This is a genomic window from Brevibacterium aurantiacum (genome assembly GCF_007558825.1).
GTDB classification, from domain to species: Bacteria; Actinomycetota; Actinomycetes; order Actinomycetales; family Brevibacteriaceae; genus Brevibacterium; species Brevibacterium aurantiacum_A.
The window spans coordinates 57,672-173,014 of the sequence record NZ_VLTK01000007.1 but is presented as its reverse complement, the minus strand read 5'-3'; the positions used below and the strand labels follow the sequence as shown (position 1 = coordinate 173,014).

The following is a 115,343-nucleotide window of genomic DNA, read 5'->3' as shown; positions in this document are numbered from 1 at the left end:
GGCACTCCGGCGGCATTCACCCTACATCACACGTGGTTCGCCTCTGTCCGTGTTGTGTCATGTGAGCTACAGTTTCGGGATGAGCAACAGCGAGACGCACTCCGGCTCCGTGCAGTCGGTTGACCGCGCGGTCACGATCCTCGAGGTCATCGCCCGCACCGGGCTCGCCGGCGTCACCGATATCGCCGCCGAACTCGGCGTGCACAAATCGACGGCGTCGCGCATCGTCTCCACGCTCGAGGCCCGCGGCCTCGTCGAACAGGACCAGCATCGCGGTAAGTACCGCCTGGGTCTTGGCATCCTCCGTCTCGCCGGGGCCACCACCGCACGCCTCGACATCGTCCAGGAAGCCCGCCCCGTCGCGAAGCGCTTAGCCGAGCAGACCGGTGAGACGATCAACGTCGCCGTCCTCTCCGACGGTGCGGCCCTCTACCTCGACCAGGTATCGGGCAACGCCTCTGTCCAGAGCCACAACTGGGTCGGCCAACGCATCCCTCTGCACGCAACCTCGAACGGCAAGGTCCTCCTGTCGGGCCTGAGCGAGACCGGCATCCGCACCGCGCTCGAGGCGAAGCTGCCGACCTACACCCCGCACACGGTGACCTCGATCCCCCACCTGCTCACCGAAGTCGCCGAGGTTGTCGCCGCCGGGCACTCGATCGTCGTCGACGAGCTCGAGGTCGGCCTCACCGCCGTGTCTGCACCCATCCGCAACGCCCACGGCGATGTCATCGCCTCGATCTCGGCCTCGGGCCCCGGCTTCCGCTTCACCGACGCAAAGGTCGATGCCGCCAAGGACCTGCTGGTGGCTGCGGCGGCCGACATCTCGTCACGGTTCGGCTGGCGCGAGCGCTGACGAGCGCTCGCTGAACAAACCCTTGACACACCTCGGCGGGCGGAGGACGATCGAAGCACCCAGTTTCACATAGTGCGTCACGTTGCATATTACGCAACATGTGCCGTTGAAGGCGAAGATGCCTTCGGAGAGGAGCCTCCTATGGCTTCCATTCCCACCCAGGCCAGTGTCGTTGTCGTCGGTGCAGGCATCGTCGGCAACAGCCTCGTTCACCATCTGGCCGAGCTCGGCTGGAGAGACATCGTCCAGGTCGACAAGGGCCCGCTGCCCAATCCTGGCGGCTCGACCGGCCACGCCTCGAACTTCATCTTCCCGGTCGACCACTCCCGCGAGATCACGGATCTCACCCTCGACAGCGTGCGCCAGTACAAGGAACTCGGCGTCTTCACGCAGTCCGGCGGGTTCGAAGTCGCCCGCTCCCAGGAGCGCATGCAGGAGCTGAGACGACGGATGGCCTCGGCGAAGGCCTGGGGCATCGAATCCCACCTGGTCACCCCCGAAGAAGTCGTCGAGAAGGTCCCCTTCCTCGACCCCAGTGTCATCGTCGGTGCCTTCTGGACACCGACGGTCGGCGTCGTCGACTCCGTGGGGGCGGGGACGATGATGCGCGAATCCGCGCAGAACAAGGGCGCGCTCACGGTGTCACCGAACACCGAGGTGACCGGCATCGACGTCGAGAACGGGGCGATCGCACGCGTCCACACGACCAAGGGGCCGATCGAGACAGATAAGATTCTCATCGCCTGCGGAGTCTGGAGTCCGCGCATCGCGGCCATGGCCGGTGCCGCGATCCCGCTGACTCCGGCGGTGCACCAGATGATCAGCGTCGGCCCGGTTCCGCAATTGGCCGAGCAGACGGGTGAGATCTCGTTCCCGATCGTGCGCGACATGGACACCTTCTGCTACGAACGTCAACACGGCTCGGACATGGAGATCGGCTCCTATGCTCACCGGGCGATTCTTCACGAACCCGACGAGATCCCATCGATCGAGGCCGCGAAGCTCTCCCCCACGGAGATGCCCTTCACCGACGACGATTTCGACCCGCAGCTCGAACAGGCCCTCGAACTCATGCCCGATGTCCTGTCCAACCCTGAGGTCGAGATCCGCTACGCGATCAACGGCCTCCTGTCCCTGACTCCCGACGGTGCTCCCATCCTCGGCGAATCACCTGAGGTCAAGGGCTTGTGGTCGGCGGCAGCGGTGTGGGTCAAGGAAGGCCCGGGCGTGGGACGAGCCGTGGCCGAGTGGATGACGAACGGATGTCCGGAGGTCGACGTGCAGGGCGCCGACATCGCCCGTTTCCACCCGCACCAACGCACTCGCGAACATGTGCGGGCCCGCACCTCGGAAGCCTTCATCAAAACCTACGGCATCGTCCACCCGGGCGAGCAGTGGAACTCCGACCGCAATGTCCGCCTCTCCCCCATGCACGAGCGCGAGAAGGAACTCGGCGCCGTATTCTTCGAAGTCGCCGGCTGGGAGCGCCCCCAGTGGTACGCATCGAATTCGCCGCTGCTCGAGGAATTCGGCGAGCGCGTCATGGACCGCACCGCCGAATGGGACTCGCGCTGGTGGTCACCGATCATCAATGCCGAACATCTGGCACTGCGCGAGCGCGCCGGACTCGTCGACCTCTCGAGCTTCGTCATCTTCGATGTATTCGGACCTGCGGCCCTCGATGCCGTCCAGTCCATCGTGCTGGCCCAGATGGACGTGAGCGTCGGTCGCGTCGTCTACACCCCGGTCCTCGACGAGGCCGGCGGGTTCCGCTCGGACCTGACCATCATGCGACTGGCCCACGACCGATTCCGCGTCGTCACGGGCGCCGCCCACGGCATGGTCGACCTCAAATGGTTCGCCGATCGGCTCCCGGAGACAGGTGCCCAGATCGCCGACCTCACCTCCTCGTGGACGACGATCGGCCTCTGGGGGCCACGAGCACGCGACATCCTGTCCGAGGTCACGAACGCAGACGTCTCCCACGAAGGCTTCAAGTTCGGCACAGCCCGGACCATCGAAGTCGGCTCACTGCAGGTCCTGGCCTCCCGCATCTCCTACGTCGGCGATCTGGGTTGGGAGCTCTACATCCCCATGGAATCCGGACTCAGACTCTGGGACGTCCTCACCGAGGCGGGGACAGAACACGGCCTCGTGCCCGTGGGACTCGGCGTCTACGGCACGACGGGCCGCATCGAGAAGGGCTATCGCGCCTTCGGTGCCGAACTCGACTCCGACCGCAGTGTCATCGAAGTCGGCATGGCTCGGCCGAAGGTGAAGTCGCAGGGCTTCGTCGGCCGCGACGCCCACCTGCGCCACCGTGAAGAGGATCCGAAGGCGATCCTGTGCTCGCTCACGGTCGATGATCACACGAGCGCCAGCGGCGAGAAGCGCTACATGCTCGGCGGGGAACCCATCCGATCACAAGACGGGCAGCCGCTCATCGACGGGCACGGGCACCACGCCTTCGTCACCTCGGCGGGGTCAGCCCCGAGCTTGGGCAAGCACGTCCTCATGGCATTCCTTCCTCCCGCCGAGGCGGTCCTGGGCAACCAGCTCACCGTCGTCTACATGGAAGAGGCCTACCCGGTGACGGTGGCCTCGATCGACGCCACTCCACTGTTCGATCCCGACAACAAGAGCATCAGAAGGTAGACGATGGACATCCTCGTGTGCATCAAACGCATCCCCGACATCTCGGGCCAGATCACGCTCGACGGCTCCGGCACGGACATCGATGACTCGAACCTGGGCCACACCACCTCGGCGCATGAGGAATGCGCGGTGGAGCTGGCCATCCAGACCGCGGCAGCCACCGGCGGCAAGGTCACGGTACTGACATTGGGCCCCGCCGAGGCGGTCGAACAGCTGCGCGCGGCCGTGGGCGTGGGCGCCAATGACGGAATACTCATCGAGGCCGAGGATCCGGGTGCTTTCGGACCCGAGGACATCGCCCAGGTCATCGGCGACGTCATCCGCGACCGCGCCGAAGGGGGCCAGAGCTTCGATCTTGTGCTGCTGGGCAATGATGCCGCCGACACCGGCGACTTTCAGGTTCCCATCCGACTGGCCTATGACCTCGAGTACCCCGTGCTGACGAGCATCTCGACTTTCTCTCCCGGCGACGGACCCGTGATCGAGGCCCGCGGGATCGGTCCCTCGGGCACGGAGATCTTCTCGCTCGAACTGCCTGCCGTCATCGCGGTCCAGGAGGGCGGCGTCGACCCGCGCTATCCCTCGATCACCGGACGGATGAAGGCGAAGAAGGCTCGCATCGCCGAATATGTGGCACCTGAACCGGGTGCCGGAAATCCGCGCATCGGCCTCGAACTGCCACCGGAGACTGCGAATGAGGTCACCATCCTCGGCGAGGGCCCCGATGCAGCTGGAGCCCTGGTCGACGTCCTGGAAGAGATCGGAGTGATCAGATCATGACTCTCGTATTCGTCGAAACCGATGAGAGCGGTCAGGTGGCGCTGACGTCGGCCGAGGCGCTCACCTTCGCCCGCACGAACGCGGACGTCTTCGCCGGTTCGGTCCTCGAAGCTGCCGTCATCGGCACGCTCAGCGAGTCCGCCCACAGCCAACTCGCAGCCCTCGGTGTGGACCGAATCCACCACCTCGAGTCTGCTGATCTCGAGGCGTATTCGGCCACAGCTTGGGCGCAGGCCCTGGTCGACATCGCGCCGGAGACCGGGGCGGTTCTGGCCTCGGGCACTCCGCGCGGAATGGAGCTCATGACGCATGTGGCTGTGAGAACCGGGGAGCGGATGGCGGCCAATGTCGTGGCCGCCGATGAGGAGGGACTGCTGCGGCAGGTGCTCGGCGGGGCCGCGTTCGAACGTCTTCAGCTCGGCGGTGACCTGCAGGTTCTCACCCTCGCCGGTCACGCCTGCAATCCCGAGGAGACTACACCGACGACACCGGAGATCCTCAGCCACTCCCCGGAATCGGCGGCCGAGGATCTGCGCACCCGCGTTGTCCGCACCGAGGTCGAGACCGCCGCTGACAATGACACCGCGGGCCTGACCCAGGCCCGCGCCGTCGTCGGTGCTGGTCGCGGGGTCGGTTCGGAGAACGGATTCGGCGAGGTCCTCGAACTCGTCGACCACCTCGGCGGGGCACTGGGTGTCTCTCGTGTGGTCACGGGACTGGGCTGGCGACCGCATTCCGAGCAGGTCGGTCAGACCGGCAGTCGGATCACACCCGATGTCTACATTGCGTGTGGAATCTCCGGCGCGATCCAGCATATGGCCGGCATCGAGGGTGCGAAGACGCTCATCGCAATCAACACCGATGAGGAGTCGACGATGGTCCAGCGTGCCGACTACGCAATCATCGGCGACCTCCACGAGGTCGTCGGGGCCGTCAATGAGGAGATCCGGAGCCGCCGCGGCTGACCTTCGCCCCTGAGCTCCCTCACAGTCCCAATTCGGCGATCACGGCGTCGGTGTCGGCACCGATGACCGGTGCCCGCCGAGGTTGGCCTGCACTGGCCGTACCAGTTGAGGTGGCCGCGCCAGTTGAGGTGGGGGCGGTTGCCTGCCCGAACCTCGGTGCCGGTGCGGGTTGGTCGATTCCGGTCTCATCGGTGTAGAAGAGTCCGCGGTGCTGGTTATGAGGATCGGTCTTCGCCTCGGCCATGGTGCGGACCGGTTCGACGCAGGCGTCGTGACCGGAGAAGAGCTCTTCGAGTTCGGCCAAGGTGTGTGAGGCGAGCGCCTCGGCGAAGACTGGTCGCATGATGGGCCAGTGCTTCGGCTGCCAATGGTCGATCTGCCCCAGCGGTTCGGGTAGGCGGTCCTCGATGTCGAGAGTGCGCACGAATTCGGCGAAGAAGGCCGGTTCGATGCAGGCAACGGACACGTACCTGTCATCGGCGGTGGGATAGACATCGTAGAACGGTGCTCCGGAATCCAGGAGGTTGTGACCGCGTGCGTCGTGACGCCACATGCCCATCTCGGAGAAGCCGTGCATCATCGAATACAGGAGATTCGCGCCGTCGATCATGGCGGTGTCGACGACGGTGCCGATGCCGGTGGTGCGGGCGCTGGTGAGTGCACCGAGAACGCCGACCACAAGCAGCATTCCGCCACCGCCGAAGTCGCCGATGAGGTTGGCGGGGAACTGCGGTGGACCGCCCGCGCGGCCGAGCTGATTGAGCAGTCCGGACGAGGCGATGTACCCGAGGTCGTGCCCGGCCTTCTGCGACTTCGGCCCGTCCTGGCCGTAGCCGGTGATGCGCCCGTAGACAAGGGCAGGATTGAGCGCGTGGAGATCGTCGGGGCCGAGGCCCAAGCGTTCCGCAGCGCCTGGGCGGAAGCCTTCGATGACGATGTCGGACTTCGCAGCCAGGGACCGGGCGAGTGCGATGCCGGCTTCGGACTTGAAGTCTGCGGTCATCGACCTCTTGCCACGGTCGAGAACAGGGTTCATGGGCTGGCCGGCTGTCTTCGGCGGATCAAGGCGAATCACCTCGGCGCCCATATCTGCCAACATCATTGCGGCGAAGGGGCCGGGGCCGATTCCGCCGAGGTCGAGAACGCGCACGCCTTTGAGCACTGCCATGATTTCCTTTCGTCGATCATTCCTGTTCCACTATAGAACGATCGATCAGGTCCGAAGAGGCAGCAGGGTCGTACCCGACGATCAGAGGTCCCGGTGATCAGGACCGTCCGGTCACCCTGGTAACGTCCCATAGTCGGAGACGGAGAGTCTCCGAAGCAGATAAGTCGAAAGGTTGTCCGTGAAGACATTCGAGTATTCCCCAGAGGTGCGCTGGTCCGATCAGGACATGCTCGGCCACGTGAACAACGCGCGCATGATCACCCTCATCGAGGAAGGCCGCATCAGGTGGCTCCACGAGGCCAAGGCCGGGAGCTTGACCGGCGGTGGCATGCTCGTCGCCAATCAGTCGATCGACTACCTGCTCCCCGTTATGTACGGCCCCGAACTCACAATGACGGTGACCGTCAAGCGGATCGGCAACTCCTCATTCACCGTCCACACCCGCGGTGACCAGAGCGGCCAGAAGGTGTTCAACTCCGACGTCGTCCTCGTCCACATCGACCGGGAGACCGGCAAGCCCTCGCCGATCCCCGAGGGCATCCGCAGCATCCTTGGGGAATACCTCGCCAGTTGATTACTCAGTGGACCATCGGCGCGCAGATGCAGGCTCGGTTGCCGTCAGGATCCTCTAGAACCCAATAGGACGGAGCAGCTGTGTCGCTGACGAGGTGGCCGCCCGCAGCGAGAGCTGCAGCAATCCGTCCTTCGGCCTCGTCATGGCTCACCCAGACATCGAGATGCCAACTCTGCGGGACGGCTGACTCCGGCAGAGGGAACTGGCTGTCGTCTCGTGGCCTCTGCCACCACAGCAGCGTATTCATCTGACCAGTTGGGTCGACGAGGTCACCACCCGCATGCACTCCCGCAGGTTGACCGCCGAGGAGTGCCGCGTAGAAGTCAGACACTCGATCACTTGAATTCGTGTCGAGAGCGAATTCGGCCTGCATCAGGCTTGCGGTGTCAGCAGTCAGGCCCGCTTCAGCGGCGATCGTGCTGATCTTTCGAGCGAGAGTGATATCCCGGTCGGTCACACCGCCGACGTCATGACTGCTCACAGTCACGGTGACACCGGTCTTCGTCAGAGTGATGTCGGGGGCATGGTTCGACAGTTCTGCTGCCTCCCCGATCGCGTTGACGAAGGCCAGACCTTGGCCGAATTCGTCGGTTCTGAATCTGGCCCTGATCGGCCCTGCCAACTGCCGCCAGTCCTCGACGTCAGCGTCGAAGATCTGCGAACTGGTGAGTACGGCATCGTGCCCCACAACTCGCTCCTCCCGTGATGCGTGATTGTGTTTGGTCGCAGGAGTCACGCTATCGGAGGAATGGTGATTCTGCGGGAAGATGGCCGTTCTGTTCATGCTCGACCGGGCCTCGTGCCCATAGCCTGAGAACATGAAACTCGACGCGATCTCAATCATCACCGCAGACATGTCCGCAGCAGTGCAGTTCTACTCCTCGCTCGGCCTCGACCTCGTCGACGGCGGCGCGGATGCTCCGCACACGGAGTTCTCCTCGGGCAACCTCCGCCTGCTCCTCGATACTGAGGCGGTCATGCTCAGCATCGATCCCGAATGGACCTGGCCGACCGGTGGCCACAAGATGTCCCTGGCCTTCGACTGCTCCACCGCCGAGGCGGTTGATACGACATTTACCCAGCTCACTGCCGGTGGTGCCGGTTCCGATCCCGTGGCTGGAGTCGTCCACGAACCGTGGGATGCTTTCTGGGGTCAGCGGTACGCCGTGGTCTCCGATCCCGACGACAACTATGTCGACCTCTTCGCAGCACTGGACTCACCGGCCCAGCAGTGACTTCTCGTCTCTCCACAGATGGGCCGCATCGGCGTATCCCGTTGCCGTTGCGGCCGCTGTGCGAGTGGAACCTGCGTCGATGAGGGCCCGTGCGGCCTGCCAGCGCAGGACCTTCGACAGGTGTTTGGGTCCGTAGCCGAACCATGCGGAAGACAGCCTCCGCAGCTGTCTGGGTGAGTAGGCGAACTGTGCGGCCACCTCGGCGATGTCCGGCGCCGGTGATTCCTCACGCACGCTGAGCAGACCCGCCAGCTCAAGCGGCGTCGAATCGATGTCGGCCCGCGCCGTCAGCGTCTCTGCGATGTCCAACAGCTGCCTCTGCCCGACACCAGGTCCGAGTTCGGGGACGATTACGCGACTGCCTGCAGTCATCACAGCTTCGAGAGGGGTCACTGCGTCGGCGAGCTCGGCCGCCGAGGTGGTCAGCAGCTGCGGGAGCACTCCGGGGTCGAAGCGCAGCCCCACGACCGGCTCCGCTGCACCACTCGTCGGCGTAGTTCGGAAGGTTCGTGCGGTGGAGTCTGCTCCGGCGACGACGACGCGGGAATCGATGACGATGAGATCCATACAGCCGTCGGGCACGATGAGGGAAGGCTCGGACGGGACGCTCACAGCCACCTCGGCGAGGGCCGATGTCGGGCAGGCGTCGGGGGTCGACGTCCACAGAGAAGCACGGAGCCTGGGGATGCGCATCTCCGTGTACATAGGGTGCTCGTCCTTCTTCAGTTTCGAGCGGTATTCTTGGAATTCATCGGCCCGTCCCAGGCCGACGCCGTCTGTTCTCAGACTAGCCGGTACGAGACTCCCCCAGGAAGGAACAATGGCAGCTGCATCCCCCTCGCCGACATCAGCACGTCGGCAGGCACGGCATGTCACTGTCTTCCTCGACGTCGACGGAGTGCTCAACTCGTACCCGGTGCCCAAACTGCGCATCATGACCGAAGGGCGCAAGAAGCTGCAGGCCTGGCACTACGAACTGCACTATAAGCCTGCGGTGATCACGTTCTTCGACCGTCTCGTCGAAACCCACGATGTCGACGTCGTGTGGCTCTCCACCTGGTCTCAGCGGTGCAAAACGGAACTGGAGCCGAAGTTCGGTCTGCGCAACTCCTTCGAGGTCATTGAGATGCCCGATGAGTCTCACAACCGCTACGCCAACGATCCGCACCTGTGGTGGAAGGCCCGTGCCATGGAGGACTGGCTCGCGGAGCACGAACACGGTCGGGCCGTCTGGATCGACGACGATCTCGCAGCACCGGCCACGCACGACTACTTCGTCGAGCACTATCCGGCGAACCGGCTCAAACTCATTGCTCCTGAATTCGCGCAGGGCCTGACAAAGGCGCACTTGAGGGAAATCAGAGAATTCGCCTACCCGAAAGAGGATTCATGACGCGTATCGGTCTGCTCGATTCCGGACTCGGGCTGCTCGGCACCGCCGATGCGCTGTTCCACCTTGCTCCGCACGCGGACCTGATCCTGGCCATGGACCCGGACTTCACCCCCTACGGCAGCCTCAGCCCCGAAGCCCTTGAAGCCAGAGCCCTGAACTCGGCAGCAGTGCTTGCCGAGTGGGAGCCCGATGCGATCGTCATCGCCTGCAACACCGCCTCCGTCCAAGCCCTCGAGGCCGTACGCGCCCGCTACGAACCCGACATTCCCGTCATCGGCACCGTGCCGGCTGTGAAGATGGCGGCCGGGACCGGGCAGGACTTCGCCATCTGGGCGACCCCGGCTACGACCGGCAGCGCCTATCAGCAGAACCTCATCGACACCTTCGCCGCCGAGGTGACCGTGTCCAAGGTGGCATGCCCGGGCCTCGCCGAGGCGATCAATGAGGCTGACATCGCCACGATCGATTCCGCGATCGACGCAGCCCTGAACCAGATGGATCCCGGCATGGAGACCATCGTGCTCGGATGCACCCATTACGGCCTGGTCGCCGACCGGATCATGGCCGCCCGGGCCGGCGCGATCACACTCTTCGACTCCCCCATTCCGGTGGCGAAGCAGACCCTGCGCAGGATCGGAGTCGAGGCCCACGGCGTCAGCCCGAATCAGCCCGACACCGGCGAGGTCATCGCCACCTATGCCTCCGGTCGACTCGTGCGCCTGCCCCAGTCATTGGATGCCTATCCCGCCGGCAGACGACTGCTGGCGCGAGAGCGAATCGCGACAGCAGCATCCTGATGGTTCGCGACTCTTTGGACCATTGCCGGGAGTCGGCTCAGCATTGTCGCCGCACCGGGTCTTTTTTGCTGCAACGGGGTTAATCTGAAAGGACAGGCAATCGTCTGAGGAGGCGGTTCGATGTTCTTCTTATTTCTCATCTTCGGTCTGATCGCGCTCGGTGCCATCGGCCTCGGAAACAGTCTGAAGATCGTCAAACAGTACGAGCGCGGTGTCGTGTTCCGCCTGGGTCGAGTCACCGAGGAACCCAAGCATCCCGGCATGACGGCCATCATCCCATTCGTGGACAGGCTGGAAAAGGTCAGCCTGCAGATCATCACCATGCCGATCCCGGCCCAGGAAGGCATCACTCGTGACAACGTCACCGTCCGGGTTGATGCGGTCATCTACTTCAAGGTCGTCGATCCCAGGCGTGCCATCGTCGATGTCGAGAACTACCAGCTCGCCGTCGGACAGGTGGCACAGACGTCTCTGCGCTCGATCATCGGCCAGAGCGATCTCGATGATCTGCTCACGAACCGAGAGCGGCTCAATCAGGGTCTGGCCATCATGATCGACAGCCCGGCCGTCGACTGGGGCGTCCACATCGACCGAGTCGAGATCAAGGACGTGGCCCTGCCGGAGTCGATGAAGCGATCGATGTCGCGCCAGGCAGAGGCCGAACGTGAGCGTCGTTCACGCGTGATCATCGCCGACGGTGAGTTCCAGGCCTCGAACAAGCTCGCCCAGGCAGCAAGCGCGATGGCGGATACGCCTGCAGCTCTGCAGCTGCGTCTGCTCCAGACGATCGTCGAAGTCGCCTCCGAGAGGAATTCGACTCTGGTTCTGCCCTTCCCGGTCGAGTTGCTGCGTTTCCTTGAGGGGAACACCCCGAAGGCATCGACCTCAGCCGAGGACGTCCCCGCGGGGACGTCGAGCAGCGACAGTCCTGCCGCGGCGACGAACGCCTCGATGAGCGCCACCTTCGGGGCCAAGGACACAGAACATTCGCTGGACGATCTCAACGGGATGGTCCGTGCCCTCTCCGATTCAGTGAGGCTGAACGAGACGATGCACCTGCCGGCATCGTTCAAGCTGCCCGGCAACGAGAACGACACGGCAGCCTCGGCGAGCAGAACTGCAAACGACGACAAGGCACCGGCGTAATCCACTCTGCTCAGCGAGCTTCCATCCCGAGTGACTACGCTTGAGACATGGACCTGAAGCGCACCGGCAGAACAGTCATCGTCAACGGCGTCATCGCCTTTCTCGTGGGTGTCCTCATGATGGTGTGGCCCGGCACCAGCGCCGAGGTGGTCGTCCAGATCTTCGCTGTCTGGCTGGCCGTCATCGCCGTCTCCTCCTTCGTCCTCGCTCCGAAGGGCGGACGCTCGGGGAGCTTGGTTGCCCGTTCCGTCCTGCTGATTCTCTTCGGTGCACTCATCTTCTTCTCCCCCATGCTCTTCGCGTCCTTCGTCGCCATAGTGACCGGATTCGCCATCATCTTCTTCAGCTTCCTCGCCGTCACCGTCTCCCTGTTCATTCGCCGGATCGGTGTGCGGATGTGGTGGCTGCTGACGATCATCGGAATCGCCGGCATCGTCCTCGGCGGCTTCTTCCTCTTCGCCCCACAGTCGGGGGTCACCGCGCTGATCTTCACGCTCGCGATCTTCATCGTCATCGTCGGCATCGCCTTGGTCGCCCTCGGTTGGCGTCTGCGCAAGACTGCTGAGGCCATTCGCCAGGATCCGCACCGCAGGCCGCCTGAGGATGGTGGCGGCGAGATCATCAGCGGCGAGATCATCGAATAAGCCCCGACCGCCTCGCAGGCACGCGAACATTCGTTTCGGCGAACGGACCAGGAGTTGCAGCTCCCGTAGCGTCATGTGGTCCGATGGACTCATATCCCGCCCCACCGAGGAAGGCCCTACTCATGAATTCGTCCTTTGTTCCGCCGCGTCGTGTCAAGATCGGTGATGCTGCATCGTTTGTCGGCACCACACCGCGGGCGATCCGTCATTACCACGAGATCGGTCTGCTCCCCGAGCCCGAGCGGGGCAGCGACGACCGCCGCCGCTACGGCTACGAAGAGATGATCCAGCTGTTGTGGATCCGCAAGATGGCTGAGGCCGGGATCGCCCTGGATGACATCCGAGACGCCTTAGTCGACGCGGCTCCTGATGGTCCCGACAGCGACCACGGTGTCACGGGCATCCTGGAAAGGCTGGAGAGGACCCTCGTCGCCAAGGAGGCGGAACTGGCGCGGCAGCGGACTGCAGTGCAGCGCATGCGCACCCGCGGCAGCAGAATGGGTCTGCTCTCCGACTTCGTCACCAGCCGTCTGGAGAGCCTGCCCGAGGGCTCGCTGCGCCAAGCGGACCTGGATAACCTGCTGGTTATCGAGCGGATGTTCGGCCCTCTCGGTGCGGCGGTCAACGCCACCCGTTACATCGCCTTGGCCACTCACCCGGATTTGCGGGAAGATTCCGACCGCGTCGATGCCGCAGAGGAGGCACTTGACGACACGATCGCCGTCGACGATCCCCGCGTGGCACAGGTGGCCGCCGAGCGACACGCCTTCGAACTGGCGCTGGACGCCGTGATAGAAGAATCCGGCCTGGCACAGGACGATGAAGCACTCTTCGACTCCTGGGACGTTCTGCACCCTGCTGTCGCCGAGGACGGTGGCACCGAGGCCAGCGAAGACTCTGACGGGGAGCAAGAGTCCATGAACGTGGTCGAAGCATTTGGAAAGATGCCCTACGACTGGTCCCCTGCTCGACTGCGCTGCATAGAACTGGCTGAAGAAATGTCCGCCCACGAATCCACCGCATCATGAACAAGGTCTCGTTTCCTGGCTCAGGGCACTAGATCCCCCGCCACCGGCGTGCTAACTTATTCACCATGGGAACATTAAACTGCGGCGCAACGACAGCGCTGAACTTCTACATTCGTGACCGCCGCGCCTGACAGCGCGCTCGATTCACTTCCTGTGATCCACTGACCTCATCGAACCCTCGGCACCACCGGTCCATTGATGGACCCGTCGCCGCCGAACCGATCGAGCAGGATCTGTAGCAGCGCGTTGTCGACCCGGATAGTCATCTGCATCCTGGGCGAAGCCGCAAATCACTGGCACACGTCACGCGCATTGCGTTGCCCTTGGGTGCTCCCTTCTTCATCTCCGGAGCGCGCCCATGCGACCTCATTCAACATTCGGCGGCCGACACGAACTCGGTCAGAACTTCTTACATTCACGCTCAACCCTGCACACGATCGCGAACCTCACCCGTGCCACCACCGGCCCCATTCTGGAGATCGGACCGGGCACCGGCGCGGTGACTGCTCAGCTGTACCAGCTCGGCAGACCGCTCACGCTCGTGGAACTCGACGAAACGAGGATCTCTCACCTTGAACACTCATTCCCGCGCGCCCAGGTCCAACACGCAGATGTCCTGACGTCCAGGCTCGATCAGCCCGTGATCGTCGGCAGCCTGCCCTTCCACCTGACCACACCTATTCTGCGCAGACTCCTGCGCGCCAGGAGGTGGCAGAACGCCGTTCTGCTCACCCAATGGGAAGTGGCCCGCAAACGCGCCGGCGTCGGCGGATCGACCATGATGACCGCCCAATGGGCCCCGTGGTTCGACTTCCGACTCATCGAACGCGTACCTGCCCATGCCTTCACACCGAAGCCCAGCGTCGACGGCGGCATCCTGACCATCGATCGCCTGGCAAGCAGCCTCGTGCCGGACCGGCACAGGTCGGACTACCAGCAATTCGTCCGCACGGCCTTCACCGGACGCGGACGTGGGATGAAAGGAATCCTCACGACAATGAACCTCACTGACCGCACCACGCTGCAATCGACGATGGACCGCAACGACGTCAGAGGAGACACCTTGCCACGAGACCTCAAACCAGAACAGTGGGCCGGACTGTATTCGGCCCTCGGCGCGACCGAGACAAGCACCACGAAGAGCCCATCAGCTGCACAGAAGCAGAGCAGGAAAACACAGAAGAAGGGAAACACCATGCGAAACGACAAAGGACACAAGAACCCCAGCGTCGCGGCCGGAACGGGAGAGATCCCTCTGATTGCCGAGAAGCCGGTGATCACGGGCGAGATTCCCATCGTCGGCGCCGACCAGGTGGCAAAGAAGCTCGAGGCCCAGATTCCGGGTGTCGACCCTGAGGCCAAGACAAAGAGCCACGACAAGGGACATCTGCAGGCCGAGCGCGGCTTCATGCCGCAGCATGCCAAGCCGTCCCAGCCTCAGCCGCGGTGGAATCTGCCTCGGCGCCAAGGCTGACGGCTGACGGCTGACGGCTGACGGCTGACGGCTGACGGCTGACGGCTGACGGCTGACGGCTGACGATCACGCCACACGCGGGCACGAGCCAATCGTGCCCGCGTGTCCATCATCACAACCAGAATTCCGCTCGGCAGACATCCTCACTGAGCTCGAACCAGATGGCGGCTCCATACCATCTGACCTGGAACTTCACGTAAACACGAGATAAACTACGCCTATTGTGCATCTGCTGTTCGCCGGCAGAGCTGAGTGTGTTCATCTTCCATTCATCTATCCCTTAACCTTGCGGACATCCAGAGTGCGAATCATGGGAGACAGCTGGAAATACATCTCATGATCCTCGCTAGGAGACGCGCATGACCCAGGCTCTGGCACCAGAGACCTTCACACCGACGCAGACCGTCGGCCGCAGCAATGATCGTCGCTGGCACCTGGCTTTCGGTCTGCTGCTCGCGATCACTCTCATCGCCTTCACCCTGTGGTCATTCGGCTATGTCAGCCAGGGCGCACCGCGCATGGTGCTGATCACGACAGTCATCTTCGGTGCGTTCATGGCCTTCAACATCGGAGGCAACGATGTGGCGAACGCCTTCGGCACCTCCGTTGGTGCAGGCACCCTGACGATGAAGCAGGCGCTGCTCGTTGCGGCTGTCTTCGAGGTCAGCGGTGCGCTGCTGGCCGGCGGCGATGTCACTGACACCATCAAGAGCGGAATCGTCGACCTGGGTGCCGTCTCCCTCGACCCGATGGAGTTCGTCTACATCATGATGGCCGCCCTCCTCGGTGCGGCAGTGTGGCTGTTGATCGCCACCCGCATGGGCTGGCCGGTCTCGACTACGCACTCGATCATCGGCGGCATCATCGGCGCCTCCCTGACCATCGGCTTCGTCACCGGCACCGGAAGCTTCGCCATGGTGCAGTGGTCAGAGGTCGGCATGATCGCCATCTCCTGGGTCCTCTCCCCCGCTCTCGGCGCACTCGTCGCCTTCCTCATCTACGGGGCGATCAAGAAGTACGTCCTCGGCGATGCCCTGTCAAAGACCCTCAAACCCCACATGCTGGCTCCGACTGGCGAGAGCGGCCACGCTGCAGACGCCGGAATGGACCTTGAGCGCGATCCCGATACCGCGGCTTCGGTCGATCAGTCGGTCGGCTCGCACTCCACACTTCAACGTTGGGTTCCACTCATCGCCGCAGGCGGTGCCGTCATCCTCACCGCGATGCTCCTGTTCAAGGGCCTGAAGAACCTTGACGTGGCCGTCGGCACCGTCGGCGGCATTCTCATCATGGCGATGATCGGCCTCGCCGTGTGGATGGCAGTGTTCGTCTTCGCCAAGACCCTGCGCAAGCAGACTGTGCCTCGGGCGACCTACGTCCTCTTCTCCTGGATGCAGGTGTTCACCGCCTCGGCGTTCGCCTTCAGCCATGGCTCCAACGACATTGCCAACGCGATCGGCCCCTTCGCCGCAGTCCTCGACGTGCTCAAGACCGGCACCATCAGCTCCGAGGCGACCGTCCCCTTCGCTGCCATGCTCACCTGCGGGATCGCCCTTGTCGCCGGCCTCTGGTTCATCGGCCGCAAGGTCATCGCCACGGTCGGGACCAAACTCACGGAGATCCACCCTGCATCCGGCTTCGCCGCCGAGCTCGCTGCCGCGGCCGTCGTCATGGCGGCTTCAGTCAGCGGCCTGCCCGTCTCTTCCACCCATATCCTCATCGGTGCGATCATCGGCGTAGGTCTGGTCAACCGATCGGCGAACTGGAAGTTGATGAAGCCGATTGCCATGGCTTGGGTCATCACCCTGCCAGCCGCCGCGAGCATCGGTGCCATCAGCGTCCTCACTCTGCGTACGTTCTTGAGCTGATTCTCCGATAGTCGCCTCGGGGGCCTGCACAGCGGGCCGCCGAGGCGACTTTCTCATTCACCGACAACGGTGGGGATATCGACACCGACGGATCCGCTCCTGACATCCGTGTCAGCCCCTTCCGCTAGAATCGTCCACACGTTCACGAGTCGTGGCTATCGGTACCTGGCCGGCCACGCGGCAACCCGTCATCGACCGGGTGCCCCAGGGGAAGAACGGGTCGGCGCCATTCGGCGCTGGCAAGATTCGATCCGGGCGCATGGTGCCCGAGAAACGAGTGTCACTGTGTCTCACGAGGCAATCGAACGCTGGCCGGGATTCTCCGAAACGGAAGCCCTCGAATGGAGCCGTGTGATCCTCCACCACTCTCCTGGACCCCTGCCAGCCAGCATCAAGGCTCAGATGTCGGCGGCGATCAGGAGAGGAACTCCGGTCGCGGCACCTGATTGGGCTCGGACGGCCGATCAAGCACGCGACTGTGGTTTCACACCGATCCTCTACCATTCACTTTTCGCAGCGCTCCGTGCCATCGATCCGAACTCCTTCAGGTCGCATCCGCACCATCGCCAGGTCACCCACCGCAACCAGGTTCCGGGCGTCCCGTTCGAAGCCGAGCTTTGGCAAGAGTGGCCACGGCTGGTGCTCAAAGATGGTTTCTCACCGGGGACAGCGGCCGAACTGGTGCTCCTGTTCGCGACATCAACCTGATGCCTTCAGATACACCGCCGAGGCGACCGGACGGTCCACGTCTATGCGTTTCATGTCGCCCTTTCCGGCTCCGGGCTGCTCCGATTCGAGGGGTTCGCTGAACACCGAAATCGAGACAGCTCCGCCGTCCTCTCCCTCGGCGACGTCGAGGCGTGCACCCGGGCGCACCCCCACCTCGGCGAGGTGGGCAAGGACTGAGGGATCCGCGTCCGAGACCCGGATGACCGTGTAGGCCCCGGGTTCCGCCTCGGCGAGGAGGAGCGAGGAATCATGGGACTCGATCTTCCCGTCGGGGCCGGGGATCGGGTCCCCGTGAGGATCGGCCTGGGGACGGCCGAGGAACGCGTCGATACGATCGACAAGTCGGTCCGAGGCCGCGTGTTCGAGGATCTCCGCCTCGTCGTGGACCTCGTCCCAGCCATAGCCCAAGGATTCGACGAGGAACGTTTCGAGCAGGCGATGCCTGCGCACCATCGATAGGGCTACTGTCTCACCCTTCGACGTCAGCACCGGAGGGCGATAGGGCACGCGGACGATGAGCCCGAGCTCGTCGAGACGTTTGAGCACCTCGGTGACGTTGGCCTTGGTGGTGCCGAAGCGGTTCGCCAGCTCAGTCGCGGTCATCGGAGTCCCGCCCCATTCCTGGGCCGACCAGATCGCCTTGAGGTAGTCCTGGCTGACCTCGGATACTTCGCCTGCACGCATGCGCTCAGCGTAGCCGATGGGATCAGAATCGGTCCTCGTCGACAGTCGGGAGTGACACCTGAGCTGATCCAGTGCGATGAATGCCGGACAGCCGTTGAGATCTGACGACACTGCCGACCCGTCGAATGCGCCCGGTCTGGGCTTCGACCCGGGTTAAGCCTGTTCCGCCCCGACACGAGGGGTCACGGATCTGGAACATCTTTCGTCTCCGGGAGAAGGTGCAGCCTGGAAGAATCACAGCATGAGGATGAGGACGCATAAATTGAGCACGACCCTGGTCTATGCAGTGGCTCTCGCACTATTCATGGTGGTCATCTTCTTCCTCACGAACGCCGGCATCGACCCCCGGGCCAGCCGCATCGGGGATTTCGACCCCAAAGGTGCCGCGACGGCGTGCTTCGGCCTGCTTGGCCTCTATCACTCGATTGCGATCATCTTCTTCGACGAGGATGACTCATCGAAGTCAGCCGCTGCCGCCGCCGATTCCCTCCTCCCTAGGGCGCCCGATTCGTACACCGGTTTCATCCGACAGTCCTGGTACAAGGTGCTGTCGGTGGGGCCCATCTTCGCGGTCTTCTGCGCAGCCTCGGTGTTCATCTGGCATTCGTTGGCCGAATTCCCGGGAAGTCCGGGAACGGTGTGGGGTGACTACGCCACATCACCAGCTCCCGCCCTCACCCTCTTTCTCCTGTGCTGGGCCAGCACCAATGTCGGGTTCATGTTCGCCTCCATCGCCGAGGCATTCAACCGTGATCGGTTCGGTCTCTTCATCACGGCGATGGTCATCATGTTCATCGCCGCCCTCGGCATCACTGTCGGTTTCATATTCCTCCCGGAGCAGTCGACCGGCCCGGCGCTGACGATGGCCGCACTGATTCTGCCCTTGACCCTGATCACCGTCATCGGTGCTCGCGCTTGGGCCATCGCCCGAGTGAATCGCTACGATGCGAACCACCCCAGGTTGAGTGCTCGGGAGCGACGGCGTTCGGAGCAGTTCGGCCCCGATCTTCAACGCCGGCCTGCTCCAGATCCGCCGCCGTTCGACATGCTCCGGGATGGAGAGGAACTGCTCATGCACTTCAAGAGCGAGCGAACCCCGGAACCGCAGATGCTCATCGCCACGAATCAGAGGTTCGTCCGTGCCTCGATCCTCGGATCTGATCGGACCTTCATTCTCGAGCAGGCCAGTCCCGGGCAGCTCCTCGGCGCCAGCTCTGAGCGCGTGGGCCACGATCTGATGACCACTGCGCACTTCCGCGACCACCAGGACATGCGCGTCGTCGGTGGAGATCCCGAGCAGTCCCGTGCCTTCGCCGAGGCGGTCACCCGTCTCGCACGAACCGGACAACTCCGCGGTTGAGAACAAACCTGGTCCGCGGCTGAGAGCCAGACCTTTAGGGCCTCTCCTCACCGCCTCTGCCGGGTGACACGGGCTGCCCGAAGCTAGCGAACTCGCCCTGAAAATAGGGGGCGGAGTCCCTGGCAAAGCACCGAGAGTCTACGATAGATCGGTGCCCTTTTGGGCGAGTCCAGAGTTTCCGACCGGAGGTTATGCGTGCAGGATCCCAACGAAGAGAAGATGAAACGGCCCATCGTCGAGCGTGAGCGCTTCGGCGGAACCGACAGATCTGCCCGAGACGTCGACCCTGAGAAGCGCCCTCCGATCTCCAGCACGGAGATGAGCCGCGGCCCTGCCGAGCTCACGGACGAGCGGGGATCCCGGGTCAACTGGAAGGTCTTCATCATCTCCTCGGCGGTGATCCTCGGCTTCTCGATCTGGGCAATGCTCATGCCCGGCTTCGCGCAGACGACGATGAAATCGATCGTCGACTGGATCGCCACCAACCTCGGCTGGTACTACGTTCTCACGGTCACCGTCGTCATCGCCTTCGTCCTCTGGGTCGCCCTGTCAAAAGAAGGTTCGGTCCGTCTGGGCCCGGATCATTCCCGGCCGCAGTACAACCTGTTCACCTGGGTCGCGATGCTCTTCGCCGCCGGTGTTGGCATCGACATGCTCTTCTACTCCGTGACCGGGCCGATCACCCAGTTCCTGCAGCCGGTCAACGCTGATCCCGAGTCAGCGGCCGCCGCGCAGGACGCTGTGGTGTGGACGATGTTCCACTACGGCATCGCCGGCTGGTCGATGTACTCGCTGCTGGGCATGGCCATGGGCTACTTCGCCTACCGCTGGGGCATGCCCCTGTCGATCCGCGCAGTTCTCTACCCCTTGCTGGGCAAGCGGGTGCGCGGAGCCACGGGTGACGTCATCGACATCTTCGCGCTCGTCGGCACGGTCTTCGGCGTAGCCACCTCGATGGGCATCGGCGTCGTCCTGCTCAACGTCGGCTTCTCCGAACTCTTCGGTCTGCAGCAGGGCCTCGCCCTGCAGATCGCGCTGGTCATCGTCGCGGTCATCATGACGATCGCGGCCTGCACCTCCGGCGTCGACAAGGGCATCCGCCTGGTCTCCGAGCTCAACCTCTGGTCCTGTGCCGCGATGATGCTCTACATCCTCGTCACCGGCAAGACGGCATTCCTGCTCAATGCATTGGTCGAGAACATCGGCCGCTTCATCTTCACTCTGCCAGAGCGCACCCTGTCCACGTTCGCCTATGTCGATGACGGCTCTGCCTGGATGGGCGCCTGGACGCTGTTCTTCTGGGCATTCTGGCTGGCCTGGGGTCCCTTCGTCGGATTGTTCCTGGCCCGCATCTCCCGTGGGCGCACACTGCGCGAGTTCGTCATCGCTGCGATCACCGCACCCGTGATCTGCGACTTCATCATCGTCTCGATCTTCGGCAACTCCGCCCTCTCGGAGGTCTTCAGCGGCAATAGGGACTTCGCTCAGCAGGCCATCGATTCACCCGAACAGGGCTGGTATGCCCTCCTCGACATGTTCCCGGGATCGACGTTCCTCATCGGCCTGGCCACGCTCTCCGGTCTGCTCTTCTACCTCACGAGTGCGAACTCAGGTGCGATGGTGATGTCGAACTTCAGCTCCACCATCCCCAACCCCGAGGAGGACGGAGCGAAATGGCTGCGGATCTTCTGGGCGGTCGTCACTGCTGTGCTGACCATCGCCATGCTCGTCGCGGGAGGGGTGACGACGATGGAATACGCGACCCTGATCTTCGCCCTGCCGGTGACGGTCATCGCCTACCTCGTCATGGCCTCCTTCTCGAAGGTGCTGCGCATGGAGCGAGCCGAACGAGAGGGCCGGACCCGCAGGCGCCGGACCACGGCCGCCCACGGCGGCCGCACCCCGGAGAAGACCTGGCGTCAGCGCCTGGCGACTCTGCGCTCCTACCCATCGAAGAAGTCTGTCGACAGGTTCGTCAACGAGGTGGTCGAACCCGCACTGGAAGCTGTGGCCGCCGAGTTCCGCGAACTCGAATACACGGTCGAGCTGACGCAGGAGACCGGGGCGGAGTCGGGAATCACGGAGTCGACGCTCATCGTCGACATGGACGAGCAGCGCAACTTCCACTACCAGGTCGCCGCTGTCGAACACAATGTTCCCTCGTTCGGTGCACGCAATGCCCCGCGCGGCGATGACGTGTACTACCGGATCGAGGTCTTCACCCAGACCGGCTCCGAGGGCTATGACCTCATGGGTCTGAGTGGTCAGCAGATCATCGACGACGTCCTCGATCGCTACGAGAACCACCTGTCGTTCCTCGCCTACTCGCATGAGCACTCGTACCAATCGGTCGTCACGCCTCCGACTCCCCCGGCCACGGATTCGATTCCGGCGATGCCTACCTCGACCGAGGAAGTCGAGCAGCTCGAGGAAGGTGATCCGGAGCCTGCCGGCGAACGTCGCTGATGCGGCAGACCATGCGGGCCCGCTGAACCAGCCAGCTGAAGAACCGAGCCGAACGTGAACCGAGGCTGTCCCCGACACCGGGGGCGGCCTCGGCGCATTCATCGGGGTATTGCACGATCGCGTCCTTGACACCATAGTCGAGACAGGGATGTCGAGCGCCCTGCGAACGCATGAACCGGGAGGTGGTCGCTGTGGACATGACCGCGGTGCTGTCAATCTTGTCGGCCGAAGACTACACGATCGCCCGCGAGGTCCTCCAACGCGGATTCGGCCTCCTCTTCTTCATCGCCTTCCTCAGCGCCTGGAACCAGTTCCCCGCCCTGCTCGGTGAGCGCGGGCTGACCCCAGCGCCTCGCTTCATTGCACTCACCACCTCCGCTCAGGCACCGAGTCTGTTCCGGTGGAAGCGCTTCACCTACACAGACCGCCGGCTGCACATTGTCTGCGGCAGCGGCATGATCGCGGCGATGACCGTCGTCGTCGGACTTCCCCAGGCTGGTCCCGCGTGGGCCACGATCCCGGTGTTCGGGCTGATGTGGTGGCTCTACTTCTCGATCTCGGCCATCGGTCAGCGCTTCTACGGCTTCGGCTGGGAATCGCTCCTGCTCGAGGCCGGTTTCCTGGTCGGCTTCCTCGGCTCTCATGAGGTGGCTCCCTCGCTGCTGATGATCGTCTTCCTCCGCTGGTTCGTCGTCCGCGTCGAGTTCGGGGCGGGCATGATCAAGATGCGCGGGGACAGCTCCTGGCGGGATCTCACCGCCATGGATTATCACCATCAGACTCAGCCGATGCCGGGCCCCTTCAGCCGCCGAGCCCACCTGATGCCCGGATGGTGGCATCGCGGTGAGACTCTGGGCAGTCACGTCGTCCAGCTCATCGCACCGTGGCTGCTGTTCCTGCCCCAACCCATCGCATCCTTCGCCGCCGCGGCCATCATCATCACACAGCTCGCGCTCGTCATCACCGGCAACTATGCCTGGCTGAATTGGGCCACAATCCTCCTCGCCTTCGCCGGAATCAGCGACTCGTTCCTGGGCTGGATCATCGGCGGCCCGTGGCCCGGATGGGGCCGGCCCGATTCTTCCGGCGCCGAGGTGGCTGATGCTTCCAGCGCTTTCCCACTGTGGTGGGCGATCCTCACCGCGGCTTTCGTCATCTGGCAGTGCGTACTCAACATCCCTGCTCTGCGCAACCTGTTCTCGCCACGTCAGAAGATGAATGCCAGCTTCAATCGGTGGGGCTTGGGCAACGCCTACGGCGCCTTCGGATCGATGACCGAGATCCGTGACGAGATCATCATCGAAGGCACCCTGGATCCCGATGCGACGATGGACTCGGGAGACTGGCGGCCCTATGTGTTCAAGGGCAAACCCGGCGACGTGCATCGTCGCTCCCCGCTCGTTGCGCCCTATCACCTGCGCCTGGATTGGCTGATGTGGTTCGCGGCCCTTGGTGACTACCGGCAGCCATGGTTCTATGCACTGCTTGAGCGCATCGGGGACGGGGACGCGCAGATCCGAACCCAGTTGGGCCCTGACCCCTTCGACGGTCAGGCACCGGCCCTCATCCGGGTCCGGATCTTCACCTACCGCTACGCCACCAGTGAGGAACGACGACAGGCACGGGAGAAAGGACAACCTCGGCCGTGGTGGGTGAGGTCGAATCCTCGCACCATGGTCGAACCCACGGACCTGCGGGACGGGTGAAGTCGACGGGCTCGCCTGTCTGCCCGAGTTCAGCTGCGTGCGGGTCGATCTCAGTCGATGCCCAGCGCCAGGAGCCCGATGAGTACGACGTTGAGGGCGATGATGAGCCCCGACGCGAAGATGGCGACGATCGTTATGATCCGTGAGTTCGCGTACTTGCCCATCACCGTCCGATTCATCGTGAGCCTGACCAGGGGAATCATCGCAAACGGGATGCCGAGGCTGAGCACGACTTGGCTGAGGACGAGCGACCAGGTCGGGTCTGCTCCGATTCCCAGGATGACGAGTGCCGGGATCATGGTCACCGCCCTCTGCCACACGATCGGGACATTGACTCGCAGCAGGCCCTGCATGATCGAGGCCCCCGCATAGGACCCGACAGCGCTCGAGGCCAGGCCGGAGGCGAGCAGTCCGATGCCGAAGAACAGGCCCACAACCTCGCCGAGGTTGGCCGACACGACCGCGTGCGCACCCTCGATCGTGTCGGTCCCGTCCTGACCGCGCAGCGAGGCAGCGGCCAGCAGAAGCATGGCAATATTGACCGAGCCTGCGATGACGAGGGAGAGCACGACGTCCCACCGGCTGGCCCTGAGCAGCTGAGGAATCGACGCACGCGGCGCCCCGCCGTGCCGGTCGACAGACAGCGCCGAATGCAGGTAGATCGCGTGGGGCATCACGGTCGCACCCAACATGCTGGCGGCGAGGACCACCGAGTTCGTGCCCTCAAGTCTGGGCATGATTCCACCTGCCGCTTGTCCCCAATTCACATCGCCGACGAACAGCCCTGCTAAAAAGCCAATGGCGATGATTGCGAGCAGGGTGATGATCACCGTTTCGAAGGGGCGCTGACCACGGGTGGACTGGATCGAGAGCAGAAACAGGGACACGACGCCGACGATGACTCCACCCAGAAGCAGCGGCAGGTCGAAGAGGATCTTCAGGGCGATGGCACCACCGATCACCTCGGCGATGTCGGTGGCGATGGCCACGATCTCCGCCTGCCCCCAATATGCCAGTCGTGACCGGCGACTGAGCCTGTTTCCGAGGAGGCTGGGCAGCGACTGCCCGGAGACAAGACCGAGCTTCGACGACAGGTACTGCACGAGAACAGCGATGAGGTTGGCCGCGACGAGGACCCACACGAGCAGATATCCGTATTGGGCGCCCGCACTGAGGTTAGCGGCGACGTTGCCGGGATCGACGTATGCGATCGCCGCGACGAAAGCCGGCCCCAGGAGGAAGAACGTCGAGACCTTCTTCGGGCGCATCACGGAGACTTCGGGGCTGCCGGTTTTCGATGGATCGACGTTCATAAAGTTAAGGTACATTAACTTTCCCTTCCGAGCAACATCTCCGCATAGGACCGCGCTTCTGCATTCGACTGCCCCTGGTAACTGAACACAGAAAGGCCTACGATTCGACTATGCCCACTGAACATGTTCACTCACGTACAGGTCGCCGGCTGAGGACCGAGGAGAAGATCATCTCTGCCGCCGCCGATCTGTTCCTCGAATTCGGCTACAAGACCACGACGGTCAGGGGCATCGCCAAACGCGCCGAGGTGTCCGTGGGCAGGGTGATGGCCGCCGGAGACAAGGACGTGCTCCTCGTTCGCTGCTACGACCGTTGGATCGGCCAGCTCCAGTCCGGGACCTACACCCTCCCGGCTCGGGCACGTGCCCTCACGGAGGCGACGCAATCGGCGCGAACCGGCGCCAGGCCGGCGGCCACCTCGGCGGTGCAGAACCACCTTGTGGAGATCTTCCTGCCGTTCCTCGAATTCTTCGCCGCTCACGAGGACCTGTCCCGGGACTACGCGGCCGCACTGATGCGCGTGGTCGGCAAGCCTCAGGTGTTCGAGACCCTGGCGGCGGACCTGCAGGACAAACTGTCTTCGAGCCTGGTCTCAATCGGTATCAGCGAGGCATATGCCCGGGCCAGTGCCGTCGCCCTCTATGACTCCTACCTCGGCATCCTGTTCCGGTGGGCGGCCAGCGATATGAGTCTCAACGAGGCAACTGAGGCCCTCTCGGACAGCATCGCGTTCCACACCCAGCTGAGGCGACCCGTATGACGCCGCCTCCCGAAATAAGGAGTTCGACATGACATTACTCCCCGATCCCTGGTGGCCGGTGGCGGTGATGGCCCTCATCGTCCTCGTCGACGGCTTCCTGACATTCTGGCCGCCGAAGGTCATCGCCGACTGCCTCGACGGAGTCGGACTCCCGCGCGACTGGTGGTGGGTGCTCGCGGTCGTGAAGTTCCTCGCGGCAGCCGGGCTGGTCGCCGGCTTCTGGATTCCGGGCGTCGGCCTGGCTGCGATCGTCGGCCTCATCGTCTATTTCCTCACTGCTGCCGCCGCCCATCTGCGTGCCGGTTATGTCGGCCGCGACTTCTGGGTCAACTGCTTGGGACTGCTTGTGCTCAACGCCCTCATCCTCGTCTTCTGCTTCCTCATCTGAGTGACTGCCAGAGCACCGCAGAATCGCCTCGGCACCCGCGACTGAAAACTTGTCTTCACCTGTGGAAGCGTGTGGCCCCTTGCGGTAGATTTCATTGTGGAGTTGCGTTCGACCACCGGCGATTTCTCGCACGCAATTCCACAGTGACAGGCGCTTCGGCCGAACATTTGGCGCCGTGGCCCAACGGCAGGCGCCAGAGCCGAGAGGTCGGCACCAAGACGGAGGGATTGGCAACGTGGCCGAATCTGCAGAGGACCGATACGCCCGTTGGTCGTGGATCCACGAGACCGCAGTGATGACCGGGTGGAACTTCGCCGCACTCGGCTCCCGTCTGAGAGCCGACGACCCGCCTTGGGACTTTGAACTGACCTGCGCCAAGGCGATGGCAAGGTCCGCTGCCTGCCTCGACATGGGAACCGGGGGCGGCGAGCGCCTTCGTGATCTCGTCAGGCGCGTCAGTGCAGTCGGCGGCTTCCTCGGTCGCGAATCCATTCTCCATGCCAGCGAGGGGTGGAAGCCGAATCTGGATGTGGCCACCTCGGCGCTGGCGGAATACGGCATCGAGGTCCGCGAGTACGACAGTGAGATCGGCGACCCCATGCCGTGGCCCGACGATTTCTTCGATCTCGTGATGAACCGGCATGAGAGCTACGATCCAGCCGAGCTCGCTCGAGTCGTGAAGCCCGACGGAGGCTTCCTCACGCAGCAGGTCGACGGCACGGAAGCCTCCGAGTTCAGGCTCTGGTTCGGAGGCCGGCCGGAGACTCCCCAGAACCGACTCGGACCGCGCCTCAATGAGCTCGAAGAACAGGGGTTCACCATCACCGACGCCGACGCGTGGACCGGCACGATGGAGTTCGCCGACGTCGAAGCGGTCATCGAATACCTCGCCTATTCCCCCTGGGATGTCCCGGGGTTCACTGTGGCTGACAACCTCGTCGCCCTCGACCGACTGGCGGCCCGCCGCTCTCCGATCGAGGTCACGCAGAAGCGCTTCCTCATCGTCGCCGAACGCTGACGCATCTGCCTCGACAGATGGTCAGGTTTTCCCGACCTTGGTCACAGGTAAGCCGCATGGGCGGGCAGTGGTCGGCGTGGATAGTGTCGAAGACATGACCTCGCCGGACTTCATGTACCCTCAGCCCACCGATGACGAGTTGGCCGCTCAGCAGCCCTATACCGCGGCGCTGGGACTGGGAAGTCACGCGCACGAGGCCAGTCATCGCAGCGCCAGTCATAAGCACAGCTCTGGTCGTTCACCCGCTTCACCAAACGCGGAGACCGTTCATGACGGGGCATCGCCCGCAGGTGCGAACCGCCCGCAGCTGGGCAAGGTCGCGCTGGTCCTCACAATCGTCGCCGCAGGACTGTCCCTGCTCGGATCGATCGTTCTCGGTGCCACCATCGGACCGTCGGAAGCCGAATTCGGGTACTACTTCACCGACGCTCCAAGCTGGTACCAGAACCTCGCAATCGCACTCGCCGGCCTTCAGGTCCTGTGCGCCGCGCTCGGCGTCACCGGCCTCATCATGGGCATCGTCTCAGCCGCGACAGGCCGCTCCAGGACTCAGGGTATCGTCGCAATCGCCATTGCCATCTTTGCCCCCCTCATCTCCTTCGGGGCGTTCCTGGTCCTCAGCTTCACCTTCGCCTGACGCTCTCGCGCAGTTCAGACTCGGCTTCGTCCGGTATTCAGACTGACTCTTGACACGATCCGTGTCTCCAGGGACGATTAAACAAATCGATTTGGCCACCAAAGACGCTGGGCTTGATCATGATGCGTTTCCGAGGAGAGTCCTATGACCGCCGCACCCGAAGCAGCCGAAACCGTTCATCCTGTCGATCAGCTCCGACCGATGCACAGGCTCATCCCGTTCGCCATCCAACACGTCCTGGTCATGGTGGCCACACCGATCTCCTCGGTCTTCCTCATCGCCGGCGCATTGGACCTCAACGAGGCCGCCACCTCGGCGATATTGGCGGCGGTCTTCATCTTCTCCGGCCTCGGGTCGATACTCCAATCCGTCGGCGTATGGAAGATCGGCGTCAAACTGCCCTTCGTCATGCTCCCCGGCGGCGCAGCCACGGTCCTGTTCATCACGATCGGTCAGGGCACCGACATCGAGACTGCCGTGGGTGCAGTCATCCTCACCGGCGTCTTCTACATCCTGGCAGTCACACTGTTCGTGAAACTGCTCAAATTCTTCCCGCCGCTGGTCATCGGGATCATGGTCATCGTCATCGGCGTCAATCTCGTCCAAGTCACCGGCAAACTCATCGTCGGTGAGGCCGACACGAAGGCATTCGGTGATCCGCAGAACCTGCTGCTCGGCCTCATCACGGTCGTCATCACCGTCCTGTGCTTTCGGTTCCTGCGCGGAATGCTCGGCAAGCTCTCGGTCGCACTCGGGCTCATCGGCGGCACCATCGTCGCCGCGTTCATGGGCGTGACCGACTTCGCCGCACAGACCGGCGGCCCGCTGCTGGCGGCCCCGACGCTCTTTCCCTTCGGCACCCCGAAGTTCGATGTCATCGCCGCGATCCCTATGCTGCTGTGGGCATTGGCGTCCATGGCCGAGGCGACCGGACAGACGATCATCAACGGCGAGGTCGTCGAGAAGAAGGTCGACGCCAGTCGCGACGTTCCACGCCTGATCCGCGCAGATGGCATCATCACGATCTTCGGTGGACTCTTCGGCACACCTGCAATGGTCACCAGCGGTGAGAACGTCGGCATTGTGCGTGCTTCGGGTGTGCGCAGCAGGTTCGTCACGGCCATCGCCGGCGTCCTCCTCATCATCATCGGCATCAGCCCCATCGCCAGGATCCTCAACGGCATTCCGGCGGCAGTCGTCGGCGGTACGGCAGTCGTGGTCTTCGCGATCATCGCCGTTCTGGGCATACAGATGCTCGCCAAGGTCGACTTCAATCAGACCGGCAACCTCATCACCGCCACCGTCGGATTGGCCGCCGGGCTTCTCCCTGTGCTCATTCCGGGCATGTACTCACAGCTCTCACCCAACGTCGCCTCGCTGCTGGGCAGCGGAGTGGCGATGGCCGCTTTCGTCTCAGTGCTTCTCAATCTGCTCTTCCACCACACCGGCAAGCGCAACAGGCACCCGAAGTCTCGGACGGCGATCGACGATCCCAGCCACCTGGATCAGCGCCCCGGTGACTACCGGATCTGAAGGGGACGGTATGGCTCCGGTGATCTGATCAGGCACGTCCGCCGAGACGATCAGGCGGGCCGGGAAGTCGATCAGGCACGCCCGGAGGTCGATTCTCTGACAACGAGGGTCGGTGCGGACGCACTTGACGCTTCCGACTCGGATCCACCGTCGAGAATAGCGACGAGGCGTTCAACGGCGGCGCCCGAGATCTCGTCGAGTCCCAGGTCGACAGCGGTCAGCGGCGGTGTGCTCGTGCGGGCGCGCAGACCGTCGTACCGCGTGGCGATGAGCAGATCGCCTCCGACCGTCCGTCCCGCCTCGACTCCTGCCCGCACGGCACCGGTGGCGAATGCATCGATGGGAACGATCAGTCCGTCGACCTCCGGATGCTCAGCCAGCAGCCGGGTCGACGCACGGTACCCGCCGTCCTCACCATCACTTTCGTCCGCCTCGGCGATCAGAGGGGTGAAGCCGGTACGAGCGGCAGCCGCCTCGTAGACCTCCCGTGCGGCAGCCTGCGATCTGCGCCGATCCGTACCCACGACGAGCGCCGGATGCTGAGCTCCGCGCTCCACGAGATGCGAGACGAGGAGCTCCGCGGTATCTTCATGATGCAGATCCACAGTGCGTTCGCCTGCAGGACCATCGATGACCACGAACGGAATGCCGCGGTCGCTCAGAGCCGCAGCGATGGGGTCATCAGCAGCTGGCTCAAGGAGGATCGCACCATCGATGTCGAGCCGGTCGACGGGATTGGCATCGCCGTCGGGTGGAGCGAGGACGAAGACGTAGCCCTTGAGCAGAGCGATACGTGCGCATCCCATCGCGAGTTCGGTGAAGAACCCCAGTTGCGACGGTCCAGCGGAAACGGCCGAGGGCATCGATGACAGAAGGGCGAGCGCCTGAGACCGGCCGGACCGCAGACCTTGGGCGCGGACGCTGGGACGATAGTTCAGGCTGGCGGCAACCTCTTTGACCTTGTCGCGTGTCGCCGAGTTGACCTTGCCCAAGCCGTTGAGGGCATGGGAGACGGTCGTGCGCGAGACACCGGCTTCACGAGCCACATCGGCGATCGTGGCCCGACTCGGACGTGAAGAATCTCCCATGAAGTCAGACTACTGGATCAGCTGACTTCGGACAGGTGAGCGCCGACTCTTCGCGTCTGCCGATCGGGAACCGATTCAACGCAATCGGGTTTCGAGTTTTCACCTGTGAGCCCTCGGCCCGTCCCCCGTTCGGGGGATCACTGCCTGCGTGTGGTGGAGCAATGTGGAGGTCATGACGAATCGAAGCATTCTCCGCAAGCTTCTGCATCTTCCTCCCTCACAAAGCGACACTCAGCGGCCCGTGCCGCTCTGGATCCTGCGTCTGGCCTACACCCTGCCATGGCTTCTGCTGCCGCCCTGTCTGTGGCGGCTGCCATTCGCCTTTCACTTCGAGATGGGAATGCAGAACCAAGGCACTATGCCCGCGCTGTGGATGTCCATCCCCTATGTCTTCGGATTGAGCATCAGCACCGAGCTGGCTGCTCTGCTGTGCATCGGACTGGTCAGGCGTTGGGGTGAGGTCGCGCCTACCTGGCTTCCACTCATCGGCGGTCGACCTGTTCCGGCACTGGCAGCTGTCGTGCCAGCCTTCGTCGGCGGTCTTGCGCTCACTGCATTGTTCACCGGCGTTCCGGTCAGCCACCAGGAGACATTGACTCTCGCCTTCGGCGTACAGGAGAACGTCGTTTTCATCAACGGCTGGTGGCATGCGCTCGCCGCCGTCTGCACCGCGCCCTTGCAATTCTGGGGCCCTATCGTTCTCGTCCTCGCGTTCGCCTATCATCTTCGTCGTCGCGCACCTGCGGTGGACCACCTCGGCGAGGGTGCGTCGTGAGGATGGATCACGTTAGGTTCGTGAAATCGCACGCGGATGACGACTCACGATTCGCGACTCATGACTGAATGATGACGATGGCGCCGGAGATGATCGCGAAGCCGAGGACGATGTAACGCAGGACCGGACCGTCGAGGCGGTGGTGGACGTATCTGCTGAGGAAGGATCCGATGGCCAAGAAGGGAAGCATGGCCGCGGTGAACAGCATCGTCGGCCCACTGACCTGACCGCTGATGGCCAGGACGATCAGAGAGATGACTTCCCCGACGAGGAAGCACACGGCCACCGTCGAGCGCAGTTCCGGGCCGGGACTGTGCTGGTAGGCCAGTGCGTAGGGGGGTCCGCCGATGCCGGTGGAGGTCTCGGTGACGCCGGTGATGAGTCCGACGATGGCCAGAACGGACTTGTTCGGAGTGAACTTCGGGGCGAGCAGTGCGATGACGGCGGCCACGAGCGTTGACCAGCCGATGAGCAGAGCGAGTTGGTGGAGGTTGACGATGACGAGGATCCACAGCCCGAAGAACGTGCCGGCGAAGCGGCCCACGCTGATCCATCTCACCCCGTGCCAGTGAATGTCGGATCGTTCCCTGGCCGCAACGTAGAAGTTCAGCGGAATCATCAGAACGAGCAGCATCACGGGGATGAGGCTCGGGTCGATGAAGCTGACGACGGGTGCCGTGATCATTGCGAAGCCCATGCCGGTCGAGCCCTGCACGAAGGCTGAGAGCAGCACGGTGATCGCGACGATGCTGAAGGCGAGGATTGAGAGGCCGAGGACCGTCACCGGCGGTGCTCGCTCATCCACGCGGCGCGATGTTCGCTCGCCGACGGGTCGATGCGGGTGATCGGAGAATCGGCGACGACTCGCTGGGAGACCTCGCGGGCACGCTCAAGGAAGGCACGTCCGTCCCAGTCGACGGGCCACCCCTTCTCGAGCCGGAGCCTGCCGTCGACGATCACGGCCTCGATCTGGTCGCGGTTGGCGATGCGCACGAGCTCCCAGGGCACATCCCAGGACGGCACGAATTCGGGAACCTCGAGGTCGATCACGAGCAGGTCTGCAAGTGCTCCGGGGGCGATCTCTCCGACTTGTCCGGCCAGGCCAACTGCGTCGGCTCCCCCGCGCAGTCCCTGTTCGAGCCAGGTCCAGCCTCCACCGCTCGAGGAGTCGCCGACGGTGGTTCCACCGGTCAGTCTCTGTGCTGTTTCAGCCGCATCCAGGAGACGGAAGGCGTCCGAGCGCGTGCCGTCGGTGCCCAGTCCCACACGCATTCCCAGTTCGTGCATAAGCAGAGCGGGTGCGACCGCGTTGCCCTTCCAGGAACTCGCCACCGGATTGTAGGCCACGGCCCCTCCGCTGTCGGACAGGAGTCGGATCTCGCGAGGAGTCAGGAGGGTGGCGTGCGCAGCCAGAAGTTCGGGACCCAGGGCGCCGAGGCGGGCCAGTCGTTCCAGCGGACGCTCCCCGTCGGCGATGAGGGATCGTTCGACTGCGGCGAGATGTTCGTTGAGGTGGGTCTGGAAGGGGACTCCTGCTTCGCGTGCCAGCTGGGTGACCGCGATCAGCGCTTCGTCCGAGGCGACCTCAGGAATCGAGATCGCCAGCGAGGGGTGGACCAGAGTATCGGCGTCCCACCGGTTCAGGTGCCGTTCGGCGGCGGCGACCACCTCGGCGACCTCAGCGGTTCTTCTGCCTCCGGCGAGGTCATTGCAGATCACGCCGAGTACGCAGCGCAGGCCGAGCTCGGCGGTGACATCAGAGATGGCTGAGACATCGACGCTGGCCCGGGTGCCGGCATCGGCGACCGTGGTGAAGCCGCCGCGCAGTGATTCCCACGCGGCCAGACGGGCAGCGACGTCGATGGCCTCGGCGTCCATGTTCGCCTCCATCGGCACCCAGACGCGCTGGAAGATCTCGGAGGGTTCACCGAAGACGAGTGACTTGCCGAAGGACTGCGTGAGGTGATGATGGGCGTCGATGAAGCCCGGCATGAGGAGGCGCCCCGGCAGGTCGATGCGGGAGACATCGGCGGGGGCTTCAGCGGCAACCGCTTCGAGCGGTCCGACTGCCGCGATGCAACCGTGGGCGACGAGGACGCCGTAGTCGGACTGCGGACCTTCGGGAAGGAGGACCTGTTCGGGGGTGAGCAGTGTCGGGGCCTGATGCAGATTGCACAGCTGGGTCATGTCATCCTTCGTCGTCACAGGGGCTTCTTCGACCCTGCATTTTCCTATGGTCAACGATATCGCGCGGGGGACCCCACCCGAGAGAGCCAAATCGATTTGGTCAGCTTTAGTCTACGGGTCGGCGCTGGGGTGCGTCAACGGCCCGAAAGTCTGTGGTCAGCGCGGTGTGCTTCCCTGGGGCGGGACACGGGGCGCGGCACGGGCCGAGACAGTAAAATGGGTCCATGACCTCTTTGCCCCTCACCCCCACCTCGGCGGAAAGCGGGCAACTGGAGTGCCACTATTTCAACGACGGGCTGTGCCGCTCCTGCACCTTCATCGAAACGCCTCACCGCGATCAGGTGGCGGACAAAGAGGCCTGGTGCCGCCAGGTTCTGGCAGACCATTCCCCCGAAGTCTGGCTTCCGGCTGCTGTCGGTGGCGACCACGACTTCCGCAACCGGGCGAAGCTTGCCGTGGGCGGTTCGGCCGGCGCAGTCACCTTGGGCATCCTGGATCAGGACTTCCACGGCGTCGACCTGCGCGAGTGCGGAATCCAAGCCCCGCAGATCCGGGCGATCATCCCGATCATCGGCCAGTTCCTCAACGATTCGAGCCTCGCCCCTTATGACGTACAAGCTAGCCGAGGTGAGCTGAAGTTCGTCCACATCACCGCGGCCCCTTCGGGGGACCTGATGATCAGATTCGTCGTCCGCTCCCGGCACGGCCTCGACGTGCTGCGATCCAGGCACGACCGGCTCATTGCGCTGATCCCGACGGCGACGGTCATCTCCGTCAATCTGCTGCCGGAGCACAAGGCCGTGCTCGAGGGCAGTCAGGAAGAGATGCTTCTTGGTAGTTCTCTGCGCATGAACCTCGACCGCGTCGACCTGCACCTGCGTCCGCAGTCCTTCTTCCAGACCAACACTGACGTGGCGATTGGGCTGTACAACCAGGTAGCCGACTGGGTCGAGGAGATTGCGCCGGCCTCACTGTGGGATCTGTACTGCGGCGTGGGCGGGTTCGCGCTGTACTGCGCGGGGGCGAGCGTCGAGCAGGCTTCGCGCACGGTCACCGGTGTCGAACTGAGCGAGCAGGCCATCGAATCCGCGAAGATCAGCGCTGCCGAACTCGGCTTCGGCTCCCAGTCAGGTGCCACGGTCGAGTTCATCGCCGGTGATGCCACTGAATTCGCCGAGGAGAACCTGGCGACCGGCGAACGACCGGACTGCGTGATCGTCAACCCACCTCGGCGAGGGATCGGGGCCAGGCTGTCGGCTGCCCTGGAAACCTCCGGCGTCGAACACATCGTCTACTCGAGCTGCAATCCGCTCACCCTTGCCAAGGACCTCGATCGGATGCCGAGCTACGCGGTCGCCCAGGCCCGGGTCTTCGACATGTTCCCGCAGACGAAGCACCTCGAGGTCGCGGTGGTGCTGGAACGCCAGTGAACTCGACGTCCGCGCACAGAGCACCTGCATTTGGCGTCAACGACTTCCCACACTCGGCTGGCGGCCAGCAACGGTTGGTAAGTCCTGGTCGATCCAGGCACCGGGATCGACCAGGACTTACCAACCGTTTCGAGCTTCCATGGCTTTAGAGCGGCCGATTCCAGACATCCTGATGTTCCTTGCGTACGGGCGGCTGACCCTCAAATCGGTTAAGCTGTGGACCATGACCGGACAGGCTTTCAGCCGCTCACGGATCGGTAACCCGGTCGACCGTTGAGCCGCCGTGGACGCGAGAACTACGCTCGCGCCCCACCCCTTTCGAAACGAGTCCCCTCACTGCGCTTCAGCTCGCGCTGCCCGCGCTCTCAGCGGGCACAAACATCTGGCCCTTCCTCATCGGGCCCACTCTTTTCGAAAGGACACCATGTCAGCAATCTTCAATCACACCATCATTGCCGCCGCCGATCCGGCGGAATCGGCTCAGTTCTACGTCGACATCCTCGAGGCCGAGCACACTCAGTCGTGGGGAGTCTTCTCCAACATCATGCTCGACGAGGGCGTGATGCTGCAGTTCGCAACTCCCCCGCCGACCTTCGATATCCAGCCCGTGCACATGGCGTTCATGTGCACGGATGATCATTTCGATCGCGCGGTGGCACTGTTGGACGAACGGGGCCTCGACTACTGGGCGGACCCGCAGCGGACTCGCCTGCACGAGACGAACGCCGAACACGACGGCCGTGGCGTGTACTTCCTGGACCCGTCCGGCATGTATCTGGAGCTCATCACTCAGCCGTACCTCTGAGGCTCTGACGCCGACGTTGCCGAGCGGACCATTCATCGTCGAGGGAAGCAGTTGCAATCTGGCCCCTCGACGATGAGTGGTCCTCTCGTCGATGGGCCAGCCAACTCACGACAGCAGGCTCTGGCGGAACCGTTCGACGACGGCTGGGAGTGGACCACGCTTGCGGTGGACGACAACTAAGGTGCGTTCGATGGCTGGGCTGATCGGCACGCTCTCGATGCCCTCGAACTTCACCAATGGAACGACCATCTCGGGCACGACGGAGACACCCAGCCCTGCTGAAACCAGGCCGCCGACAGCCGGGATGCTGCGTGCTGTCTGCACGATGTCGACGGCCACATCGTGCTTGGCGAAGGCATGAGTGACCAAGGGCCCGATGCTGGTCACGGCGTCAAAGCCGATGAATTTCTCGCGAGCGAAGTCGGTCCACACGAGCTCTTCCCGCTGAGCGAGGCGGTGCCCAACGGGCATGATCGCCATCAACCGGTCTGAAGCAACTCCTTCGACCTCAAGCTCGGCTGGGATGCTTGAGTCGAGTGCCAGAATTCCCAGATCAACGGTTCCGTTGAGGATCTTCTCGGCCACGTTCTCCTGCGGTTCGTCATGGATCTTCAGACCCACCTGCGGCAGATCGCGGCGGAAATCGGAGATCACCGCGGGAAGCAGCGTCGCCGTCACCGAGGGCAGGCACGCCACCCTGACGATCCCATCATCACCATTCATATGACCAGTGATACGACCCAGCGCTTCATCGTAGGTGGCCACCGCCATCGCCGCGTGGGCGGAGACCTCCTCCCCCAGGTGGGTCGGTACAACAGCGCGTGTGCTCCGATCGAACAGTCTGCCGCCGATGCGGCGTTCGGCCTCTGCCAACGCCCGGCTCACTGCGGGCTGGCTGATCTTCATGTCCTCGGCAGCGAGAGTGAAGCTGCGCATTCGGTGCAGGGTTTCGATCGCACGTAGGTGGTACATCGCCAGATTGATAACCATAGATCATCAGTGTAGAGCGAATGGGTATTGGACTCACCCTCACATGTCCATAGATCATGGAAACCGATATCTGAGAAAGGAATCAATGGTGCTTTCACTCATTGGATACGTATCAATGCTGGTGATCCTCGCTCTGCTCCTCACGCAGAAGGTCTCGCCGATCGTCGCCCTGGCGGGAGTCCCGATCGTCGCGGCCCTCATCGCCGGCAACTCACCCTCCGAAGTCAGCGAATTCGCTCTGGCCGGCATCACCAGCGTGGCCAGCGTGGTCGTGATGTTCGTCTTCGCGATCGTCTTCTTCGGCATACTCCGCCACGTCGGGTTCTTCGACCCGATCATCGACAGGATCGTCCGCCTCGGCGGTTCATCACCGAAGACCGTCGCCCTGGCGACGACCCTCCTCGCCTCGGTCGCCCACCTGGACGGCGCTGGCGCAACGACCTTCCTCATCACCATTCCCGCGATGCTGCCGATCTACCAGCGCCTGGGCATGAGCCGCCTGACCTTGACCGCCTGCGTGGGCCTCGGAGCCGGCGCGATGAATCTGCTGCCCTGGGGAGGGCCGACCGCACGAGCCGCGGCGACCGTCGCCGTCGAACCGAACCTGGTATGGACTCCGCTCATCCCTGCGCAGATCGCGGGCATCGCCGCTTCCCTTGCCATCGCCTGGTTCCTCGGCAGCCGCGAAGCCAAGCGCATCGCCAAGGGCAGTCCCTCCGAATTCGCCGAGGCGATTGACATGCACAACGATGCCGACGACACACGCGCGTCCGGCACTGAAGGGTCCGGCTCTGCTGCGGCGGCCACCTACTCATCCGACGCTGATGCAGTCAGCACCGACGCATCCGGTACCGGCAAGAATGCGGCAGAAACCACCTCGGTGACGGTGGAGTCCGACGCGCTCGCCGCACGGGACCACCGCAACATTCCCCTCTGGGTCAACGGGCTGCTCCTGATCGCGACCCTCGCGGTGCTGATGTGGGGCATCGTCTCGCCGGCCATCGCCTTCCTCGTCGCGACTATCCTCGCACTCATCATCAACTTCCGCGGTCTGGAGAATCAGTCGCGGCAGTTCGACATCAGCGCGAAATCGGCCATGCTCATGGCCAGCACCCTCCTGGCCGCCGGCGTCCTCCTCGGTGTCCTCGACGAGAGCGGAATGATCGAGTCCATGGCCACTTCCGCCGTCCAGATCATGCCCGCCGGAATCATGCCGATCCTGCCCATCATCGTCGCAGTGCTGGGCGTGCCCATGAGCCTGATCTTCGGCCCCGACGCCTACTACTTCGGCGTCCTGCCCGTCCTTTCCGCCGTCGGCTCGAACTACGGCATCGATCCGGTTCTGCTCGCCCAGGCCTCCATCCTGGGACAGGAGACCGTCGGCTTTCCCATCAGCCCTCTGACCGGCGCCTTCTACCTCCTCGTCGGACTGGCCAACGTACCGATCGGCAAACACATCCTCGGACTCATCGGCTGGGCCTGGCTGGTCAGTATCATCATGCTCATCGTCGCACTAGTGATCGGAGTGATCCCCCTGTGGGTAGCTTGAACCCGTCGAGCCTGTCCGGGCTCTCGTCCTCGCCCAAACCTGCCCACCATGTCCGAGTGGGCGCCGGTGCCGGTTTCGCCGGCGATCGCTTGGATCCTGCGATCGCTCTGGCCGAGCACGGCAGGCTCGATTTCCTCGTCTTCGAGCTCCTGGGAGAGAGGACGGTGGCCGCGGCCCAGCGACGTGAGAAGGAAGCCGAAGGCACGGGATTCGACCCGAGCCTGGTGGAACGCATCGTCTCCGTCGCCGCTCACTGCGCCGCCAACGGCACCCGCATCGTCACGAACGGCGGTGCTGCCAATCCGAAAGCCGCAGCCCAGGCCGTCGCCGAGGCGATCGAAGAGTTGAACATCGACCTGCCAGTGGCCTATATCGCCGGTGATGACGTCCTGTCCGTCGTCGAAAGTCAGGATCCGCTCACCTGGGAGACCGGGCAGCCCGTCTCTGCCTCGGACGGTGAGTTGATTTCGGCCAATGCCTATCTGGGGGCCGAACCGATTCGCCGAGCCCTGGACTTTGGTGCACGCATCGTCATCACCGGACGCGTCGCGGACCCCTCGCTCTACGTCGGTGCTCTGGCACACTACTTCGATTGGGACCACAGCGATGCCGATCTCATCGGCCGGGCCACGGTCATCGGGCATCTGCTCGAATGCGCTGGTCAGGTGACAGGCGGCTATTTCGCTGACCCGGTGACGAAGCCGGTTGCCGGCCTCGCCCGTCTCGGTTTCCCCTTCGCCGACGTCGACGCAGATGCGCAGGCAGTCCTGAGTAAACTCGACGGCTCGGGAGGCGAGGTCACAATACGTACCTGCACCGAACAGCTCCTCTACGAAGTCGCTGACCCCAGCGCATACATCACCCCCGATGTCATCGCGGACTTCTCCCACGTGAGCTTCGAGGAGGCAGGCGTCGACCGAGTGCGTGTGAGCGGAGGGACGGGAACGCCCCGGCCCAGCAACCTCAAGGTCACCCTCGGCTACGACTCCGGATGGCAGGGCGAAGGACAGCTCAGCTACTCCGGCCTCCGGTCGAAGGATCGTGCCGAACTGGCGGCGGCCATCGTTCTCGAACGCCTCGAGGAGCTCTACGACGTCGATCCTGAGTCGGTGTTCGTCGAATACATTGGAATGGCTGCGGCATTCCGCGGTCTGGTGCAGGTCGATGACCCCGCCGAGGTACGTCTGCGCATCGTCGGAAGCGCAGCAACCCGACAGGAGGCCTCGATCATCGGCGATGAGGTCGAGGCGCTCTACACCAATGGTCCGGCCGGCGGTGGGGGTGCCCGGAAATCCGTACACAGCGTCGTCGCGGTGAAGTCATGCAGTGTGGATCGGTCGATCGTCGAAGAAGCGGTCAGCGTCGAGTTCGTCGACGACGCAGCGGATGAACCCGCGAACAACGACCCCGCAGATAAGAACTCCGCCGCAAGGCGAAAAGGAGGCCCCGCATGACCCAGATCGACGAACTCGCGTCGGTGCGCACCGGCGACAAGGGCGATACCCTCATCCTCGCAGTCATCGCCCACGACCAGGCGGCCTACGACCTGCTTGACCAGGAGCTCAGCGATGCACGCGTCGCCGCCCACTACGGTCTCAACGCACAGGCCGTCACGCGCAGTGAGCTGCCGACGCTGCACTCCTTCAGCTTCGAACTCTCCGGGCTGCTCGGCGGCGGAGTCACCGGTTCTCCTAACCTGGACGGACACGGGAAGACCCTGAGCTACCACCTGCTCACGCTCGAGATCTGAGTCGGTCCACGCTCGATGGTCACCCCGACTTGCCGCGCCGAGAGTCCGGGCGCTCTCTCAGGCTCCGACCAGCCGGATCTCAGAGGTGGCCTTGAGCCGTTTACCGCAGCGGCACCACGCCCTACGGTGGTGACATGAAGGCACTGATACTGACGTTCGGTACGAAAGGTGACATCGAACCGTATATCGCCTTGGGTCGGGCGTTGAAAGACGCCGGACATGATGCAACGATCGGCACCGCCTGGAGCTACGAAGATGATGTCCGTGCACTCGGCGTCGACTTCATCCCCAGCAATTCGCTCATGCTCGAGGTCATGCAGGACGCGCTTGGGAGCATGGCTGGCCCCGCGGACCTGCAGAGAGCTGCAAAGGCGATGACTCGTGGCGTACGAGTCAGCCTCGATGACCAGCTGCGGGCAGTGCGCAGCACCAAACCGGACATCATCGTCTACCATCCGAAATGTCTCGGCGCTCCTCATCTGGCGGAGCACCTCGGGATTCCCGCGGTGCTGTCGCTGCCCTTGCCTTTCTACACTCCGACCTCCTCGTATCCGGTCCCGTTCATTCCGCGGGATCTGGGGCCACGACTGAACCGATGGAGCTACGGGCTCAATCGTGCCGAGTCGCTCATGTACGGCGGCATCACCAACGACTTTCGGCACAAGCTGGGCCTGTCGTCACTGACGCGGTGGGCGGATCCGCTGCTCCGGCCCGATGGTGGTCCTTTGGACATTCTCTACCCGTACTCGCGTCACGTTGTCCCCGTTCCCGCCGACTATCCAGCGACGGCTCATGTCACCGGCTACTGGTTCACCGGCCGCGGGGCCTCATGGGAACCTCCTCAGGAGCTCAAGGACTTCCTTGCCGCAGGAGAGGCACCGATGTACATCGGATTCGGCTCCATGGGCTTCGGTCAGGGCGCAGAGCAGCGAGGGGAGGCTATCACCTGGGCGCTCAGATCGACCGGAATCCGGGCCATCGTCGCCACCGGGTGGGGAGGCGTGGCCACCGAGAGCTCCGACGATGTCCTCGTCATCGACTCGGCGCCGCACGACTGGCTGTTTCCGCGCGTTTCAGCAGTCGTCCACCACGGTGGAGCCGGCACAACGGGAATCGGCTTGGCGTCTGGTCGCCCCAGCCTGGTGTGCCCGTTCCTCGGTGATCAATCGTTCTGGGCCAACCGGGTCCACGAACTCGGCGCGGGCCCAGCACCGCTGCCCCGGGCAAAGATCACGGCACGCGCTCTGGCTGAACGTTTCACGGACCTCGTGGAGACGGAGTGCTATCGCAGCGGTTCGGCACTCCTGGCGCAGAGAATCTCGACGGAGAGCGGGACCGAACAAGCAGTCGAGATACTCCAAAGGCTGGCGTGATCGCCCTGCTCGGGTTCGAGAACTGCGCCAGTCCTCCACGACATCAACCCCACTTCCCCGGCGCGAGAAACGTCACACTCTCCACCGATGTGCCGAAACGAGTCGGTCTTTCCAAACGATAGCGAATACACTCGTCACCTACACGGCTCCACGAACACCACAGTTCGCGGAGCCTGCTTTTTGCCTTTCCTCCCCACCCCACCGCCCCCTGAAGAATGCTCATGCCCGCCGCCGAGGTGGTCCTGAGCGTGGAGACCACGACGATGTCGATGCTGGACAACCAAGAGCCAGAACCCGAACCCGCCCCCGGAGCTGAACCCGAACCGCCTCCCGAATCCTCGTCGGGGCCCGAGTCCGGCTCAGAGCCGTCAACGGGATCTGCAGCATCAGCTGGGTCTGAGGCGTCTGGTGCAATCGTGAGCGTCGACGATGGAGATTCGGCGCATCGCGGCTCGGTCGGCACCGTCTTCTACTGGTCGGTGGCCTTCGTCATCGCCTTCGTCATCTGGGCCACGATCTCACCCGACAGCCTCGGCGACATCATGACCACGGCGATGACCGCAGTGTCATCGAGCTTCGGTTGGATCTACCTGGTCGTCCCCTTCGGCGCGATCGTCATGCTGGTGTGGTTCGCTGCGAGCCGCTTCGGACGCATCAGACTCGGTTCAGCAGACTCTCGGCCCGAGTACAGCACAGTCACCTGGTTGTCGATGATCCTGGCAGCAGTCATGGGAATCGGTCTCGTCAGCTATGGCGTCGCCGAACCGATGTCACACTTCCTGGTTCCTCCCCATGGTCTGGCCGAGCCTGAGACCATGGACGCAGCGATCCGGGCGATGCAGTTCTCCTATCTCGACTGGGGTTTCCAAGCTTGGGCCATCTTCGGGCTATTCGGCCTGGCGATCGGCTATTCGACTCACAGGCTGGGACGCCCAGCCTTGGTGTCGACGATGCTGCGGCCGGTGCTCGGACGGTTCGTCGACGGTTGGGTCGGCAAGTTCATCGACATCCTCACCATCATCGCCACTCTCTTCGGGACGACCACGTCCTTGGGCCTCGGAGCCTCTCAGATCGGTGAGGGCCTCAACACCGTCCTGGGCATCGATTCCACAATCATCCTGCAGGTCTTGGTCATCGCCGTGCTGACGCTGCTCTTCACAGGATCGGCGCTCACCGGGGTCAGCCGCGGCATCCGATACGTCTCGCAGATCACCCTGACCATGGCTACCCTGCTCGGGCTCTTCGTCTTCGTCACCGGACCCAGTGGCTTCGTCGCGAACCTGTTCGTGCGCTCTGTCGGTTCCTTCGCCGGTAATTTCCTGGAGTTGAGCTTCATGACTCCGGCGAACTCTGAGGACAGCGAGTGGATGCTCGCGTGGACCTACTTCATGATGGCCTGGTGGCTGTCATGGAGTGCCTTCGTCGGAATCTTCCTGGCCAAGATCTCGAAGGGCCGGACGATCCGCGAGTTCGTCGCCGGCGTCCTCCTCGTCCCCAGTGCCGTGTTCTTCATCTGGTTCACCATCATGGGAGGCTCCGCGATCAAGCTCGACATGGAAGGCGCAAAGATCGGCGAAGCCACCCAGGCCAATCTCGATACGGCCTTCTTCAGCCTGCTCGATCAGCTGCCGCTGTCGCTTTTGGCGTCGATCTTCACCATCGTCATGGTGATCCTGTTCTTCGTCTCCTCCGCCGACTCGAATACCTTCGTTCTCAGTTCCCTGTCCTCGAATGGCTCCTTCGAGCCGAGCCGGCCCGTCATCGCCACATGGGGGTTCCTCACCGGTATCTGCGCCATTGTCCTGCTGCTCGTCGGCGGACTCAAGGCGCTGCAGCAGGCGGCGATGCTCTCGGCCGTTCCCTTCACTCTCATCGCCGTCGTCCTCGGCATCGCGTTGAACAAGGAATTGCGCAGCGACCATCACATCGTCGAACAAGTCGCACGCAAGCGGCGAGTGCTCGGCCCCTGACCCCAGGCTTCACCGAGCGGACCACTTAGCCTCGACGGGGGACGCTATACTCTGCCCCGTCGAGGCTAAGTGGTCCGCTCGACTGTTTTGAGCGTCACCGCAGCTTAGCGGTCACCTCGGCCGCGGCCGCGAGGACCTTGTCCACGAGTGGTTCGGTGTCGGTGTCCTCGTTCAGCGCCTCATCGGCGAGCGAGAGTCCGATGGCCGCGATCGGACGAGAGAGCACGTCGTAGACGGGGGCCGCGATCGTTGAGATTCCCGGGGTGACCTCACCGTGTTCGATCGCCCACCCGGCCCGCCGATCCTGTGCCAGGATCGCGTTGAGCGCCTTGACCGTGGTCGGTCCCTGGCCGGTGCGGGTAACGAATCCGGACTCGGATTGGAACATCGCCAGCACCTCTGACTTGGGCAGATGCGCGAGTATCGCCCGCCCGGTCGCCGTCAGGTAGCTGGGCATGCGCACACCGGTGGCAGTGATCACCGCGACCGATTTCAGCGACTGCTCCTTGAGAACGTATACGGTCTCCCAACCTCGGATGACGGCAAGCTGAGCCGTGGCAGCAGTGTCGTCGGCCAGCTGCCGAACGATGGGCTGTGCCAGACGCTGCAGGGGGTTCGTGCGCAGGTAGGAGCTGCCCAGCTCGTGCACGCCAGCCCCCAGGACATATCCGGTTTCAGTGCGAACGACGAGTCCCAGCTCCTCGAGCACGGTGAGCAGTTCGTAGGCGCTCGAGCGCGGGATCTCCAGCGCCCGCACCAATGCACCGGCGGAGATCGGACGATTCGACGAGGCCAGATGCCTGAGAATTGCGATCGAACGCCGCAGTGCCGGAACCTCAGCCACAGCTCAGTCCTCCATCCCAAGGGCTGCGAACGCGGCCCGGTACAGCTCCGAGATTTCGCCGAGTTCGGTGTGCACGCCGTCGCGGACGCGGACTTGGGCACCGCTGACAGTCATAGTCACATCCGCCGAGGTGGCCGAGAGGATGATCTGTTCACCCACCGATCCGAAGGTGCGAATGCTGTCGGTTCTCACTGCGATGAAGTCGCATGCCTTGCCCACGGCCAGTTCGCCGACGGGCAGGTCGAGGCTGCGCGCCCCACCCTTCGTCAGCGAGGTGATGAGCTCGGCAGGCGAGAATCGCCCTCTCTGGCCTGACCGCAGCCGTTCCCCGGCTTCCATACCCTGGGTCTCGCGCAGAGCGTCGAGGACGACGTGCTGATCGGAGCCGATCGAGATCGTCGCTCCGGCATCGGCGAGTTCGCGAGCTGGGCCGATGCCGTCGGCCAGGTCGGCTTCCGTGCACGGGCACATGACGATGTTTGCTTCGGCCCCTCCCAGGGTCGCGATGTCATCATCGCTGAGGTGCGTGGCGTGGACGGCCGAAAGATTCGACGCGACCACACCTGAGCGGTCGAGGACCTGCGTGGGTGTCGTGCCGTAGGCGGCTTGGCAGACGTCGTTCTCTGTAGGCTGCTCGGACAGGTGCACGTGAACGGGTCCCTCGAGTTCGGCGAATCTGGGCAGATTGGCTGCCGGGACCGCACGGATCGAATGGATGGCCGATCCCACATGAACGAAGCTCTCACCAGGGGCATTGACCGGGAACTCGGTGGCGAAGGCCTTGGACAGACCTGCGTGGCGGTCCATGTATCCGTCGATGCTCCCGTCACCGAAGCGAGCTTGTTCTTCCGAGAGATCGGTGTCGATGCCGCCGGTGAGATAGCAGGTGTCGAGGAGTCGGATGCGCAGTCCCGCCGAGGCAGCCGCTCGTGCCAGCGCCCGTTCCATCGCGTGAGTGCGGGGTTCGTCGTGCGCCGAAACGTCCCCGCGGGGACGTCCCGACTCAGCATCGGTGCCCAAACCGTACGGCGTCCCATCGGGTGCGTGGTGGACGTAGTGGAACTCCCCCACCGAGGTGTAGCCGCCGGCGAGCATCTCCGCGAAGACCGCACGAGCCACGGTTTCGTAGTTCTCCGGGCTCAGCGTCGCGGCCACGGAGTACATGACTTCGCGCCAGGTCCAGAAGGTGCCGCCGTCACCGTGGGTGCGACCGCGCAGGATGCGGTGGAAGGCATGCGAGTGGGCGTTGACCCCACCTGGCAGGGTGAAGCCGGGAACCACCTCGGCGATGGTGGGTGGGGTGTCGATTCCAGTCTCGACCGAGGTCAGGGTGCCGGTGTCATCGGCAGTGAGCAGGACGCCGGTGGCGACCTCTCCGTCGACCCAGGCGGTTTCGCACCAGAAGCGCGTGCTCATGATGCGGCCTCCACAGACTCGGCAGCACCCGAGCCGCTCACCCCAAGCTCCCCTTCGAGGACCTTGACCAGGGCGGAGACACCGGCGCGCTGGTCATCGTCCTCGCAGGCCTCTTCGGGTGCGTGTGAGACTCCGGTCGGGTTGCGCACGTAGAGCATCGCCGAGGGCACGTGCGGTGCGAGGATGCCCGCATCGTGTCCGGCACCCGAGGGCAGCAGCGGCGCATCGGGCAGCACAGAGGTCAGCCGGGAATTGAGTTCGGCGGTGAAGTACGTCGTCGGTGAGTACGATTCCTGGGAGATCGACACCTCAACGCCGACACCCTCGGCATGCTCGCGGGCGCGCTTCGAGATCGATTCGAGCACTTGTCTGACGACGCCGTCATCGGCGTGACGGATGTCGAGCCAGAAGCTCATGCCCGAGGCGATGACGTTGGTCCCGCCCGGGTGGATGAGGGTACGGCCGACCGTGGCCACGGCCTGGTCATGGCTGGCAGCGAGGACCGGGATGTCTCCGATGACGCGACTGCCGGCGACGACTGGGTCCGCGCGATGGCTCATCGGGGTGGTGCCGGCGTGGTTGCCCTGGCCGGAGAACGCGAAGTGCCAGCGCCCGTGGCCGATGATCGAGGAGCCGATCGCCACTGCCTGGTCGGTGTTGATGAGACCGATGCCCTGCTCGACGTGGAGTTCGATGAAGGATCCGACCTTCTCCAGCCGGGCTTCGTCGGTGCCGATGCGGTTCGGGTCGAGACCGTAGCTGCGGGCAACGTCGGCGAAGGTGTCACCGTTGGCGTCGGTGAGACCCAGTGCCCGGTCGGCCTCGATGGCGCCCGTGATGAGGCGCGATCCGAGGCAGGCGACTCCGAAGCGAGAGCCCTCTTCCTCGGGGAAGACGGCGAGCGCGAGCGGCCGCTGGGCGCGCTCGAGTGCTCCCGATGACTTGAGTTCGTCGAAAGCCGCCAGCGCCGAGGCGACGCCGAGGGGGCCGTCGAAAGCACCTCCGCCGGGGACTGAGTCGAGATGAGAGCCGGTGACGACAGCGTTGTCACCGGGCGCGGTCGCCCACGCCCAGGTGATGCCATTGTCATCGACCTCGGTGTCGAGGCCCCGGCGGGCCGCCTCGGCGAGGAACCAGTCACGGAGTTCGCGTTCGGTGTTCGAGAACCCTGCCCGCTGGTAGCCGGGACCACGTGTGTCACGGCCGGTGTCCTCGATCTGGGCCAGGAGGGAGACGACGTCGCTCATCTCAGTTCGCCTCGCCCGAACCGTTGACGCCGGCTGCATCCCGATGGGTCGTCGCCGCGTCGGTGCCGGAGGCTGCGGCAGCCGCATCGAGGTTGCCCAGGGCGGTGAACTCGGGGTCGTTGACCGCTGGTGATCCGCCTTCGGGCAACCAGGTTCCGGCAGCCGAGGTGACGGTGTGCTGCAGCGGTGAGACCGACTCGGCAGCCGCGACGAGGGAGCCGTCCTTGACCTTGGCGATCGTCTCGGCCAGTTCCGGAGACAGGAAGCGGTCTGGGCCGGGACCGGGCACGGTTTCGCGGATCGCGGAGATCACGGCACCGGTGACCGGTGCCGGTGCGGCTTCGCGCATATCGCAGGCCCGAGAGGCGGCGTAGAACTCGATGCCGACGACGCTGGCGAGGTTGTCGACGACCTTGCGCAGCTTGCGGGCGGCCGACCAGCCCATCGATACGTGATCTTCCTGCATGGCCGAGGACGGGATCGAGTCCACCGAGGCGGGGCTGGCGTTGCGTTTGGCCTCGGAGACCATTGCGGCCTGGGTGTAGTGGGCGATCATCAGGCCCGAGTCGACACCGGCGTCATCGGCGAGGAACGGGGTGAGATTCTGGTTACGGGTGACGTCCATCATCCGGTCGGTGCGGCGTTCGGACATCGAGGCGACATCGGCGGCGACGATGGCGAGGAAGTCCAGGGCGTGGGCCAGAGGCGCGCCGTGGAAGTTGCCGTTGGAGGAGACCATGCCGTTGGTGAGCACGACGGGATTGTCGATGGCCGCACGCAGTTCGCGCTCGGCGACCTGCGCGGCAAAGGCGACGGCATCACGGGCGGCGCCGTTGACCTGCGGGGCGCAGCGCATCGAGTAGGCGTCCTGGACCAGGTGGGTCGAGTCGCGGTGGCTGGCGGTGATGCCCGAGTCCTTCAGCGACGTCAGCATGTTCGCGGCCGCCGCGGACTGGCCGTCGTGGGGGCGCAGGGCGTAGTGGAGTTCGGGGGCGAAGACGGCATCGGTGCCGAAGAGTCCCTCGATGCTCATGGCTGCGGAGACGTCGACGGCGGTGAGCAGGTTCTCCAGATCGGTCAGGGCCATGATGAGCATGCCGAGCATGCCGTCGGTGCCGTTGACCAGCGCCAGGCCTTCCTTCTCGGCCAGGGTGACCGGAGCGATTCCGGCCGCGGCCAGCACTTCGTCGGCGGGGCCGGCAACTCCGTCCGGTCCGGCGGCCACGCCTTCACCCATGACGACGAGCGCACAGGCAGAGAGCGGCGCGAGATCACCGGAGCAGCCCAGCGACCCGTATTCGTGGACGACCGGGGTGATGCCGGCGTTGAGGAGGTCGACGTAGGTCTGGAGCACCTCGGCGCGCACACCCGCTCGGCCGGTGGCCAGGGTGCGGGCACGAAGGAGCATGAGTGCGCGCACGACCTCGCGTTCGACGGGTTCGCCGACGCCTGCCGCGTGGGAGCGGATGAGTGATTTCTGCAGCTGGGTGCGCAGTTCGGCGGGGATGTGGCGCTGGGCCAGTGCCCCGAAGCCGGTGGAGACTCCGTAGACCGGCTTCTCAGCCTGAGCGAGCGCGTCGATGGCTTCGCGGTATTTGTTCACGCGGGCCAGGGTGGTCTCGCTCAGGGCCACCTTCGCATCGTGGCGGGCGACGTCGACCACCTGGGCGAATGTGAGGGTATCGGGATCGAGATCGATGAAGACTGACATCTGGGACCTTTCGGTTGAGTGAGTTATACGTGCGTGTGGTGTCATCAGACGGTGAAGAGGCGGGAGGGCCGGGCCCGGCCCTCCGCAGTTCAGACCTGTGGTCTGTTGTCAGCGACGAGTTCGCCGCCGCGGTAGACGCGTTCGACGAGTTGGACGCCGGGCCGGTAGGCCAAGTGGCGGTAGCTGGGCGCGTCGAGGATGGCGAGGTCTGCCTGAGCTCCGGCGCCGAGGTGGCCGACATCGGTGCGCTGCAGGGCGTTGGCGCCGCCGGCGGTGACGGCCCAAACTGCCTGTTCGACGGTGAAGTGCATATCGCGAACCCCGATGGCGATCGTGAAGGGGATGCTGTTGGAGAATCCCGATCCCGGGTTGCAGTCCGTGGCGATCGCCAGGCTGACGCCCGCCTCTACGTAGCGGCGCGCGTCGGGGTAGGGCTGGCGGGTGGAGAATTCGATGCTCGGCAGCAGCGTGACGACGGTGCCCGCCTCGGCGAGGGCTGCGAGGTCCTCATCGGAGGCGAATGTCGCATGGTCGACGGACACGCAGCCGAGTTCGGCGCCGAGCCTGAGCGCTCCCCCGTCGGTGAGCTGGTTGGCGTGCAGGCGCGGTTTCATGCCCGCGGCCTTGCCTGCTTCGATGATGCGACGCGTCTGGTCCTCGGTGAAGGCGCCCTTTTCGCAGAACACGTCGATCCACTTGGCCTGGCCGATCGCGGCCGGAATGATCTCGTCGATGACGAGGTCGACGTAGGCTTGGGGGTTCTCTTTGAACTCCGGCGGCACCACATGGGCGGCGATGAGCGTGGATTCTTCGGTGTGGCGGTTGATGATCTCCAGCGCGCGCACTTCGTCCTTGACGGTCAGACCGTAGCCGGACTTGATCTCGAAGGTCGTCGTGCCCTGCCGGGTGGCCTGACTCATGAGGTGGACGAGGTTGGCCTCGAGCTCCTCGTCGCTGGCGGCCCGTGTGGCCGCGACGGTCGTGGCGATGCCACCGGCAGAGTACTTCTCCCCCGCCATGCGCGCGGCGAACTCCGCCGATCGGTCGCCGGCGAAGATGAGGTGGTTGTGGCTGTCGACGAAGCCCGGGACGACGGCCTTGCCGCCCAGGTCGATCGTTTCGAGCTCCACACCGGCGCTCGCCGAGGTGAGGGTGCCGTTTTCGATGTCATCGTCGTTGACCACCTCGGCGGGGGTGGAATCGGCATCGCCGAGGTGGTCGTGAAGTGCGGTGTCCGCCTGAGCGGACGGCCCCGACCACAGAATCCGCCCCCCGCCTATGAGCACTGCGGCGTCCTCAACGACGTTCAGGGCGCCGAGTGTGTCGAGGTCATTGACGACGAGTTCGCTGATCCCGGTGATGAGCTGCAAGGGGGTGTCCTTCGCGATCGAGAGTAGTTCACTCTCAGTATGGACCGCGCAGGCTCACCGCTGAAGTGCGATCAAAGGAATTTGTCCGATATTTCGGACAGTTCGTGATCGGCGACTCATACCGCTGCATCCACGCTGTCGACGCATTCGACGAGGGTCAGGAATCCGTCCTCGTCGAGGAATCCGAGGTCACCGGTATGCAGCCAGCCATCTTTGAGCATCTCGGCTGTCTCCTCGGGGCGGCCGAGGAAGCCGCGCATGACGGTCAGCCCGGAGACGACCACCTCGCCGACTTCGCCTGCAGGCAGGTCTCGGCCGTCCGGACTGCGGATGGCCACGGTGATTCCCGGCAGCGCCGTCCCCACGGTTCCGAGGCGGCGGGTGCCGTCATTGCGGTTGAGGGTCACCGCCGCCGAGCATTCCGAGAGACCGTAGCCTTCAAGGATGGGCACCTCGAACTTCGACTCGAACCGGGTGATCACGTCGAGCGACATCGGTGCGGCCCCACAGATGACGAACTGCAGGGAGCTCGCGTCGACGTCCCGTTTCTTCGTGGCTTCAAGGGCCGAGATGATCGTCGGCACAGTTGAGAAATAGGTCGGACGCTCTTCCTCGACGACACCCCAGAAGGTTCTCGGATCGAAGCTCGGCAGCACATGGACGCTGCCGCCGAACATGAGAGATGAAACGGTGCCCGCGAGGAGCCCACGGCAGTCGAAGAGAGGCAGCACCAGCAGGCTGCGTGCATCAGCACCGAAGTCGATCCCAGTGAGGGTCGACCATGCCATGGCCGAGACGTTGGAGTGGCTGAGCAGGCAGCCCTTGGGCCGGCCTGTCGTCGGCGAGGCATAGACGATGAGTGATCCATCGCCGCCGCGAACGGCGAGATCACTGATCGGTTCGGCACCGCCGCGAAAGCATTCGTCGTCGACGGAGAGGAAGCTGAGGCCGCGGACGTCGGCAACCACCTCGGCGTGGGAGTCTCCGATGAGGAGCACGGCTCCGGAGTCGTCGAGCTGGAAACTGACCTCGTCGTTGGTCAGCGCAGGGTTGATCGGGGTCAGGACCGCACCGAGGGACCAGGTGGCGAACATCGTCGTGACGATCTCGGGGACGTTGTCCAGCAGCACACCGACCACCGTACCTTGACCGATCCTGAACTGAGTCCTCATGGCGACTGCGGTCGCGGCCACCGCGGATGCGAATTCGGCGTTGTCGAGGCTGCCGCCGGGCCAGCTCAGGCAGGGCCCATGAGGGTCGGAGCGGGCACGGTCGGCGGGGAGCCCGACCAGTTCGGCCACGGGGAAGGCTGAGGTCACAGCCGCCTCGGCGACCCCCTGTTCGGTTCGAGCCTCTTCGTCTTCACGTGTCGACGTTCTGTTCCTGGTCGGCACGGAGGTCCTGTTCGAAGTCTGCATGGATCAAGCGTATGCAGGCATCGTGGCCAGCACACTGGTCGCACATGTCAAAGCATTCCCCATCCTTGGGTCAAAGCTACAAACAGATCTCCAGAGCTTTCGGTGAGCTTCTCACCAGAGCAGGAAGTTCGCGCTAGTCTTCTCCTATGGTCGCCTCTCCTTCGTGGACGCCCGGCGACGGGCCTGGTCCCACACCTGCCACCGCCGAGGTGATGGCGCAGCTCTCCCGGATCTCCGCGGAGCTGAGTCCGCGCGTGCCGGAGCTGACCCAGAGCGTCTACGACTATCTGGCCACGAGGATCGCCGAACTCGGAGAGGAGCGCACACTCCTCGACCTTCTCAGCGCGAGCATCGAAGGCAATATCGAGACCATCTTCCATGCGCTCCGGCATGGGATCGCTCCGGACAACCTCGAACCGCCGGTCGCTGCCTACGAATACGCCAGACGACTGGCACAACGTGGGATTTCAGTCAACGCCCTGGTCAGGGCCTATCGCTTGGGACAGCAACGGCTGCTGCAGGCCGCCTACGACTACATCACCACCGATGCCGATCTCCCGAACGATCTGGCCTCAGCAGTGTTCCAGCGGCTGGTCGATGAGGTCTCGGAATATATCGACTGGATGTCACAGAAGGTCGCCCTCCTCTACGAAGCGGAACGCGAGGCCTGGCTGGCCAACCGCACCACTGCACGGGAATCCCAGGTCAGAGGCATCATCGAAGGCGGGCAGGTCGACGCCGCTGCGGCCGCGGCAACACTGGGCTACAGTCTCACCGCCCGTCACGTGGCGGTCATCGCCTGGACCCACCATTCGGCACCTGACACCATTGATGGCCTGGGCAGACTCACCTCCGCCATCAACGCCGCGGCCGCGGCAATGAGCTCCCCACGCTCCAGCCTGATCATCAGCCGCGACCAGGACACCGCCTGGGGATGGATCACGGTGCCCGAGAGCTGGCAGTACGAGGAATCCCTCCGTGATCGACTTCGCTCGAGTGCCACCGACGCCGTGCACCTGGCGCTCGGTTCCGCTCACACAGCGGCGCAAGGATTCCGACTTTCTCACCAAGAGGCCCTGCGAGTCCAGAACGTGTGCCTTGCCGGACGAACACCAGCGCCTCTGCGCTCCCACGACGAACCCGGAATGGCTCTCGTCTCACTGCTGTCCACCGACGTCGAGGCGGGCCGTGACTGGGTGCGCTCCGTCCTCGGACCGCTGGCGGAGGACTCTGCGGCCAATACCCGGCACCGCTCGACGTTGTTGGCATATATGCTTCACGATCTCAGCTACACGGCAACGGCAGCCGCGATGTCGATGCACAAGAACTCGATCCGGTACCGCGTGGAGATGGCGGAGGCGATCCTCGGCACGGATCTGGGATCGAATCGGCTCAACATCGAGGCAGCCCTCTATGCCCACAGCTATATCTTTGAGTCACGGGAACCAGTTCCGGACTGAGCGTGGGAGCGTGGCCTCACCGACGGAACCAGCGGCCTGGAGCACTACTGCGCGGCGGACTCCTCGTCGCGCTTGTCGAGCTCGGGAATCATCGGAACGCGCATGCCGCGCTCTTCGGCAACCTCGGCAGCGCGGTCGTACCCGGCGTCGACGTGGCGGATGACGCCCATGCCCGGGTCGTTCGTCAGCAGACGGGCGAGCTTCTTCGCAGCCAGCTCGGTTCCGTCGGCCACGGAGACCTGACCGGCGTGGATGGAGCGGCCGATGCCGACGCCGCCGCCGTGGTGGATGGACACCCAGGTGGCACCCGATGAGGTGTTGACCATGGCATTGAGCAGCGGCCAGTCGGCCACGGCGTCGGTGCCGTCGAGCATCGATTCGGTCTCACGGTAGGGGCTGGCGACCGAGCCGGAGTCGAGGTGGTCGCGGCCGATGACGATCGGGGCCGAGATTGCGCCCTCGGCGACGAGCTGGTTGAACAGCAGTCCGGCCTGCTGGCGCTCCTTGTAGCCGAGCCAGCAGATGCGGGCCGGGAGACCTTCGAACTCGACGTACTCGTTGGCGGCGTCGAGCCAGGTGTGGAGGTGCTCGTTCTCGGGGAAGAGCTCCTTGAGTGCCTTGTCGGTGACCTCGATGTCCTTGGGATCACCGGACAGGGCGACCCAGCGGAACGGTCCGAGTCCTTCGCAGAAGAGCGGGCGGATGTAGGCGGGGACGAAGCCGGGGAATTCGAAAGCGCGGTTGTAGCCGGCCTTGCGGGCTTCATCGCGGATCGAGTTGCCGTAGTCGAAGACCTCCGCACCGCGGTCCTGGAACTCGACCATGGCACGCACGTGCTTGGCCATAGATTCCTCGGCGCGGATGGTGAACTTCTCCGCGTCCTGCTCGGCCTCTTCGTGCCAGTCCTCGACGCTGACGCCGATTGGCAGGTAGGACAGCGGGTCATGCGCCGAGGTCTGGTCGGTGACGATGTCGACCTCTGCGGCCTCTGGACGGTCGAGGATCATCGGCAGGATCTCAGCGGCGTTGCCGACGAGTCCCACGGACAAGGCCTGCTTGTTCTTCTTGGCCTCGATGGCCTTGGCGAGTGCCGTGTCCAGATCGGTCTCGACCACGTCGAGGTAGCGCTTGGACTTGCGGCGGTCGAGGCGGGTCTTGTCGACATCGATGATGAGGCAGACGCCGCCGTTGAGCGTCACGGACAGTGGCTGGGCGCCGCCCATGCCGCCGCAGCCGCCGGTGATCGTCAGGGTTCCGGCCAAGGTGCCGTTGTAGCGCTTGTCGGCGATGGCACCGAAGGTCTCATAGGTGCCCTGGAGGATGCCCTGGGTGGCGATGTAGATCCAGGAGCCGGCGGTCATCTGGCCGTACATCATGAGACCCTCGGCCTCGAGCTCGCGGAAGTGCTCCCAATTGGCCCAGTCGCCGACGAGGTTGGAGTTGGCGATGAGTACGCGCGGGGCCCATTCGTGGGTGCGCATGACGCCGACCGGCTTGCCCGACTGGACGAGAAGAGTCTCATCGTCCTCGAGGTCATCGAGGGTGCGCACAATCGCGTCGTAGGCCTCCCAGGAGCGAGCCGCTCGACCGGTGCCGCCGTAGACGACGAGGTCTTCGGGACGCTCGGCGACCTCGGGGTCGAGGTTGTTCATGAGCATGCGCTTGGGCGCTTCGGTCTGCCAGCTCTTGGCTGTGATCTCGGTGCCGCGGTCGGCGCGGATCACGCGTGAGGGATCGTGCTGGGTGAAGCCGGGCTTCGTGGTCATGTGACTCTCCTTGTCATCGTGTCCGGCAGAGCGGAATGGTTCCGGGGGTTCGGCTGTGCGGAGATTGATTCCTCAGTGCCGTTGTCGTCCCTGACTACACAATCCATTCTGACGGCTGGCGAGATTTGCGAAAGTGGTCTGGATCAAGTTCCGTCCGAAATATCGGACTTGCTCGCCGAGCTGGGGTTTGGCATTCCGCGCCACTTTCCCATCCATTCATTCCTTCTGCTTCTCAATACTTATGCAATCTACTTCTCAATCGAGACGAAATCGATTCTGTAAGTAAAGACGAAAAGGGCATAGTGTGACGAGTGAAACACCGAATCCCCGAGCATCAGAGAAGAGGAACGACGATGTTCACTGCCCCTACCGCGGTCGTCGCGGGCACCGAGTCCCCGGACCTTCTGACTACCCGTACGCGGGCCCAGAACTGGCGCTCGAAGGAGATCGGAATTCCCGAGCGCGACCTCACCGACCAGGCTCTGGCCGATCTTGCGACAACGGCGGCCAACCTCGGCGACCATCCCTTCGAACGCACCGTCGCGGCGATCCAGTCAAGCCGCAGCGGTGACTACCCGGTCATCCCCGACATCACCTCGGCCTCCGAGATCCTGCGCGAATTCCTCCGCGCAGGACGAATCGACGGCTGGCTCTACGTGCGCGAATCCGACGGTTACGTCCATCCCTACCTCGTGATGACCATCGCGGTCGAACACGGCGACAAGACCCGCGGACCGCGCGTGAAACTGACTCTCGAGGCCGACAACCCGACGGTCAAGCGCCCTTCCCGAGTTCCGCGCATCCTCTATTTCGAAGACACCGAGATCGTCGGCAAGACGCCCGAAGAGGCCCTGACCGCTGCCGGCGCCTTCCGTGAGAATCAGTCGCTCAAGGACGAATACTCGACCCGCCTGGCTGAGTTCAAGGAGATCATCGAACACGGCTTCGGCTCCCAGTACATCTTCACCGGGCGCGCGATCCGCACCGACGACCACCGTGCGGCCAATCGCCGTGCCGGACGCAAGGTCGTCAACGACGTCGCCCCCGATGAGATCGCCGGCCTGCGCGGATCGACCCCCTCCGTCCTCTTCGACGAAGACGAGCTGGGAACGATTCCGCTGCTCACAGCCGTGCGCGTCTTCGACCTCGGCGCCCAGGACTACCTCGACGTCAATACCGGCGACCTCGATGCATACGCCTACGACCCGAGTCTGCAGGACAAGCTGGTCCTCCCTGAGGAACAGCGTGAGCTGCTGACCATCCTCACCTCGGACATCGGCGTCTTCACCGGCGATATCATCAACGGCAAATCCGCGGGCAACGTCATCCTCGCCAAGGGACGTCCCGGCGTCGGCAAGACTCTGACCGCCGAGGTGTATGCCGAGGTCATCGGCAAACCGTTGTACTCGATCCACTCCGGATCGCTGGGCATCACCCCCGAGGCCGTGCGGAAGAACCTCGAGGTCATCTTCGACCGGGCCAAGCGCTGGGACGCCGTGCTCCTCCTCGACGAGGCCGATGTCTTCGTCCTCGAACGCGGCCTCGATCTCACCCAGAACGCGATCGTCGCAGAGTTTCTGCGCACCCTCGAATACTTCGATGGGCTCCTCTTCCTCACGACCAATCGGATGAACGGAGTCGACGAGGCGATCCTCGCACGCTGCGCAGCCGTCATCGAATATCACGCCCCGAGTCCCAAGGATGCCCGTCAGATCTGGCAGATCATGGCTCGCGGCAACGACATCGAGCTCGACGCGGACCTCCTCGACCGCCTGGTCAGCGACTTCGTCGACATCACCGCCCGTGACATCAAGATGGTGCTGCGTCTGGCACTGCGCATCGCCGCCCACCGAGGTGCGGCGCTGAGCATGGACGACTTCATCCACGCCGCTCACTTCCGCGGAATCCATACGAAGGCTGAAGACTCCGCAGTCTCGACGCTGACGGCGGAACAGTCCGCTCCGGCCACGGCGGGTGCATCCATATGATGCTCGAGACCCGCCAGCTGCAGTACTTCGCCACCGTTGCCGAGGAACGCCACTTCGGCAAGGCGGCGGAGCGCCTCAAGCTGGCTCAGCCCTATCTCTCCCAGCAGATCCGCAAGCTCGAACGACAGCTGGGCACCACCCTGCTCAACCGGACCACCCGCACGGTCGCCCTGACCTCGGCGGGAAGTCACCTCCTCGAGCAGGCCCGTCGAGTCCTGTCCGAACTCGACACCCTCGGCACCGAGGTCCAGCTCATCGGCGCCGGGCTCAAAGGCCCGCTGCGCCTCGGCTTCACCGGCTCCACAACTTATGGAGTGATGCCGCAGGTCGTGCGCCGCACAGCCATGGCAGCGCCCAACCTGCAGCTGGGGGTCAGCGGCGAGATGACCACGCCCCGACTCGTCTCCCAACTGCTCGAACGCAGCATCGACATCGCGCTCCTGCGCTACAGCTCTCCGATGAAGGGGCTGAGCTACCAGGTACTCGGACATGAGACCTGCATCCTGGCCGTACCGACCGGTTCCCCGCTGGACGACCTCGAGTCGATCACAGCCGCTGAGCTGGCCGAGACGCCCTTGGTCGGCTACCCGGAGAACTCCGTGGTGTCGGCGGTCACGACGGCGTTCCTCTCCGAGCAGTCGGCGTCTCCCGACTACTCGATCCGCGCTTCGGAGACCTCGACTCTGATGTCACTGGTCGCCGCCGGGCTGGGGCCCGCCATCGTCCCCCGCACTGCCACCGCTCTGGAGATCCCAGGCGTCCACTTCCGTGAGATCGCCGAAGCGCCTCGGACCGAACTCGCTCTGGCGTGGCGAACAAATGAAGAAACCCAGACCGTCACTCGCATGGCCCGGATCATCACCGAGGTGACCTCCGACGTCATCGACGAAGAAGCAACCGATCCGGCTGAGACGCTGACCGATCCGGTGGACACGCCCGCCGAACCGAAGGAGAACGCATCGTGAAGATCACCCACCTGGAGACGGTGCCCTACCGGATCCCGATGAAGAAGCCGCTGAAGTTCGCCAGCGGCGAGGTCCATCACATCGAACATGTGCTCGTGCGCCTCCACACCGATGACGGCCTCGTCGGCACCACTGACATCCCGCCGCGCCCCTACACCTACGGTGAGACCGTCGAGTCAGTCATCGCCGTCATCAACACGATCTTCTCCGACGCACTCATCGGCGCTGACCCCCTCGACCGCGCGGCGATCCACTCCAAACTGCATCGCACGGTCGGCAATCAGACCGCCAAAGGCGGCGTCGACATCGCCCTCTGGGACCTCATCGGCCAGGCGAATTCGACCCCGGTCCACCGCCTCCTGGGCGGGTTCGCCCCCTCCTTGGAGGTCTCGCATATGCTCGGCTTCTCACCCACTCAGGCGGTCGTCGACGAGGCCCTGTCGTTCACGGAAACCTACGGAGTCCGCTCGTTCAAGATCAAGGTCGGCCGCCGTCCGGTCTCCCTCGACATCGAACTCGTCGTTGCTCTGCGTGAGGCTCTGGGCGCCGAGGCACTCCTCTACCTGGATGCGAACCGAGGCTGGAACGCCACCGAGGCCGCGCAGATGCTGGCAGGCACAGCCGATCTCGATCTTCGCTTCTTCGAAGAACCCAATGATGCCGCCGAGGTGCTCACACGCCGCCAGCTGGTGACGAACTCACCGATTCCGATCGTCGCCGACGAATCGGCGCCCAACCTCGGCGATGCCGCTCGCGAGATCCAGACCGGCGGAGCCAACGCCCTGTCGATCAAGACCGCGCGGACCGGCTTCACGGAATCCCAGAAGATCCTGTCCTACGCCGAGGCCCTCGGGCTCGACGTGCTCATGGGCAACCAGATCGACACCCAGCTGGGCAGTGTCGCAACGGTGACCTTCGGTGCGGCGTTCGAGCACTCCTCCAGGTACCCGGCAGAGATGTCGAACTTCCTCGATATGAGCGATGATCTCATCGCCTCCCCGCTGGAGATCAAGGACGGACACATCCACGCACCCACTGTCCCCGGCGCCGGCACCGCCGTCAACGAGGACAAACTCTCCCACTACCGCACCGACAGATAGCTTCCCAAGTCCGGTGAACCAGCCGGACCTGAGTGATCCACAGAAACTGACGAACACCACATCAACAAAGGAGCAGACATGTCAGAGAACAATTTCACACAAGAAGCCACCGCCAAGGCAGCGGACTCAGGCGCAAATGCCTCCGCACGATTCCGCGAGCGCCAGGCTCAGGCCAGCGGCGGAGTCGTCGACCATGAGCGGGTCGAGCTCCTGGCAGGCAAGGCCATCAAAGCTCTGACCGACATCGTCGAAGAGGAGCAGGTCAGCTACGAGGAGTACAACGCACTCAAGGCCTGGCTGATCCAGGTCGGCGAAGACGGCGAATGGCCTCTGTTCCTCGACGTGTGGATCGAGCACGCGGTCGAGGAAGTCGCCAACCAGGACCGTGAAGGTTCCAAGGGCACCATCGAAGGGCCGTACTACCTCGACAACTCACCTGAGGTCGAATGGAACGGCACCATCGACATGCGCCCCGACGAACCTGGCACCCCGTTCGTCTTCAAGGGCCAGGTCACCTCGACCACCGGTGAACCGCTTCCCGGAGCCAAGCTCGAACTGTGGCACGCCGACAGCTTGGGCTTCTACTCGCAGTTCGCTCCAGGTCTGCCCGAGTGGAACCTGCGCGGCACCTTCATCGCCAACGAGGACGGCGAATACGAGATCCACACGATCCGTCCCGCGCCCTACCAGATCCCCACGGACGGCGCCTGCGGTCAGCTCATCGAGGCTGCCGGGTGGCACGCTTGGCGTCCGGCGCACATGCACTTCAAAGTGCATGCTCCCGGCCACAAGCTCATCACCTCGCAGCTGTACTTCCCCGGCGATCCGCACAACGATGACGACATCGCCTCGGCCGTCAAGCCTGAGCTCCTGCTCGATCCTCAGCCCAACCCGGATGAAGAAGGCGAGATGACGACCTACAACTTCGTCCTCGACGCTGAGGGCTGAGCTGACTCAACCACTCTGACTCAGCGGCAGAGCAACGCGGAGGGCGCCGCGACAGCAAGCAGGTTCACGGGAACCCGCCGAATGTCGCGGCGCCCTCGCTGATGCAATCTCCGGGGGACCTGTCGGGCTCGCGTCCGATCGGGCACGGGACAGCATCACCCCGCAGCACACGGCAGCGCGCTCAGACCGACGGAGCCCTCACACCGGCGGGATGTCGTCGGCGAGGTGCACGGTCGCCAATTCGGTGCGGGACCGGATCCCGAACTTTCCGTAGATGTGTGTGAGGTGGTACTGCACGGTCTTCTCTGCGATGAAGAGCTTGCGCGAAACCTCGGCGTTGGTCATTCCCTGGACGACGAGGTCGGCCACGGACATCTCCTGCGGGGTCAGCGGCACGTAGCCGTGTGCCTCGACGGAACTCTTGACCGCACTCCTGCCGTTGTCGGCCTCCGACATGCCCCGCCAGGACATTCCGGTGGCGCGCAGCTCCTGATCGCAGCGCTTGATGAGGACCGTGGCGCCCACGCCCTCGTAGAATTCGCGCGCCCGCACCAGGCTCTCCACCGCCTCACGTCGCCGGTTGGCCCGCCGCAGCATCTGGCCGCGGCGCAGCAGCACTTGGGCTGCCGCGGTGTCCTGCTGGCTGCGGGTGAAGAGTTCGAGCGCTCGGGAGAAGTCCGCTTCCGCGGCCGGAACGTCACCCATGTCCTGATGGATCCTCGCAGAGGCGAGCGCTGACTGTGCGCGGATGTGTTCGCTGGCTTCGGCCGTGTTCTTCTTGAAGTCAGTTGCCACCTGCTGCCCCTGGTCGGAGTGGCCGAGGGTGATGAGCGCATCGACGTATTCGGCGGACCAGGGCCAGAAGGAGGCCCTGTCCTTGGTCCACGAGTCCATGTCGAGCAGCGGCCGCAATGCTGCCACTCGCCCGTCATGGTCTCCTCTGACGTTCGCTGCCACGGCCCGCACCAGGCGTGCCGGTACCTGCATGGCCAGATAATCGCTGAGGATGGCGCTGCTGTCTGCTCGTCTCATCACCTCGTCGACGGGGTGTCCGCGCCAGAGTTTGATCTCCGCTGCGGTCCAGTTCAGCAGCGGGGCCACGAGAGAGATGTTGGCGCTGTCGGCCCGCCTCAGACCGATCTCAGCCGTACGCAGACCCTCATCCCATTCGCCGAGGAGGTACTGGACCCGGGCCAGCCAGCCGTGAGCCCACAGCGATATCCGCAGGGATCCTCGTTCATATTGGGTCGGGACGGCGGCTTCGAATTCCCGCACCGCTTCGCGCAGATCCCCGGCCAGCATCGACACCCATCCCACGCAGAGTCGAACCCTCTGGTTCTGGGCCCCGGTGAGGTGACGGTCGGAGAGGTCCTCGAGATCCTCCATGGCTTCGTCGATCTTGCCTTGAGCGGCGAAGCCCAGGGCTCGCATCGCATGGGACTCGACGTTCGCTGGTTCGTCGACCCCGCCTAGGGACATCGCCCGGTTCGCCCATTCGCGGACCTTCGGCCCGTCCCAGCGCACCAGGGAATCGAGCGTGCGGCGCAGCGCGATCTGTGCGGTGAGCCCGTCATCGTCTGTGGGTGCGGCGGCGGCCCGGGACAGAAGGTCATCGGCCTGTGCGGCATGGCCGCGGTGGATGGCCACATTGGCCAGGACGGTGTCGCGCAGCGTTGAAGGCGCGATGTTCTTGCCGATGTCGATCCAGGGCAGGACCTCAACGACCCGACCGGCGCTGGCCAGGGCGTCGATGCCTGCCAGCAGCTCGTCATCGCGGTCGGCAGAAGGCGCCAGGACACGTGCGGCACCGAAGTGCAGCTCAGCAGCGTCGGCCCATCGCCCGAATCTCTCGGCGACGGCCGCCGAGTCCCTGAGGCGACGGGCGAGTTCGCCATCGGCACCGAGCGCGGCCGCGGCAAGGTGGACTAAGCGTTCGTCTTCCCGGTAGGCGGAGTCGGCGGCCCGTTCGTGAAATATTCGTCTGGTCGAGGGCGCCATGGCAGCGACGATCACGCGGGCAGAGGCCGTGCGACTCAGGGCGAGGGTAAGCCGTCCCGCCGAGTTCCGTTCGCGGAAGACTCCGTGGGCCACACCAAGGTCGACTGCGGGACCCGGATCATGCAGAGTGGCCACGCTCGCGATGCGTGCAAGGTCCTGGGGGCCGCCGAGGATCGCCAACGCGGAGGCCACATCCGAGACTTCCGTCGAGCCGGTGGCCTCGATCGGGTCGAGGACCTCTCGGATCACGCTGTCGGGCATGGGCAGCTCGGCAGGATCAGCCGGCCAGCGGCTCTCGGGCAGCAGGGAGAGGATCTCCTGCGCCACGCGCAGACGACCGGAGCTCTGGGCCACGAGCACCGAAGCACCGTGCTCGCCGATGTCGTAGACCCCTTGCGCACGCGCCAGCTCAAGAGCGTCGGCGCGACCGAAGTCCGGGATCGTGACCCTTTCGGACACGGGACTGGTCGTCATGCGCAGAAAATCGGGATCCACCTCGGCGGACGTCTCCGGGTCGACGGCGATGAGGAGCAGGACACGGGTCCCGCGCAGACGACGCCCCAGCTGGCTGAAGATCTGCAGGCTCTCCGGATCTGCGAGGTGGACGTCGTCGAGGACGACGATGCGCTTCTCCTCATCCTCGCTCTGCAGCTCCTCGAGGAGGGACTCCGCGATCTGCACCCGGTCGCTGGCCGAGCACTCGCCGTCGACGGATTGCCAGATGGGGTCCCTTGTGCGCAGCTGCCCGAGCATCGCGTAGGGCACCTTTCGGCTCCATTCCGCGCCAACGAGGATCTCACAGTCATCATCGGTCTCGTCCTGGACGGCCCGCAGGACACTGGATTTGCCGGAGCCGGAACCGCCCTCGAGGATGATGACCCGACCGCCGCTGTCGGCGATCGAGTCCCACAGCTCGAGCACGGAGGCCAGGGCCTGAGCGGGACCGGGAAGAAGGTCGCGTCGGCCGATGCCTGCGATTGGTTCGTCTATCCCTGATCACCGCCGCCGATGGGCAGAACGGAGCCGTTGATGTAGGACGCTGCGTCCGAAGCGAGGAAGACGATGGGCCAGGCCTGTTCCGGCAAGGTCCCATACCTCTTGAACAAGCTGGACTCGGTCGTCTGCTCGACGACTTCGCGGAACCATCCTTGTTCCTCCTCGGTCTGGGCTCCCGGACCCCTGGGGATCCGGCGTTCTGGTGCTTCTGTGCCGCCGGGTGCGGTGGCCACGATCCGAACTCCCGCCTCGGCGGCCTCCATGGCCAGTGATGCGGTGAGCGCGTTGACCCCACCCTTCGCGGCGGAGTACGGGACCCGGTTGATGCCGCGCGTGGCGATCGACGACACGTTGACAATGGTACCTGTCCCCCGCGACTTCATCTCGGGGAGAATCGCCCGACACATCCACATCGTCGGGAACAGGGAGCGGCGGATCTCGGCTTCGATCTTCTCGGGCTCGTAGAGTTCGTAGGGTTTGGCCCAGATGGTGCCGCCGACGGCGTTGATGCAGACGTCGGGGAGGCGCAGCTTCTTCGTCCCCTCGGAGACGACGTGTTCCGCACCCTCCCAGGTCTCTAGATCGCCGAGCACCGTCGCCGAGGTGAGGCTTCGTCCGCGTGCATCGGCGATGTCCTTCGCCTCGGTCTCGGTCTCCTGCACGAGGTCCGAGCGGTCGGACAGGATCAGGTCCGCGCCCTGGGCTGCAGCGAGGAGGGCGGTTTCGCGCCCGATGCCCTGTGCAGCTCCGGTGATGAGGACGAGCTTGCCGGCCAGCAGCCCCTGTTCGACGAGGACGGATTGGTCGGTGGGCGCGGACTGGTCAGCTCGTACCTCAGGAGGCATGCGGCACCACCGAGCTCATCGTGGCGCGAGCGTGCTCGCTGTGGGCGCGCAGGACACGGCGGGCGGCATCGATGTCGTTGTTCTCGAAGGCGTCGACGAGTTCGAAGTGCTCCTTGTCGACCTCGGGTGCGATCCAGCCTCCGTTCTTCAGCGCTTCGACGATCTGGCTCTGGACCTGCAGGCGGCGGAAGCTTTCGAGGAAGGCCGGGTTGTCGGAGAGGATGAAGAGGTATTCGTGGAATTCCTCGTTGAGCTTGCCGAACTCCTCGGCATCAAGGATCTCATCGCCCTTGAGCTTCGTCGACACGTTCTCCGCCAGGCGGCGGAACTGTTCGAGCTGCTTGTCGGTCAGCCTGCCCATGAGCAGCTCCGTCACGGCGAGTTCGAGTCCGGTGCGGGCCTCGAGATGGGCCATCGAGTCCTGGTGGGTGAAGGAGAGGCGGCCGGTCTCTATCGACGAGACGGCCTCCCCGGCGCTGACCTTGTCACCGGATTCCTTGATCGACTCGGTGCTCATCGGTGCACCCGATTCGTCGTCATCGGTCGAGCCCTTGGGCGCGAAGCGTTCGTAGTAGAAGTTGGCCGGGGTGATTCCCTCATCGCCGAGCCACTTCGAGACCGCGTCGACCATCGGCGGTGGACCGCAGAGGTAGATGTCGACATCGCCGCCGGCCAGGTGCTCGTCATCGAGGAACTGGGTGACATAGCCCTTCTGCTCAGCGGTGGACTCCGGGGAGGACACGCAGTAGCTGTAGGACAGGGTGCTGATCTTCTTCGCGTATTCGGCAAGGACGTCGAGGCCCACGAGGTCCGAGTCGTTGGTGACGCCGTAGACGAGGTGGATGGGCTGGTCGGTTCCGTCGTCGGCGATCTTCTCGAGGATCGACAGGATCGGGGCGAGTCCGGTTCCACCTGCCAGCAGCAGCATGCGACGCTTCGGAGGTCGGAGGAAGAATGTGCCGAAGGGGCCGGTCATCGTCAGCTTGTCACCGATCGCGGCACGTTCGGTGAGGAAGGTCGACATGGCACCACCCGGTGTGTTGCGCACCATGAAGGAGGTCTTCTCGACCTTCGGGCCAGAGCTGAAGGAGTAGGAGCGGGCCTGATCCGTGCCGGGGACCTGGAGGTTCATGTACTGTCCCGGGAGGTAGGCCAGATCATCGCGCTTGTCCACGGACAGGGTGAAGCTGACCGTGGAGTCCGCGTGGAACTCCAAGTCGACGATCTCGGTCTCGAACTCCGCGGCCGAAGTCTTCGCGATGTCCGAGGTCGTGGGCACGTCGATGACCATGTCGGACTCGGGAGTGGCCTGGCAGGTCAGGACGTAGCCTTCCTCGAGTTCCTCCTCCGTCATCGCATCGTCGATGAAGTCGCCCGGGTCGAACTCGCCCGAGGTGCAGAAGGACTTGCATGTCCCGCATGCTCCGTCGCGGCAGTCGGAGGGAAGGTTGATGCGTGCCTTGAAGGCGGCTTCCATCACCGTCTCGTACGGGTTGACCTTGATGATCTTGGTGACGCCATCTTCGAAGCTGATGGCTACGTCGTTGCTCATGGTTGTCCTTCTTGTCTCTCGGGCTGCGCTTCTTCACACAGATGGTCATTCGCGATCAACGCGGTTCAGATCATGTAGATGTCGATGAGCTGATGCACGGTGTCGTTCTTGAGGATGACCTTCTTGGCCGTGATCACCGGGCTCTCCCCGGAGATGTCGAGCGTGTAGAGGCTATGACCGTAGTAGGTCAGCGTTGACTGGTACCGGTAGTAGTGGGTGGTCCAGCTGAAGCGAGCCTCCACCGTGTCACCGTCGCGGCTGAGGAACTCCACGCCGCTGATGTTGTGCTCGGTGCGCGGTTCCGGCATCGATGTGGCGGCCGACCGGTCGGTCCTGATGCGGAAGACTCTGTCTTCGAGCCCGCTGCGGTTCGGGTACCAGATGAGTGAGATCTCGTTCTGAGGGTCGGTCGTCAGAGTGTCGTCGACATCCCAGGCCGGCATCCAGAACGGAGCGTCGGGGTGGTAGCACTCCAGCCACTCCTCGAAGTTCCATTCGTCGAGGAGCCTGGCCTCACGGTAGAGGAACTGCCGGATCCATTCTGAGGTTTCGGGGTCGACGATCAGTGCGGACTTCGTCGCGGGTGCTGTCATGGTCATGATTGAAGGTTCCTTTCTTACTGCTGCTGCCGTGCGGCGGCGCGTGCGTCCTCTGTGGCGAGCGCGTCAATCATCACCGACTGCCAGTACTCGTGCTGGACCGGGTAGAGTCCCTCGTCCTCGGTCTTCGCACCCGAGGCGATCGGGTTGATGCCCAGTTCCTTGGCCTGCTCGTCGGGGCCGTCGATCTGGTGTTCCTGGCCGCGTGACATGTCGTTCCACGGGGCCGCCGAAGCCTGGTAGGTCTTGTGCGCCGACCGGAATTCCTCGAGGTCGTCCGGTGTCGCCATTCCGGTGGCGTTGAAGAAGTCCTCATACTGGCGGATGCGGTTGGCCCGGGCCTCCTGGGATTCGCCCTTGGGGGCGATGCAGAAGGTCGTGACCTCGGTCAGGTCGGCAGCGATCGGGCGGATGTGCCGGATCTGCGAGCTGAACTGATCCATGAGGTAGACGTTCGGGTAGAGGCAGAGGTTGCGCGAGATGTTGGTCATGAAGTTCGCCATCGTCTCGCCGTACTGCTCGACGAGGCGTTCGCGCTCGGACCACAGGGACCGGTCCTCGGGGTTCGTCCATTCCTGCCACAGCAGCAGGTGGCCGTAGGGGAAGGAGTAGAAGCCGCCGGCGACCTTGCCCCAACCGCCGGCGTCCATGGCCTTGGTCTCGTTCTCCGACTCACCGGATTTGCGGCGTGCGGTGGTGGCCGCGTAGTTCCAGTGCACCGAGGTCACGTGGTAGCCGTCGGCACCGTTTTCGGCCTGGAGCTTCCAGTTGCCTTCGTAGGTGTAGGTGGTGGCGCCCTTGAGGATCTCGAGGCCGTCCGGTGACTGGTCGACGACGGAGTCGATGATGACCCGGGTGTCGCCGAGGTGGTCCTCCAGGGGCTGGACATCAGGGTTGAGTGAGCCGAAGAGGAATCCACGGTAGCTTTCGAACCGTGCGACCTTGGTCAGGTCGTGTGAGCCTTCCTTGTTGAACTGCTCAGGGTAACCGCCGTTGCGTCCGTCCTTGACCTTCAGCAGCTCACCGGAGTTGCGGAAGGTCCAGCCGTGAAAGGGGCACGTCAGTGTGGTGCGGTTGTCGGTCTTGCGGCGGCAGAGCATCGCCCCGCGGTGGGCGCAGGCGTTGATGAGGCAGTTGAGTCCACCCTGCTTGTCCCGGGTGATCATGATGGGCTGTCGACCGATGTAGGTCGTGAAGTAGTCGCCGATCTCGGGAATCTGGGATTCGTGGGCGAGGTAGATCCAGTTGCCTTCGAAGATGTACTTCATCTCGAGCTCAAAGGTCTCTTCGTCGGTGAAGATCTGCCGATTGACGCGGCGGACGCCCTCTTCGGGCCGTTCCTGGACTCCGTTCGCGATGAGATCTCGAGTGTCAGCGCTGAAATCGAGCGTATCGGTCATGGTGAGCCTCCATTGGTCTCTCGTTGAGTAGGTCGCTTGTCGATGGGCATCGTGCTGGTCGTCGGCCTGTCGCCGATGAGTTGACCACTCCATCCTGGTCCCCGGTGATGCAGTTCACACCAGGGGGACCCCTAGGAGTGACCCAGGGCATCAGGACTGGGGTTCTCAGGGCCTGTCACGCAGCTCTGCGACCCGTAATGTGACCGGTGACCTCACAGCGAAAACTGCTGTCGACTCGGCAAGGACAACTGCCGGAGTTCATCTAAGTCTCTGCGCGCACAAGGGTGTTCTGCGCGGATGAGGAAAGGACTGCAATCGTGAATCGCATCGAAGCGCTGTACTCGGATCTCTCACGCCTCGGACGGGAAACGGAGATGATGGACACCGTCATCACGATGCTCGCCGACGATCTCTTAGAGACTACGACCGCCGAGGGGCACAGCAGGCAGGTCGTCATCTCCCGCGTCGTGGACGGAGGGTTCGAACTCGCCGAACTCATCGGAGCGAAGCTGAATCTGCCGGCAAGCGACGATGACAAGGCCGACGATGTCCGTGCCCGCTATCGCCGGTGCCACCTCGCCTTCACCGCTGCCGCCGCTCAGCTGGCCAAGCTGCCCGAGGACACCGTCTTCGACTACCGGGGCCTGCAGCTGACCCCTGGCGACATCGTGCCGCAGCGCATCGGGGAGATCGTCATCGCCCACGATTCCCTGGGCACCGCGTGGACCATCGAAGAGGCGGATCCCGATTCCGCCCTCGACGCACTGGAGACCCTGATCAGACGCCTGAAGATCGCCGAGGCGGCACCTGCCCTGGTCGTGGACTCGACCGAGGGTGACCATTGGGAGATCGGTGACAACGGCCAGGCCATCAGCGGTGACCGTGAGGATCTCGTCCAGTGGCTGGCCTGGGGCTACCCCGGTGAGCTGGAATCCGACCGCGAGCTGCCCACCCTGCCCACACTTCCGCGCTGGACCTGAGCACCGACGCTCACGTCCGATCACAACCCCTGACCACCTCGGCGGGGGTGCCTCGGAATCCCTCCGAGGGCCGATCAACGCACCGACTTGAAGGACTGAAGACCATGTCGCACACACTTGTCAGCGCACAACCTGCGCAGGAACGGAAGACAGCGGGCTGGGTGGCGTTCATCGCCTGCGGCGCTCTCGTCTTCGACGGCTACGACCTCACCGTCTACGGCACCATCATGCCCACACTGCTCAACGACCCCTCCCATCTGGGTGCCCTCGACCCATCCACGGCAGGACTCCTCGGCTCCTACGCTATGCTGGGCGTCCTCGTCGGAGCGCTCACCTGCGGGGCAGTCGGAGACTGGCTGGGACGCCGCCGCCTCCTGCTCGTGAGCATCTCCTGGTTCTCACTCGGAATGCTCTTCACCGCGTTCGCCAGCTCCGTGATGGCCTTCGGCATCCTCCGCTTCCTCAGCGGCCTAGGCCTCGGTGCGGTGCTGGCAGTAGCCGGAGCCACCATGGCGGAGTTCGCCCCCGCGAACAAGCGCAACCTCTACAACGCCATCGTCTACTCCGGTGTCCCAGCCGGCGGAGTGCTGGCCGCAGGACTGGGAATCATCCTCCTTGAGCCCCTGGGATGGCGCGGACTCTTCATCATCGGTGCCGCTCCCCTCGTGTTGGTGCCCATCGCCTTCTTCAAGGTCCCCGAATCGCCGAGGTGGCTGCTCACTCGCGGCCGCCGCGAGGAGGCCATCGCAACTGCTCGTCGTGCGGGCACTCCCTTGGTCGACGATTCCCAGCTGGTCACCGATTCGGCTTCGGTCGAACGCACCGGCTTCGCCGCTCTGCTCACACCGCGTTGGCGCATGGCCACCATCTTCCTCGGGTTCCTGTCCTTCGCCGGTCTCCTCCTGACCTACGGCCTCAACACCTGGCTGCCGGAGATCATGCAGGGCTACGGCTATGACACCTCGGGGTCTCTGGCCTTCCTCCTCATCCTCAACGGAGGTGCCGTCATCGGCGCTCTCATCGGCTCGAAGATCGCCGATCGCTTCAGCCCCCGGCCGATCATCGTCTCCACCTTCGTCCTCGCCGCGATCACGCTCACCCTGATGACCTTCCAGCTGCCGATCGCCTTCCTCTTCGCGTTCATCGCCATGGCCGGAGTCGGAACCCTTGGCACACAGGTTCTCGGATATGGATACGTGTCGACGTACTACACGACGAACGCCCGGTCGGCGGGTGTGGCCTGGTTCGCCGGGTTCGGGCGCATCGGCGGAGTCATCGGCCCGTTCATCGGCGGGTTCATCGCCTCCATCGGGCTCGGCGGGGCACAGGCGTTCTACGTGTTCGCCGGCGTCGCCCTCTTCGGGGCGCTGATGGCCTACCTGGTTCCCAAGCAGCCTGACCTGGAAACTGCCGGCACGGACCAGGCGGCAGCACCCGCGACTGCGACTACGGCCTCGGCTGCGGACCGGACTCCCCTGACCACGAACGACGCCGCAGCGGCGTCCCACCCGCAGAGCTGACAACGACCACGGGACGAGAGTTCACAGTATGCACGAGAACCCGACGACCACCTCGGCGAATTCGCGCTCGACTGAGAAGGAACCCCTGATCGAGCGCCCGACGACGCGGATGCCCAGGCTGCGCGACATCCGTCGGGACATCGGACTCGAGTACTGCCTCAATGCCGTCGTCGGGCTCATCTTCGGCATCACCGGGCCCATCGCCGTGACCATGGCGGTGGGCCTGGCCGGCGGGCTCAGTGATGCTCAGCTCTCGTCCTGGGTCTTCGGGATCTTCCTCTCTGCGGGCCTGGCCACCCTGGTCATGTCGCTGGTCTACCGGCGACCCTTGGGGTTCGCCTGGTCGATTCCCGGCACCGTTCTGCTCGGACCCTCGCTGCAGCATCTGAGCTTCGGGGAGGTCGTCGGGGCCTTCTTCGTCGCCGGTGCGCTGACCCTGGGGTTGGGCATGAGTGGCTTGGTCAGGCGTGCCATGGCCGCAATTCCGCCTTCGATCGTCATGGCCATGGTGGCCGCGATCTTCCTGCGCTTCGGCATCGACATCGTCGACGCAGGGCGATCGACTCCGGCGATCGTCATTCCGATGATCATCGCATTCATCGCACTCACGGCCCTGCCGGGGCTGGCTCGCTTCATGCCTCCGGTCCTCGGTGCCCTGCTGGTCGGCTTCATCGCCGTCGTCGTCCTCGGGCAGCTGAATCTCTCATCCGGCGGTCCGGTCCTCGCTCACCCGGTGTTCACCCCGCCCGAGTTCACCTGGGCGGCTCAGCTCGAACTCGTCGTCCCGCTGACGCTGACGGTGCTCGTCGTCCAGAACGGTCAGGGTGAGGCGGTGCTGCGCGCCGCCGGACATGCAACTCCCGTCAATGCCTCGGCCGTGACATCGGGCCTCATGTCGGTGCTCAACGCGTGCTTCGGGGCGGTCTCCGCGTGCCTGACCGGGCCGACCAACGCCCTGCTCACCTCGTCGGGGGATCCCAAACGGCAGTACTCCGCGGCCGTCTTCTACTCGTTCCACTGCTTCATCGCAGCACTGTTCTCACCGCTGGTCACCCGGTTCATGCTCGGCACACCGGAGGCCTACATTCTGGCTCTGGGCGGAATGGCGATGCTCGGTGCTCTGCGCCAGGCCTTCGTGTCGGCGTTCTCATCCAAGTACACCTTCGGCGCCCTTGTCACCTTCGTCGTCACGATCGCCGAGTTCGACCTGTTCAACATCCATGCCGCGTTCTGGGGAATCCTCATCGGCTGCGTGGCTTCACGCTTCCTCGAGCCCGGAGACTACCGGACGGCGGCGGGAACCGACCGCACCTGAGGCGACCTCTCGTCCGCGGACAGAGCCGCCTCTGCACGTACAGTGATGGAGGCATGGAACGTCGACCACCGGAGGACTGAAGGAACATGAGCGAACCGAGCCTCCGACGTCTGCGCTACTTCATCGCTTTGGCCGAGCATGGGAAGTTCCAGACCGCGGCTGAGGCCATGAGCATCTCCCAACCGGCGCTGAGCGCCGAGCTGAGACGACTCGAGGACTTCGTCGGCAGGCCGCTGTTCCTGCGCAGCCCGTCCACCAGGCTCACTCCCGCCGGACAAGCGCTGCTCCCCCACGCCAAGGCAGCGGTCGGGGCAGCGAATCGCTTCAACGGAGTCGCCGCCGAGCTCGGCTCCGGGGAGTCGACGACGATCGCCATCGGCACGGTCGCCACGTTCCTCCACCGCGGGCTGCCGGAAGCGGTGAAGGACTTCACCACCGATCGACCGCGCATCTCCGTGACCACTCGGGAAGCCACCTCGGCAAGTCAGAGCGACATGCTGTTGGGCCACGAGATCGACATCTCGTGCGGGCACATGCCGGTGCAGCATCCCGGCGTCATCTGCACTCCGGCCGCGCGGGAGAACTTCTGGCTGTGTGTGCCCTCGGAACTGAACGGCATATCCCTCGCCGAGGCGGCCGATCGACCGTTCGTCATCTTCCACAGGAGCGCCTCCCCGATCTACCACGACACCGTCGTCGGCATCTGCCGCTCCCATGGGTTCGAGCCGCGCATCCACCACGAGACCACCAGTTGGGCGACGGCCGTGGAGATGGTCGCGCATGGGTTAGGTATCGCCCTCGCGCCCACTCCCCTGGCTCGCAGTTCCCGCCGTGATGAGCGTCTGTCGTTCAGCCGGATCGAGTCGGGTCCGAACGCGCCGCAGGCCTGGGTGACGATCCGACGAGAGGATCAGTCCGGACCGGTGGGCGAGCTGAGCATGGCCATCGTCGTCGCCTCCGAGGAGTCGACAGACACAGCGCCGATGACAGACTGACAACGCTGGCAGCACTTCACGGCGCCAACGACTCCTGACAGGGTCAACTGATACCTCAAATGCAACAGTCACTTGACACTGGTGACGTCTCAGATGGTGAAGCCTGCGAAGAGGATATCGGAGCGCCAACTCCCGGGGAAGACCAACTGTGACCTGGGCTTCACTCACCTACATCATCATTGGTTATAGAGATATAGCACAAGGTTATTTGCCGCCGACTGTCCACACGCTTACTGTGAATCCATCATCGACGGCGCTGTTCTCGCCGTCGGCTGGTGCAAAGATGCTCCATCTGAGAGGACTCGCATGTCAGACTCCGTCAACACCGCCAAACGTGCCCGCAAGGCAGGAATCGCCTCCTATGTCGGAACCACCATCGAGTGGTACGACTTCTATATCTACGGCGCCGCTTCGGCCCTCGTCTTCGGTCACGTCTTCTTCCCCGACAACCTGCCCGACGGGGTCGGCACTCTGCTCTCCTTCGTCACCATGTGGGCGGGCTTCATCGCCCGTCCACTCGGCGGAATCGTCTTCGGCCACTTCGGCGACAAATACGGTCGCAAGAAGACACTCGTGGTCACACTGATTCTCATGGGCGCAGCTTCGTTCGTCGTCGGCTTGCTGCCCGGCTACTCGACAATCGGCCTCGCGGCGCCCATCCTCCTCACCTTCCTACGTGTCCTCCAGGGCATCGCCGTCGGCGGCGAGTGGGGCGGTTCAGTGCTCATTGCCAGTGAGAGCGCGCCAAAGGGCAAGAGCATCCTGTATTCGGCGTTCGCCCAGCAGGGGTCACCGACCGGCAACCTGCTGGCCACCGGAGCCTTCTTCTTCCTCGCGATGATGCCCACACCGGAGTTCATCCTCTACGGCTGGAGGATCGCCTTCCTGGCATCCATCCTGCTCATCGTCATCGGGCTCGTCATCAGGCTCAAGCTCGAAGAACCGCAGATCATGCAGCAGGCCCGCAAGAAGGACGCCGTGGTCAAGGTGCCGGTGGTCGAGGCGTTCAAGAAGCACTGGGCACTCATCCTCATCGGCGCCGGCGCTCTGCCGCTCGTACAGGTCACCTATCTGAAGACCACTTTCGCCACGGCATGGGCCACGGACAAGTCCCACGATTGGGCCTACGGCACGTCGAGCTTCCTCGGCATAGTGGCGATCGCACTCGTCGTGCAGTTCATCGTCCAACCATTCGGCGCCGTCATCCTCAGTCGGGTCAAGGACATGCGCAAGGCGATCTTCTGGATCGTGGTTCCCGAATTCGTCCTCATGCCGCTGATGTTCTTCGCCATCCAGACCGGCAATACCTGGCTCGCCATCCTCGGCATGGCAGCGGCCACCGTTCCACACTCGATGTTCTATGCGGGAATCGGCGGAATCCTGGCCCGCGCCTTCCCTGCAAAGGTTCGCTACACGGGCATCTCGCTGTCCTACCAGCTGTGCTCGATGACCGTGGCCGGAGCCACCCCGGCATTGGCCCAGTGGATGTACACCAGCACAGACACGATCATGCCGGTGGCGATCCTCGGCGCATCCTATGCCGTGGTGTCCCTCATCTGCACGCTGATCCTCCTGCAGAAGACCGGATGGGTGGCATCCGAAGACTCGAACGCCGAGAAGGCAGAGAAGATCGAACTCGCCGAGGAGACCGCTGAGGACGAGCGCCTCGCCGCCCTCGACCGCGAGGACGCTTCCCGACCCTGAGTCAGTGGGCGTCCCCGCGGGGAGGTTCGCAGGTCATGAAAAGTGCCCCATCCGCATTGCGCATGGGGCACTTTTCGCTGCGCTCACCGCAGGTAGAGCCGGACCGTATCGATCTCGTCGCGGAGAAGTCGGACCTCCTCGCCGGTGGGCTCCTGGGTGACGGACAGATCGTCGGAGATCGCCAGGTCCCATCCGGTCTGCTCCTGCACCTGCTCACTCGTGACGCCGGGATGGACGTGAGTGAGCTCGAGCTCACCGAGGCGGTCCTTGCGGCGAAGGATTCCCAGTGGAGTGATCACCGTGCTGACCCCGAATCCGCGCGGCTGGATGAAGTCGGGATGTTCAGCGGCCCTGACCGGCGAGGCCGAGGTGACGAAGTCGAGTTCACTCGGCAGTGCCGCCGGATCGTGGCGGCGGAGGATGACGAAGACTTCGCCGGCGTTCGCCATGATATCGGCGGCACCGCCGGATCCTGGCAGGCGCACCTTCGGCGACTCCCAGTCCCCGATGACCGTGGTGTTGAGGGAACCGAAACGATCGATCTGCGCAGCGCCGAGGAACCCGACGTCGACATTGCCGCCTTGGAGTACGTAGCCGAACAGGGCATGCATATTCACCACCGCCTCGGCGCCGGAGACGACGACCGAATCGGCGATGCCCTCAGCCATCGACTCCGGGTGGGCACCGGCCACACCGGATTCGTAGACCAGCTGGATATCGGGATTGAGGGTGCGGTGCGCGAGGTCGACGGCCAGCGTGGGCAGGCCGATGCCGGCGAAGACCGTGTTGCTGCGGGCGAGCATCTTCGCCGCCGCGCATACGACAAGTTCGGTCTCCGTGAAGTCAGCAGCAGTGGTCATCGTGAGCTCCGTTCTGTCGATGCGTCCGGTCGTCGTCCGTAGTCGACGCTGCCCGAGGGCCTGGGCGCCATCCGCAGAGCAGCGATCCGATCACGGCCGATGGCATCGAGGTACTCCTCGTGGTCCTTCGTTCCGCGGATGTGCGTATCGATCCACTCGCGCAGTTCAGCAGGGTCCTGTGAGATCGGCGTCCATTCGCGGTAGAAGGCGTTGTCACGGTCATAGGAACCCTGCACATACGAGGGATGAGCACCGGTGGGGACGACGCAGACGGCATCCACGGCGTGGGCGGGGATGAGGGTGCGATTCGGGTCGGCTCGGACCACCTCATCGTCGACGATCTCTTCGACCGTGACGATGACCTTGTCGGCTGCGTAGACGGCTTCCTGCTGGACTCCGGCGATGCCCCAGATCTGGACGTTGCCCTTCCTATCAGCGCGCTGAGCATGGATGATCGTGACATCCGGGTTGAGCGGAGGCACCACATAGATCTTCTTGCCCGTGTAGGGATCGACGACGGCGCGGATGTCCGGGTTGATGCCCGGCATATCGGATCCGACGAACGAGCTGATCGGTGCAAACGGGAGCCGGGCGGCGCCAGCGTGATAGCGAAGCGTCATCGCATGGTGAGAGTACTCCTCGACCGGCAGCGGAGCAGGGTCCTGAGACTCGATGCGCCGGCGGACCTCATAGAGGCTGCCCGCCGAGCCCGAAGCGAAGAACGAACACACGAGTCGATCGACGCCTCCGGCAGCGATCATCATGTCGCTGAGCAGATCGGGCGTCATCCGACAGAACGTGAGTCCGGTGATCCCCTGGCGGATGATCTCGTGGCCCGCGGCGAACGGGATAAGGTGAGAGAAGCCCTCCAGGGCAATCGTGTCTCCGGGGTTGACGAGCTTCTCCACCGCGTGCGGCAAACTGACGACTGTGTCACTGTCCATAAATCGCAGACTATATTAAAGTCCGAGTTCCGCAAAAGACTGACTTAATTATTATCGAATCGTGCAATAATAATGAGCATCGCGCGGAACGGGAATCTGCGGCCGCGTGCCAGAGCATCGCACCAGGGAGCAGACTATCCCAGCCAGCAGACCACACCGGTCAGCAGGCGACTAGTGAGCAGTTGGAGACGTCGAAGATGGAACTGAGTCAGATCCGCGCATTCGTCGCGGTTGCCGAAGAGCTCCATTTCGGCCGTGCCGCCGAGCGACTCGGCATGGCCCAACCGCCGCTGAGCCGGACCATCCGCGCACTCGAGACGGAACTCGGCGCATCACTGTTCCAGCGCACCACCCGATCCGTCAGCCTCTCCTCCGCAGGGGAGGCCTTCTACGAGCCTGCCAAGCACATGCTCGCCACCCAGCAGGCGGCCGTCGAATCCGTGCACCGATCATCGAGTGGGCAGATCGGAAGGGTCCGATTCGGCTACTCCCACCCCTCGTCCCGCCACTTGGTCGCCGCCCTTGTCGCAGCCTCTGAGGAGAACAACCCGGGCGTCTCCTTCCAGCTCGAGTCGAGGGTGTATGCCGATGAGGGCCTCGAGCGGATCATGGACGGCACCCTCGACCTCGCTCTGGTCCGGTGGCAGCAGCGACCCTCACTCATCGCCGGACGACCGGTGCAGATCGAACGCCCGTGCGTCGCCGTTCCCCCTGGTCACCCCCTTGCCAAACGATCATCTGTCGACGTCGCTGAACTCAGCGAGGAGCGTTTCATCTTCCTGCCCTCGCGCCCCAATTCAAATCTGCGCGAAACCGGGATGCGCCTGTGTCTCGACGCGGGTTTCGCGCCGAGGGTCGTTCAGGAAGCTCCCGACTCGCAGTCCATCGCGGCTCTCGTGGGTGCCGGCATGGGCGTGACGATCACCTTCGACTCGGTGGCGGCCGGCTACGGTTCGGACGTCGTCGCAGTCCCCCTCAACGCGGACAATGAGACGACGAAGCTCTATCTCGCCTATCGCCTCGACCATCACGACGCCGCACTCGATTCGGTCCTCGACATCGCCGAGGCGGTCCTGCCCACTGTGCGGTGAGCTCCACTCAGCCTGCGATAGCTCGATCTGCTGCGCCGACCGCGCCAGCCATCCGACATTTCGGACGAATCTCATGCGGGACTCGTTGTCTTCCGCGCTCCTCACCTCGAAGATTGTCCTCATGGACGCAACGAAGCAACTACTTTCCGAGGTCAGGGTCGCGGACTTCTCGCGAGTGCTGGCAGGACCGTATGCCACCGCCATGCTCGCCGATCAGGGCGCCGAGGTGTTCAAGATCGAGATGCCGGGACACGGCGACGACTCCCGGCACCTGGGTCCCTTCACCGAGACCGGCTCGACCTACTTCACCTCCCTCAACCGAGGCAAACGATCCATCGAAGCCGACCTCAAGGATCCTGTCGCACACGAGAAGCTGCTCGACTTCATCCGCACCTGCGATGTCGTCGTCGAGAACTTCCGCCCCGGCGTCGCGGCCAAACTGGGGCTGTCCTTTGAGGACATCAAGGCGGTCAAGCCGGACATCGTCTACGCTTCGATCTCCGGGTTCGGCCAGACCGGTACCCAGGCGAAACGTCCCGCCTACGACACCGTCATCCAGGCGCTCAGCGGTCTCATGTCATCGACCGGTTTCCCCGAAGACTCCCCTACCCGCGTAGGCGAATCCATCGCCGACGTCTCCGCAGGAGTCTTCGCCGCCTTCGGCATCTCGAGCGCGCTCTTCCACCGCCAGGCCACCGGCGAAGGTGCCCACATCGACATCCCGATGCTCGACGTCATGCTCGCGATGCAGCCGACGAACACCGCCATCCATGCGGCCGGCTCCACACCGAACCGCGTCGGCAATCGACACCCCATCTCCGCACCCTTCGACACCTATGCCGGATCCGACGGTCTCGTCGTCATCGCCGTGGCCAACGACAGGCTCTTCGGCGTCCTCGCTGCCACGCTCGGCAGACCCGAACTCGCCACCGATGCCCGGTTCGCCACAGACGGACTCCGCTCAGACAACGACGAGGATCTGCGCACCGAGATCGAGGAGTTCACCAGCACTCACACGGTGGCCGAGTTGTGCACGATCTTCGACGCGGCAGGAGTCCCCAACTCCCCTGTCCTCAACTTCACCGAGGCCATCGACGGCCCCATCACCGCCGGCCGCGATCTCACCACCACCGATGCCCGCACCGGTCATACGCACCTGCGCCACCCCCTCCTCGTCGACGGTGCCAGGCCGACAACCACGCTTCCGGTGCCCCACCTCGGCGAGCACAATGACGAGCTGCGCGCACCGCGGCCACGCACGACCATCGACTGGTAGACACCGCCACTCATCGAAGGAGCAGGACCATGGGATTCGACATCAGCGCGGGCGAACAGGAACTCGTCGACGCGGTCACCCAGATCAGCAGGGACGTGCTCGTCCCGCAGGCCGCGGCCGCAGATGCGAACGAGCGCGTCTCGGATGAGACGCTGAAGACCCTCGCCGAGGTGGGTGTCCTCGGCCTCAATCTGCCCGAGGAATTCGGTGGGCCCGGAGTCGGGTCCGTGGCGATGAGCCAGATGGTCGCCGCGGTGACCGAGGCCTGTGCCTCGACCGCTTCGATCATCACCGCGCAGTTCCTCGCCACCGATTCGATTCTCCTCGGCGGCACCGATGCCCAGCGCGAATCGTGGCTGCCGCGCGCCGCTTCCGGTGAGGTCATCGGCTCGTTCGGGCTGACCGAGCCGGGTGCGGGATCCAACCCTGCCGAGATGTCGACGAAGGCAACGAAGGTTGACGGCGGCTGGCACCTCAAGGGCTCCAAGTGCTTCATCACCAATGCCGGATTCGCCGACTTCATCGTCGTCTACGCGAAGACCGATGTCGACGCGGGGCACAAGGGGATCAGCGCATTCATCGTCGACACCGCGGCCGCCTCGGCGGGGCTGAACTTCAATCCTCCAGAGAAGACCATGGGACTGCGCGGCAGCCCGGTCTACGAATTCGTCATCGATGCGATCGTTCCCGACGACGCGCTTCTGGGCGTCGAGGGCGAGGGCTTCACCACGGCCATGCGCGTCCTCGACCGGGGCCGCATCGAGGTGGCGGCGATGAGCCTGGGCATCGGCAAAGCTGCCCTCGATGCTGCCGTGGACTGGGCCGGCGAGCGCAGGATCAGCGGCAAACCCCTCAACCGGCTGCAGGGGATCGCCTTCAAACTCGCCGATATGTACACAAAATACCGCTCTGCGTGGCTGCTGACGATGGACGCCGCAGAGCAGAGGGACGCTGAGGTGGACTTCACCAGGTCCTCGGCCACAGCCAAGCTCGCTGCGTCTGAGGCTGCCGCGTTCATCGCCGACGAGGCCCTGCAGATCCATGGCGGCTACGGCTTCACCAGGGACTTCCCGCTCGAACGCTATGTCCGTGATGCCAGGATCTACCGCATCTATGAGGGTTCTTCGGAGATCCAGCGCACGATCATCGCCCGGTCGCTGTCGAACTGAACCAGTCGAAACAGAACCGAAACCTGCATCGGAATACGATCAGTTCGGGGTTCAAGGGTGATCGATTCGCCCGTGAACCCCACTATTCATTCGACGACCGCGATGATCCGATATGTCGGACAGTTTGTGTGACTCAGGTCTCGTATCACTCTGATTTCGGGTGTTGACTGGGTCTGATTCAACTTTCGAAGGAGAAACCCATGGCGAGCTCATCCAATTCGGGGATCGAGAAACGATCCATCGAAATGGTGCCTGACAATGAACGTCACGGCACCGCACGTTCCCAGTTCACGCTGTGGTTCGGCGCCAATACTCAGATCACCGCCATCGTCGACGGAGCTCTCGCCGTCGTCTTCGGTGCCGATGCACTGTGGGCCATCATCGGCCTGCTCATCGGCAACATCATCGGCGGAATCGTCATGGCCCTCCACTCCGCGCAGGGCCCACAACTGGGACTGCCGCAGATGATCTCCTCCAGAGCTCAGTTCGGCATCATCGGGGCAATCATCCCGCTGGTGCTCGTCGTGCTCATGTACATCGGGTTCGCCTCAACCGGTGCTGTGCTCTCCGGCCAAGCCGTCAACCTCATCATCGGCGTCAATACGCCGGCAGTGGGCATCGTCATCTTCGGCGCACTGACCGCTGCGGTCGCCCTGCTGGGCTACAAGTACATCCACGTTCTCGGCCGGATCTCGTCCGTGACCGGCCTGCTCGGGTTCCTCTTCATCACCTACTGCGTGTTCACCAAGGTCGACGTTCCCGGACTGATCTCCGGCTCGTCCTTCGCGTTTCCGGCATTCCTGTCCGCGATCGCGCTCTCCGTCGGCTGGCAGTTGACCTATGGCCCCTACGTCGCCGACTACTCGCGCTACCTGCCGCGCTCGACCCCCGCGTCGAAGACCTTCTGGTTCACCTTCGGCGGCTCGGTCATCGGATCTCAGTGGTCCATGACTTTGGGTGCCCTCATCGGCGCTGCCGCCATGACCGAGACCGGAAACTCCTTCGTCGAGAACCAGGTCGGCTTCGTCGGCGACATCGTCGGCGGAGGCGTCTACGCGCTCCTCATCTTCATCGTCATCCTGCTGGGCAAGCTCACCGTCAACACGCTCAACGCCTACGGTGCTTTCATGTGCACGCTGACGATCCTCACCTCATTCGGGGAGAAGACGAACATCCGCCGCTGGACGCGTGCGGTCTTCGTCATCGGCATCGTCACGCTGACCGTGCTTGTGGCGCTGTTGGCTTCGGAGGACTTCCTCGCGAATTTCAAGAACTTCGTCCTCGCGTTGCTCATGGTCTTCACCCCATGGAGCATCATCAACCTCACCGACTTCTACCTGATTTCGAAGGACCGCTTCGACATCCCCGCCTTCTACGACCACAAGGGCCGCTACGGCACGTGGAACTGGCGAGCACTCCTCGCCTACGGAGTCGGCGTAGTCGTGCAGATTCCTTTCCTCGCCCAGTCCTTCTACACCGGGCCCCTGGTCGAGAAGCTGGGAGGAGCCGACATCTCCTGGATCGTCGGCATCGCCGTGACCTTCGTCCTCTACTACTTCCTCCTCCGCAACCGCAGCGTTGCCCCGACGGAGACCATCTACCCCGATGTGGAGGCGCTGGACGCACAGCGCGCCTGAGCCTTTCGCCGAGGCTGCGGCTATGGGACGTTCGCGAGTGCACTGGGAAAGTGCACAGTTCAAGTCAGGCTGAGTGGGTTGCAACCTACTCAGCCTGACTTGGACTGTCTGACGCACGCCAGTCCTCGTGTCGGGCCCAGATCAGTCCACCTCGGCGAGGGGCGAGGAGTCAGTTCTGGCAGTGCGCTGCTGCCGTGCTGCACTCACCCGGGAGATGACGAGGTAGGTGAAGATCATCGCGGCGACGCTGAAGATGACGATGTACGGACTCTCCAGGACCCCTGCGACGACGAATGAGACTGCGACGATGACTGCGTTGATGACCGCATAGGGGATCTGAGTCTTGACGTGATCGACCAGGTCAGTGCCGGCTCCGGTCGAGGCGAGGATGGTCGAATCGGAGATCGGGGAACAGTGGTCCCCGAAGATTCCCCCGGAGAGCACGGCGCCGATGCACACGATGACAGCGGCGTCGAGCCCGAAGGCGACCGGGATCGCCAGGGGAATCATGATGGCGAAGGTGCCCCACGAGCTGCCGGTGGCGAAGGACATCGCGGCCGCGCAGACGAAGATGAGGACGGGCACGAGAGCAGCAGGGACGACACCGGACATCATCTCGACGAGGAAGTTCGCGGTCCCCATCGCTTCGAGCAACCCACCCAGGGTCCAGGCCAGAACGAGGATCAGCACCACGCCGATCATCTTCTCCATACCCTTGACGTAGGTCCCGAGAATGATGCCGATCGGATTGATCCTGAATATGAGCATGAGCGCGATGAGAACCACAGCTGCGAAAAGGTAAGCGGTGCTCAACGCAGCGCGGAATTCCTCGCCCGGGATCGGCTCGGCCGGGAAGCCGAGAGTCACGAGGATCGAGAAGAGGGTAACGAAGAGCACGAGCAGCGGCAGCCAGATGACGATCGGGCGGCTTTCCGAGGTCACTTCAGCGCCGCTTGCAGGATCGTCCTTGGTGGAATCGGATCCTCGCAGGGGTTTCGAATTGGGCCAGTGGATTTCGCCGGTCTCCTGCACACGTCTTTCAGCTCGACGCATAGCGCCGAAGTCCGTCCGAGTCAGCGCCACGACGGGGACCGCGGTGACAGCGAGGATGGCGTAGAACTGAAATGGGATCGCCTGCACGAAGACCGTGAATTCGGAGATCTGAAGACCTTCTCTGTCGAACTCCTCTCGAATGAGCCCCATGATGTAGATGCCCCACCCGATGAAGGGGATGAGCACTGCCACAGGAGACGATGTCGAGTCGAGAATCCACGCCAGTTTCTCGCGAGAGAGCTTGAGTTTGTCGAAGATCTTCTCGAAGATCGGTCCCACGATGAGAGGGGTGCCCAGATCGGAGAAGAAGATGATCAGGCCACCCAACCATGCGGAGATCTGCCCCTTGCCCCGGGTGCTGATGAGGCGTGAGGCCTTCGCAGCCAGTGCGGCCCCTCCGCCCGAGCGCTCGACAAGAGCGACGAAGCCTCCGATGAAGAACAGGAGGATCATCACGCCGGCGTTGTAGCTGTCGGTGACCACTGGCGCGAGATGATCGGTGACGAGCCCCATGGTGGTCGTCACCGGGTTGGGTCCGATGACGATCATCAGACCAACGAAGATTCCGACGAACAGTGCGATGACGACATTTCTGAAGAGCACCGCGAGCAGGATCGCCAACAACGGCGGAATCAGAGATACGAGTCCCATATGGTCCATAATCGGGGTGTCCTTCGTGTCATGGCTCGTCGATGTGCCGTGGTTCGCTTGGTATCAGCGAATTCACAATATCGGTTCTCACGACACCCGTCCTTGCCAATCTCAATTGTGAGATACTCACGCCGCAATTCCGCCGGCAGGCAGAATGTCACTACGGCACTTCTCTCAACCTGATTGACCGACAAAAAATGTTACTGGTAAGTTCTACTATCGAGTAAGGTTGTGACACCCGTCACCATGCGGTTGGCATAACAGCGATGACCGAGCGGATGGCATTCCCGTCTGACCGGCCAGCGACGCCACCACTGTCCGCGCACTCTCAACGCCGAGACACACGACAGAACAGGATTGCACGCAGATGAGAACGTCCCGACATGCAGCGCTTCCATACACGCGACGCATCGCAGCAGCGAGCGCAGCCACCATTGCCACCCTGGCGCTCACGATGGGCACCGTGACCACTCCAGCCCTAGCTCAGGACCTGGTCCCTCAATCGGACAAAGAAGCCGAGAAGATGGTCGAAGACAGACAAGCCGAGGACTCAAGCTCCCTCAATCGGAGCAACGTCCCCGAAGGTGTGAGCGTTGAGCAGGCCAAGAAGGCCATCGAGAAATCAGACGAGATCACCACTGCTGACGTCGAGTACGCAGCAGCGCTCGAGGACCTTCCCGATTCGGGAGTTCCCGAGGACTTCTACACGACCCCAGCGACGTTGCCGGATAAGAACGGCGGAGTGGTCAAGCAGGTGACTTCGAAGTTCTATCTCGATCCGGCCAAGCTGATAGAGCACAGCGCGAAATCAGAGACGTTCATGTACAAGACCACTGACGAAGAGGGCACAGCGCGAGCCGCAACCGCCACGCTACTGACCCCCGAAGGCGCGAACGAAGACGCAGAGGATGCCGTCGTCATCGCCCCAGGCACACAGGGCATTGCCGACAAGTGCGCCCCCAGCCGACAGATGGGCATGGGCACCGAATACGAAGGAATCTCCGTCACCTCGGCACTGGCGGCCAAGCGCCCCGTGGTCGTCGTCGACTATGTGGGACTGGGCACCGAGGGCGCGCACAGCTATCTCAATCGCGTCGAAGAGGGCCGCTCAGTGCTCGACGCAGCCAGGGCCGCGCAAGAGGTCGAAGGAAGCTCGATCAACGCCGACACGAAGCTTCAGCTGCGAGGCTATTCGCAGGGCGGACAGGCCACCGCAGCGGCTCTAGAGCTCAAGAAGGACTGGGCACCCGAACTCAATGTCGTGTCCGCCTCGGCGGGTGCCGTGCCCACAGACCTGTACAAAACCGTATCCGAACTCTCAAGCGTCTACACGGCCTTCGCCCTGTACGGGGTCGATTCGTTTGCGCGGCAGGCGGATGTCGACATGACCAAGCACCTCAACCAGAAGGGCCTCGACGCCGTCGATCGTGCCTCGAACCAGTGCACCATCGAGGCCCTCGTCTCGAATGCGTTCCTCGACACCGACAACCTGACCAAGGATGGAGCCTCATTCCAGGAGCTCATCGAGGACAATTTCCTCGAGGTGGCGGACAAGCAGAAACTCGGACAGGCGGAGATCCCCGACATTCCGCTGCTGGTCAACCACAGCCACCTCGATGACGTCGTGCCCTTCGCCCTCGGAAAAGAACTGGCCTCAACCTGGTGCGACGCCGGGCACAAAGTCCTGTTCCGGGACAACCTCGGGCCGACTCATATCGGCGGATACATCGCCACCGTTCCCCGAATCGAAATCTTCACGAACCGCACGTTCGCCGGGAACGCTCCGGTCGACAGCTGCTGGAGGTTATGACCCCCAGAGCAGCTCAAGGCCATAGGAGAGCCACAGTCATGAGCGACTCGCACTGAGGCACCACCTTTGTCGACATGGGCGATCCGCGCTGAAAGTCTCGTACTTTCCGGCCCGGGTCGCCCATTTCGTCGCGCCATAGCCCCGTCTGATGCACAGGCAGATCACCCTCGGCACGACCTCGAGCCGACGAGCCCGCACGGCCCGCCCCCGACATTCGCGCATTTCACGCACCTATGTTGCGCACATCACGCACAGCTGGCAGAATGACTTCATCGATGGACCTGGCCTCTGCGCGCTCCGCGTCGAAACATGCAGCACCGCACTGCGTCATATTGCTTGCGCTGCACATTCGCGAAAGCAGTATGCCAGCGATCTCGACACTGAAATCCAGACCGGACATCGCGCAAGGAAGCCGACAATGACGACGAATCACACCACAGACGGAGATTCCGCCTACGGGGCCTCCGCTTACGGCGGCTCAGCCGCAGACGCACCAGATGCCTCTGCAGCCGTCACGCCCAACGTCGACCCGTATCATCTCGATCCGAAGGACGTGCTCGAGCCGCCCACCACATTCGCGGGGAAGCTCAAGTACCTTGGCCCCGGTCTGGTCATCTCGGCAGCGGTCATCGGCTCCGGCGAGCTCATCACCACGACGGCTTTGGGTGCCAAGGCTGGCTTCGTCCTCCTCTGGCTCGTCATCATCTCGACCGCGGTCAAGGTCTGGGTTCAACTCGAGATCGCACAGTGGACGATCCTCTCGGGCAAGCCCGCGCTTGAGGGCTATGGGCACGTCGGCCCCCGCCTCATCGGTCGAGCCGGGTGGATCAATCTGCTGTGGATTCTCATGGACTTCGCGAAGGTGCTCCAGCGCGGAGGCATCATCGGCGGCGCTGTCGCCGCCCTGTCGATCATGCTCCCGGTCTTCGGCGAGCCTCTTTCCACACCCTCGCTCGTCTTCTGGACGGTCGTCTCTCTCGCCGTCGTCATCTCCCTGTTGGTGACGAACAAGTACAGCATCGTCGAGAAGTTCTCCGTCGCGGCCGTCATCATCTTCACCGTCTCCACGGTCGGGCTCGCACTCTCACTGCCATTCACCGACTTCGCCTACACCTCGGCGGACGTCATGACTGGACTGACCTTCGCGATCCCCGCGGGCACGCTCGGCTTTGCGGTCGCAATGTTCGGCATCACCGGAGTCGGGGCCGACGAGATGACCACGTACACCTACTGGTGCCTCGAGAAGGGCTACGCCCGCTACACCGGCCCCAATGACGGCTCCGCGGAGCGTGCGCGTCGTGCGCATGGCTGGATCTCCGTGATGCGCACCGACGTTCTTGTCTCCTGGATCGTCTCGACGGTGTGCACCATGTCCTTCTACGTCATCGGTGCCGCGATCCTCCACCCCCAGCACCTCGTCCCCGAGGGCAATGAGATGATCACGACGCTGTCGTCGATGTACTCCTCGGTGATGGGCGAAACCGGCCATTGGATCTTCCTGATCGGCGCCTTCGCCGTTCTGTTCTCCACCTTCATCGCGTCTTCGGCCAGCGTTCCCCGGCTATGGGCGAACACCGTCTCCATCCTCGGCGCGTTCGACTGGACGAACCTGCGCACCCGCACACGCATCATCCGCGTCCTCACCGTCGTCTTCCCCATCATTTGGGCAACGAGCTATCTCATCATCCAGTCCCCGGTGATCATGGTGCAGATCGGCGGAGTCGCCAGCGGCGTCTTCCTCGTCGCGGTCGTCATCGCCGTCTGGTACCTTCGCACCCGTGAAGTCCCTGCCGAGTTCAAGTCCAACAATTTCTTCACCGTGATGCTCGTCTTCGCCTCGCTGGCCATCGGGCTGCTGGGGATCTATTCAATATTCGAGACCTTCGGAATCGAGATCGGAGCCTGATGCGCCTGAGAGTCCTCACCCCTTCATTCGGAAAGTTCTCGGTCGCGCCCCGCGATCGCGCCGATTCCCTGAGCCTCGAGCTTGAGCACCGGACCGAGAATCACCCCAAGTCCGGTCGCGAGCTCATCACAGCACTGGACGGCGCCGAGGCGGTTCTCGTGGGTCTCGACCGGATGGACGCCGAGGTATTCGCCGGCTGCCCCGATCTCAAGGTGATCGCCAAACACGGGGCCGGGGTCGACAACATCGACCTCGAGGCAGCGGCGGCGGCAGGGGTGACGGTCGTGAATACCCCAGGCGCCAATGCCGATGCCGTCGCCGATCTGACCATGGGATTCCTGCTCATGGGCGCCCGACGCATACGTGAGGCCGAAGAGTCTCTGCGCAGCGGCCGGTGGGATGTCTTCTTCGGCACCGAGCTCAGCGGCAAGCAGCTGGGGATCCTCGGCTTCGGCCGCATCGGTCGGGCCGTCGCCAAGCGGGCGAGAAGCTTCGACTTGCAGATCGCGGCCTACGATCCCTTTGTTCCCGACGAAGCCATCGCCGCGGCCGGGGCACAACCTCAGAGCCTCGCCGAGGTGGTGGCGGGCTCAGATTTCCTCACCCTCCACCTGCCCGGTGGAGAAGAACCGCTGCTGTCGGCTCAGCACATCGAATCGATGCCGCGAGGTGCTGGGTTGATCAATGCTGCCCGCGGCGGATTGATCGATGAGGCGGCACTGGTCTCGGCACTGCACGACGGTCGGCTCGCCTTCGCGGCCCTCGACGCATTCGCCGCCGAGCCGCCGCCGACCGACGACCCACTGCTGCAGGCACCGAATCTCATCGCCACCCCGCACATCGGCGCCTACTCGGATATCGCCAACGCCAATATGGGCACCTGGGCCGTCGAAGACGTCGTCCGCGTGCTGCAAGGCCAGGAGCCGCGCTTCCCAGTTGCAGCGCCGCTTCTTTGATCTGAATCGGACGGCGTCGAAAAGCTCAATGGAATCGCTGGACTATCGATCCCAAACCTGAGATCGAGCTGGTCAAGGTGTCGCCCGATCGCAGGAAGACCTGCGGATCCCTACCAAATCCGACGCCGTGAGGTGTCCCCGTAAAGATCAGGTCCCCGGGGCGTAGCTCAATCACCGATGAGAAATGCTCAATGAGCGTCGGGATGTCGAAGACGAGCTTCGCAGTGGTTCCCTGTTGCAGAATCTCGTCGCCGCGGCGACAGTTGATCTCAAGGTTCGTAGGGTCCTCGACCTCTTCGGCTGTGGTGATCCACGGTCCGATTGGCGCGAAGCCCTCGTAGGACTTGCCCAATGAAAACTGCGGAGCGCTCGTTGCAGCGAACTGAAGCTCTCGGCAAGAAAGGTCCTGTCCCACCGCATACCCGGCAATATGGTTCCACGCCCTATCTTGTGAAATCTGTCTGCCGCCCTCTCCAATGACTGCGACAAGTTCAGCTTCCCAATCTACCGACGCCGAGGGCAGGGCCACGTCCGAGTCTGCCCCGGTCAGCGAGGATTGGAACTTCGTGAAAATTGCGGGCGAATCTGGTGTCGCGATATCAACTTCGTCAGCGTGGTCCTGATAGTTCATCCCGACTGCAAGAATCTGCGAGGGATCGGGGATCGGAGTTTGCAGACTTTCGCTTTGCACCTCAACAGCTTCGACTGCCCAGTCGATCCTGCGTGACAATTTCTTCAAATCGCCGATCCGCGCCAACAGCGCTTTCGTCGAGGTTGGCAGCTGGCCTTCTGAAGCACTCCCGATATCGATGGCAAGCAGGGCTTCGGCAGTGTCATGGATCAGGTGGGCGCGATTATCGATGCGAGCGATCTTCACTAGTGGTGGTCCTTCCAAACGGTGAGGTGGTTGAGCAACGCTGTAGCAGTCACAACGAGACTCCTGTAAAGCCCCGGGAAAGCTGAAATCCGACGTTGGGTCGGTGTCCGATTTTCTGCAGATAGGTCCCAGAGAATGCTTCAATAGTTCGATGGAGAATGATGTCTCCTCCCTCACCGTCGTTCCCAGTGAGGACCCCGTCGAACGTCCCGGTGTCGTCTACTGATTCAGAGAACTGAACTGTAGGCAGGAAACGGTGTGGAGACAGCGGTCTAAGTCCGGCGAGAACAGCGAAAACGTCGACGCCGCACGCACCCATGCCTGTCGCCGCTTCCGACCAATCCCCAGTGCTGGTTTGCATAATATGGAAGCCGAGATGGTCGATCGATTGTCCGTACTGAAGAGTCGCGTCCGTGGACTCCAAGTTCAAAGGCTCACGGAATTCGGGAACCTGCAGAAGTGGGTCCATTTCGTTTAGGACAACCCCGATCCCCCGATCCAGGAATGCAGTCGCTCCCGAGGCGAAAGCCCGGGCCGCACCAGGCGTAATCTCACGTGCGGCGCTCCCCATTCCGATGCTTCGCAAACAGCAGGGTGCCTTATCTTCACCCGACTGTGGTGAGTTGCGGGAGACCTCTTCGTTGACATGGGACTCAATCTTGCTAAGCACTGCGCTCGTCACCGACTCGATCCCGCCAGCGCGTTGGATACTCGCCCAGTCGAAGTCGGACGGGTCGATCCCACGCTTGTTCAGCTGATCAACAAAGTAGTCATTGTGCGTTTTCTCGCACCCGTGCTCGAGGAAAATGGTGTGCTTCAGTGTTTGGTGCACAGCGTATCCGACCATGGTGCGGGCAAAGAGGTCTTCTGCTTCTCCGCCCGAGACTCCGCAGCCCTCAGTATGAGGCAAGGCAATAGTCTCCCAGCGCCCGTCGGCTCGCTCATTCGCGCGACCGGCAATTTGTTCTGCGACCTGCCCCGAGCACAGGCTGGTTGGAAGGATCGCAATAGTTGTTTGGTCCTGCTTCAACACAGGCTCGATGTGCTCCCGATCGCTCAGTGGCAACGCTGGACGCCCTTGAGGAACAGCACGCGGTGTCGACGGGATGTTCTCGTCGGCGACGTGCCAATCACGCCAGACCTGCACTTGAGACTGACCCGTGAGTTCGCCTTTGCTAAGACGACCTGAAGCGACCGAGAGAGTCAACTCAAATAGCTCGTCAGCGGCTTCATCGAACGGACGCCCCTCCATCAGCGAACCGGCGTTGAAATCCATATCGCTCTGGAGTAACGAGTATCGCTCTGTCGTCGTGACGATCTTGATCGTGGGCACGAATGGAAAGTTTGTGATCGAGCCATTGCCTGTCGTGAATAGGATGACGTTTGCCCCGGATGCCACCTGACCTGCGATACTCTCCAGGTCATTCCCTGGGCTGTCCATAAAGTAGTACCCCGGACGGTCCATCGGCTCTCCATAGCCGATTACGTAGTCGAGGACCGTCTCATGCGCGCGTTTCCGTCCAGCACCCAGGGACTTCAACGTGATGTTATACAGGCCGCGGTAAATGTTTCCTCCGGATACGTTCCCTTCGGCAGATTGACCATGTCTGCGAGCGTATGCTTTGAATGCGTTCTGCTTATCCAGAAAACTACGAACAACTGTGTCATCACGAACTTTCGCCAAGACGTGTTCTTCGGCACCGATGAGCTCGTCGGTCTCAGCGAGATTCGCGGTGCCTCCCCGCGCAAGAGCCTTCTCGACTGCAGCACCGAGCAGCGGATTAGCTGTCACCCCGGAAAAGGCGTCCGAGCCTCCACACTGCAGACCAAGCTTAAGCGCAGACATCGGAGCCTCGCCAGCGACCTGACGTTGAGCCTTGGCCACTAATGGATTTACGATTCTTTTGAGAGCTTCAACGTCCTGAGCCTCATTGATCCCGGCAGTGAAGAAGCGCACAGTGCTCGAATAGTACCGATCGCCGAGTTCACGCAATGCCGAGTGGAGCTCCTCGTTACTGATAGGAGAGTCCTCCGAAGTGACGTACACCGCGGCGGCTATATTAGGATTCACTGCGAACCCAGCGAGAGTTCGCAGTACGAGGTTTCGGTTGTTGAAGGACCCCTCACTCCCTGCTTCGGTATGGACAACGGGCGCTATTCCATGGAAGTTGTCTCCAGTTTTCACATCATCCGCGATCGCTGCAGACGAGGATAGCACCAGATTCCTTACCAATGACGTCACACCGATTACGGCAACATAGTTCCGAGTCCCCCATCCGCGGCTTTCACTTCGATGGAATCCCAGGAAAGTCTTCGAGTCCCTCAGAAGCTCCCGTTGCGGGAAGTACTGATCCGGTTCTGGCACTATCTGCTCGACCGTTGTGTCACGATCGGAGAAGTTGACGGTTAGGCCCTGCTGATATTCGTCCGGGTCGCGAAGTTCGAGGACCTTTTTCATCTTCGCGTTACAAAGATACTCACCAACCGAAATGTCGGCGACGGCGTATCCGAACGGATAGGACCATGATCTCACTGCCTCGTCGACTCCAATATGTTTAACAGCGAAACGATGCCCCTTAGGGACTGTCGTTTGAACCTCGATATCGGTTCCTTCGATGTCGAGGATTTCACCTGCCACGATTCGCTCCGTCGCTATGGCTACGTTGTCTCCGAGGTCAGGAGGTAGAAATTTGATGTTCATAATGCTTCCCCTTCGATATTCACGTGCCCCAGCGTCACTGGGGGTCAGTTGATTCAGCCCTCGCGCGGGCGTCGGAGTGTGTCTGCGTACTCGCATCTCCCGGATGTTCAAGCTGCGGATCGATGCCACGCTTCATCTGCCATTTATAAATCAGTGTCGTCAGCACCGGAGTGAGAATCGCGGTTGTAACAACGGCGCCAGCCACCTGTGTCGTTGCAATTCCCGCTATTTCGGAGTACGCCGGATCAATCGAAGCGACGACAGCAGGTGTTGCCACTGCATTGCCCGCCGTGGAGGACTCAGCGGCGCCAGAGATGAGATTCCGCCGTTCCCTCGGGGTACGTTTGACGACGTGGATGAGATGAAGGAACAGCATTGCCCCTCCGCCCGATAGCGCCACTGTCATGATGCCCAATAGCACTCCCGGCGGACCAGCGGCGATAATATCGCCAAAATCAATTCCGGTACCCAGTGGGAACGCGAAGAATGGGATGAGAACGGACTCGCCGGGCCGCAGAAACTCTCGGATTCTAGGATCGAGATTGCCAAGAATGAATCCGATCAGGATCGGAATGATGACGGAAATGAGAGCGACAAACGGCACATCGGCCAGCCCTGCTGCACCGAGAACCACCAAGGTAAAAAATGGACCGTCGTTCAGCGCGATAATGGGGAAAGTTCCTCGGTCGGTCTTGTTGCCAAACTCCTTGGTCAGCGCTGCAAACAGTCCGCCGTTGGAATTGATCATTGCCGCGATGATGGCAAGTGGGGTTAATGACCATAGGACACCGCCAGGTATGAGGAATCCGACCACTAGTCCGACAGCAACTCCCGCAACCAGTTTGCCCAGAAGAATAGCGAAGCCCTTCTGCACCACGGGTCCCGTCGACTTCACGGTCAGCTGAGAACCCATAATCAGCAGGAAGATGCCGATGATGGCGCTTGCTCCATCTTTGAAAGCTGCTTGAGTGAATCCACCTATCTCAAGCACTTGGGGAAAGAAGCTGTTGATGGTTGCTCCTAAGAGCAATGGAACGATCATCAATCCGCCGGGAATTCTGTTGACTGTCTTCAGAATATTCATCGTGTCTCCTTTGACATGAACTACCCATTTATCCGAACTCACAGGACTCGCTGATCACCAAGCGTCCAAGCGAATCCAAGCCATCACACGAAGCGCAAACTCAACGCCATCGTGACTGCGCTCGCCACCATTTCCGGGGCAAACTCGGGATCAATGGTTTGAATTACAGTTTTCGCAGTGCGGGCATAGTGCTCGGCCAAAAGTTCAGCCGCCCACGCTGCCTGCCCCGCAACGTAGGCTTCGCAGATTGCGCTGTGATCTTGCGAGCTCTGCGCCCAGTTGACGTCTGACCCGACGAGGTAGATATGCCGGTAGCGTTCGGCGTGGTCGAAGTGTCGGGAAATAGACGTCTGGAAACGCTCGTGCACCCCACCTGCCATTGACATATGGAAGCGTCGATGAGCCGAGCTCCACTCATCGATGTTGTCGTCACGGATTGCGGTGAACATCGCTTCCAAATTGCTCCGCGCCTCGTCCCGTTGTCGATTAGAGGCATGCTTCGTACTCTGAAAGATGGTCAGAGCTTCCTGCTGTATCCGCAGCGCATAGAGTGCGTCGAGGTCTGCCGGATTCACATCAGCGATTGTCACACGCTTATTGGCTTCGACCCTCGCCAGCCCTTCATGCTGAAGCATCCGAAGCGCTTCTCGCAACGGTGTTCTGCTGACGCCGAGCTCTTCGGCCAGCTTCACCTGGCTGATCGAAGTGTCTGCGGGTATGCGATTGCTAATGATGTCGGCACGAAGTCGCGAGTGCGCGTATTCGACCAACCTACGGTTTTCGCCTGTAATCGCCACCACGCCCCCATAGAGTTCAGCACAAACATTGTCATTAACTGTATACAGTTCTGAGTGTTAGAGCGACGTTATCATAACTTGCGCGCTGATTCTCGGTACTTCAGGGTTAGATTCAGAATTTTCTGTACACACTTGAGGATGAACGAGCACCACAATCTCAAAGTCTCGCTCAGTGCCTTTACCCGTTCCAGTGATCGCCAAACATTAAGGGAGGGTCTACACCGATTAAGTGCAGACCCTCCCTTAATGGGCCCAGGTAATAGTCCTGAGAGAGTAGAGCCTCAGGCCAATCCACGCCCAAGATCAGCGGTGACTGTCTCTGAGATCTGTTGCTTCGCCGCGTCGGAGAGCGCGTTGAATGGAGCCCGCGCCGGACCCAGGCCGAATTCGCGGACATTGGCTGCGTGCTTGACCACGGTGTTGGGGTTGCCAAGCGCCAGGCAGTTGCGGATCGGACGAATGCTGTCCTGCGCGGCGCGCGCACCCGCCGAATTCCCGGAGACGAAGAGGTCGTAGATCGACGCCATGGTCTTCGGATAGACGTTCGCAATACCGCTGATGCCGCCGGAACCGCCGGCGAGGAGTGTCCACAGAATGAGTGAGTCATTGCCGGAGATGACGTCGAAACTCTCCCGGTCTGTGCGCTCCAGGTACTGCAGGATCGTGTCGAAATTTCCGCTCGAGTCCTTCACCCCGGTGATGTTGTCCACCTCGGCCAGCTTTTCGAGAGTTGCGGGAGCCACAGCATTGCCTGTTCGCGCGGGAATGTTGTACACGATGACCGGGACATCGACCGACTCCGCCACAGCTCGGAAATGATTGGAGATCTCCGCTTGTGACGCCGCAGCGAAATACGGGGTGATGATCGAGAGCGCATCGGCTCCAGCAGCCGCGGCATCCTGCGCGATGGTGATGGTCTCTCGGGTCGTGGCGGCGCCTGCGCCGATGACGACGGGAACCTGGCCGGCCACCTCATCGACGACCAGTCGAGTCGCTTCGGCGCGCTCGGCCGCGGACTGAGCGTAGAATTCTCCGTTTGTGCCCAGGGCGAAGATGCCGTGGATACCGGCATCGAGCTGACGGCGCACGTGAGCGCGCAGAGCCGATTCGACGAGCTTTTCGTCGTCATCGAACGGAGTGGCTACTGCGGCGAGAACGCCTGTGATCGAGGACATGGGTCTTCCCTTCCTAAGGATGTGAGTGAAGTTCAGCGGTTGTATTTGGGCTGCGATCCGCGGACCGAGACTGTTGCCTCGTCGATCGCAGTGAGAACATCTTCTGGCAAGGGACCATTGGCCACCGCAGCGATGTTCGCTTCCAGCTGCGAGACACGGCTGGCACCCAGCAGAAGGGAATCGATTCCCTTGCCGCCTGCCACCCACCTCAGAGCCAGCTCTGGTTGAGGGATGCCGGCTTCATCGGCGACGGCGGCGAATGCTTCGACCATCGTCAGCACCGAATCGGAGAGATACCGCTGGGAGTACATCTGCGCGAGGACCGATCCGGTGAAGCGGTCCGGGGTGCCGTCGCTGGACGGACGCCGGGCCAGAAGCCCACCGGCGAGCGGGTTGTAGGCCATCGTCGCGATGCCGTGCGCAGCACCGCACTCGAGCCATTCGTCTTCGATCTGGCGGGCGAGCACACTGTAGACGTTCTGCGCGATCACGGGTCGTGGGGCACCAGCGACACCCGCAGCAGCGATGACGTCCACGGCCTGCCATGCGGCGAAGTTCGAGATGCCCAGGGCTTTGATTTTGCCCTCAGAATGCAGCTGCGCCACGGCTCCCATAGTTTCCCCGAGACTTGCAGCCCGGTCCGGCTGGTGCAGGTAGAAGAGGTCGATGGAGTCGACGTCGAGGCGCCGCAAGGAGCCCTCGACACTGGCCCTCAGCCCTTTCGCCGACAGCGGCGAATCGTCTCCTGCATCGGCGTGGGGCATGCCTGCCTTGGTCGCCAGCACAATGGAGTCGCGATGCTTCTTCACAAGTGGTGAGATGAGGCCTTCGGTGGCCGACTTCGCGTAGCCGTTGGCGGTGTCGATTCCGGTGATGCCCGCGGCCAGGGCCGCTTCGATCACTTCGTGCGCGGTCACCTCCGGGACGGTGTCTCCGAAGGTCATGGTGCCTAGAACCAGCGGTGACAATCGGACGGGGACACCGTCCAAGGAGAGGCTCTTGTCTGCTGTCATACGGTGCTCCTCGTCGAGTGAATGGTGCGATCCATGTGAAAGAATCATCTCACTTCTGCGTGCAACGTGCAAAGATTTGCGCATTTCGCGCAATCGTGGCAATCTGGAACTCCAGCCAGATCGGACGCAAAGGAGTGCCATGCCTGCACGCGACCCCGGCATGCTCATTCTTGCCGACGACCTCAGCGGAGCAGCGGAAGCGGCAGCAACCCTCGGCACTCCTGTCCGCATCCTCCTCACCGACTCGAGTGGACGACCGACCTCATCCGAGAGCGCGAATGCGGCTCCGCAGGATGTCGCGCTCGACCTCGACTGCCGCTATCTCACAGCGGTCGAAGCAGCCTCACGCACACGCTCTGCGCTCGAGACACTGCGAACCGAGAATCAGACCACCATCATCAAGGTCGATTCTCTGCTGCGTGGAAACGTCAGAGCACATCTGTCGGCGGCTCTGGAGAGCACGAACGGACCGGTGATCTTCGCTCCGGCACTCCCCCAGCTCAACCGCACCGTCATCGGCGGCGTCCCCTACATCGACGGTATACGGCTTGCCGATACACGCGCCTGGAACATCGAAGACCATTCGGGCCCGGACAGTCTCAATGACCTCTGCCCCGAAGCACCGACTCTCCTCGAACTCGACCAGCTTCGCACGAGCAGCCCGCACGAACTGGCAGCACGATTCCGGTCAGAGCGCCTCATCATCGCCGACGCCGAAACCATGGACGACATCGGGCAGGTCATCGCCCTCGCCGCATCCACCGGTGCCACAGTCGTCGGATCAGCAGCATTGGCCCGCGCCATCGCCGACGGTCGAGCCCTCAGATGCTCTGCGCCGCTCGTCGAACCGCCCACAGCCCCGAGCGCTCCGGTCCTCTTCATTCTCGGCACTGCGGCAGATCGCATCGACGATCAGTTGGCCCACCTGCAGGAACACGCCCAAGTCGGCGTCCTCGACATCCCTGCCACCGAAGTCTCGGCCTGGAACGACAACCCCGATGCCCTGCACGTCACCGCCGCTGAAATCCGGAATCGGCTGACCGGCGGCAACCTCGTCATCCGGCTCACGGACACCGGAGACTCGGTCGATCCTCGCCCACTTCCAGGCCTTCTGGCCGAACTCGTCGCACGCTCGCTCATGGACATCGGTCCTGTCCACCTGGCCGCCACAGGAGGCGAGACGGCACGAGCAGTGCTCGACCGCCTCGGTGTCGGGGAAGTCGTCACGATGCGCGAAATCCACCCCGGCGCGGTCCTATCTCAGGTGGGGACCACCTCGGCGAGGCCCGGTGAACATAGTGAGCTCGGTCGTGTCGTCACGCGACCCGGCGGCCAGGGAGACGACGATTCCCTCACTCTCATCCACGAAGCGCTGACCCACGGGACAGCGCCCACCCCGATCACCGTCGCAAACCACGAAGGAGAACGAATGACATCGCGTCCCACAGTCGCAGTGACCATGGGCGACGGAGCCGGAGTCGGACCAGAGATCTGCGTCGCCGCCTGCCTCGACCCCACAGTGCTCGAGGTTGCTCGACCCGTCGTCATCGGCGATGCGGCTCGGCTCGAACAGGCCGCCGAGATCCTCGGCGTCAGTGCGTCGATCCGCGTCATCGACTCCCCGGCTGCGGCCGAGGACTGCCCAGGCGTCATCGACGTCATCGACCTCGGCCTGCTGCCTTCTGACCTGGAGTGGGGACGGTTATCCGACACTGCCGGCGACGCCGCATTCCGCTATATCGAACGAGCGTCGCAGCTGGCCATGTCTGGCGACGTCCAGGCAATCTGCACGGCGCCGCTGAACAAGGAAGCGCTGCACTCCGCCGGCCATCAGTACCCCGGGCACACCGAGATGCTGGCCGCTCTGACCGGAACTGAGGAGGTCTCGATGATGCTCTCTTCACCCAAACTGCGAGTCATCCACGTGACGACCCACATCGGCCTCATCGATGCCGTGGCCACAATCGAGCCCGGCCTGGTTGAGCGCACGGTCCGTCGCGGGAATGACGCACTCATCAGAGCAGGAATCGAGCGGCCCCATATCGGTGTCTGCGCGATCAATCCGCATGCAGGAGAGAACGGACTCTTCGGCTACGGGGAAGAGGCGGAGAAGATCGCTCCCGCCATCACCGCACTCCAGGGCGACGGAATCGACGCAGTCGGCCCCCTCTCTGCCGACACCGCATTCTTCCTCGCAGGACGAGGCGACTACGACCTCATCGTCGCGATGTACCACGACCAGGGGCACGGGCCGATCAAGGTGCTCGGCATCGACGCCGGGGTCAACATCACTGTCGGACTTCCCGTGATCCGCACGTCCGTTGACCATGGAACGGCGTTCGACATCGCCGGCACCGGCAAGGTCGACACTGAAAGCATGAGTGAAGCCATGCGACAGGCCGCAACACTGGCGACTGTCTGAACCTGTCCAGCACCAAGATTCCAGCGCCCTCGTGATCGCTGAGGCAACCCCAGACCACCGGCCGGGGATTCAGCCAGCCGTGGTCAACCGCGATACAGTGGCCGCACGGCTAAGAGCCGCCCATCGGCGGGCGGCAGGTTTCGACCACCGACAGCAGACATCGGAGAGTGATGAACGCAGGCGATAGGCGCGAGGAGATCATCCAGCGGGTTCGGGCGCAGGGCGAGATGAGTGTCGAGACTCTCTCGGAGATGCTCGGTGTCACCGCCTCGACGATCCGGCGTGACCTCGCGCGACTCACCGACTCAGGGGACCTCGCACGCACCTACGGCGGTGTCATTGCCGTCCCCGCGGAAGCGGAGAGCACTCTGGATGAACGCTCCCACGAGGCTCCTGAAATCAAGCGGGCGCTTGGTGCGTGGTGCGCGCAGCAGGTACCGGCGGGGTCACATGTCCTCCTCGACGCGGGCAGCACGACTGCGCAGATCGCACGCGCACTGCGCGAGACGACTCCGCTTTCGGTCGTGTCCACAGGGCTCACCTCTCTGCAGCAGATGACGGGCGCGGAGGGGATCGAATTCACCCTCCTCGGCGGCCGGTACCGGTCGATCAGCCAGGGCTTCATCGGTCCGATCACCGAAGTCGGATTGGAGAAGTTCACCTTCGACTTCGCCTTCCTCGGCGCCGATGCCGTCACATCCGAAGACGGCGTATGCGAGGCCACAGCAGAGCAGGTTCGGCTCAAAGAGCTCATGAGCCGACGTGCCACCCACGTCTTCGTCGTCGCCCACTCGGCCAAGCTGGGCCAACGCCCCTTCCATGCCTGGGCAGACCTGGGCAATGGGTGGACGCTCGTGACCGATGAGGCAGCTGAAGCTGAGCAGATCACGGCATTCGAATCCCGCGGCATCCGCGTGGTCACCGTCGACGACATGGGCAAGGCACACGACTAGAAGGACTCGCTCCCCGACACCCCCGACGGATTCAACCCCAGAGTTTGCAGTCGGTATGGACTTGGTCCTCGACTCCTGAGATCCAGTCCTCGGCGAAGACGACGTGCCTGACTGCTCGACGTGAACTGTAGGCGTAGACGACGTGGATGAGCCCCTCGGAGTCGACGATTCCGTGCGGATACTCCTGCCGGCGGTTGCTGCGCAGATTGCCGGAGCCGGTGAATCCGTCGCCGGGCTCGATGACCCGGCGCACCGGCCAGGTGCGGCCTTCGTCGTTGGAGACGGCGATGACCATTCTCATCCGCTCATAGGGCCACACCACCTCGGCGGGCTCGTGAGTGACCTGGTGCTCGTTCGAGACCAGAGCCAACATGCCGGAAGGCAGAAGGAATGCACTGAGACCGGCGTTGTTATTCGGCACATCGGTTGCCTCTGGAACGGTCCAGGTCTCGCCTCCGTCTTCGGATCTGCTGATGTAGACCCAATCGGCGAAGCGCGAGCGGAACAGACACACCAGGCGCCCGGGCTCAAGCTCGACGACATTGGGGTGGACCGGCCGCTCGCGTCAGGGAATTCGATCTGGTGCCAGGTGCTGCCCTCGTCCTCGGAGATCTGAAGCACCGGCTGGTCCGAACCGTTCTTCGAATCGTCGTCGAAGCACAGCCATTGGGGATGAACCCATCTGCCGTCGCTGAGGACCTGGATCGGTTGGCGGCAGAATGTTCCTTGCCTGTCGAACAGCGTCTGCGGCTGAGACCAGTTCTTGCCACCATCAGCGGAGCGAATCACCTTCACCACCGAGGTGTGCTGCAGGTTGAAGGTCTCAGGCACACCTGACTGCCGCGACAGCTGAGAGGTGTAGACAAGCCAGATCTGACCATCGGGGGCCTCGAACAGACCGGGATTCTGGTCTGATCGGATCTCGTCGTGCGTGACAGCCGCAGAGGCAGACCACGTGGCAGCGTTCGAGTCGAATCGGGAAACGAGCACGTCGATGTCCTTGTTGCCCTCATCGCTGCCGCCGAACCAGGCCGCGAGCAGGGTTCCGTCACGCAGTGCCAGAACCGACGGAGCGTGGTTGGAACGGCGATCGGTCGGGATGACTGCCGCGGCATTGCCCGAATCGTCGAAGTATCGGAGCCTGCCGTCGGCGGGCGGCTCGGATACGTGTTCAAGCCTCTCGTTCGCGAGCAGATTCATGCGTGACTCCTTTGCTGTGTGGTCCGGTCAGTGTCGCATCCGATGCAGATCATCCGAAGGCGGTTTCAAACATCGACGGAATCTGCATCGCAATCTGAAATCCGATGATGATCGCAATGACACCGAGAAGAGCGAGCAGCGCCGTCTGCCATTTCGGGTTCACCGCGTAGCTGTGCATGTGCTTCTTCCGCGATGTCAGGAGCAGAATGCAGACGACGATGATCGGCAGGCTGAGCACCGTCGAGATTGCGGTGCCGACGATGTTGAGTGAGATGAGATCCGGTGCGCCCGGAATGGTCGAGACCAAGGGGACGATGATGAAGACGATGGCCTGAATCCACCGGAACGCAGGGTTCTCCTCATCTCGGCCCAGGAACTTCCGCATCGAGGGGACGGAATGGTTGATGCCGTTGATCGCGAGCTGCGCGAACCCACGAGACTGCGGGGGGAAGCTCGTCATCGCGGCGAAGAAGATGCACATCCACAGCAGGAATGGCCCCGCCGGCCCCACCGCGACGGAGAGCATGTGTGAGAGGTCGAACTCATCAGCGATCGAGAATCCTGGATGTGCGGCGCTGAACTCCGCGGCGACGATCCAGAACAGAAGGTTGATGACGAGCAGAGGTGCCATTCCAGCGATGAGGTCGAACTGCTGAAGGCGACGATATTTCGGTCCGACCCAGCCTTTGTCCCGCATGAAGCCGGAATACAGCAGGTTCGGCATGTTGCCGGCAATCGTGCCGATGGTGGCCGAAGCGATGACGATGGGGGCGAAGGCGGAGGTGTTCTGCTCCTCAGGGATCTCGAATGCGAGTCCCTGCATGAAGCCCCCGATGTCGAAGGTACCGATCTTGATCAGCGCATAGACGAACGCAATGATCATAGCCACCGAGGCGAAGCGCGCGAAGTACTCGAGGACGACGAACTGCTTGCGCAGCATCACCAGCGACAAGGTCAGCGCTACGATGATGATCGCGCAGAAGAAGCGGCCCCAGCCACCGCCCCATTGACCGCCGGTGAGCTCATGCAGTCCGGTGGACGCCGCGAGAACGAAGGTGGCCTGGGTGATGAAACCGGCAACGATGACGACAGCGGCCATAATTCCCGGAAGCACGGGGGCCAGCCGTGCGAATCCATCGAGGATCTGTGTGTCTCCGTGCCTATTCATCAGCGTGTACTTGGCGATGGAGGAGATGATGAAGGTGCGAGCGATCAAGGACAGCACCAGAGTCCACAACAGCGCATATCCGTACGATGCACCTGAGACCGAGGAACTGACGAGGTCGCCTGTGCCGAGGAAGGACATTGCCAGCACGAGGCCCGGTCCCACCGACGTGACGAGCCCGAGGCCGCGTGGCAGAGGAAGCTGATTCGGCTTCGGTGAGCCGGAACTGCCGTTCATGCTATGGACGTCCGTGGCCATGGCGTGCACTCCAGTGTGTAGACGAATGTATGGCTGGTGACCGCGGTCTCAGGGTCGCTGACACAGCGTAGCGATGCAGCAAGAAATCTGCGCGGTCTACGTAGAGAGTAGACCATAGCTGCGTGTTTCGCGCAACAAATAGTCCAGATACCGGACGTTTGGCTCATTTTGCGCACAGTGGTGGAAGACTGTTGGCTTGATAAGAGCTCGAGGTTGATTCCGCAGTTGAGTTCGCGGCGTTCGCCCCGTCTCGACGACGCAATGCGAAGGAGCAGAGTCCCGATGGAGTTGATCCACTATCTCATCATCGGAGCGGTGGTGCTGGGGTCTTCCTGCGTGCAGGGCTCCGTCGGGTTCGGTCTGGGAATGATCACGGCCCCGGTGCTCGTACTGCTCGAACCGAACCTGCTTCCTGCCGCACTGCTTCTGCTTGCCACTCTCACTTCGTTCACCGCCTTCATCCGCGAACGTGCCGACGTCGACTGGAAGCTCGTCGGCTGGGGCGCGCTTGGCCGATTGCCGGGAATCGTCATCGGCACGACTGCAGTGGTGCTGCTGCCGGATCAAGGACTGTCCCTGCTCCTAGCGGTCACAGTCCTCGCCGGAGTCGGTCTCAGCCTCGTGGGCTGGTCGCCGGCTGCCAGCAACCGCAACATGTTCTTCGCCAGCAGCGTCTCTGGCATCTTCGGCACGTCGACAAGCATCGGCGGCCCGCCCATCGCCCTGGTCCTGCGCTCTCTGGATCCATCATCGATGCGGTCCACGATGAGCGCCTACTTCACCATCGGCAGCATCCTGTCCCTGACCGGTCTGACGATCGGAGGCGAGGTCCGAAGTGAACACCTGATCGCGGCGGCCACTCTGCTGCCATTCATGCTTGCAGGATTGTGGCTGTCGAACCTGGTGATCCGACGAGCGAACAAGACAGTTCTCTATCGTGTGGCTGTCAGCGCATCGATCCTTGGTGCGATCCTGGTCATCGGCGAGGTTGCGGCTTCCCTGCTCAGAGCTTGAGGTATGACAGAAACATCGACACCAATGTCGCAACGACGACCGAGTTGAAGCCGAAGGCGACGATGACGTTCGTGCGGACCAGTCTCCATCCTGCGCGAGTCACGGCTCGGCCCGGCAGAGCTGCCGTCATCGTCGAGGACAGCACCGCGAACGTGAGGTAGTCGCTGAAGACTCTCTCCTCCGGCATGTCGAATTCGAGTTGTCTGGCACCGGGGCTTCCACCGCCGCCGAGGTCGAGTCGCATGAATTCGAGAGCGAACGAATACACCATGACCGACCACGAGGCGACGACATTTGCCAGGCCGAGGGTGACTGCGAGGCCGATGTTGGTTTCGGACCCCATGGTGACGAGGTAGACGTTGAGGATGATCGCGACATACGCAGCGATGGCAGCCCACGACACTGCCCCTCCCGTGCCTAGATATCGTGCCCAGAATGTTCGCCTTCGCGCGAGCGCCCATCGAGAGTGGACCATGAGCTCGGTCTCGCTCAATTCGTTCAGCCCCGCGTGGGTCCACAGCAGGTAGACGAGGGCGAACACCGGCCAGGCGACGAGGAAGAGCGCGATGAGCTTCGCGAAGACCTCACCCAGCTGCAAGGCTTCAGGCCCGAGCGGGCTGAAGTCGAACCCCAAGACCAGGACAAGTCCGACGATGAGTGCCGGCACCATGGCCACGTTCGCGCGCGTGTCATCGGAGATCGTGATGACTTGGCTGTGCGTGGGCCTCATGACAGGACGGTTCCGCTTCGGTTGTGGCTGATGAGCTCATCATCAGCTTAACCGAGCCCACGCTGCCGACGCAGTGGACGATCTATGTCGACGTATCAGTCATTCTTCGACACAGATCGTCGGTCCCCGCTGGTGCAGGTTCACTGGGACCATTGACCGTGGAGTTCGTCTTCTGTGCAACACATGTGGGGTACGCACTACCGCATATATCGGCAAAGTGATTAAATGATCTAATAACCTATCTCAGCTCGACGAGGAGCAGCCATTGGTCATTCTCCATGCGGTCATCGCAATTCTCGCGGTTGTCCTTCTCATCATCCTGTTGAAGGTCGATCCAGTGATCTCGCTGGTCATCGGTGCCATGTACTACGGCATCGCTGCTGGTCTCGGCTTGGAAAAGACACTGACGACAATAGTCGAAGGGTTCGGCTCGATCATGGCCGAGGTGGGGCTGCTCATCGGCTTCGGGGTGCTCATCGGGGCATTGCTCTTCACTATGGGGGCATTGCAAAGATTCGTCGAGCTACTTCTCCGACTCCTGGGACCGCGGAAGCTGCCCTACGCACTGGCAGCAGCACTCACCGCGGTCTTTCCTTCGATCTACGTCGACGTACAGCTTGTACTCGCATCGCCATTGGCTCGGAATGCTGCACCCGCGCTCGGGCGTCGGGGCTTGGGCATCATGGCAGGCTCGGTCACTGCCGGCATCCTCGTCGGATACGTGTTTGTGGTCCCTGGCCTCGGCACGATTTCGATCGCAGGCCTCCTGAACATTCCTCTTGCACAGATGCTCGGCATCGGACTCGCCGTCGGTGTGGCTACGGTCCTGCTGACGGTGTTCGTCTATTCGTTCCTCGTCAATCGCGGGGTGTGGAATCCCGCGACAGATGAGACCGGAATCGTACCCGACGCAGAACAGGACGATTCGTCCGAGGCCGGTGGAACCACCACCGTTCGAACTCGTCAGCCGCATTTGGCATTGGCGCTCAGCCCGGTCTACGTGCCTCTGATCCTCATTGCCACCGGGGCAATTCTCAGCGCCTTCAACGCCGCGAATTCCGTCACCGATTTCCTCGGCGATCCGGTCTTCGCCCTGTTCTTGGGGCTCGTCATCGCGTATGTGCTCTCGCAGATCTTCAATGGTCGGGAGAAGACGAATTCGTCGATGGAAGAAGGCTTCAGCACCACTGGGCAGATTCTGCTCATCACCGGTGTCGGTGGGTCTCTTGGCGAGGTCATCAGCGCTACGAACCTGGCAGACGTTCTCGGCGGTCTCTTCACAGCGAATTCGGCCGCTCCCGTCATCGTCAGCGTCCTCATCGCGTGGCTCATCGCCGCTGTTCTGCACCTCGCGATCGGTTCCATCTCTGTCGCGGCGATCGCAGCTGCCGGCATCATCGGACCTATCCTCGGTCAACTCGATGTCTCACCGATCATCATCGGTCTCGCCATCGGCTCGGGTGCTTTGTTCGCGCTGCAGGTCAACAGTAATTTCTTCTGGATGTTCCAGACGATGATGCAGGTGACGACCAAGGGTGCACTGAAGGCGCTGACCTTTGTCACGGCCCTCGCCTCTGTCATCTCGCTCATCATCGTCTGCCTGCTCACACCGTTCTTCTGACACCGACTCGATCGTGAAGGGCTTCATCAGCCCATCTGAACCGGTTTCGGAGCCAGCGGTTCTCAGCTCTTCCGGAGGAGGCGGGATTGGACTGGCTCTCGATCTCGGTGTTGTCCCAGAGACCGCAGGCAGGAATCAGAAATCGTCGCCGAGAAGCTACCATGGGCTGACAACAACGATGTTGCGATCGCCGCCGGGGCCCACACCCAAAGATCCTGCGCTTCGCACCGGAGACTGGGAGGAGCAACTCCATGGCTGAACCACCGACGCCTCATTCCACCCCGGACCCGCTACGGTTCTCGACCGCCCAAATCCCTTCCAAGAATCGAATCGAATATTGGGAAGCACATAATGCCAAGGCGCTCATCGGCCTAGACATTCGCACCTTGGAGGACACTCCCCTGATGGCAGAGGAGATCAACCTCCACTTCCCTGCGCTCCGGTTTGCCGGAGTCAAGGGCTCATCCCAGATCGTCGAGCGTTCCGCACGAATGATTGCCGCTCATCCCACCGGTGACATCGCCATATTCTTCGCAATGAGCGGTGATGCGTTTTTCTACCATTCCAAGGGGACGATTCTCCTCAAACCTGGCCAGGCTGTCGTCTACGACGCGGACCGGCCATTCGTCCGCGGTTTCTCACACGGCCTCTACGAGCTGGTGCTCACCATCCCGCGAGAAGACTTCGCCCACCTGGCAGGCGGAAGAGATCTCAACGAACCGCTGGTGTTTGAGTTCGGGTCGGATCTGCGCAGACGATTCTCCAACCCCAGCGCCACAGACCTGGTCTCGGTGATTGACTCCGCACTGCGGCGGTCCCCCGACGATCTGTATCGAGTGGAGCAGGAGACCTTCGAACTGGTCGAACGAATGCTCTCGCCCATGGTGGATTCCGGCCGGGAGGCCAGGTATCGACATGCCTTGCAGGAGATCGAGCGTCATTTCGGCGACGGCGCGCTCAATCGCGCGAAGGTCGCTGCGACCATCGGAGTCAGCGAGCGTCAGCTCTCGCGCATCTTCGCTGCAAAGGACGAGACCTTTGCCGACCACCTGCAGAACTATCGATTGCAGATCGCGGAGACAATCTTGGCTTCGGAGCCTCACACCACGGTCGCCGAAATCGCACGTCGGTGCGGGTTCGCCTCTCCCTCGCATTTCTCCCGTGTCTTCAAAGCTCGCACCGGGTTGACTCCGCTGGAGCTGCAACGCGCAACCGAGTTCTAGAAGGACTTCCAGAGCATAGATTCATACTCCCCAGCATCTCAATCCATTGTTCTGAGTTATCGCTTTGGTCTGAGCGGGACAGACGATGTCCCAGCCGGGACGAACTCTTCACATCGCGAATGTGTCCCACAACACTGTCCAGAGACAGCAACTCCGGCCAATCTCCGAAAGCTGCTCCAGGGAGAGGACACATTCGATGACTAAGACCATCGCAACAGAATCGCCGAGGCAGACGATCAATCCCAAGGATCTTCGCCATGCGTTCGGAAAGTTCGCCACCGGTGTGACCGTGGTGACCTGCCAGGCGCCCGACGGCGCACCGCACGGCGCTACGGTCAATGCCTTCACCGCCGTCTCACTCGACCCGCCATTGGCCCAGGTGACACTGATCCGCGGCAACAAGGCATCCGAGTATCTCGAGGACCGGCCATTCGCCATCAATATCATGTCCGAAGATCAGCTGAGCACCTGCATGAACTTCGCAGGAAAGCCCTCGAAGACCCCGGTGAAGTGGCGTTGCGAAGGCGAGATCCCTGTCCTTGAAGGCAATGCGGCAACCATCGAATGTCGCCCCTGGCAGATCTACGACGGCGGCGACCATTTGATCGTCATCGGCGAAGTCATTGATTTGGAGATCAATGACATCGATCCGCTGCTCTTCATCTCAGGCAAGTTCCATCATGCCGGCACTCTGCACGGCGGCACTCCCTGGGAAGCATCGGGCGATTCGATCGCCCACGGCTGGCTCGAGGGATCTTCCACGTTCAACGCCGTCTGAGCTGATCTACTGCGGAACGAAACATCTGAACGCCACAACCACGGGGCTTCCGGCTCCCAGCGCACAACCACCGAAGAATGCACCCGTCGTGCTGCTTTCTCAGCAGCAGTTCGGCACATCAATGAAAGGACGGTCGTCATGACCACTGAAGAGAACCAGCAGAACACAATGTCCGAAAGGACCACCCCGGCCAATCCGAAGCTGCCGATGACAGGCGACGAATACATTGATTCCCTCCGCGACGGTCGAGAGATCTATCTGCATGGAGAACGCGTCGAAGATGTCACCACGCACCCCGCATTCCGCAACTCCGTACGCATGGTGGCACGGCTCTATGACGGTTTCCACGATGAAGCGACGGCCGACAAGCTGCTGGTCGACACCGACACCGGCAGCGGTGGTAAGACCCACCCCTTCTTCAAGATTCCGAAGTCCGTGGACGACCTCAAAGACAGCCGGACCGCGATCGAGACCTGGGCTCGTATGTCCTACGGCTGGCTCGGCCGCTCCCCTGACTACAAGGCCGCCTTCCTGGGGACTCTGGGCTCGATGCCCGAGTTCTATTCGCCCTACCAGGAGAACGCCCAGCGTTGGTACAAGGAGTCACAGGAGAAGGTCCTGTATTGGAATCACGCCATCATCAACCCTCCTGTGGACCGTCACCTACCCCCGGACGACGTCAAAGACGTCTTCATGAAGGTGGAGAAGGAGACCGACAACGGCGTCATCGTTTCCGGAGCAAAGGTGGTGGCCACAGGGTCCGCCATCACCAACTACAATTTCATCTCCCACTACGGACTGCCGATCAAGCGTCCCGAATACGCTCTGATCTGCACTGTCCCGATGGATGCTCCCGGCATCAAGCTGATCTCGCGAACCTCCTACGCACAGAACGCAGCCGTGACGGGCACTCCCTATGACTACCCGCTGTCGTCGCGCATGGACGAGAACGACGCGGTGTTCATCTTCGACAAGGTGCTCGTGCCATGGGAGAACATCTTCGCCTATGGTGATCCGGACCAGATCAATGGGTTCATGCCCAAGACCGGGTTCATCCAGCGCTTCACCTACCAAGGCTGCATCCGCTTGGCTGTGAAACTGGACTTCATCGCGGGATTGCTGCTCAAGGCTCTGGAGATTGCCGGTACTCAGGACTTCCGCGGAGTCCAGGCTCGGGCCGGAGAGGTCATCGGCTGGCGCAATATGTTCTGGGCACTCGCTGATGCCATGATGCTCAACCCCGACGAGGGGCCGAACGGATCCGTGCTGCCGAAGATGGACTACGGCATGGCTTACCGCATGTTCATGGCTCAGGGCTACTCACGAATCAAGGAGATCATCGAGCAGGATGTCGCCTCTGGCCTCATCTATCTGCCCTCCGGCGCACAGGACTTCAAGAACGCCGAGATCCGACCATACCTCGACAAATATGTGCGCGGATCCAACGGCGTGCAGGCCGTGGACCGCGTCAAACTGATGAAGCTGCTCTGGGACGCCATCGGCTCCGAGTTCGGCGGCCGTCACGAACTCTACGAGCGCAACTATTCCGGCAACCATGAGAATGTGCGCGTGGAGATGCTCATGAATGCCATGAACAACGGCACCGTGGACTCGATGAACGGCATGGTCGAACAGTGCATGGGCGAGTACAACCTCGACGGCTGGACGGTCCCGGACTTGTTCAACAGCGATGACGTCAACGCCTACATGCGAGGCAACCGCTAGACACTGACCGTGGCTGCTTCTGGCATCGTAGCCAGACGAAGCAGCTATTCCTTGTTGCCGGGCACGCTCATCCGTGCCCGGCTGCAAGGCTTTGCATCCGCCGGGAGCCAGGTGTCGCCTCACCGCTTAGGGTGCGGCAGGATCATCAACAACACGGTTGGTGGACTCCAGTTCAGTGCAGCTGAACCGCTTTCAGAGCCCCGCGACGAATGCGAGCAGCTTCTCGTCGCTGTGAGGTGCGCCGACGACCTGGACCGATAGTGGTTTCGCTCGGGGTGATGTCGCGGCAGTCGTGTCAGAAGCCTCGCCGCAGACTGTGCCAGAGCTCTCGTCAGAGCCAGACGTAGTTCCATCGAGCACCGCCCCGATCGGCAACGTCACTGCCGGCCACCCGAGAACATTGAACGGCAGCGAGTAGCGCATGAATGTCGCGGCCGAGTCCGGTCCGAGTTCATCCCATGCGATCACATCACCGCCCATGGCTGGTGTGATGATGAAGTCAACATCGTCGAAGAACGATTCGGCGGAGGCACGCAGCTCCTCGAGCGCGACAACGTTGGACTGGTATTCAGCCTCGGTGATGTTCTGCCCCGACAGGATCTTCGCCCAGACGCCCGGCTGGTACTTCTCTCCCTGGTCATCCAGGAACTGTTTGTGCAGAACATAGGCTTCATAGCGGCGCACGATGTCGTAGTAGTCGATCCCTCGCTCGATGAGCTCCGTCAAGTGATCAGTATTCTCTGAGGTGATGGAGGCGATCGCTGAATCACCGAGGTGCCGTTCGACCCACGTCTGTACGTCTGCCGATGACTCGCCTGTGGGGTTGAGCAGGCTCAGATCGACGGTCGGCGCCTTCGTCGGTGAGGAACCTGTTGGGATTGAGCCAGACCCGTTCCCGGATATCACTGCGAATGCGGCGGTGAGCAGCGGCAGATCGCGTGCGAACAATCCCACCGTGTCGAAGGACGGCGACAGAGGGAATACTCCCTCGACAGGAACTATGCCGAAGGTCGGCTTGAACCCGATGACGCCCTGGCAAGCGGCCGGAACTCTCACGGAGCCCGCAGTATCCGTTCCCAGTGCCAGCGGCACCACCCCGGCAGCGACAAGGGCTGCCGACCCCGAGCTCGACCCGCCAGTGCACAGCGTGGGGTCGATCGGGTTGATGACTCGCCCGAAGGCACTCTCATCACCAAGGATGCCGTAGGAGTACTCCTGGCAGTTCGTCTTTACCACCGGCAGCGCGCCTGCCTTTTCGAGGAGGCTCACGACGGGGGCGCTCGTGCTGGGGTCCGGTCCGCTGCTGACGTTCGATCCCATTGTTGTAGGGAATCCAGCTACATCTATGACGTCCTTGACGGCAAAGGGAACACCTTCGAGGAGACGTTTCGGCTCACCGACTGCGGCGCGCTGCGCGGACTTTCGCTCAAGGGTACGTGCGCGACCCCTCATCACCGAGGTGACTGCATTGAGTTCTCGGCCGATTCCTTCGACTGCAGCCAGTGTCTGTTCGAGGCTCTGCATCGAACCCTGCTCCCCTTGTGTTCCGTTGGTTTCGTCCACGATCCTCATCGTGCCAGAAGGCGAAGCTCCGTCTCGGACGACATGCCAGCACTCACCCCGGAGCGAGTCCCGTCCACGGCACCAACTGCTCGACCGCGGCCGCGACATCGAAGGCGGCGCGGTCGTCGAAGGGATGGGCGATGACCTGCAGGCCTGTCGGGATCCCGCAGTCAGCCATGCCGCTGGGCACGTTGACGATCGGCACCCGGTTGCAGATGTTGAACGGCATCGTCATGTGCGCCTGCCAATAGTGCTCGAGCCGCACTCCCTCTCCGTCAACACCCCCAGCACCGACGCCGGTGCTGGGGACGGTTCCGGAGGTCTCACGCCCGACGCCCGACGAGTCGAGAGTGATCCCGTCCAAGTAGCTCGAATCGGCCTCTAGACCTGCCACCGCCGAGGTGGGAGCCAGGAGGACATCGAATCCCTCCATTGCCGTCGCGAGTTCCGCCTGAATCTGCGCCTCCGCGGCCAGCCCTTCGTAGAACGTATGACGGCTGGCGACCGCTTCGGCGTCGGCCATGAACTGCAGCGTGTAGTCGGCGAGAGTATCCTCATGCCCGCGGGTCGAGGTCCGCATCGCGGGCGCGAGGAGATGGCCGAAGTGAGTGAACGCGGTCTCGAAGATCCGCTCCGCCGTCCACGGCAGCTCGATCTCCTCGACGACTGCACCCGCAGCTTCCAGCGCTGAGGCGACTGCACGGGTATTGGCAATGATGTCCTGACCGACGGGGAAGTCGCCCAACCGCAGGCACAGTGCGATCCGTTTACCCTTCAAGCCGTCGACCACCTCAGCGGAAGAGGCGTCGAAGCCGTCGAGAAATCCAGACGATTCGATCGTTGTGTGATCGCTGGGATCGACACCGACCATCACACGGGCCAACAGGGCGGTGTCGGCGACGGTGCGCGCCATCGGCCCGTCCCCGCGGTACCAGTCCGCGGCCAATGGCTGCAGGCCGGGGATCCGGCCGTAGGGTGCCTTGAACCCGACTGTGCCGGTGAATGCGGCGGGCAGCCTCGTCGAGCCGGCGATGTCCGATGCCGTCGCCAGGGGACCGAAGCCCGCCGCCAGGGCGGCACCGGAGCCGCCAGAGGACCCTCCGGGTGAGAGTTCGGTGTTCCACGGGTTGCGCGTCACGCCCCACATCGGCGAATGGGTGATGGTCGCACAGCTGAGTTCCGGCGATGTCGCCCTGGCATGCACGAATCCCCCGGCCACACGGATGCGGCTGATGACCGCGGCATCGGCCCCGGCCACCGTGTCTCGTTCGTGTATGAGGCCCTGGGTGAGTGCGCGCCCGGAGATCGCGTGCTTTTCCTTGGCGATCACTGGCAAGCCGAGCAGGGGCTGGGAATCGGCCGCTTCGGCAAGGAAATCGGGTGTCGCCGATGCGTAGAACGCCTCGGCTTCCCGCGCCGAGGTGACCGCCTCCTCCACGACCTCCGTGACCGCATTGATGCGATCGTCGGCGGTGGTGATGCGTCCGATCTGCGCACTGAGGTACTCGACCGGCGAGAGCTCCTTCGACCGGAACTTCGCGAGCGCTTCGGTTGCCGACAGTGCCCACGTTTCGCTGCCGCTCATGCCCGGGCCTCGGCGACGGACTGACCGACCCACACATCGCCTTCGCGTTCCTCACTGAGTTCACCGTTGACCAGCTCGGTGGCGACCGAAGTCAGTACCCCGAGGCCGCGGATCATGTCCTCATCGGTGGTGAACTCGCGTTCGCAGTGGGAGACGCCGTCGACACTGGGCACGAACATCATCACGGCGGGTACCCGGTGGTTCATGGCCACAGAATCGTGACCGGCCATGGTCTCGAGGCGTCGGATCGACAGCCCCTCATTGGCCACGGCCTTCTCGGCCAGCTCGACACCCGTCTCCGGAAAGTAGAGCTTGCCCCGGACATCGAAATCCTCAACCTTGATGGTGATGTCGTGTTCCAAGGCGATGTTCGCGATCTGCTGGTGCAGGGAGTCCCGGGCAGCTTTGACGATGTCCGGGTCGGAGGAACGGAGGTCGGCGACCATGTGCACGCGGCGAGGTACGACGATGGGTGAGTTGGGTTCGACGACATGCTGGCCGACCGAGGACACGAGCGCCTCGTCGGCGAACTCGTTGACCACGTCGGCGACGGCGAGGACGATCTTGGAACCCGCGACGAGCGCATCATGGCGATCGGCCATGGCGGTGGCTCCGGTGTGGGACTGTTCGCCGAGGACGTCGATGTCGAGCTTCTGTGTGTACCAGCTGGATTCGACGACGCCGATGTCTGTGGCCTCGCGCTCCAAGATGCGGCCCTGTTCGATGTGGATCTCCGCGTAGGAGATCGCCTCGGGCGGGGTGTCGGTGCCGTCGTAGCCGATGGCGGCGAGCGCCTCGGCGACGGAAGTCCCCTGGAGATCTTCCACTGCCAGCATCTCGTCGAGGTCGAAGAGTCCGGCGTAGACGGAACTGCCCATGATGGACGGGGCGAAACGTCCGCCCTCCTCGTTGAACCAATTGACGACAGCGATGTTGAACCGAGGCTTCTGCCCGGACTCGGCGACGTTCTCCTTGACCCGCAGAGCTGCGAAGAGGGCCGCGATGACTCCATAGGCACCGTCGAAGCGCCCGCCAAGGGGCTGGGAGTCCAGGTGTGAGCCGATGAGGACGTATGGGGCTTCGGGGACGAGTTCGAGGCAGGCGAACATGTTGCCGATCGCATCCACGCGAACTTCGAAGCCGTTGCCTTCTGCCCAGCCCCGCATCCAGTCACGCGTCTGCTTGTCCTCGACCGTCAGCGCCTGCCGGTCGACGCCGTCGTTGTCGGTTGCGCCGATCGCGGCGACCTGATGGAAGTCGATGAGGAAGGTGGCATCGCTGGAGGCGACCGCGGTCGAGGCGACGGTGCTCGACGAGGCTGGGGAGGGGGTGGTCATGGTGCGTCTCTTTCTGTTGCTGGGCTGCTGTTGAAGTGAAGGTCGGTGAGAGCCGGCCCAACGAGGTGGCCTGTCGATCAGCCCAACCGACCCCGGGTCTCCGGGAGGCGGGTGATGAAGATGAGGACGAGGACGATCACGGCGCAGATGGTCATGTAGTAACCGGGAGCGGTGTTGACTCCGGTGATGTCGACGAGCCAGGTGCCGACGAACGGAGCGGTTCCGCCGAGGATGGCGTAGGAGACGTTGTAGCTGATCGCTGCCGAGGTGAACCGGGTCTTCGTGGAGAAGCGTTCGCAGAAGAAGGTGTAGCAGCCTCCGCCGTAGCAGCACAGGGAGATGACGAAGATCGTCTGCCCGAGGAACGCCAGGCCCATGTTTCCACTGGTCACCAACCCGAAGGCGGGAACAGAGGTGACGGCCAGAAGGATGGAGCCGGCGATGAGCATCGGCTTGCGCCCGACCCTGTCGCCGATGGCTCCGGCGATGGGCAGGAAGATCGTATAGCTGGCCATGGCGATGGCGTTGGTCAGCAGAGACTGCTCCCGGGTGAGGTCTCCGGTGGTCTGGATGTAGGTGACGAAGTAGGCGGAGAGCATGTAGAAGCCCAAGGCGGTCAATCCCAGAACGAAGAAAACCTGGAGCATTCCCACCGAGTTCTCGCGGAAGGAGTCGCGGATGGGGCTGAACTCCTTCGGCCGCTCGGCCGCGGTCTTCTTGAAGAGTTCGGACTCATCGGTGCGCGAGCGGATCCAGAGACCGACAGCTGAGAGCGGCAGAGCCAGGAGGAAGGGGATGCGCCAGCCCCAGGAGTCGAAGGATGCATCGCTCATCACCGTCGAGAGCAGCAGGATGAGGCCGCCGGCGAAGACCGAGGGCAGTGCGGTGGCGGCCAGGGTGATGTTGATCCACAGGCCGCGCTTGCCCACCGGTGCGTGTTCGTAGACGAAGGAGGGTCCGCCGACCGATTCGCCGCCGGCGGAGAAGCCCTGGCCCAGGCGGGCGAGGATGAGCAGGATGGGTGCGAACCAGCCGATCTGGTCGAAGCCGGGCAGTACGCCGATGAGGGCGGTGCAGATCCCGACGAGGAAGATCGTGATGGTCAAGGTCTTGCGCCTGCCGACCTTGTCACCGAGGGCACCGAAGAACAGTCCGCCCAGGGGACGCATGACGAAGGCGACGCCGAAGGTGGCGAAGATGACGAGCAGCCCAGTGACCTTGTCGCCGTCGGGGAAGAAGTACTCGGCGAGGATGACGGCCGAGAGCCCGTAGAGCGTGAAGTCGTAGAACTCGACGAATTGGCCGATGCTGCCGCCGACGAGCACCTTCTTCTGCATGCTCGTGGTCTTGCCGGTGTGTTTCGGTTGTGTCTCCGGCGTCGCAGGTGTCGCGGACATGGAAGCTCCCTTGCCTAGTCCTCAGGTGTGGGAACCATTGTTGCCTGCCACGAGAGATCAGTCCAACAGATACTAGTTAGACCAGGCATCAGTTCAATCTATGAGCCTGAGGCTGCGGGTCCCAGGATGTCGCGGGTCAGTTCGTTGAAGGCACGTGCGCGCTTACTCAGACGCACGTCCTTGGGCCACACCATGGAGAGGTCGATGCTCGGGAATTCGTCGAGCAGCGGTACGTCGACCGTCATGGACCCGATGTACGTTCCAGAGGACACGCTCTGGCTCAGCAGCGAGTACCCGTGACCCATCGCGACGAACGACCGGACCGTCTCGTAGCCTGCGAAGCTGTGTCGCACCCTCGGCACGATGCCGGCGATGCGGAAGAGCTCATCGTAGTACTGCCGGGAGAACGGCAGATCGAGCTGTATGTAGTCTTCGTCGGCGAGTTCACGCAGGTGGATCGGACGCGGTCCCTCCTCTCCCCCAGCGAGGCGGTGGTCGAGAGAGACGAGTGCGTGCGGTTCGACGACGTCGATGAGGAACGAATCGAATCGGTCGGTCAGTCCCAGCGTATAGGTCAGCGCGATGTCGCAGACTCCGGCGATGACCGCTGTCTGCAGTTCATGGAGGTCGGCCTCGAAGTAATTGACTCTCACGTCGGGGTAGCGTTTTTCGAACTCCGCGTGGATGAGCGGCAGTCGGGTCGGGGCGATGGGTGAGAAGACCCCGACCGTGAGGTTTCCGCTCAGCGACTGGGCCAGTCCGTGCGCGGTCTCCCCCAGCGCGTCGGAGGATTCGAGGAATGGATTGACTTCGAAGAGGAAGCGTCGGCCTGCAGGCGAGAGGACCACGGAGCGGTTCTTCTGCCGGATGAACAGGTCGATGCCCAGGGTCCTCTCGAGCTGAGCCATGGCTGTCGAGATCGCCGACTGAGTGACGTTGAGATGTTTGGCCGCCTCTGTCATGTTCTCGCGGCGGGCAACCTCTTGGAAGTACCGGAGTTGGACGAGAGTGAAGTCGAGGGCCATGGTTCACATCTTCCCATGGGCAAGCTGTGGAGGTCGCTCAACTGTCGGTCTGAGGGGGTTGGAAATAGACTGACCTCGTGCTTGCCTTTCCAGCGGTCAATGACCTGCCCACGCCGCCCCATGATGTTCTGGCCTCCATCCCGAGTCCGAGTGTCTCCAGCTTCTCGCTGGGCCCTCTGACGATCCACTTCTATGCGCTGTGCATCCTTGCCGGTATCGTCATCGCCATCGTGCTGACCAATCACCGTCTGACCAAGCGCGGAGTCGAGGAATGGCAGGTCCTCGACATTGCGACTCTGGCCGTCCCGATGGCCATTATCGGGGCCAGGATCTATCACGTCATCACGCACTACACGGACTATTTCGGCCCTGGTCGCAATCCGTGGAACCCCTTTGAGCCGGGCTCTGTGTGGGCGATCTGGGAGGGCGGGATCGCAATCTTCGGGTCGCTGATCGGCGGTACCCTGGGCGCGCTGATCATGTGCCGCCGACTCAACATCAAGCTGACGGCCCTCCTCGACGCCATCGCTCCGGGGCTCATCCTCGCCCAGGCCTGCGGACGCTTCGGCAACTGGTTCAATCAGGAGCTCTTCGGTCAGCCGACGACTCTGCCCTGGGGTCTGGAGATCGACCCGAACAATCCGGCCTTCCCGCCCGGACTGCCCGTCGACACACTCTTCCACCCGACGTTCCTCTACGAAGTCATCTGGAACAGCCTCGGCGCCTTGGTCCTGCTGTGGCTGGGACGCCACCTGTTCTTCCAGTGGGGACGCCTCTTCGGCATGTACCTCGTCTGGTACGGCGCCGGCCGCATCGTGTGGGAATCCATCCGCCTCGACCCCAGCTTCGTCGTCCTGGGTCTGCGCACCAACGTGTGGGCGGCAATCGGCGCAGTGGCCCTGGGTGTCCTCATCATCGGCTTCCAACGATTGCGGCATCCCGAGCCCGAGGAGTCTCCGTTCATCAAGGACCGGGAGCAACAGACGACCGCCACAGACTGACTGGACTCCGGTGCCGTCGGACCCGACGCCGCCTGCCCGAACCTGAACCCAGCGTGACGATACGGCCCAGTAACATGGGATGTATGCACTTCACGCGTATGCTCTTGCACCTGC

At 63.2% G+C, this 115,343-nt stretch carries 92 protein-coding genes, 2 pseudogenes and 1 riboswitch (1 of these 95 only partly in view); of the genes and pseudogenes, 56 read left to right on the top strand and 38 right to left on the bottom strand.

Features of this window, described 5'->3' with window-relative positions:
- The first annotated feature begins 79 nt into the window (after nucleotides 1–79).
- From FO013_RS13405 to FO013_RS13390, 4 genes are all read left to right on the top strand, one after another.
- Entirely contained in the window at nucleotides 80–856 is a 777-nt protein-coding gene (locus FO013_RS13405; protein ID WP_143923071.1) for an IclR family transcriptional regulator, read from the top strand.
- A gap of 141 nt (nucleotides 857–997) precedes the next feature.
- On the top strand, nucleotides 998–3,511 hold the full coding sequence (locus tag FO013_RS13400) for a GcvT family protein (protein WP_143923070.1): 2,514 nt from the start codon (nucleotides 998–1,000) through the stop codon (nucleotides 3,509–3,511).
- 3 nt (nucleotides 3,512–3,514) lie between these two features.
- Nucleotides 3,515–4,291 (top strand): electron transfer flavoprotein subunit beta/FixA family protein, encoded by a 777-nt coding sequence (locus tag FO013_RS13395; RefSeq protein WP_143923069.1) that lies wholly within the window; start codon nucleotides 3,515–3,517, stop codon nucleotides 4,289–4,291.
- Nucleotides 4,288–5,256 (top strand): electron transfer flavoprotein subunit alpha/FixB family protein, encoded by a 969-nt coding sequence (locus FO013_RS13390; RefSeq protein WP_143923068.1) that lies wholly within the window; start codon nucleotides 4,288–4,290, stop codon nucleotides 5,254–5,256. The genes FO013_RS13395 and FO013_RS13390 overlap by 4 nt, the downstream gene beginning before the upstream one ends.
- 19 nt (nucleotides 5,257–5,275) lie before the next feature.
- Here the strand turns inward: FO013_RS13390 and FO013_RS13385 are convergent, their stop codons facing one another.
- Entirely contained in the window at nucleotides 5,276–6,424 is a 1,149-nt protein-coding gene (locus FO013_RS13385) for a CaiB/BaiF CoA transferase family protein (RefSeq protein ID WP_143923067.1), read from the bottom strand.
- A gap of 178 nt (nucleotides 6,425–6,602) precedes the next feature.
- Between FO013_RS13385 and FO013_RS13380 the strand changes: the two genes are divergently transcribed.
- Nucleotides 6,603–6,998, top strand: coding sequence for an acyl-CoA thioesterase (locus FO013_RS13380; RefSeq protein WP_143923066.1), 396 nt, complete (start codon nucleotides 6,603–6,605; stop codon nucleotides 6,996–6,998).
- Between the two features lie 4 nt (nucleotides 6,999–7,002).
- Here the strand turns inward: FO013_RS13380 and FO013_RS13375 are convergent, their stop codons facing one another.
- Entirely contained in the window at nucleotides 7,003–7,782 is a 780-nt protein-coding gene (locus FO013_RS13375; protein WP_143923065.1) for a 4a-hydroxytetrahydrobiopterin dehydratase, read from the bottom strand.
- Nucleotides 7,783–7,816: 34 nt separating this feature from the next.
- Here FO013_RS13375 and FO013_RS13370 point away from each other — a divergent pair, with 34 nt between their 5' ends.
- Entirely contained in the window at nucleotides 7,817–8,233 is a 417-nt protein-coding gene (locus tag FO013_RS13370) for a VOC family protein (RefSeq protein WP_143923064.1), read from the top strand.
- On the opposite strand, the gene FO013_RS13365 is transcribed toward FO013_RS13370, so the two are convergent.
- Nucleotides 8,216–8,938 carry a helix-turn-helix domain-containing protein gene (locus tag FO013_RS13365; protein WP_186293106.1) on the bottom strand — a complete coding sequence of 241 codons (723 nt, stop codon included), beginning with the start codon at nucleotides 8,936–8,938 and terminating at the stop codon, nucleotides 8,216–8,218. The genes FO013_RS13370 and FO013_RS13365 overlap by 18 nt on opposite strands.
- Nucleotides 8,939–9,053: 115 nt before the next feature.
- Here FO013_RS13365 and FO013_RS13360 point away from each other — a divergent pair, with 115 nt between their 5' ends.
- The 8 genes and pseudogenes from FO013_RS13360 (at nucleotide 9,054) to FO013_RS13325 (ending at nucleotide 17,291) form a co-directional block, all read left to right on the top strand.
- Nucleotides 9,054–9,626 (top strand): HAD domain-containing protein, encoded by a 573-nt coding sequence (locus FO013_RS13360; RefSeq protein WP_143923062.1) that lies wholly within the window; start codon nucleotides 9,054–9,056, stop codon nucleotides 9,624–9,626.
- Entirely contained in the window at nucleotides 9,623–10,423 is an 801-nt protein-coding gene (locus FO013_RS13355; RefSeq protein WP_143923061.1) for a glutamate racemase, read from the top strand. The genes FO013_RS13360 and FO013_RS13355 overlap by 4 nt, the downstream gene beginning before the upstream one ends.
- 120 nt (nucleotides 10,424–10,543) lie before the next feature.
- Nucleotides 10,544–11,569 carry a slipin family protein gene (locus FO013_RS13350; RefSeq protein WP_143923060.1) on the top strand — a complete coding sequence of 342 codons (1,026 nt, stop codon included), beginning with the start codon at nucleotides 10,544–10,546 and terminating at the stop codon, nucleotides 11,567–11,569.
- A 47-nt stretch (nucleotides 11,570–11,616) separates the two neighbouring features.
- On the top strand, nucleotides 11,617–12,213 hold the full coding sequence (locus FO013_RS13345; RefSeq protein WP_143923059.1) for an HdeD family acid-resistance protein: 597 nt from the start codon (nucleotides 11,617–11,619) through the stop codon (nucleotides 12,211–12,213).
- 122 nt (nucleotides 12,214–12,335) lie between these two features.
- Nucleotides 12,336–13,241, top strand: coding sequence for a MerR family transcriptional regulator (locus FO013_RS13340; protein WP_143923058.1), 906 nt, complete (start codon nucleotides 12,336–12,338; stop codon nucleotides 13,239–13,241).
- A gap of 358 nt (nucleotides 13,242–13,599) precedes the next feature.
- Nucleotides 13,600–14,355 (top strand): annotated as a pseudogene (erm, locus tag FO013_RS13335) (23S ribosomal RNA methyltransferase Erm); the annotation flags it as partial.
- Between the two features lie 719 nt (nucleotides 14,356–15,074).
- Entirely contained in the window at nucleotides 15,075–16,583 is a 1,509-nt protein-coding gene (locus tag FO013_RS13330; protein WP_143923056.1) for an inorganic phosphate transporter, read from the top strand.
- Between the two features lie 140 nt (nucleotides 16,584–16,723).
- Nucleotides 16,724–16,835, top strand: a riboswitch (SAM riboswitch).
- Nucleotides 16,836–16,868: 33 nt separating this feature from the next.
- Complete coding sequence (locus FO013_RS13325; RefSeq protein ID WP_143923055.1) at nucleotides 16,869–17,291, top strand: hypothetical protein; 423 nt, start codon at nucleotides 16,869–16,871, stop codon at nucleotides 17,289–17,291.
- Here FO013_RS13325 and FO013_RS13320 read toward each other — a convergent pair.
- Entirely contained in the window at nucleotides 17,283–17,996 is a 714-nt protein-coding gene (locus tag FO013_RS13320) for a metal-dependent transcriptional regulator (protein ID WP_143923054.1), read from the bottom strand. The two genes, FO013_RS13325 and FO013_RS13320, sit on opposite strands and share 9 nt — an antisense overlap.
- A 262-nt stretch (nucleotides 17,997–18,258) precedes the next feature.
- On the opposite strand from FO013_RS13320, the gene FO013_RS13315 reads away from it, so the two are divergent.
- The 3 genes from FO013_RS13315 to FO013_RS13305 all read left to right on the top strand — a co-directional run bounded on the left by FO013_RS13315 (nucleotide 18,259) and on the right by FO013_RS13305 (nucleotide 23,528).
- Nucleotides 18,259–19,356 carry a hypothetical protein gene (locus FO013_RS13315; RefSeq protein ID WP_143923053.1) on the top strand — a complete coding sequence of 366 codons (1,098 nt, stop codon included), beginning with the start codon at nucleotides 18,259–18,261 and terminating at the stop codon, nucleotides 19,354–19,356.
- 219 nt (nucleotides 19,357–19,575) lie between these two features.
- Nucleotides 19,576–21,822, top strand: coding sequence for a choline BCCT transporter BetT (gene betT, locus FO013_RS13310; protein WP_143923173.1), 2,247 nt, complete (start codon nucleotides 19,576–19,578; stop codon nucleotides 21,820–21,822).
- Nucleotides 21,823–22,019: 197 nt separating this feature from the next.
- Complete coding sequence (locus FO013_RS13305) at nucleotides 22,020–23,528, top strand: lipase maturation factor family protein (protein ID WP_260848156.1); 1,509 nt, start codon at nucleotides 22,020–22,022, stop codon at nucleotides 23,526–23,528.
- Between the two features lie 50 nt (nucleotides 23,529–23,578).
- Here FO013_RS13305 and FO013_RS13300 read toward each other — a convergent pair whose 3' ends face one another.
- Complete coding sequence (locus FO013_RS13300; protein ID WP_395949718.1) at nucleotides 23,579–24,841, bottom strand: Nramp family divalent metal transporter; 1,263 nt, start codon at nucleotides 24,839–24,841, stop codon at nucleotides 23,579–23,581.
- A gap of 110 nt (nucleotides 24,842–24,951) precedes the next feature.
- On the opposite strand from FO013_RS13300, the gene FO013_RS13295 reads away from it, so the two are divergent.
- The 5 genes from FO013_RS13295 (at nucleotide 24,952) to FO013_RS13275 (ending at nucleotide 29,178) form a co-directional block, all read left to right on the top strand.
- A complete protein-coding gene (locus FO013_RS13295; RefSeq protein ID WP_143923052.1) occupies nucleotides 24,952–25,602 on the top strand; it encodes a TetR/AcrR family transcriptional regulator in 651 nt (216 codons plus the stop codon).
- Between the two features lie 28 nt (nucleotides 25,603–25,630).
- Complete coding sequence (locus FO013_RS13290) at nucleotides 25,631–25,990, top strand: DoxX family protein (RefSeq protein WP_143923051.1); 360 nt, start codon at nucleotides 25,631–25,633, stop codon at nucleotides 25,988–25,990.
- A gap of 235 nt (nucleotides 25,991–26,225) precedes the next feature.
- Nucleotides 26,226–27,008: a class I SAM-dependent methyltransferase gene (locus FO013_RS13285; protein ID WP_143923050.1), complete on the top strand. Its 783-nt coding sequence runs from the start codon at nucleotides 26,226–26,228 to the stop codon at nucleotides 27,006–27,008.
- 94 nt (nucleotides 27,009–27,102) lie between these two features.
- Nucleotides 27,103–27,645 (top strand): hypothetical protein, encoded by a 543-nt coding sequence (locus FO013_RS13280; protein WP_143923049.1) that lies wholly within the window; start codon nucleotides 27,103–27,105, stop codon nucleotides 27,643–27,645.
- Nucleotides 27,646–27,789: 144 nt separating this feature from the next.
- Nucleotides 27,790–29,178: a uracil-xanthine permease family protein gene (locus FO013_RS13275; protein ID WP_143923048.1), complete on the top strand. Its 1,389-nt coding sequence runs from the start codon at nucleotides 27,790–27,792 to the stop codon at nucleotides 29,176–29,178.
- 71 nt (nucleotides 29,179–29,249) lie between these two features.
- Here FO013_RS13275 and FO013_RS13270 read toward each other — a convergent pair whose 3' ends face one another.
- Entirely contained in the window at nucleotides 29,250–30,266 is a 1,017-nt protein-coding gene (locus FO013_RS13270; protein WP_143923047.1) for a LacI family DNA-binding transcriptional regulator, read from the bottom strand.
- Between the two features lie 172 nt (nucleotides 30,267–30,438).
- On the opposite strand from FO013_RS13270, the gene FO013_RS13265 reads away from it, so the two are divergent.
- A complete protein-coding gene (locus FO013_RS13265) occupies nucleotides 30,439–31,041 on the top strand; it encodes a hypothetical protein (RefSeq protein WP_222103623.1) in 603 nt (200 codons plus the stop codon).
- 58 nt (nucleotides 31,042–31,099) lie between these two features.
- Here FO013_RS13265 and FO013_RS13260 read toward each other — a convergent pair whose 3' ends face one another.
- Nucleotides 31,100–31,846, bottom strand: coding sequence for a sulfite exporter TauE/SafE family protein (locus FO013_RS13260; protein ID WP_260848141.1), 747 nt, complete (start codon nucleotides 31,844–31,846; stop codon nucleotides 31,100–31,102).
- Nucleotides 31,822–33,246, bottom strand: a complete 1,425-nt coding sequence (locus tag FO013_RS13255; RefSeq protein WP_260848140.1) for an amidohydrolase family protein — start codon at nucleotides 33,244–33,246, stop codon at nucleotides 31,822–31,824. The genes FO013_RS13260 and FO013_RS13255 overlap by 25 nt, the downstream gene beginning before the upstream one ends.
- 206 nt (nucleotides 33,247–33,452) lie before the next feature.
- Between FO013_RS13255 and FO013_RS13250 the strand changes: the two genes are divergently transcribed.
- Nucleotides 33,453–34,658, top strand: coding sequence for a methyltransferase domain-containing protein (locus FO013_RS13250; RefSeq protein ID WP_143923046.1), 1,206 nt, complete (start codon nucleotides 33,453–33,455; stop codon nucleotides 34,656–34,658).
- 424 nt (nucleotides 34,659–35,082) lie between these two features.
- A complete protein-coding gene (locus tag FO013_RS13245) occupies nucleotides 35,083–35,463 on the top strand; it encodes a VOC family protein (RefSeq protein WP_143923045.1) in 381 nt (126 codons plus the stop codon).
- Between the two features lie 105 nt (nucleotides 35,464–35,568).
- On the opposite strand, the gene FO013_RS13240 is transcribed toward FO013_RS13245, so the two are convergent.
- Nucleotides 35,569–36,453, bottom strand: coding sequence for a LysR family transcriptional regulator (locus tag FO013_RS13240; protein WP_143923044.1), 885 nt, complete (start codon nucleotides 36,451–36,453; stop codon nucleotides 35,569–35,571).
- A gap of 88 nt (nucleotides 36,454–36,541) precedes the next feature.
- Between FO013_RS13240 and FO013_RS13235 the strand changes: the two genes are divergently transcribed.
- From FO013_RS13235 to FO013_RS13215, 5 genes are all read left to right on the top strand, one after another.
- Nucleotides 36,542–38,002 (top strand): CitMHS family transporter, encoded by a 1,461-nt coding sequence (locus FO013_RS13235; RefSeq protein ID WP_143923043.1) that lies wholly within the window; start codon nucleotides 36,542–36,544, stop codon nucleotides 38,000–38,002.
- On the top strand, nucleotides 37,990–39,456 hold the full coding sequence (locus FO013_RS13230) for an acyclic terpene utilization AtuA family protein (RefSeq protein WP_260848139.1): 1,467 nt from the start codon (nucleotides 37,990–37,992) through the stop codon (nucleotides 39,454–39,456). The genes FO013_RS13235 and FO013_RS13230 overlap by 13 nt, the downstream gene beginning before the upstream one ends.
- A complete protein-coding gene (locus tag FO013_RS13225; RefSeq protein ID WP_143923042.1) occupies nucleotides 39,453–39,752 on the top strand; it encodes an AtuA-related protein in 300 nt (99 codons plus the stop codon). The genes FO013_RS13230 and FO013_RS13225 overlap by 4 nt, the downstream gene beginning before the upstream one ends.
- Nucleotides 39,753–39,886: 134 nt before the next feature.
- Nucleotides 39,887–41,125, top strand: coding sequence for a glycosyltransferase (locus FO013_RS13220; RefSeq protein WP_143923041.1), 1,239 nt, complete (start codon nucleotides 39,887–39,889; stop codon nucleotides 41,123–41,125).
- A 221-nt stretch (nucleotides 41,126–41,346) separates the two neighbouring features.
- Complete coding sequence (locus FO013_RS13215) at nucleotides 41,347–43,095, top strand: BCCT family transporter (protein WP_260848138.1); 1,749 nt, start codon at nucleotides 41,347–41,349, stop codon at nucleotides 43,093–43,095.
- A 94-nt stretch (nucleotides 43,096–43,189) separates the two neighbouring features.
- Here FO013_RS13215 and FO013_RS13210 read toward each other — a convergent pair whose 3' ends face one another.
- From FO013_RS13210 to FO013_RS13185, 6 genes are all read right to left on the bottom strand, one after another.
- Nucleotides 43,190–43,939, bottom strand: a complete 750-nt coding sequence (locus tag FO013_RS13210) for an IclR family transcriptional regulator (protein ID WP_143923040.1) — start codon at nucleotides 43,937–43,939, stop codon at nucleotides 43,190–43,192.
- A 3-nt stretch (nucleotides 43,940–43,942) separates the two neighbouring features.
- Nucleotides 43,943–45,355, bottom strand: coding sequence for a formimidoylglutamate deiminase (locus tag FO013_RS13205; RefSeq protein WP_143923039.1), 1,413 nt, complete (start codon nucleotides 45,353–45,355; stop codon nucleotides 43,943–43,945).
- Nucleotides 45,352–46,602, bottom strand: a complete 1,251-nt coding sequence (locus FO013_RS13200; RefSeq protein WP_143923038.1) for an allantoate amidohydrolase — start codon at nucleotides 46,600–46,602, stop codon at nucleotides 45,352–45,354. The genes FO013_RS13205 and FO013_RS13200 overlap by 4 nt, the downstream gene beginning before the upstream one ends.
- A gap of 1 nt (nucleotide 46,603) precedes the next feature.
- Nucleotides 46,604–48,313, bottom strand: coding sequence for a histidine ammonia-lyase (hutH, locus tag FO013_RS13195; RefSeq protein WP_143923037.1), 1,710 nt, complete (start codon nucleotides 48,311–48,313; stop codon nucleotides 46,604–46,606).
- Nucleotides 48,314–48,402: 89 nt separating this feature from the next.
- Nucleotides 48,403–49,683: an imidazolonepropionase gene (hutI, locus tag FO013_RS13190; protein ID WP_143923036.1), complete on the bottom strand. Its 1,281-nt coding sequence runs from the start codon at nucleotides 49,681–49,683 to the stop codon at nucleotides 48,403–48,405.
- Nucleotides 49,684–49,799: 116 nt separating this feature from the next.
- Nucleotides 49,800–51,101 carry a class I adenylate-forming enzyme family protein gene (locus FO013_RS13185; RefSeq protein WP_143923035.1) on the bottom strand — a complete coding sequence of 434 codons (1,302 nt, stop codon included), beginning with the start codon at nucleotides 51,099–51,101 and terminating at the stop codon, nucleotides 49,800–49,802.
- Nucleotides 51,102–51,247: 146 nt separating this feature from the next.
- On the opposite strand from FO013_RS13185, the gene FO013_RS13180 reads away from it, so the two are divergent.
- Nucleotides 51,248–52,561 carry a PucR family transcriptional regulator gene (locus FO013_RS13180; protein WP_143923034.1) on the top strand — a complete coding sequence of 438 codons (1,314 nt, stop codon included), beginning with the start codon at nucleotides 51,248–51,250 and terminating at the stop codon, nucleotides 52,559–52,561.
- A 44-nt stretch (nucleotides 52,562–52,605) separates the two neighbouring features.
- Here the strand turns inward: FO013_RS13180 and hutU are convergent, their stop codons facing one another.
- Complete coding sequence (gene hutU / locus FO013_RS13175; RefSeq protein WP_143923033.1) at nucleotides 52,606–54,327, bottom strand: urocanate hydratase; 1,722 nt, start codon at nucleotides 54,325–54,327, stop codon at nucleotides 52,606–52,608.
- 353 nt (nucleotides 54,328–54,680) lie between these two features.
- Here hutU and FO013_RS13170 point away from each other — a divergent pair, with 353 nt between their 5' ends.
- From FO013_RS13170 to catA, 4 genes are all read left to right on the top strand, one after another.
- A complete protein-coding gene (locus FO013_RS13170) occupies nucleotides 54,681–56,315 on the top strand; it encodes an ATP-binding protein (RefSeq protein ID WP_143923032.1) in 1,635 nt (544 codons plus the stop codon).
- On the top strand, nucleotides 56,312–57,280 hold the full coding sequence (locus FO013_RS13165) for a LysR family transcriptional regulator (RefSeq protein WP_143923031.1): 969 nt from the start codon (nucleotides 56,312–56,314) through the stop codon (nucleotides 57,278–57,280). The genes FO013_RS13170 and FO013_RS13165 overlap by 4 nt, the downstream gene beginning before the upstream one ends.
- Entirely contained in the window at nucleotides 57,277–58,380 is a 1,104-nt protein-coding gene (locus FO013_RS13160; protein ID WP_143923030.1) for a mandelate racemase/muconate lactonizing enzyme family protein, read from the top strand. The genes FO013_RS13165 and FO013_RS13160 overlap by 4 nt, the downstream gene beginning before the upstream one ends.
- A 78-nt stretch (nucleotides 58,381–58,458) precedes the next feature.
- Nucleotides 58,459–59,328, top strand: coding sequence for a catechol 1,2-dioxygenase (gene catA / locus FO013_RS13155; protein WP_143923029.1), 870 nt, complete (start codon nucleotides 58,459–58,461; stop codon nucleotides 59,326–59,328).
- A 198-nt stretch (nucleotides 59,329–59,526) separates the two neighbouring features.
- Here the strand turns inward: catA and FO013_RS13150 are convergent, their stop codons facing one another.
- The 5 genes from FO013_RS13150 to benA all read right to left on the bottom strand — a co-directional run bounded on the left by FO013_RS13150 (nucleotide 59,527) and on the right by benA (nucleotide 66,718).
- A complete protein-coding gene (locus tag FO013_RS13150; protein WP_260848155.1) occupies nucleotides 59,527–62,256 on the bottom strand; it encodes a LuxR C-terminal-related transcriptional regulator in 2,730 nt (909 codons plus the stop codon).
- Nucleotides 62,257–62,312: 56 nt separating this feature from the next.
- Entirely contained in the window at nucleotides 62,313–63,167 is an 855-nt protein-coding gene (gene benD / locus FO013_RS13145; RefSeq protein WP_143923027.1) for a benzoate diol dehydrogenase BenD, read from the bottom strand.
- Nucleotides 63,157–64,719, bottom strand: coding sequence for a benzoate 1,2-dioxygenase electron transfer component BenC (benC, locus tag FO013_RS13140; protein WP_143923026.1), 1,563 nt, complete (start codon nucleotides 64,717–64,719; stop codon nucleotides 63,157–63,159). The genes benD and benC overlap by 11 nt, the downstream gene beginning before the upstream one ends.
- Before the next feature lie 65 nt (nucleotides 64,720–64,784).
- Nucleotides 64,785–65,318: a benzoate 1,2-dioxygenase small subunit gene (gene benB / locus FO013_RS13135; RefSeq protein ID WP_313900587.1), complete on the bottom strand. Its 534-nt coding sequence runs from the start codon at nucleotides 65,316–65,318 to the stop codon at nucleotides 64,785–64,787.
- 17 nt (nucleotides 65,319–65,335) lie between these two features.
- Nucleotides 65,336–66,718 (bottom strand): benzoate 1,2-dioxygenase large subunit, encoded by a 1,383-nt coding sequence (gene benA, locus FO013_RS13130; protein ID WP_143923025.1) that lies wholly within the window; start codon nucleotides 66,716–66,718, stop codon nucleotides 65,336–65,338.
- A 317-nt stretch (nucleotides 66,719–67,035) separates the two neighbouring features.
- Between benA and FO013_RS13125 the strand changes: the two genes are divergently transcribed.
- The 5 genes from FO013_RS13125 to FO013_RS13105 all read left to right on the top strand — a co-directional run bounded on the left by FO013_RS13125 (nucleotide 67,036) and on the right by FO013_RS13105 (nucleotide 73,232).
- Nucleotides 67,036–67,698: a DinB family protein gene (locus FO013_RS13125; RefSeq protein ID WP_143923024.1), complete on the top strand. Its 663-nt coding sequence runs from the start codon at nucleotides 67,036–67,038 to the stop codon at nucleotides 67,696–67,698.
- Nucleotides 67,699–67,802: 104 nt separating this feature from the next.
- Nucleotides 67,803–69,218 (top strand): MFS transporter, encoded by a 1,416-nt coding sequence (locus tag FO013_RS13120; protein WP_143923023.1) that lies wholly within the window; start codon nucleotides 67,803–67,805, stop codon nucleotides 69,216–69,218.
- Nucleotides 69,219–69,246: 28 nt separating this feature from the next.
- Nucleotides 69,247–70,533: a benzoate/H(+) symporter BenE family transporter gene (locus tag FO013_RS13115; RefSeq protein WP_143923022.1), complete on the top strand. Its 1,287-nt coding sequence runs from the start codon at nucleotides 69,247–69,249 to the stop codon at nucleotides 70,531–70,533.
- Between the two features lie 86 nt (nucleotides 70,534–70,619).
- The gene (locus FO013_RS13110; RefSeq protein ID WP_143923021.1) at nucleotides 70,620–71,528 is read left to right on the top strand and encodes a LysR family transcriptional regulator; all 909 of its coding nucleotides are present in this window, start codon (nucleotides 70,620–70,622) and stop codon (nucleotides 71,526–71,528) included.
- A 306-nt stretch (nucleotides 71,529–71,834) separates the two neighbouring features.
- Nucleotides 71,835–73,232 (top strand): MFS transporter, encoded by a 1,398-nt coding sequence (locus FO013_RS13105; protein WP_143923020.1) that lies wholly within the window; start codon nucleotides 71,835–71,837, stop codon nucleotides 73,230–73,232.
- 83 nt (nucleotides 73,233–73,315) lie between these two features.
- Here FO013_RS13105 and FO013_RS13100 read toward each other — a convergent pair whose 3' ends face one another.
- Together FO013_RS13100 and FO013_RS13095 are read right to left on the bottom strand one after the other, a co-directional pair.
- Entirely contained in the window at nucleotides 73,316–74,092 is a 777-nt protein-coding gene (locus tag FO013_RS13100; protein ID WP_143923019.1) for a CoA-transferase subunit beta, read from the bottom strand.
- Nucleotides 74,089–75,036 (bottom strand): CoA transferase subunit A, encoded by a 948-nt coding sequence (locus FO013_RS13095; protein WP_143923018.1) that lies wholly within the window; start codon nucleotides 75,034–75,036, stop codon nucleotides 74,089–74,091. The genes FO013_RS13100 and FO013_RS13095 overlap by 4 nt, the downstream gene beginning before the upstream one ends.
- 197 nt (nucleotides 75,037–75,233) lie before the next feature.
- On the opposite strand from FO013_RS13095, the gene FO013_RS13090 reads away from it, so the two are divergent.
- From FO013_RS13090 to FO013_RS13075, 4 genes are all read left to right on the top strand, one after another.
- The gene (locus FO013_RS13090; RefSeq protein ID WP_143923017.1) at nucleotides 75,234–76,127 is read left to right on the top strand and encodes a LysR family transcriptional regulator; all 894 of its coding nucleotides are present in this window, start codon (nucleotides 75,234–75,236) and stop codon (nucleotides 76,125–76,127) included.
- Between the two features lie 121 nt (nucleotides 76,128–76,248).
- A complete protein-coding gene (locus FO013_RS13085) occupies nucleotides 76,249–77,403 on the top strand; it encodes a CaiB/BaiF CoA transferase family protein (RefSeq protein ID WP_143923016.1) in 1,155 nt (384 codons plus the stop codon).
- 29 nt (nucleotides 77,404–77,432) lie between these two features.
- Nucleotides 77,433–78,572 (top strand): acyl-CoA dehydrogenase family protein, encoded by a 1,140-nt coding sequence (locus FO013_RS13080; protein WP_143923015.1) that lies wholly within the window; start codon nucleotides 77,433–77,435, stop codon nucleotides 78,570–78,572.
- 200 nt (nucleotides 78,573–78,772) lie between these two features.
- The gene (locus FO013_RS13075; protein WP_143923014.1) at nucleotides 78,773–80,209 is read left to right on the top strand and encodes a purine-cytosine permease family protein; all 1,437 of its coding nucleotides are present in this window, start codon (nucleotides 78,773–78,775) and stop codon (nucleotides 80,207–80,209) included.
- Between the two features lie 141 nt (nucleotides 80,210–80,350).
- Here the strand turns inward: FO013_RS13075 and FO013_RS13070 are convergent, their stop codons facing one another.
- Nucleotides 80,351–81,913 carry a Na+/H+ antiporter NhaC family protein gene (locus tag FO013_RS13070; RefSeq protein WP_222103622.1) on the bottom strand — a complete coding sequence of 521 codons (1,563 nt, stop codon included), beginning with the start codon at nucleotides 81,911–81,913 and terminating at the stop codon, nucleotides 80,351–80,353.
- A gap of 367 nt (nucleotides 81,914–82,280) precedes the next feature.
- Here FO013_RS13070 and FO013_RS13065 point away from each other — a divergent pair, with 367 nt between their 5' ends.
- The 3 genes from FO013_RS13065 to FO013_RS13055 all read left to right on the top strand — a co-directional run bounded on the left by FO013_RS13065 (nucleotide 82,281) and on the right by FO013_RS13055 (nucleotide 86,585).
- On the top strand, nucleotides 82,281–83,723 hold the full coding sequence (locus tag FO013_RS13065; RefSeq protein WP_143923012.1) for a lipase family protein: 1,443 nt from the start codon (nucleotides 82,281–82,283) through the stop codon (nucleotides 83,721–83,723).
- A 418-nt stretch (nucleotides 83,724–84,141) separates the two neighbouring features.
- Nucleotides 84,142–85,629, top strand: a complete 1,488-nt coding sequence (locus FO013_RS13060) for an Nramp family divalent metal transporter (RefSeq protein WP_186293105.1) — start codon at nucleotides 84,142–84,144, stop codon at nucleotides 85,627–85,629.
- Nucleotides 85,629–86,585 (top strand): phosphoglycerate dehydrogenase, encoded by a 957-nt coding sequence (locus FO013_RS13055; protein ID WP_143923011.1) that lies wholly within the window; start codon nucleotides 85,629–85,631, stop codon nucleotides 86,583–86,585. Before FO013_RS13060 ends, FO013_RS13055 begins: the two co-directional genes overlap by 1 nt.
- Nucleotides 86,586–86,610: 25 nt before the next feature.
- Here FO013_RS13055 and FO013_RS22865 read toward each other — a convergent pair whose 3' ends face one another.
- The 6 genes from FO013_RS22865 to FO013_RS13025 form a co-directional block, all read right to left on the bottom strand.
- The gene (locus tag FO013_RS22865) at nucleotides 86,611–87,276 is read right to left on the bottom strand and encodes a fumarylacetoacetate hydrolase family protein (RefSeq protein WP_260848154.1); all 666 of its coding nucleotides are present in this window, start codon (nucleotides 87,274–87,276) and stop codon (nucleotides 86,611–86,613) included.
- A 235-nt stretch (nucleotides 87,277–87,511) separates the two neighbouring features.
- A complete protein-coding gene (locus FO013_RS13045; protein ID WP_186293104.1) occupies nucleotides 87,512–90,163 on the bottom strand; it encodes a UxaA family hydrolase in 2,652 nt (883 codons plus the stop codon).
- 34 nt (nucleotides 90,164–90,197) lie between these two features.
- The gene (locus FO013_RS13040; RefSeq protein ID WP_143923009.1) at nucleotides 90,198–91,247 is read right to left on the bottom strand and encodes a 2-keto-3-deoxygluconate permease; all 1,050 of its coding nucleotides are present in this window, start codon (nucleotides 91,245–91,247) and stop codon (nucleotides 90,198–90,200) included.
- An 83-nt stretch (nucleotides 91,248–91,330) separates the two neighbouring features.
- The gene (locus FO013_RS13035) at nucleotides 91,331–92,044 is read right to left on the bottom strand and encodes a GntR family transcriptional regulator (RefSeq protein WP_222103621.1); all 714 of its coding nucleotides are present in this window, start codon (nucleotides 92,042–92,044) and stop codon (nucleotides 91,331–91,333) included.
- Nucleotides 92,045–92,325: 281 nt separating this feature from the next.
- Nucleotides 92,326–93,219 (bottom strand): dihydrodipicolinate synthase family protein, encoded by an 894-nt coding sequence (locus FO013_RS13030; RefSeq protein WP_143923007.1) that lies wholly within the window; start codon nucleotides 93,217–93,219, stop codon nucleotides 92,326–92,328.
- A 32-nt stretch (nucleotides 93,220–93,251) separates the two neighbouring features.
- Nucleotides 93,252–94,232, bottom strand: a complete 981-nt coding sequence (locus tag FO013_RS13025) for an aldo/keto reductase (protein WP_143923006.1) — start codon at nucleotides 94,230–94,232, stop codon at nucleotides 93,252–93,254.
- Nucleotides 94,233–94,371: 139 nt separating this feature from the next.
- On the opposite strand from FO013_RS13025, the gene pdxA reads away from it, so the two are divergent.
- Nucleotides 94,372–96,654, top strand: a complete 2,283-nt coding sequence (gene pdxA / locus FO013_RS13020) for a 4-hydroxythreonine-4-phosphate dehydrogenase PdxA (RefSeq protein ID WP_186293102.1) — start codon at nucleotides 94,372–94,374, stop codon at nucleotides 96,652–96,654.
- A 170-nt stretch (nucleotides 96,655–96,824) separates the two neighbouring features.
- On the top strand, nucleotides 96,825–97,607 hold the full coding sequence (locus tag FO013_RS13015) for a DeoR/GlpR family DNA-binding transcription regulator (RefSeq protein ID WP_143923005.1): 783 nt from the start codon (nucleotides 96,825–96,827) through the stop codon (nucleotides 97,605–97,607).
- A gap of 31 nt (nucleotides 97,608–97,638) precedes the next feature.
- Here FO013_RS13015 and FO013_RS13005 read toward each other — a convergent pair.
- Together FO013_RS13005 and FO013_RS13000 are read right to left on the bottom strand one after the other, a co-directional pair.
- A pseudogene (locus FO013_RS13005) lies at nucleotides 97,639–98,807 on the bottom strand (sialidase family protein).
- Nucleotides 98,808–98,856: 49 nt separating this feature from the next.
- Nucleotides 98,857–100,209 carry an Nramp family divalent metal transporter gene (locus FO013_RS13000; protein WP_186293101.1) on the bottom strand — a complete coding sequence of 451 codons (1,353 nt, stop codon included), beginning with the start codon at nucleotides 100,207–100,209 and terminating at the stop codon, nucleotides 98,857–98,859.
- Between the two features lie 303 nt (nucleotides 100,210–100,512).
- Here FO013_RS13000 and FO013_RS12995 point away from each other — a divergent pair, with 303 nt between their 5' ends.
- The gene (locus tag FO013_RS12995) at nucleotides 100,513–101,244 is read left to right on the top strand and encodes a sulfite exporter TauE/SafE family protein (protein ID WP_186293100.1); all 732 of its coding nucleotides are present in this window, start codon (nucleotides 100,513–100,515) and stop codon (nucleotides 101,242–101,244) included.
- Here FO013_RS12995 and FO013_RS12990 read toward each other — a convergent pair.
- Nucleotides 101,234–101,974: a DUF1345 domain-containing protein gene (locus FO013_RS12990; protein ID WP_143923001.1), complete on the bottom strand. Its 741-nt coding sequence runs from the start codon at nucleotides 101,972–101,974 to the stop codon at nucleotides 101,234–101,236. The two genes, FO013_RS12995 and FO013_RS12990, sit on opposite strands and share 11 nt — an antisense overlap.
- Before the next feature lie 265 nt (nucleotides 101,975–102,239).
- Here FO013_RS12990 and FO013_RS12985 point away from each other — a divergent pair, with 265 nt between their 5' ends.
- From FO013_RS12985 to FO013_RS12970, 4 genes are all read left to right on the top strand, one after another.
- On the top strand, nucleotides 102,240–103,595 hold the full coding sequence (locus tag FO013_RS12985) for a GntP family permease (protein WP_143923000.1): 1,356 nt from the start codon (nucleotides 102,240–102,242) through the stop codon (nucleotides 103,593–103,595).
- 251 nt (nucleotides 103,596–103,846) lie between these two features.
- Nucleotides 103,847–104,818 carry an AraC family transcriptional regulator gene (locus tag FO013_RS12980; RefSeq protein WP_143922999.1) on the top strand — a complete coding sequence of 324 codons (972 nt, stop codon included), beginning with the start codon at nucleotides 103,847–103,849 and terminating at the stop codon, nucleotides 104,816–104,818.
- A gap of 196 nt (nucleotides 104,819–105,014) precedes the next feature.
- Nucleotides 105,015–105,596, top strand: a complete 582-nt coding sequence (locus FO013_RS12975) for a flavin reductase family protein (RefSeq protein WP_143922998.1) — start codon at nucleotides 105,015–105,017, stop codon at nucleotides 105,594–105,596.
- A gap of 138 nt (nucleotides 105,597–105,734) precedes the next feature.
- Nucleotides 105,735–107,321, top strand: a complete 1,587-nt coding sequence (locus tag FO013_RS12970) for a 4-hydroxyphenylacetate 3-hydroxylase family protein (RefSeq protein ID WP_143922997.1) — start codon at nucleotides 105,735–105,737, stop codon at nucleotides 107,319–107,321.
- A gap of 192 nt (nucleotides 107,322–107,513) precedes the next feature.
- Here FO013_RS12970 and FO013_RS12965 read toward each other — a convergent pair whose 3' ends face one another.
- The 5 genes from FO013_RS12965 to FO013_RS12945 all read right to left on the bottom strand — a co-directional run bounded on the left by FO013_RS12965 (nucleotide 107,514) and on the right by FO013_RS12945 (nucleotide 114,228).
- Entirely contained in the window at nucleotides 107,514–108,884 is a 1,371-nt protein-coding gene (locus FO013_RS12965) for an amidase (protein ID WP_186293099.1), read from the bottom strand.
- Between the two features lie 52 nt (nucleotides 108,885–108,936).
- Nucleotides 108,937–110,469, bottom strand: coding sequence for an amidase (locus FO013_RS12960; RefSeq protein ID WP_143922995.1), 1,533 nt, complete (start codon nucleotides 110,467–110,469; stop codon nucleotides 108,937–108,939).
- Nucleotides 110,466–111,806: a M20 family metallo-hydrolase gene (locus tag FO013_RS12955; protein WP_143922994.1), complete on the bottom strand. Its 1,341-nt coding sequence runs from the start codon at nucleotides 111,804–111,806 to the stop codon at nucleotides 110,466–110,468. The genes FO013_RS12960 and FO013_RS12955 overlap by 4 nt, the downstream gene beginning before the upstream one ends.
- Before the next feature lie 77 nt (nucleotides 111,807–111,883).
- Nucleotides 111,884–113,203: an MFS transporter gene (locus FO013_RS12950; RefSeq protein WP_260848137.1), complete on the bottom strand. Its 1,320-nt coding sequence runs from the start codon at nucleotides 113,201–113,203 to the stop codon at nucleotides 111,884–111,886.
- Nucleotides 113,204–113,301: 98 nt separating this feature from the next.
- Complete coding sequence (locus FO013_RS12945; protein WP_143922993.1) at nucleotides 113,302–114,228, bottom strand: LysR family transcriptional regulator; 927 nt, start codon at nucleotides 114,226–114,228, stop codon at nucleotides 113,302–113,304.
- 77 nt (nucleotides 114,229–114,305) lie between these two features.
- On the opposite strand from FO013_RS12945, the gene lgt reads away from it, so the two are divergent.
- Nucleotides 114,306–115,229 carry a prolipoprotein diacylglyceryl transferase gene (lgt, locus tag FO013_RS12940; RefSeq protein WP_143922992.1) on the top strand — a complete coding sequence of 308 codons (924 nt, stop codon included), beginning with the start codon at nucleotides 114,306–114,308 and terminating at the stop codon, nucleotides 115,227–115,229.
- A gap of 83 nt (nucleotides 115,230–115,312) precedes the next feature.
- Nucleotides 115,313–115,343: the start of an acyl-CoA thioesterase gene (locus FO013_RS12935; RefSeq protein ID WP_143922991.1), read on the top strand. It continues 512 nt past the right edge of the window; the window shows 31 of its 543 coding nt (coding positions 1–31); its start codon is at nucleotides 115,313–115,315; its stop codon lies beyond the right edge, outside the window.

Coding starts and splice junctions, on each gene's coding strand:
- FO013_RS13405 (WP_143923071.1), top strand. CDS start 80: ATGAGCAACAGCGAGACGCACTCCGGCTCCGTGCAGTCGGTTGACCGC.
- FO013_RS13400 (WP_143923070.1), top strand. CDS start 998: ATGGCTTCCATTCCCACCCAGGCCAGTGTCGTTGTCGTCGGTGCAGGC.
- FO013_RS13395 (WP_143923069.1), top strand. CDS start 3,515: ATGGACATCCTCGTGTGCATCAAACGCATCCCCGACATCTCGGGCCAG.
- FO013_RS13390 (WP_143923068.1), top strand. CDS start 4,288: ATGACTCTCGTATTCGTCGAAACCGATGAGAGCGGTCAGGTGGCGCTG.
- FO013_RS13385 (WP_143923067.1), bottom strand. CDS start 6,424: ATGGCAGTGCTCAAAGGCGTGCGCGTTCTCGACCTCGGCGGAATCGGC.
- FO013_RS13375 (WP_143923065.1), bottom strand. CDS start 7,782: ATGAACAGAACGGCCATCTTCCCGCAGAATCACCATTCCTCCGATAGC.
- FO013_RS13370 (WP_143923064.1), top strand. CDS start 7,817: ATGAAACTCGACGCGATCTCAATCATCACCGCAGACATGTCCGCAGCA.
- FO013_RS13365 (WP_186293106.1), bottom strand. CDS start 8,938: ATGTACACGGAGATGCGCATCCCCAGGCTCCGTGCTTCTCTGTGGACG.
- FO013_RS13360 (WP_143923062.1), top strand. CDS start 9,054: ATGGCAGCTGCATCCCCCTCGCCGACATCAGCACGTCGGCAGGCACGG.
- FO013_RS13355 (WP_143923061.1), top strand. CDS start 9,623: ATGACGCGTATCGGTCTGCTCGATTCCGGACTCGGGCTGCTCGGCACC.
- FO013_RS13350 (WP_143923060.1), top strand. CDS start 10,544: ATGTTCTTCTTATTTCTCATCTTCGGTCTGATCGCGCTCGGTGCCATC.
- FO013_RS13345 (WP_143923059.1), top strand. CDS start 11,617: ATGGACCTGAAGCGCACCGGCAGAACAGTCATCGTCAACGGCGTCATC.
- FO013_RS13340 (WP_143923058.1), top strand. CDS start 12,336: ATGAATTCGTCCTTTGTTCCGCCGCGTCGTGTCAAGATCGGTGATGCT.
- FO013_RS13330 (WP_143923056.1), top strand. CDS start 15,075: ATGACCCAGGCTCTGGCACCAGAGACCTTCACACCGACGCAGACCGTC.
- FO013_RS13320 (WP_143923054.1), bottom strand. CDS start 17,996: ATGCGTGCAGGCGAAGTATCCGAGGTCAGCCAGGACTACCTCAAGGCG.
- betT (WP_143923173.1), top strand. CDS start 19,576: ATGAAACGGCCCATCGTCGAGCGTGAGCGCTTCGGCGGAACCGACAGA.
- FO013_RS13305 (WP_260848156.1), top strand. CDS start 22,020: ATGACCGCGGTGCTGTCAATCTTGTCGGCCGAAGACTACACGATCGCC.
- FO013_RS13300 (WP_395949718.1), bottom strand. CDS start 24,841: ATGAACGTCGATCCATCGAAAACCGGCAGCCCCGAAGTCTCCGTGATG.
- FO013_RS13295 (WP_143923052.1), top strand. CDS start 24,952: ATGCCCACTGAACATGTTCACTCACGTACAGGTCGCCGGCTGAGGACC.
- FO013_RS13290 (WP_143923051.1), top strand. CDS start 25,631: ATGACATTACTCCCCGATCCCTGGTGGCCGGTGGCGGTGATGGCCCTC.
- FO013_RS13280 (WP_143923049.1), top strand. CDS start 27,103: ATGACCTCGCCGGACTTCATGTACCCTCAGCCCACCGATGACGAGTTG.
- FO013_RS13275 (WP_143923048.1), top strand. CDS start 27,790: ATGACCGCCGCACCCGAAGCAGCCGAAACCGTTCATCCTGTCGATCAG.
- FO013_RS13270 (WP_143923047.1), bottom strand. CDS start 30,266: ATGGGAGATTCTTCACGTCCGAGTCGGGCCACGATCGCCGATGTGGCT.
- FO013_RS13265 (WP_222103623.1), top strand. CDS start 30,439: ATGACGAATCGAAGCATTCTCCGCAAGCTTCTGCATCTTCCTCCCTCA.
- FO013_RS13250 (WP_143923046.1), top strand. CDS start 33,453: ATGACCTCTTTGCCCCTCACCCCCACCTCGGCGGAAAGCGGGCAACTG.
- FO013_RS13245 (WP_143923045.1), top strand. CDS start 35,083: ATGTCAGCAATCTTCAATCACACCATCATTGCCGCCGCCGATCCGGCG.
- FO013_RS13240 (WP_143923044.1), bottom strand. CDS start 36,453: ATGGTTATCAATCTGGCGATGTACCACCTACGTGCGATCGAAACCCTG.
- FO013_RS13225 (WP_143923042.1), top strand. CDS start 39,453: ATGACCCAGATCGACGAACTCGCGTCGGTGCGCACCGGCGACAAGGGC.
- FO013_RS13220 (WP_143923041.1), top strand. CDS start 39,887: ATGAAGGCACTGATACTGACGTTCGGTACGAAAGGTGACATCGAACCG.
- FO013_RS13215 (WP_260848138.1), top strand. CDS start 41,347: ATGCCCGCCGCCGAGGTGGTCCTGAGCGTGGAGACCACGACGATGTCG.
- FO013_RS13205 (WP_143923039.1), bottom strand. CDS start 45,355: ATGAGCACGCGCTTCTGGTGCGAAACCGCCTGGGTCGACGGAGAGGTC.
- FO013_RS13200 (WP_143923038.1), bottom strand. CDS start 46,602: ATGAGCGACGTCGTCTCCCTCCTGGCCCAGATCGAGGACACCGGCCGT.
- hutH (WP_143923037.1), bottom strand. CDS start 48,313: ATGTCAGTCTTCATCGATCTCGATCCCGATACCCTCACATTCGCCCAG.
- FO013_RS13185 (WP_143923035.1), bottom strand. CDS start 51,101: ATGCAGACTTCGAACAGGACCTCCGTGCCGACCAGGAACAGAACGTCG.
- FO013_RS13180 (WP_143923034.1), top strand. CDS start 51,248: ATGGTCGCCTCTCCTTCGTGGACGCCCGGCGACGGGCCTGGTCCCACA.
- hutU (WP_143923033.1), bottom strand. CDS start 54,327: ATGACCACGAAGCCCGGCTTCACCCAGCACGATCCCTCACGCGTGATC.
- FO013_RS13170 (WP_143923032.1), top strand. CDS start 54,681: ATGTTCACTGCCCCTACCGCGGTCGTCGCGGGCACCGAGTCCCCGGAC.
- FO013_RS13165 (WP_143923031.1), top strand. CDS start 56,312: ATGATGCTCGAGACCCGCCAGCTGCAGTACTTCGCCACCGTTGCCGAG.
- catA (WP_143923029.1), top strand. CDS start 58,459: ATGTCAGAGAACAATTTCACACAAGAAGCCACCGCCAAGGCAGCGGAC.
- benD (WP_143923027.1), bottom strand. CDS start 63,167: ATGCCTCCTGAGGTACGAGCTGACCAGTCCGCGCCCACCGACCAATCC.
- benC (WP_143923026.1), bottom strand. CDS start 64,719: ATGAGCAACGACGTAGCCATCAGCTTCGAAGATGGCGTCACCAAGATC.
- benB (WP_313900587.1), bottom strand. CDS start 65,318: ATGACCATGACAGCACCCGCGACGAAGTCCGCACTGATCGTCGACCCC.
- benA (WP_143923025.1), bottom strand. CDS start 66,718: ATGACCGATACGCTCGATTTCAGCGCTGACACTCGAGATCTCATCGCG.
- FO013_RS13120 (WP_143923023.1), top strand. CDS start 67,803: ATGTCGCACACACTTGTCAGCGCACAACCTGCGCAGGAACGGAAGACA.
- FO013_RS13115 (WP_143923022.1), top strand. CDS start 69,247: ATGCACGAGAACCCGACGACCACCTCGGCGAATTCGCGCTCGACTGAG.
- FO013_RS13110 (WP_143923021.1), top strand. CDS start 70,620: ATGAGCGAACCGAGCCTCCGACGTCTGCGCTACTTCATCGCTTTGGCC.
- FO013_RS13105 (WP_143923020.1), top strand. CDS start 71,835: ATGTCAGACTCCGTCAACACCGCCAAACGTGCCCGCAAGGCAGGAATC.
- FO013_RS13100 (WP_143923019.1), bottom strand. CDS start 74,092: ATGACCACTGCTGCTGACTTCACGGAGACCGAACTTGTCGTATGCGCG.
- FO013_RS13095 (WP_143923018.1), bottom strand. CDS start 75,036: ATGGACAGTGACACAGTCGTCAGTTTGCCGCACGCGGTGGAGAAGCTC.
- FO013_RS13090 (WP_143923017.1), top strand. CDS start 75,234: ATGGAACTGAGTCAGATCCGCGCATTCGTCGCGGTTGCCGAAGAGCTC.
- FO013_RS13085 (WP_143923016.1), top strand. CDS start 76,249: ATGGACGCAACGAAGCAACTACTTTCCGAGGTCAGGGTCGCGGACTTC.
- FO013_RS13080 (WP_143923015.1), top strand. CDS start 77,433: ATGGGATTCGACATCAGCGCGGGCGAACAGGAACTCGTCGACGCGGTC.
- FO013_RS13075 (WP_143923014.1), top strand. CDS start 78,773: ATGGCGAGCTCATCCAATTCGGGGATCGAGAAACGATCCATCGAAATG.
- FO013_RS13070 (WP_222103622.1), bottom strand. CDS start 81,913: ATGGGACTCGTATCTCTGATTCCGCCGTTGTTGGCGATCCTGCTCGCG.
- FO013_RS13065 (WP_143923012.1), top strand. CDS start 82,281: ATGAGAACGTCCCGACATGCAGCGCTTCCATACACGCGACGCATCGCA.
- FO013_RS13060 (WP_186293105.1), top strand. CDS start 84,142: ATGACGACGAATCACACCACAGACGGAGATTCCGCCTACGGGGCCTCC.
- FO013_RS13055 (WP_143923011.1), top strand. CDS start 85,629: ATGCGCCTGAGAGTCCTCACCCCTTCATTCGGAAAGTTCTCGGTCGCG.
- FO013_RS13045 (WP_186293104.1), bottom strand. CDS start 90,163: ATGAACATCAAATTTCTACCTCCTGACCTCGGAGACAACGTAGCCATA.
- FO013_RS13040 (WP_143923009.1), bottom strand. CDS start 91,247: ATGAATATTCTGAAGACAGTCAACAGAATTCCCGGCGGATTGATGATC.
- FO013_RS13030 (WP_143923007.1), bottom strand. CDS start 93,219: ATGTCCTCGATCACAGGCGTTCTCGCCGCAGTAGCCACTCCGTTCGAT.
- FO013_RS13025 (WP_143923006.1), bottom strand. CDS start 94,232: ATGACAGCAGACAAGAGCCTCTCCTTGGACGGTGTCCCCGTCCGATTG.
- pdxA (WP_186293102.1), top strand. CDS start 94,372: ATGCCTGCACGCGACCCCGGCATGCTCATTCTTGCCGACGACCTCAGC.
- FO013_RS13015 (WP_143923005.1), top strand. CDS start 96,825: ATGAACGCAGGCGATAGGCGCGAGGAGATCATCCAGCGGGTTCGGGCG.
- FO013_RS13000 (WP_186293101.1), bottom strand. CDS start 100,209: ATGAACGGCAGTTCCGGCTCACCGAAGCCGAATCAGCTTCCTCTGCCA.
- FO013_RS12995 (WP_186293100.1), top strand. CDS start 100,513: ATGGAGTTGATCCACTATCTCATCATCGGAGCGGTGGTGCTGGGGTCT.
- FO013_RS12990 (WP_143923001.1), bottom strand. CDS start 101,974: ATGAGGCCCACGCACAGCCAAGTCATCACGATCTCCGATGACACGCGC.
- FO013_RS12980 (WP_143922999.1), top strand. CDS start 103,847: ATGGCTGAACCACCGACGCCTCATTCCACCCCGGACCCGCTACGGTTC.
- FO013_RS12975 (WP_143922998.1), top strand. CDS start 105,015: ATGACTAAGACCATCGCAACAGAATCGCCGAGGCAGACGATCAATCCC.
- FO013_RS12970 (WP_143922997.1), top strand. CDS start 105,735: ATGACCACTGAAGAGAACCAGCAGAACACAATGTCCGAAAGGACCACC.
- FO013_RS12960 (WP_143922995.1), bottom strand. CDS start 110,469: ATGAGCGGCAGCGAAACGTGGGCACTGTCGGCAACCGAAGCGCTCGCG.
- FO013_RS12955 (WP_143922994.1), bottom strand. CDS start 111,806: ATGACCACCCCCTCCCCAGCCTCGTCGAGCACCGTCGCCTCGACCGCG.
- FO013_RS12950 (WP_260848137.1), bottom strand. CDS start 113,203: ATGTCCGCGACACCTGCGACGCCGGAGACACAACCGAAACACACCGGC.
- FO013_RS12945 (WP_143922993.1), bottom strand. CDS start 114,228: ATGGCCCTCGACTTCACTCTCGTCCAACTCCGGTACTTCCAAGAGGTT.